The following is a 112842-nucleotide window of genomic DNA, read 5'->3' on the forward strand; positions in this document are numbered from 1 at the left end:
GGCGTCGAACCGGTCGCCGAGCCGGCGCTGCGCGGCGATGACGTTCGCTCGACCGGGACGGCACCGCTCGCGGCGGAGGGCGCGCTCGCCGGCGACGACGCGGTGGCGCCCGAGTCAGGACTGGTGGCAGCGCTGCTCTCGCTCGCGGTCGCCGCTGCCTCCCGGGCCGCCTTGCGCACCTCGTAGGTGCCGGCAGGGCCCAGCTGCAGCTCGCCGGTGGCGATCGCCTCGAGCCGGGCCTGCTCCTCCAGCTGGCGTCGGCGCAGCTCGCGACGGGTCAGCGGCACGTTGCTCCCGGCCTGCTCCGCGGCCAGCGCCGCGGCGCGCTCGGCCTCGCGCCGTCGCCGACGCTCCCCCAGTGCCGCCATCCGGTCAGCCTCGCTCATCGCGTCGTCACCCTCCCTCACGATGCTCTGTCCCTACTCCGCGCTCGGCGCGCCGGCAGCTGTCCCGCGCGAAGCCGCCCGTTCCGAACCACCATCGCCGGCCGGCCGGCCGTCCGCCCCGTCGTCATCCCTCGCGTCACCGTCCGTCGCGTCACCGACGGCGCCGATCGTCTCATTCTCGTCGTCCCGGTAGAGGTTGTGCTTGGCGATGTACTGCACAACGCCGTCGGGCACGAGGTACCAGACCGGCATGCCCGTCGACACCCGCTGCCGGCAGTCGGTGGAGGAGATGGCCATCGCCGGCACCTCGAGCAGCGAGACGCCGTTGCTCGGCAGCCCGGCGTCGTCGAGCTGGTGACCGGGACGGTTGACGCCGATGAAGTGTGCCAGCGACCACAGCTCGTCGACGTCCTTCCACTGCAGGATCTGCGGCAGCACGTCCGCGCCGGTGATGAAGAACAGCTCGGCGTCCGGGTAGGCAAGCTTGAGGTCGCGCAGCGTGTCGATGGTGTAGGTCAGTCCCGGACGGTCGATGTCCACCCGCGAGACGTTGAACCGCGGGTTGGACGCCGTCGCGACCACCGTCATGAGGTAGCGGTGCTCGGCGGACGTGACCCGCCGGACCTGCTTGAAGACCGGCTCCCCGGTGGGGACGAAGAGGACCTCGTCGAGCGCGAAGACATCCGCGACCTCACTGGCCGCGACGAGGTGACCATGATGGATCGGGTCGAAGGTGCCACCCATGACCCCGATCCGGCGCGCGGTTCGGACGGTCATGTCCTCAGCGGTTGCGGGTGTGGATGTTGCGGTACGCGAGCGTGAACAGCAGGAGGAACATGAGGATCCCGAGCGCGATGATGCCGTACATGAACGGCGGCATGGGCAGCTCGTTGACCACCTCGGTCTCAGCGGCAAGTGTCACGAGGGAGCTCGTCATGGCGGTGTGTTTCCTTCCGTGGAAGTCGGCTGGGACCAGTCTCCCACGCCGGGGGTGGTAGCTCGTGCGGCGCGCTACTGGCGGATCTGCCCGTCGCCGACGACGATCCAGCTCGTCGTCGTCAGCTCGCCCAGGCCCATGGGGCCGCGGGCGTGCAGCTTCTGGGTGGAGATGCCGATCTCGGCGCCGAGACCGAACTCACCGCCGTCGGTGAAGCGGCTCGAGGCGTTGACGATGAGCGCGGCGGAGTCGAGCTCGCGGGTGAAGCGGTTCGCGGCGCGCAGGTCGAGGGTGCAGATGACCTCGGTGTGACCGCTCGACCAGCGGTCGATGTGCTCGATCGCGGCGTCGATGCTGGGCACGATCCCGACGGCGAGGTCGAGGCTGAGGTACTCGGACGCCCAGTCCTCGTCGGTGGCCGGCACCACCTCGACGCCCTCCGGGGCCAGCTCGCCGACGCCGTCGCCGGCGTGGATCCGTACCCCCGCCTCACCGAGCGCGGCGAGCGCTCCGGGGAGGAACTCCGCGGCGATGTCCGCGTGGACCAGCAGCGTCTCGGCGGCGTTGCACACCCCGGTGCGCTGGGTCTTGGAGTTGAGCACGATCTCGGTCGCCTGCGCGACGTCGACGCTGCCGTCGACGTACACGTGGACGTTGCCCACGCCCGTCTCGATGACCGGCACCAGCGACTCGCGCACCACCGTCTGGATGAGCCCGGCGCCGCCACGCGGCACGAGGACATCGACGAGCCCGCGGGCGCGCATGAGCTCGACGGCGCCCTCCCGGCCGTAGGCGTCGATCGACTGCACGAGCTCGCTCGGCAGCCCCTCGTTGGCGAGGGCGCGGCCGAGGACGTCGACGATCACCGAGTTGGACGACTGCGCCGCGGAACCACCACGGAGCACGACGGCGTTGCCGGACTTCAGCGCGAGGCCGGCGGCGTCGACGGTGACGTTCGGACGTGCCTCGTAGATCATCCCGACGACGCCCATCGGCACCCGCACCTGGCGCAGCGTGAGGCCGTTGGGCAGGATCGAGCCGCGCACCACCTCCCCGACCGGGTCGGGTAGTGCGGCGAGGTCACGCAGCGCGTCGGCGATGGTGGCGATGCGCTCAGCGGTGAGGGCGAGGCGGTCGAGCAGCGGCTCGGACATGCCGTTCGCGCGCTCCCGCTCGACGTCGACGGTGTTGGCGGCGACGATCTCGTCCGCGGCGTCGACCAGCGCGTCGGCCATGGCGTTCAGCGCGGCGTCCTTGGTGGCACGCGTCGCGGTGGCGAGCACCTTGGAGGCCTTGCGGGCGGCCCGGGCGATCGTCGCCACGGCCTCGTGCACGTCCGAGGTGCTCGCGGCCGCCGGCTCAGCGGTCGCGGCAGCGGGCTCGGCGGCGAGGTCGGTCGCCGCGGCGACCTGCTCAGCGTCGGCGACGAGGTGCGAAGGTTCGAGGACGGGTGTATCGGCCATACCCTCCAGGGTAGGCCGCACGTCCGACAACCGGTAGCACCGTCTCGTGCCCCGACGCCCCGTGCCCCCCGACACCCCCGCCCCCTGCCCCCCCTTCCGTGACAGCAGACTTGTCAGCGACAGCCGACTTGTCACCGACAGCAGGATTGTCGACGTCGATTCGAAGCCAGGGCACCAGGGTCGGGCAGCTTCGTCAGCCCGAAGGCCCGACGGAACTCCCCGACGCCCGTGCCTCACCGCGACACCCGGGCGCACAGCGGCAGCGCGGCCATGCGGACAATCCTGCTCTCGGCGACAATCCCGCTGTCGGCGACAATCCCGCTGTCGGGGACAATCCCGCTCTCGGGGACAAGTCGGCTCTCGCGGACAAGTCGGCTCTCGCGGACAAGTCGGCTGTCGGGGACAATCCCGCTCTCGGGGACAAGGTTGCTGTCGCGAGAGGGGGTGGGGTCAGGGGCGCTCGGTGACGATCTCGTCGGGGGACTTGTCGGGGCGCCAGCCGCGCCAGCGCGGGTGGCGCAGCCGGCCGGGCTCGGTCCACTCGGCGAACTCGACCTCGGCGACGCGGTTCGGCGTGACCCAGCGGGCGTCGTTGGCGTCCGGCCTGGGCACCTCCAGCGGCGCGGTCTTGCGCTCGATCCGCTCGAGCTCGGTCACCCACTCGCTGGCCTCCCGGTCGGAGAACCCGGTGCCGACCCGGCCCACGTACCGCAGCTCGTCGCCGTCCGGCACGGCGAGCAGCAGTGAGCCCACCTTCCCCGACCTGCTCCCCTGCCCCGGGCGCCAGCCGACGACCACCACCTCCTGCGCCGCCACGTGCTTGATCTTCAGCCACGCCCGGCTGCGCCTCCCCGGCGTGTACGGCGAGTCGCGGCGCTTGGCCACCACCCCCTCGAGCCGCCACTTCCGGCTCGCCGCGACGGCGGCGTCGAGGTCGCCGTCGAACGCCGGCGGGACCGCGAACAGCCCGGCCTCCTCGACCAGCGACCCAAGCCGCTCGCGGCGCTCGTCGTAGGGACGCCGCAGCAGGCTCTCGCCGTCGACCTCCAGCGCGTCGAACAGCATGAGCCGGACCGGGTTCTGCTCGGCGGCGCGCGCGACGGCGCGCGTGCCGGTCAGCTGGATGCGCTGCTGGAGCAGCCCGAAGTCCGGCCGACCCTCCGGCGTCAGCGCGACGATCTCGCCGTCGAGCACCGCCGTCGTGGCCTCGACGTGCTCGGCGAGGTCGGCGAGCTCGGGGTAGGTGGCCGTCATGTCCCGGCCGCTGCGCCCCACCAGCCGCACCTGCCCGTCATCGACGACGACGACGGCGCGCACCCCGTCCCACTTCATCTCCACCGCCCAGTCGAGGCTGCTGTCGAAGTCCCTGGGCGCCGCCAGCGTGGCGAGCATCGGCTTGATCGGCTCGGGTGACGACGGCGGGGCGTCGCCGGACCTGTCCTTCTTCCCGTCGGCAGCGGCCATGAGGTGGATGAGCCAGTTGTTCTCCTCGCCCTCGGAGCGGCCGCCGGTGTGGATGAGCGCAAACTTGCTGGTGCGCCCGGGCCCGTCGGGGCCGGCGAGCCCGCCGTCGGGCTGGCCGGTGAGGGTGGCGATGACCTCCTTGCCCTCGAACCACTTCTCCAGCTCGAAGCTGCCGTGGTCCCAGATCGTCACCTCCCCGCCGCCGTACTCGCCCTTGGGGATGGTGCCGGCGAAGCTGCCGTACTCCATCGGGTGGTCCTCGGTCTGCACCGCGAGGTGGTTCTTCTTCGTCGTCGTCGGCACGCCCTTGGGCAGCGCCCAGCTGACGAGCACGCCGTCGTGCGCGAGGCGGAAGTCCCAGTGCAGCCGGCTGGCGTGGTGCTCCTGGATGACGAAGGTGAGTCCGCCGCCGTCGCCGTCCTCCTCGTCCTCGTCGCCCCGCGAGACGCGCTCCGGCACGGGTTCGGGGGTGCGTTGCGTGTCGCGCTTGGCGCGGTACACCTCGAGCCGGTCGCGCGCCGGGCCGGTCGCGAGGTCCGCCGCCTCGCCGAGACCGGCGAGCGGGTCGCCGCGGCGCTCGACCCGCTCGAGCACCTCGCGCAGGTCGAGCTGGCGCAGCGCCGGGTGCAGCAGCTCGCGCCAGGTGCACGGCGCGGCGACCATCGGGCGGTCACGGCCCCGCAGCGAGTAGGGCGCGACGGTGGTCTTCGCGGCGTTGTTCTGCGACCAGTCGACGAGCACCTTGCCGGTGCGCAGCGTCTTCTTCATCTGCGAGACGACGAGGTCCGGGTGCTCGGCCTCCAGCGTCCGCGCGAGCTCGTGCGCGACCTCGCTCACCTGGTCCGAGGTGCTGGCGCCGTCGAGCGCGGCGTACAGGTGGATGCCCTTGGAGCCGCTCGTCACCGGCATCGGGTCCAGCCCCATCCCCTCGAGCAGCTCGCGGGCATACGTCGCGACCTCGACGCACTCGGCCAGGCCGGTCCCCTCGCCGGGGTCGAGGTCGAGCACCAGCCGGTCGGGGTTGCGCGCCTTGCCGTCGCTGCCTACCCGCCACTGCGGCACGTGCACCTCGAGCGCGGCGAGCTGGGCGAACCACACGAGGGTCGCGACGTCGTCGGGCAGCGGGTAGGTGTTGCGGTGTGACTTGTGCTCGATCTCCACCCGGGCGACCCAGTCCGGGGTGCCCTGCCCGAGATTCTTCTGGAAGAACACCTCCCCCGGCTCGTCGGCGGTACCGACGCCGTTCGGCCAGCGCTTGCGGGTCGCCGGCCGGCCCGCGCAGTGCGGCAGCATCACCTCGGCGATCCGGGAGTAGTACTCGACGACGTCGGCCTTGGTGGTTCCGGTCTCGGGGTAGAGCACCTTGTCCAGGCTGGTCAGCCGGACCCGCCGGCCGCCGACCGTCACCAGCTGCGGACCGCCGTTGTCTGCCATGGCCCCATGGTGGCCGCCGGGCCGCGCCGGCGCATCCGTGGACCGCCGGCTCAGAGCACCTTGTCCAGGAACGCGCGGGTACGTGTCTCCTGCGGACTGTCGAAGATCTGTTCCGGGGTGCCCTGCTCGACGATCGCGCCGTCGTCCATGAACAGCACCCGGTCGCCGACCTCGCGGGCGAAGCCCATCTCGTGGGTGACGACGACCATCGTCATGCCCTCCTTCGCCAGGTCCTTCATCACGGCCAGCACCTCGCCGACGAGCTCGGGGTCCAGCGCGGAGGTGGGCTCGTCGAACAGCATGATCCGCGGTTCCATCGCCAGCGCCCGGGCGATGGCCACGCGCTGCTGCTGCCCGCCCGACAGCCGCCGGGGGTAGTCGTTCTCCTTGTCCTGCAGGCCGACCTTCGCCAGCAGCGCCCGCGCCCGCTCGCGCGCCGCCGTCGTGCCGAGCCGGCGCACCATGGTCGGGGCGAGCATGATGTTCTCCACCACCGACATGTGCGGGAACAGGTTGAACTGCTGGAACACCATCCCGATCTCCGAGCGCACCTCGTCGATCTTGATCTTGCGGTCGGTCAGTCGGTGGCCGTCGACGACGACGACGCCGCTGGTGATCTCCTCCAGCCGGTTGAGGCAGCGCAGCAGGGTGCTCTTGCCCGAGCCGGACGGCCCGATGACGCAGACCACCTCGCCGTCGGACACCGTGAGGTCGATCCCGGTGAGGACCTCGTTGTCACCGAAGGACTTGTGCAGGTCGGACACCTCGATGATCATGACCGGATCTCCAAACGCTTCTCCATGATTCGCAGGACGCCGGACAGGCTCAGCGTGATCGCGAGGTAGAACACGGCCACCGTCGTGTAGATCTCCACCGAGTTGAAGTGGTTCGAGGCGATCACCCGCCCCTGGAACAGCAGCTCGGGAACAAGAATCACCGAGAGCAGCGAGGTGTCCTTGATGCTGATGATGAACTGGTTACCCAGCGGCGGGATCATCCGCTTGAACGCCTGCGGCCAGATCACCTTGCGCATCGTGGTGCGCTGATTCATCCCCAGCGACCGCCCGGCCTCCATCTGGCCCTTCTCGATGGACTGCACCGCCCCACGCACGATCTCCGCGATGTAGGCAGCGGCATTGATCGCGATGACGATGATGCCCGCGACCACCGAGGGCAGCGTGTACTGGATGATCAGCGGCAGCGCGAAGAACAGCCACATCGCCTGCACCAGCAACGGGGTGCCTCGGACGACCTCGATATAGGCCGTCGCGAGGTAGTAGACCACCTTGAAGCGGCTCAGCCGCGCCAGCCCGATCAGGGCCCCGACGACGAACCCGATCGAGATGCCGACGACGGACACCAGCAGCGTGTAGTACAGCCCGGTGGCGAGGTTCGGCAGGAACTCGACGACCCCTGCCCAGTTAAAGTTCAAGATGGCGTCCACGGGTCACGCACCTTCCACCAGGACCATCGCGTCAGGCTCAGCCGCCCGAGGTCGCGGCCAGCTCATCCATCCAGTCCGGCTCGCTGCCGAACCACTCCGCGGCGATCTCGGCGTAGGTGCCGTTGTCGATGATCGTCGCCAGCCCCTCGTTCATCGCCTCGACCAGCTCCTCGTTGCCCTGCGACACCGCGATCCCGTAGTCCTGGGCCTCGATGAGGTCGCCGACGATCTTCAGCGTGTCGCCGCCGGTGGTGAGGATGTAGTACTCGACGTTCGGGGCGTCGTACAGCACCGCGTCCGAGCCACCGCCCTGCACCGAGAGGTAGGCCTGGTCGAGCTGCTCGTACATGTTCGGGGTGGCCCCCTCGATGTTCTCCTCGATGTAGGCCGCGCTGGTCGAGCCGAGGCGGGTGGCGATGGTCTTGCCCTCGAGGTCCTCGATGCTGGTGATCTCGTCGTTGTCGACGCCCACAGCGATCCGCAGCCCGGACTTGTAGTACGGGTTGGTGAAGTCGACGCTCTCGGCACGATCCTCGGTGATCGTCATGCCCGCGATCGCGATGTCGAAGGTGCCGGTCTGCAGACCCGGGATCATGCCGTCGAAGTTCGTCGTCTCGAGGTCGATCTCGAAGCCGACCTCGTCCGCGATGGCGTTGATGATGTCGATGTCGAACCCGACGTACTCGCCGTCCTCCTCGAACTCGAAGGGCACGAACGAGGTATCGGTGACCACGACGTACGAGTCCTGGATCCCTTCTCCTCCGCTGTCGCCGCAGCCGGCGAGTGCGAGGGTGAGCATGACCGCAGAGGCACCGGCGGCGGTGGTGGAGAGTCGCTTGTTCAGGCGCACGAAGGGCCCTTCCTTCGGGGAACAGATCGGTGGCGCGTGAACGCCGTTGGTTGAACGTATAGAAGGGGTCCAGACGTGTCAAAGGCCACACCGGCGTGGCGGCGTCGAGGTCACGAAACGGCAAATTTGCTCCTGGCCATGGCCGACAGCGGGTCAGAGCGGGTAGACCGTCAGCCGCAGCACGGCGACCGCGCCGGCGAGGAGCATGAGGCACAGCGGCACGAGGAACGGCTCGCTGCGCCGGACGTGCAGCCCGACGGCCGCGAGCATCAGCACGGCGAGCAGGCCCGCTGCGGCCGCGACGAGCTCGAGGTTGCGGTCGAGCACCGGCGGCAGCACCAGCCCGATGGCCCCGGCCAGCTCGGCGAGGCCGATGAGCTTGAGGGACCACGCCGGCAGGTCGCGCACGTAGATCATGCCGGCCTCAGCCATCGCCTGCCGCGACTTCGTCAGCTTGAACGCCCCGGACCCGAGGAACACCACCGCGAGCAGCACCGTTGCTGCCCACACTGCTAGCGCCATGCTGCTCCTCACGTCGTCGTCGACCGGCCCGAGCCATCCGCACCAACCTAGAGGGTTCCGGTCCGCCGCGGCAGCGGTTCGGCGACCCGGCCGAGCGGGGGCCGCCCCGTGGTGCCGCGCGGCGAGCCGTGGGACCATGCCGGGAACCGAGTCCGTTCGGAGGAACCGATGCGCGCAATCTGGAAGGGGTCCATCTCCTTCGGTCTGGTCAACGTGCCGGTCTCGCTCTACAGCGCCACCCAGAGCCACGACATCTCCCTCCACCAGGTGCACGACGCCGACGGCGGCCGCATCCGGTACCAGCGCCGCTGCGAGGTGTGCGGCGAGGTCGTCGAGTGGGCGCAGATCGCTAAGGCGTACGACGACGGTGAGCGCACCGTCGTGCTCACCGACGAGGAGCTCGCCGAGCTGCCCACCGAGCGCAGCCGGGAGATCGAGATCCAGCAGTTCGTCCCCAGCGAGCAGATCGACCCGATGGTCATGGGCAAGAGCTACTACCTCGGCCCCGCGTCCTCCTCGACCAAGTCCTACGCCCTGCTGCGGCGCACCCTGGAGGAGACCTCACGGACCGCGGTGGTCTCCTTCACGCTGCGCCAGCGCAGCCAGCTCGGCGCGCTGCGGGTGCGGGACAAGGTGCTGGTGCTGCAGGCGCTGCTGTGGCAGGACGAGCTCCGCGAGCCGGACTTCGACCTCGGCAGCAGCCGGGTGAGCGCCAAGGAGCTGGAGATGAGCTCGACGCTGGTCGACTCCTACTCCGGGGACTTCGACCCGTCCGAGTACACCGACGACTACCAGGAGCAGCTGCAGATCCTCGTCGAGGCCAAGCTCAAGGAGGGCGAGACGGTCGACACCGCGGCGACCTTCGGCGAGGAGAAGGCCGCCGACGAGGGCGAGGACGCCGAGGTCGTCGACCTCATGGAGGCGTTACGCCGCTCGGTCTCGGCCGCCAAGGGCAAGAAGTCCGGCTCTGGCTCCGGCTCCAAGAGCGGCACCGGCAGCAAGAGCGGCGCCTCGTCGACGACGTCCGAGACGAAGTCCACCGCCAAGAAGCCTGCCGCGACCAAGTCCACCACCAAGAAGCCCGCGTCGGCCAAGTCCGGCAGCACCGGCAAGAAGGCGACCAAGCAGCCGAAGTCGGCCTGACCTCTGGCGCCGGCCACCGGCCGCTGTGGAATAGGCACCGGTAGCGCGCGGTTGTGCCGGGCATGCGAGCAATGACCTTTTCCCAGTTCGGTGACAACAGCGTTCTCGAGATGTCGGACGTGCCGGTGCCCAAGGTCGGACCGGGCCAGATCCTGGTCAAGGTCACCCGCGCGGCGGTGAACCCCGTGGACTGGAAGGTGATGGCCGGCGGGCTCGACGCCATGATGGACACCCACTTCCCGGCCATCCCCGGCTGGGACATGGCCGGCGTCGTGGCGCAGGTCGGCCCAGACACCCCGGAGTTCTCGGTCGGTGACCGTGTGGCCGCCTACGCCCGCAAGATCGCGGTCTCGGGCGGCACCTTCGCGGAGTACGTGACGATCCCCGCCGAGTTCGCCGGTCACGTCCCCGACGGCGTCACCGACGACCAGGCGGCGGCGCTCCCCCTCGCCGGCCTGACCGCGCTGCGGAGCATCGAGGCGCTGGCACTCTCGGCGTCCGACACCGTGCTGCTGCATGCCGCCTCCGGCGGCGTCGGGCACGTCGCCTCGCAGCTGGCGGTGGCCACCGGCGCCCGGGTGATCGGCACCGCGTCACCGCGCAGCTTCGAGCGGCTCGAAGCGCTGGGCGTCACGCCGGTGGCGTACGGCGACGGGCTCGAGGCACGCCTGCGCGACCTCGCCCCCGAGGGCGTCGACGCGGTCGCAGACTTCGCCGGCGACGTCCTCGACACCACGCTCGCCGTGCTCAACGACGGCGGCCGGCACGTCTCGATCACCGACCCCCGCGTCACCGACCACGGCGGCAGGTGGCTGTGGGTCCGCCCCGACGGGCCGCGGCTGGCCGAGCTGCTGCAGCGGGTCGCCGACGGCGGGTTGCAGGTGCACATCGACCGCACCTTCCCCCTCGACGAGGTCGCTGAAGCGTTCCGGGTGAGCCAGGAGGGCGAGGCGCACGGCAAGCTCGTCATCGACGTCGAGCGCTGACCGCGACCTGCCGGGGAATGACCGGCCCCGCGCCACCGTTGCCCAGTCATGAGCGCTGAGATCTCCGTAGACGTCTGGTCCGACATCGCCTGCCCGTGGTGCTACATCGGCAAGCGCAAGTTCGAGGCCGGCCTGGCCGCCTTCGCCGGCGCCGACGACGTCACCGTCACCTACCACTCCTTCGAGCTGGCACCCGACACCCCGGTGGACTTCGAGGGCAGCGAGGTGGACTTCCTCGCCTCGCACAAGGGCATGGACCAGGCGCAGGTGGAGCAGATGCTGCGGCAGGTGAGCACCATCGCCTCGAGCGTCGGCCTCGACTACGACTTCGACTCGGTCAAGCACACCAAGACCCTCCTCGCGCACCAGGCGCTGCACTTCGCCAAGGACCACGGCAAGCAGCTCGAGCTCGTCGAGCGGCTGTTCGCCGCCTACTTCGAGGAGGGCCGCCACGTCGGGCGCGCCGCCGAGCTGGCCGACCTCGGCGCCGACGTCGGCCTCGACCGCGACCAGCTGCTCGCCGCACTGGAGGCCGGCAGCTACGCCGACGCGGTGACCGCCGACCTCACCCAGGCCCGCGCGTACGGCATCCAGGGCGTGCCGTTCTTCGTCATCGACGGCCGTTACGGCATCTCCGGCGCGCAGCAGCCCGAGGCATTCACCCAGGCGCTCGAGCAGGTCCGCACCGAGCTCGCGGCGGCGCGGTCATGACCGCGCCGCGCCCGGCGGGTGCCGACGCGGCCGGTTCCGCCCCGGCCGCCACCATCGGAGCATCGCCGGCGACCACGCCGCTCGGCGCCCTCCCCGGCGGCCTGCTGCCGGTCCCCGGCGGGCTGACCCAGCTGGGCGACGCCGACGCCGGTATCTGCATCGACGGCGTCTGTGCCGTCCCCGGCACCGAGTAGCTGCCGTTCAGCCGCCGCTCAGTACCGCCGGACGATGACGAGGTCGTCGCGGTGCACGACGGCGCGCGGGTGGGCGATCCCCTGCTCCTGCAGCTGGCCGGTGGTGAGGCCACGGATCTCGGCGACCTCCCCGGCGCTGTAGGAGACCAGGCCACGAGCCACCACCACGCCGTCGGTGCGGGCAAGCTCGACGGCGTCGCCGGGCTCGAAGTCGCCCTCGACCCGCAGGATGCCGGCGGCGAGCAGCGACCGCTTGCCATGGGTGATGGCGTGCATCGCGCCGTCGTCGAGCACCAGCCGGCCCTGGGTGCGCGCCGAGTGCGCCAGCCACAGCCTCCGGGTGCTCTTGCGGTTCCCGGTGGCCGCGAACCAGGTCCCGACCGGCTCGCCCGCCAGCGCCTCGGCCACGTGGTCCGCGGAGGTGAGGACCACGGGCACGCCCGCGTTGGTGGCGATCGATGCCGCCTCGAGCTTGGTGACCATCCCGCCGGTGCCGATCGCGGTGCCGCGCCCGGTCACCTCGATGCCCTCAAGGTCCTGGGGGCCGCGGACCTCCGAGATCCGTGCCGTGCCGGGGCGCGACGGCGGGCCGTCGTACAGGCCGTCGACGTCGGTGAGGAGCACGAGCGCGTCGGCGCGGACGAGGTGCGCGACGAGCGCGGCGAGCCGGTCGTTGTCGCCGAACCGGATCTCGTCGGTGGCGACGGCGTCGTTCTCGTTGACGACCGGCACCACCCCGAGGGTGAGCAGCCGGCCCAGCGAACGCTGCGCGTTGCGGTAGTGCTGGCGGCGGATGAGGTCCTCCGCGGTGAGCAGCACCTGGCCGACCAGCCGGCCGTGCTCCCGGAACGCCGCGGTGTACCGCGCCACGAGCAGCCCCTGCCCCACCGAGGCAGCGGCCTGGGCGGTGGCGAGGTCCTGCGGCCGGACCGGCAGCCCGAGCGGGGTGATGCCGGCGGCGATCGCGCCGGAGGAGACCAGCACGACCTCCTGCCCAGCGGTGCGGCGCGCCGCGAGCACCTCGACGAGCCGGTGGATGCGGTCGACGTCGAGCCGGCCGCCGGTCGTGGTCAACGACGACGAGCCGATCTTGACGACGACCCGACCAGCGTCGGCGACGCCGGAACGGTCCTGGATCGCGGGAGTCACAGGGTCATTGTGCCGTGGGATCGTCCTCGCCCGTCGGCGTCGCCCAGTGCCCGGACTCACGCTCGGTCCACAGCTCCTCGCGGGCCTCGGTCTTGGCGTCCATCCGCTCCTTGTGCTGCTGGCGGCGGTCGATGTTCGTCCGTCGCGGCGCGTAGCCGGCGTCCTCAACCCGCTGGTCGGAACCACGCGGCCCGAGCAGCTCGGCGCCGGTGTACATCGTCGGCTCCCAGTCGAAGATCACGCCGCCCTCGAGCGGGCCGATGACGACCTCGTCGCCCGGCTTGGCGCCGACCTTGAACAGCTCGCGCTCGACGCCGATGGTGGCGAGCCGGTCGGCGAGGTAGCCCACCGCCTCGTCGTTGGCGAAGTCGGTCTGGCGCACCCAGCGCTCGGGCTTGGTGCCACGCACCTGGTAGAAGACACCCTCGTGACGACGGCGCTCGGTGACCGTGAAGCCCGCCTCGTCCACCGGCGTGGGGCGCAGCACGACACGCGGCCCGTCGGCGACCGGCGCCGCGGCACGGCCCTCGTGGACCAGCGCGGCGAGCGCGAAGCTCAACGGCCGCAGGCCCTCGTGGCTCACCGCGGAGATCTCGTGGACCGTCAGGCCACGTGCCTCGAGCTCGGGACGCACGAGGTCGGCGAGGTCGCGGGCCTCGGGCACGTCGATCTTGTTGAGGACGACCATCCGCGGCCGGTCCATGAGCGGTACCCGGCCGACGTCGGCAAGGTCCTTGGCATACACGGCGAGCTCGTTCTCGATGGTGTCAAGATCGCTGATCGGGTCGCGGTCGGGCTCGAGCGTGGCGCAGTCGAGCACGTGGACGATGACCTCGCAGCGCTCGATGTGACGCAGAAAGTCCAGCCCGAGGCCACGGCCCTCGCTGGCGCCGGGGATGAGCCCGGGGACGTCGGCGACGGTGTACCGTTCGTCGCCGGCCTGGACCACGCCGAGGTTGGGCACCAGCGTCGTGAACGGGTAGTCGGCGATCTTCGGGCGGGCGGCGGACATCGCGGCGATGAGGCTGGACTTGCCGGCGCTGGGGAAGCCGACGAGCGCGACGTCGGCGACGCTCTTGAGCTCGAGCACCAGCTCGACGCTCTCGCCCTCCTCCCCCAGCAGCGCGAACCCCGGCGCCTTGCGCTTGGGCGAGGCAAGCGCGGCGTTGCCGAGCCCACCGTGGCCACCGGCGGCGATGAGCAGCCGGGCGCCGGCACCGGTGAGGTCGGCGATGATCTCGCCGGCCCGGTCCTTGACCACGGTGCCGTCGGGGACCGGCAGGACGAGGTCCGGGCCGTTCTTGCCCATCCGCATGTCCCCGGCGCCCTGCGTGCCGTGGACGGCGCGGCGGTGCGGGGAGTGGTGGTAGGACAGCAGGGTCGTGGTCTGCTGGTCCACCTCGAGGTAGACGCTGCCGCCGTGCCCACCGTTGGCGCCGTCCGGGCCGCCGAGCGGCTTGAACTTCTCCCGGCGCACGGAGGCGACCCCGTTACCCCCGTTACCGCCGGACGCGAACAGCACGACACGGTCAACGAAGGTCGTCATGGTCTTCTCCCTGCTATTGCCGGATACGGCAGCAGGGGCGGACGGCAGTGCCGTCCACCCCTGCTGGTTGTGCTCTGCTGCGTCGGTCAGGCCTCAGCGGCGACGATGTTGACCATCTTGCGGCCACGGCGCGTGCCGAACTCGACCGCACCAGCGGCGAGCGCGAACAGCGTGTCGTCCTTGCCACGCCCGACGTTGTCGCCGGGGTGGAAGTGGGTGCCGCGCTGACGAACGATGATCTCGCCGGACTTGACGACCTGACCACCGAAACGCTTGACGCCGAGGCGCTGCGCGTTGGAGTCGCGGCCGTTCCGGGTGGAGCTGGCGCCCTTCTTCGTTGCCATCTCGGACCTGCTTTCTGTGCTGCGAAGGTATGTGGAGCGGGCCCGAGGGCCGCGAGAACTAGTTGATGCCGGTGACCTTGAGGCGGGTCAGCTGCTGGCGGTGACCCATGCGCTTGCGGTAGCCGGTCTTGTTCTTGTACTTGATGATCGTGATCTTCTTGCCCTTCTCGGGGCGCACGATCTCAGCGGTGACGGTGACCTTCGCCAGGTCATCGGCGCCGGTGGTGACCTTGTCACCGTCGACGAGCATGAGCGGAGTGAGGTTGACGGACGCGCCGACCTCACCCTTGACCCTGTCCATGACGACGACGTCGCCGACGGACACCTTCTCCTGCCGGCCGCCGGCCTTGACGATCGCGTACACCACGTTGCTGCTCATCTCTGTCGATTCGAAACCTGTCGCTGCCGGACCCTGGAGGATCACGCTGCGCGCCAGACACACAAGGGGGCGCGCCCGGGAGCGCACCGACGCTCTAGGTTACGTGCTCGTGCCCCGCCGAGCAAATGTCCCGACCCCGGTGGGTGGTGTGTCTTGCCGCACATTCGTGCGGCTCGTCAGCGGGCCAGGTCGGCCACCGCGCCGGCGACCGGGGTGGGGCCGCTGACCAGGTTGGCCACCGTCCTGGCGGTACCCGGCTCGTCGAGGACCGCGACGACGACCGCGGCGACGTCCTCGCGCGGGATGCTCCCGGTCGCCACGTCGGCCGAGAGCGTCACCTGGCCGGTGGGTCCGTCGTCGGTGAGCCCGCCGGGGCGCAGCACGGTCCAGCCGAGGTCACGGGACATGAGGTCGTCGTCCGCTGCCTTCTTCGCATCGAGGTAGACGCCGAAGACGTCGTCCCGGCCCTGCCCGCCGGTGGCGGCACCGATCGCCGAGATCATCACGTACCGTGCGACACCGGCAGCCTCAGCGGCATCGGCGAGCAGCGCAGCCGCGCCACGGTCGACGGTGTCCTTGCGTGCCGCGCCGCTGCCCGGTCCGGCGCCGGCGGCGAACACCACGGCGTCGGCGTCGGTCAGGTGGGCGGCGAGATCCGCCACGGAAGCCGACTCGAGGTCGAGCACGACCGCGGTGGCGCCCAGCGCCTCGAGGTCGGCAACATGGGCGGGGTTGCGGACGAGCCCCACCGCCTCGTCCCCGCGCGCGGCGAGCTGGCGTTCGATGTGCTGGGCGATCTGTCCGTGCCCGCCGGCGATGACGACCTTCATGATGCTCCTCGCGTTGCTGGCGGCCGCCGGTCGGTTCTTCCCCGACGGCCGGGCGGGCCGGGTCCACCGGCGCAAGCCCCCACCCATCCTCCCAGCACCGCGGCCATCTGGCAGCGGTAGCCGCCCGCGGTCTGCGTGGCCGGCGATCCGGTTGCGGGCCGGTACGGGTGGACGCACAGTGGGACGGCTGCCGCGGCAGGGACGGGGCGTGCGTGGCGGCTGATGCCCCCGCTGCCCCCAGGGAGTTGCCATGAGCACCCGACGAGCGTCCGACATCATCGCCGACTGGCCCGAGGAGTCCCGGCAGGCGGCCCAACTGGTCCTCGACAAGTACGGCGAGCCGCAGGAGACCACGGCGTCCTACCTCCTGTGGGCCAGCCCCGGCCCCTGGGCCAGGATGGTCGCCGCCAAGAGTTTCGACCCCCACTCCTTCCCCGCGCCGCACAACGACTCGGTGCAGTCGGTCATCCGCTACCGGGTGCCGCCGGAGAAGGTCGGCGCCCTCGCGCAGTTCGACGGCAGCGTCGTCGTCGACCGGACCCAGGGCGAGGTGTCTGCCCGCTGCCACGACGAGGAGGCGAACAACCTGGCGCTCAACCTCATGCACGACATCGTCACCGGCGTGCGCAGCGTCGAGGACGCGCGCCGCTACTACGGCCAGGAGTTCCTCGACTACCGGCGCGGGAAGCCGACGCCGTACATGGACCAGCTGCGGGTGCCGGCGGACGACGACGCCGCCGACCCCGATGAGCGGATCCTGTCCGACGCAGACCTCGAGAAGGCCGTCGCGGAGGGCGAGCGCGAGCAGTAGCCGCCCGGCGGGCAGCGACGGCTCGACGCCCCCAGATGCCACCGCCCGCGACGGTGACTAGCCTCACACCATGGCCACCGACGACAGTCCAGAGGCAGGCAAGCTACGCGATGACGACATCACGGTGCCGGGCGCTCCGGGCAGCGCGCCGCCGACCGTCGAGGAACCCACCGAGCCGCGTGAGCCGCTGCCGGCGAAACCTGACCAGCGAGCGCCACGGCCCAGCTCCCCCACCGGCAAGGACGACCCCGGGGCCCCCGACGCCCGCGCGCAGGCGGGCGCCTACCTCACCACCGCCCAGGGCTTGCGGCTGCCCGACACCGACCACTCGCTCAAGGCCGGGCCCCGCGGCCCGGTGCTGCTGCAGGACCACCACCTGCGCGAGAAGATCATGCACTTCGACCACGAGCGCATCCCCGAGCGGGTGGTCCACGCCCGCGGCACCGGCGCGCACGGCACGTTCCGCTCCTACGGCAGCGCCGCCAAGGTGACCCGGGCCGCGTTCCTCGCCGACGCCGTCGAGACACCGGTCTTCGTGCGCTTCTCCACGGTTGCCGGCTTCCGCGGCTCGGCGGACGCGGTGCGCGACACCCACGGGTTCGCAGTGAAGTTCTACACCTCCGAGGGCAACTTCGACCTCGTGGGCAACAACATCCCGGTGTTCTTCATCCAGGACGCCATCAAGTTCCCCGACGTCGTCCACTCGGTCAAGCCCGAGCCGGCCAGGGAGATCCCGCAGGCGCAGAGCGCGCACGACACGTTCTGGGACTTCGTCTCGCTGCACACCGAGGCGCAGCACCACGTGATGTGGCAGATGTCCGGCCGCGGCATCCCCTACAGCTTCCGGACGATGGAGGGCTTCGGCATCCACACCTTCCGGCTGGCCGACGCCAACGGCGCCACCACCCTGGTGAAGTTCCACTGGAAGCCCAGGCTCGGCGCGCACTCGCTGGTCTGGGAGGAGGCCCAGCTGATCAACGGCGCCGACCCGGACTTCCACCGACGGGACCTGTACGACGCGATCGAGGCGGGCGCCTTCCCCGAGTACGAGCTGGGCATCCAGACCTTCCCGGACACCGAGGACGAGACCTTCGAGGGCATCGACCTGCTGGACCCGACCAAGATCGTCCCGGAGGAGCTGGCACCGGTGCAGCCGATCGGGCTCCTCACCCTCGACGCCGCCCCCACCAACTTCTTCGCGGAGGTCGAGCAGGTGGCCTTCCATCCCGGCCACCTCGTGCCCGGCATCGACGTCAGCAACGACCCGCTGCTGCAGGGCCGGCTGTTCTCCTACCTCGACACCCAGCTCATCCGGCTCGGCGGTCCCAACTTCTCCCAGATCCCGGTCAACCGCCCGCACGTGCCGGTCAACGACATGTTCCGCGACGGCTACCACCAGCACGCGGTCCATGCCGGCAACGCCCCCTACAAGCCGAACAGCATCGACGGCGGCTGCCCCTTCACGATCGGCGCAGAGGGCGGCGGCTACGTCGAGGTGCCGCAGGCGGTGCAGGGCGTCAAGGAACGTCGCTCCCCGGCGTCCTTCGCCGACCACTTCAGCCAGTCCCGGATGTTCTGGCGCAGCGTGACGCCGGTGGAGCGCGAGCAGGTCATCGGCGCCTACACCTTCGAGCTGGCCAAGTGCTACGAGCAGGCGGTCAAGGAGCGCCAGCTGATGGCGCTGGCCAACATCGACGCCGAGCTGTGCCGGCGCGTCGCCGAGGGGCTCGGGCTGCCGGTGCCCGAGCCGACCGTCCCGCTCGCCGACGTCACGCTCAGCCCGGCCCTGTCCCAGCTGGGCCGGACCTGGCCGACCGACGGCCGGCGGATCGGGATCATCGCCGACGACGACTCCGACCTCGACGGCGTCCGGCAGCTGCGCAGCGCCGTCGACGCTGCCGGGATGACGCCGCTGGTCATCGCGCCGCACGGCGGGATGCTCGGCCGGGCGTCCGGCGACCCGTTCCCGGTCCAGCGGTCGCTGCTCACCGCGCGGTCCGTCGAGTACGACGCCGTGCTCGTGGCCGGTTCCCCGGCCCCCTCACCGTCCGTCACGCCGGCGTCCGACGCCAAGGTGGTCGGTAGCGGCGCCGGTACCGCGACCGACGCCGCCGTCGACCCCCGCGTGACGATGCTGCTCGCCGAGGCCTTCCGTCATGCCAAGCCGATCGGCGCCTGGGGCGACGGTGTCGCCGCGCTGCGCCAGGCCGGCGTGGCCGGGGCCGGTGTGGTGACCGCCAGCTCCGCCACGGACGCGCTCGAGCAGGTCCAGCAGCTGCTGGCGGCGCACCGCGTGTGGGACCGGTTCCCAGTGTAAGTGGGTTCTACGCGGACTTCTCCGTGGTCATGAAGGACATCTGACCGTTCGCCTCGAGCACCGCGACCTTGATCTCACCGAAGGTCTCGATGCCGTCCTGGCGGGCTGCCGAGACGAAGTCGTCCATCGAGAGCCGCTCGCGGCGCATGACGTCGAGCTTGGGCTCACCGTTCGCGAAGACGACGACCGGGGTGCCGTGGAGGACGCGGTGGGTCTTCTTCCACCGGCTGTTCACCCACGAGAGCGTCACGGTGAGCGCGGTGAAGGTGCCCACCGCGAGGACCGCCCCGGTGATGGAGTAGTCCTGCTGCGTCACCGCCTGCTGGACGAGGTCACCCATGGTGACGAACAGGATGAGCTCGAAGGTGCTCATCTCCCCGAGGGTGGATCGCCCGGCGATCCGGGTGACCGCCCACAGGAAGAAGAAGATGACGACGGCGCGAAGCACGATCTCCATGGGCGTCTCCTAGGGGAAGATGAAGGTGCTGAACTCGATCGGGGCGACCCGCTCGCCGTCGACCATGAGTGCGACGACACCGGAGTCCCCGACCTGCGAGGCCGGCTGGATGTACTGGTCCAGGGACACCCGGAAGGTGTCGCCCTCGGGGGCGGTGAACGTCCAGTACAGGTAGATGCCGTCGCGCGTGGCGTCGGCGAGCTCCGGGTCGATGCCCTGGTGCTCGTAGATATCGAAGTAGTCGGCGGTGACCGCCAGCGTGATCTCGTCGTCGAAGCCGTTCTCGCTGGTGATCTCCAGCTGCCACGGCCGGTCGAGGCCGGTGCGGGCGGTCTGCGGGTAGGTCAGCGACAGGGTGTAGCCGTCCGCCTCGGCCGTGCGGGTGACGTCGCGGTCCCCCAGCAGCCCGAGCAGCCCGGCGAGGAGCACTGCGAGGAGGACGGCCATGCTGATCCGGCGCCCCACCACGCTGCGCGGCTCGGCGTCGGCGCCGCGGACGTTCTCCAGCATCGACGTCATGCTCGATGTCTACCAGAGCCCGTCGGGACCCGCCCCTCGACGTTCGGAGCGCCCGCGTGCCTCGGGATCCCGCGAGAAACGGCAGAAGCGGTTCCCCGCGCGCAAACCGAGAAGTGGTCCTACTCTCACGAGCATGGGCTGGCCCGCTGGCGCCGGACGACCTCTCCCCCGCCGGTGGGCCCTGATCGAAGGAGATCGCTATGAGGGCTCGCACCACACGCCTCGTCGCAGTCACGGCCACCGGGCTGCTCGCCGTCGCCGCCTGCGCGCAGGGCACCGGGGGTACCGGCGACGGGGAGGAGACCAGCGACGGCGGCGGCAGCTTCGACTCGTCGGCCGAGCTGTCCGGTGAGCTGGAGATCATGGGCTTCGGCCTCGGCGACGACGTCGCGACCTCACGCTACGAGGTGGCCGAGGAGGCGCTGGGCGACGGCGTGACGATCAACCTCGTCGAGGGCGCACTGGACATCCAGCAGTTCCTCACCGCGGTGGCCTCGGGGAACCCGCCGGACCTCATCATCACCGACCGGGACCAGATCGGGACCTTCGCCTCCCGCGGGGCCATCATCCCGCTCACCCAGTGCATCGAGGGCGAGGGCATCGCGATCGACGACTACCGCGACGCCGCGCTGGGCCAGGTGACCTTCGCCGACGAGGTGTACGGCATCCCGGAGTTCAACTCCATCCAGCTGACGATGGCCAACGCCGACCTGCTCGACGGCGCCGGCCTCTCCATCGAGGACGTCAACGGATCCGACTGGGCGGCCATCACCGCTGCCAACGAGGCGATGACGGTGACCGACGGCGGCAGCCTGCGGGTCATCGGCTACGACTCCAAGCTGCCGGAGTTCCTCCCGCTGTGGGCGCACGCCAACGGCACGGACCTCATCTCCGAGGACGGGCGCACCGCGCAGATCAACGACCCCGCCGTCGTCGAGGCGCTGGAGTGGGCGCTGCAGATCTACGACGCCCAGGGCGGCTTCGGCACCGTCAAGGCGCTGCGTGACTCCGCCGACTTCTTCGGCGCGGAGAACCAGTTCGTCACCGACACCCTGGGCGCGATGCCGATGGAGCAGTGGTACCTCAACGTCCTCAACGACGTCTCGCCGGACGTGTCGATGGCCTTCGACGCGCTGCGCGACACGAGCGGTGAGCCGATGGCCTTCGGCGGCGGCAACGCCTGGGCGATCACCGCGGGCTCGGGCAACCCGGAGGCCGCCTGCCGGTTCGCCCGGGCGATGACCGAGGTGAGCACGTGGCTGGTGGCGGCGGAGAACCGCATCGAGCTGCGCGAGAGCGAGGGCGGCACGTTCACCGGCATCCTCACCGGCAACGAGGTCGCCGACGAGCAGATCCGTGAGCTCGTCCCCACCACCGGTGACGGGATGTGGGACTCGGCGATCGAGGCGATGTACACCGCCAACGACGCCGCCTTCAGCTACCCGGCCAGCGCGGCCGACAACGAGTTCGACACCGCGTGGACCGACGCCGTCAACCGGGTGCTCAACGGCCAGGAGGAGCCGCAGGCGGCGCTCGACCGGGCCCAGGACGAGGCGCAGCAGGCGCTCGACGCGGCCTGGGCGGACTGGGACGAGGACTAGCCGTGGCGGCCGGCCTCACCACGCGCGACGCGGGTGTGCCGCTGCGTCCCGCGCTGCGTCGGCGCCAGCGCCGCAACCTGCGGTCCGCGCTGCTGTTCATCAGTCCGTGGATCATCGGCGCCACCGTGTTCACCGTGTGGCCGATCCTCTACAGCGGCTACCTGTCGCTGACGGACTACGACGTCATCAACGCCCCGGAGTTCATCGGCCTGGACAACTACCGCCAGCTGCTGGCGGACCCGAAGATCGCACTCTCGCTGGCGAACACGGTGTACTACACGGTCATCCTGGTGCCGCTGCAGATCATCTTCTCGCTGTCGCTGGCGATGCTGCTCAACGAGGCGGGCCGGTCCGCCGGCTTCTTCCGCACGGTGTTCTACCTGCCGAACATGACGCCGCCGGTGGCCGTCGGCATCATGCTGCTGCTGCTGTTCAACGGTCAGGACGGCCTGGTGAACGCGGTCCTCGGCTGGTTCGGCATCGACGGCCCCAACTGGACGACCGACCCCACGTGGATCAAGCCGGGCCTCATCGCGATGTCGCTGTGGTCGGTCGGCTCGACCGTCATCATCCTGCTCGCCGCGCTGCGCAACGTGCCCACCGAGCTGTACGACGCCGCCCGCGTCGACGGCGCGAACATGTGGCACCGGACCGTCAAGATCACCGTGCCGATGATCAGCGGCACGATCTTCTTCCTCGTCGTCGTCAACACCATCGCCGGTTTCCAGACCTTCACCGAGGCCTACACCGCGTACTGGGGCGCGGGCACGTACAGCAACGAGTCGGCGCTGTTCTACGCGATCTACCTGTTCCAGCAGGCCTTCGAGTACCTCAACATGGGCTACGCCTCGGCGATGGCATGGCTGCTGTTCGTCATCATCATGGTGATCACCGGCATCCAGTTCCTCGTCAGCAGACGGCTCGTCTACTACGAGGGGGACCCGAAATGACGACGGCGGCCGGGACCGGTCCGCGCCGGGAGGTCGCCAGCCGTGCGCTCACCGGCGACCTGCGGCCCGACGGACCCGTGGGACCTGAGGAACCCGACGGCGGCAACGGCGCGCCGTCGCCCGCGTCGCCGCCGCCATCGCTGCGCCCGGACCGGTCGAAGAAGCCGCTGTACGTCAAGCTGCTCATCGCCGCCGCGCTGCTGGTGTTCAGCCTGGTGTTCGTCTACCCGTTCGTGTGGCTGGTGAGCGCCTCGTTCAAGCCGCGCGGCGAGGTGTTCGACAACAAGCTCATCCCCGAGACCTTCACCTGGGACAACTACGTCACGGTCTGGCAGCAGGCCCCGTTGGCGGTGTGGATCCTCAACACCGTCATCGTCACGGTGCTGGCCGCGACGACGGTCGCCATCTCCAGCGCGATGGTCGCGTGGGGCTTCTCCTACTTCCAGTTCCGGGGCCGCAGCGCGCTGTTCGGCGTCGTGCTGGCCACCATGATGCTGCCCGGCGCGGTGACCATGGTGCCGGTCTTCCTCATCTGGAACGCGCTGGGGCAGGTGGGCACGCTGACACCGCTGTGGGCGGCGAACATGTTCGGCAGCGCGTTCTACATCTTCCTGCTGCGGCAGTTCTTCCTCGGGCTGCCACGCAGCCTGTTCGAGGCGGCCCGCATCGACGGCGCGAACAACTGGAAGATCTTCAGCCGGATCGCGGTCCCGCTGTGCAAACCGGCGATCATCGTCACGCTGATCTTCGAGTTCCAGGCGTCGTGGACCAACCTCATGGCGGCGCTCATCTACCTGCGGGACTCGAGCACCTTCACGGTGCCGCGCGGGCTCAAGGCGCTGCTCGACCAGTTCGGCTTCGGCGGGAACTGGAACTGGGAGGTGGTCATCACCGCGAGCGTCATCACGACGATCCCGATGATCGTGCTGTTTTTCCTCGCCCAGCGCCACTTCGTCGAGGGGATCGCGACCACCGGCGCCAAGAACTGATCAGCTGCTGCGGCGCGGCGCGCCGATGCGGACGCGCACCATCGGGGCGAAGTGCGCCGTCGGTTCGGCGGCGAGCGGCGGCAGCGAGTCGGCCAGCAGCAGGCCGGTGGGCTCAACGCTCGCCCGCGCGTGGTGCAGCGGCCACGGCTCGTGCTCGATCGGTGTCCGCCACAGCTGGCCCCAGGCGTAGCTGTAGGCGTTCCACCGGCCGGTGAGGAAGGTGGTGAGCGCGTCCGGACCGGTGAGCGGGTCCCCCACCCGAACCTCGGCCGCGAGCCGCCCACCGCCGCACCGCCGGCGCGAGGCGTACCTCGTGGTGCTGCCCCGGCGTCCCAACGCGGTGCGCGAGTACATGTAGGGCAGGCCCAGCAGACGCAGGCCGGCCACCACGGGGAGCCGGGAGCACTCCAGCGAGAAGAACCACACGCCGTCGCGGCCGTCGGGGCCGCGCACATAGGTCCGGACGTTGACCTCGACGAACCGTGGCACCAGCGCAACCGGCACCGTGGGCGTGCCGAGGTACCGCATGAGGAACGGCGTCACCCCGACCCAGGCCGCGCCGTCGAAGGTGTCGAGCTCCAGCCCTGCCGGGAGCCGGCGCTGCATCATCGCCGGCGCCACCGGCCAGTGGAGAAAGCTCAGCGACTGCCAGTGCTGGGCGTTGACCGCCACCCGCACCCGGTGCTCGGGGACCCGGCTCACCATCGTCCGCCGCCTCCCCGGGGCTCTCGTGCCCGCCCTGCCAACGTTACGGGCGTGCCTCGGTGCCCGCACCCGCGCCGGAGGCTCGAGATGCACGGCGACGGGCGCCGTGACAATCTCAGGCCAGATCCAGGGGTCACCTGGGCAGCGCACGAGCGGAGCACGAGATGGACAGGCGCACCCTCGCGGCACCGGCGGCCGGTGTTCCGTTGATGACGAGTGAGCTCGACGAGCAGTACCCGTTCTCGGCCCGCGGCGAGCTGAGCGGCCAGCTGCTCGCCGTGCTCACCGGCGACGACGCGGCGGCCACCGGTCTCACCGACCTCGCCCACCGCGTGCTGCTCGAGGTCACCGACATCGTCCGGGACGACGACGTGCAGCTCGCCCTCTTCACGCTCTACTGCCTCGCTTACGGCTCGCTCGGCCAGGTCGGTGCCCGGTGGGAGTGGTCCCCCGATCTCATCCGGCTGCGCACCACGCTGGAGGAGTCGTTCGAGACCGCGCTGCGTGAGCGGGTCGCGGTGCCGCCGCTGCCGCCGACCCGGTCCGCCGACGTCGCCGCGGCACTCTTCAGCCTCACCACGCCGTCGGGCGGGCCGAGCCTGGCGAGGTACGTGGCCAAGCGGGCCACGCTGGACCAGCTGCGTGAGCTCCTCGTGCACCGCACCATCTACACGCTGCGGGAGGCGGACCCGCACTCGTGGGCGATCCCGCGGCTCACCGGCCGGGCGAAGGCCGCACTCGTGGAGATCCAGGCCGACGAGTACGGCGGTGGCGACCACGACCGGATGCACGCGGTGATCTTCGCGCAGACGGTGCGCGGCCTGGGCCTGAGCGACCGGTACGGGGACTACGTCGACAACGTCCCGGCGCTGACCCTGGCCTCGCACAACGCGATGTCGATGTTCGGCCTCAACCGCCGGATGCGGGGCGCGATCGTCGGGCACCTCGCGGCGTTCGAGATGACGTCGTCGATCCCCAACCGCTTCTACGGCGACGGGTTCCGCCGCCACGGCTTCGGCCCCGATGTCACGTGGTACTTCGACGAGCACGTCGAGGCTGACGCGGTGCACGAGCAGATCGCCGGCCACGACCTTGCCGGCGCGCTGGCCGAGGACGAGCCCGAGCTGTTGCCCGACCTCATGTTCGGCGCCGCCGCCTGCCTCGCGATGGACGACTGGGTCGGCGACCACATCCTCGGTGCGTGGCACGCCGACCGTTCCTCGCTGCGGCGGCCCCTGCCGGCAGCACGGTGATGAGACAGCGGGCCGAGTACGTCCTGCCGCTGCGCTGGCTGGACGACCGGGGCCTGCCCGACCTCACCGGCTACCTGCGCCGGCTGGCCGGCTGGCTGGACGTCACCGTGGTCGACGGGTCGCCCGCGCCGGTGTTCGCCGAGCACGAGCGGGAGTGGGGTGATCTCGTGCGGCACCTGCGACCTCGGCCGCGCCGGGGCGCGAACGGCAAGGTCGCCGGGGTGATGACCGGGCTGCAGACCGCCCGCCACGAGCACGTCGTCATCGCCGACGACGACGTGCGGTACGACCGCGAGAACCTCACCGCCGTCCTCGCCCGCCTCGACGGCGCCGACCTTGTCCACCCGCAGAACGTGTTCAGCGACTGGCCGTGGCACGCCCGGTGGGACACCGCGAGGTCGCTCGTCAACCGGGCGACAGGGCCGGACTACTCGGGAACCACCGCCGTCCGCCGCTCGGTGGTGCTGGCCGCCGGCGGCTACGACGGTGACGTGCTGTTCGAGAACCTCGAGCTCATCCGGACGGTCACCGCTGCCGGTGGCCGTGTCGACCACGCGGCTGACGTGTTCGTGGCCCGCCGGCCGCCCGCCGTGCGGCACTTCGTGTCGCAGCGCGTCCGGCAGGCCTACGACGACTTCGCCGAGCCGGGCCGGCTGCTGCGAGAGCTGGCCATCGCGCCGCTGGTAGTTGCCCTCCTGGTGCGGCGGCGCCCGGACCTGCTGGTAGTGGCCGCAGGTGTGGCCGTCGCCGTCGCCGTCGTCGGCCGGCTGCGCCACGGCGGCCGGCAGGCCTACCCGCCCGACACCCCGCTGTGGGCGCCGCTGTGGCTCGCCGAGCGCGGCGTGTGCAGCTGGCTCGCGCTGGGATACCGGTTCCGCGGCGGCGTGCCGTATGCCGGCGGCCGGCTGGTGCACGCGGCCACCCCGCTGCGGATCTTGCAGCGCCGAGCGGCAGCGCGGCGACCGGTCGGGCCGGATACAGCGCGGGCGGCGACGAGCCCGGTGACCACACCCACGACGGCCAGGAGGCCCGCGTGACCGACAACAGCGACAAGCCGACCATCACTGCGTACCCCAACGGGCCGCTCATCGTCCGCGGCGACGTCACGATCCTCTCCGCCGACGGCGAGCCGGTCCCCCGCCGGCGGCGCACCGTCGCGCTGTGCCGGTGCGGCGCCTCGACGATCAAGCCGTTCTGCGACGGGACCCACCGGATCACCGGCTTCTGCACCGAGGAGCCCGAGGCGTGGGTCCGAGCACCGCCACCCGGGGACCCCTCCGCTCCGGATGCAAGCAGCGAGGCACCGTGGAACTCTGAGGTCATGAGCGAGCCAACGACGCCGTCCGAGAAGCCGTACGACCCCGCCAAGGACCCCGACGCGGATCCGGAGGAGCTCGAGTCGAAGCCGCCCCGGCCGTCGCAGGCCGAGGGCGAGGACGACGCCACCGCCCAGCCGCAGTCTCCGAGCTGAGGCCGCCGTGCGCGCGCTGACCTGGCAGGGTCGCAACAGCGTCTCGGTGGAGGACGTCCCGGATCCGCAGCTGCGCGATCCGCGTGACGCGATCATCCGAGTGACGTCGACGGCCATCTGCGGCTCCGACCTGCACCTCTACGCCGTCCTCGGCCCGTTCATCGATCCGGGCGACGTGCTCGGCCACGAGTCGATGGGCATCGTCGAGGAGGTCGGCCGGGAGGTCACCAACCTCAAGCCTGGCGACCGCGTCGTCGTGCCCTTCGGGATCGCCTGCGGCGCCTGCTGGATGTGCACCCGCGGGCTGCACTCCCAGTGCGAGACCACGCAGGTGCGCGAGTACGGCAAGGGCGCCTCCCTCTTCGGCTACACCAAGCTCTACGGCCAGGTGGCCGGCGGCCAGGCGCAGTACCTGCGGGTGCCGTTCGCCGACGTCGGCCCGGTCGTCGTGCCCCACGACGACGAGCCGGACGAGCGCTACCTCTACCTCTCCGACGTCGTGCCCACCGCGTGGCAGGCGGTGGACTACGCCGACATTCCCGAAGGCGGGTCCGTCGTCGTGCTGGGACTGGGCCCGATCGGGCAGATGTCCGCGAGGATCGCCCGGTACCGCGGCGCGTCGCAGGTGATCGGCGTCGATCTCGTCCCCGAGCGGCTGGCGATGGCGCAGCGCCACGGCGTCACCACGCTCGACCTGCGCGACGTCAGCGACCTCGGTGAGGCCGTCCGCGAGCTCACCGAGGGCCGCGGCCCGGACTCGGTGATCGACGCCGTCGGGATGGAGGCGCACGGCTCGCCGGTCGCCAAGGGCGTCCAGGCGTTCGCCGGCATGCTGCCCGACGCGGTCGCACGCCCGCTGTTCACCAACGCCGGCATCGACCGCCTCGCCGCGCTGCACAGCGCCATCGACCTCGTCCGTCGCGGCGGGACGATCTCGCTGTCCGGGGTCTACGGCGGGGCGCAGGACCCGATGCCGATGCTCGACCTGTTCGACAAGCAGGTGACCATGCGGATGGGCCAGGCCAACGTGCAACGGTGGCTGCCCGAGCTGCTCCCGATCGTCAGCGACCAGGCCGACCCGCTCGGCGTGCTCGACCTGCGCACCCACCGGCTGTCGCTGGAGGACGCGCCTCACGGCTACGACATCTTCCAGCGCAAGGACGACGGCGCGATCAAGGTGGTGCTCGACCCCACGCTCCCGTCGCAGCACCAGGACGAGGCCGCTCGATGAGGGTCGCCGTCGTCGGTGCGTCCGGCAACGCCGGCACCGCGCTGCTGCACGTGCTGCGCGACGAGGAGCAGGTGACCGACATCGTCGGCATCGCCCGGCGGCTGCCGGACGCCACCGCGGCGCCCTACGACGCCGCCCGCTGGGAGCAGATCGATCTCGCGGTACCGGCCGTCGGGGATCTCGGTGACGACCACGTCATCGACCGGCTGGCCGTGGTGATCGCCGGTGCCGACGTCGTCGTCCACCTCGCGTGGCTGATCCAGCCGAACCGGCAGCGCGACCTGCTGCGGCGGGCCAACGTCGACGGCACCCGCCGGGTGATCGAGGCGTGCCGGCGCGCAGGGGTCGGGCACCTCGTCGTCGCGTCCTCGGTCGGGTCCTACTCGGCCGTCGACGACGACGAGCCGCGCGACGAGTCGTGGTCCACCCACGGCGTGCCCACCTCCCACTACGCGGTGGACAAGGCGGCCCAGGAACGGCTGCTCGACGACGCCGAGGCGTCGGGGCTGGCGGTGGCACGGGTGCGGCCCGCGCTGATCTTCGACGCCGAGGCGGGCGCCGAGATCGTGCGGCTGTTCCTCGGTGCAGCCGTGCCGCCGGCGCTGCTGCGACCCGGCACGCTGCCGCTCCTGCCGCTGCCGAGCGGCCTGCGGTTCCAGGTCGTCCACGGCAGCGACCTCGCCGACGCCTACCGGCGGGTCATCGTGCAGCGTGCGACCGGGGCGTTCAACATCGCCACCGAGCCGCTCATGCGTGGTGACGACGTCGCCGCCGTCCTCGGTCGCGGCCGGTTCGTGCCCGTGCCCGCCGCGGCGCTGCGGCCGCTGCTGTCGCTCGCCTGGCAGGCCCACGCCGTCGCCGCCGACCCCGGCTGGCTCGACATGGCGATGAGCGTGCCGGTCATGGACACGACGCGGGCGCAGCGTGAGCTGGGCTGGCAGCCGCAGCACGAGGCGACGGACACGCTGCGGGAGCTGCTCGTCGCGATGGCCGACGGCGAGGGGGCGGCGAGCGCGCCGATGCGCCCCCGGGAGGACTGGCCCCAGGACCAGGCTCCCCCGGGCGCGACCACTCCCAGCGGCGTCGTCCAGCCGGCAGCCGACTCGTCGGCGCACCGGGTCCCCGTCCGGCTCGAGCGCGACATCCTGGGCCTCTACCTCTCCGACCACCTCACCGGCGCGACCGCCGGCACCTCCCGGGCCGAGCGGATGGCCGAGGCGTACGCCGACACCGAGCTCGGCCCGGACCTCGCCCAGCTGGCGACCGGGCTGAAGGAGGAGCGGGACTTCGTCCACGACCTCATCGAGAGCCTCGAGCTGCGGGTGCGCCCCTACCGGCAGGCCACCGCGTGGCTGGCCGAGCACGCCGGCCGGCTGAAGACCAACGACCGGCCGAGCGGGTCTCCGATGACGCCGCTGCTGGAGATCGAGCTCATGCGCAGCGCGGTCAACGGCAAGGCCGGCCTCTGGGAGACGCTCGTCGAGCTCGCCCCGGACCTCGGCCTGCCGCGCGAGCTGTTCGTCGCGCTGGCCGAGCAGGCCCGCGACCAGAATGCGACGCTCGAGCAGCTGCACTCCCTCGTCGCCCCCACCGCCTTCCGCGAGGGCCAAGGCATCTGAGGTCGGCTCCCACGCTCAGGTCGTCAGGCGGCGCTGGACGAGGTGCAGGACGAGGCCGAGGAGCAGGAGGCCGGCGGCGAGCAGCCAGACCTGCGCCGTCTGCTGGGTCAGCAGGACCAGGCAGCTGAGGATGGCGAGCACCGGCAGCAGCCGCGGCGCCCGGAAGTGCTCGTGCTCCACCCTGTCCTTGCGCAGCACCAGCACCGCGAGGTTGGTGCTGAGGAACACGAAGAGCAGCAGGAGCACCACCGTCTCGGCGAGCATCGCCAGCGTCCCGACCGCCGCGAGGATGATCGACAGTCCGGTGGTCGCGACGATCGCCACCCACGGCGTGCGGCGCCCGGGCAGCACCCGCGCGAGCACCGACGGCAGCAAGCCTTCGTCCGCCATCCCGTACACCAGCCGCGAGCTCATGATGGAGGTCAGCAGCGCCCCGTTGGCGACCGCGATGAGCGCGATGAGGCTGAACAGCCACGCCGGCATCGCGACGCCGGTGGCCTCGACGACGGTCAGCAGCGGGCCGCTGGACTCGGCGAGCTCGTCGGCCGGCACCATGGCGCTGGAGACCAGCGCGATGAGGAGGTAGACCAGCCCCGTCACCGCCAGTGCCCCGAACAGCGCCTTCGGGTACACCCGGGAGACGTCCTGGACCTCCTCGGCGACGTTGGCCGACGTCTCGAAGCCGACGAAGCTGTAGAAGGCCAGCAGTGACGCGGCGAGCACCGCGCCGACGACGCCGTCGCCCTGGGGCAGCTCGGTGAGCCGGGCGACGTCGCCCTTCCCGCTGCCCAGCGCGATGCCGGCGAGCACGATCACGACCACGAGCCCGCCGACCTCGATCACGGTCATGACGAGGTTGGAGCGCACCGACTCCTTGATGCCGCGGGCGTTGAGCAGCGCGACGAGGACGAGGAACACCGGCGCGGCCACCGCGACCGGGACCGAGAAGAACGTGCCGAGGTAGTCACCGGCGAAGGCGACCGCCAGCCCGGCGACGCTGACGACGCCGGCGGCCAGCATGGAGAAGCCGACGAGGAAGGAGACCAGCGGGCGGCGGAACGCGCGCTGCGCGAAGATCGCTGCGCCGCCCGCCTTGGGGTACTTGGTCACCAGCTCCGCGTACGACGCCGCGGTCAGCAGCGCCATCACCAGGGCGACGAGGATCGGCGCCCAGATGATCCCGCCGGCGTCGCCGGCCAGCTCGCCGGTGAGGACGTAGACCCCCGCCCCGAGCACATCACCGAGGATGAAGACGAACAGCAGGAACGGGGTGATCCCCCGCCGCAGCCGGGTGCCGGTCGATGACGTGTCAGCTGGGGCCTGCGTTGGCATGCGCCCCATGCTGGCGGCAGCGCGGCACGACCGCACGCCGAGCGTTACGACGCGTTCGCAGCCGCCTCGCCGAGCGCCTCGGTGTAGTCCGCCAGCCCCCAGGTGAGGGACAGCGCGGTGGGCGGGGACATCGCGGCGACGAGCTGGTCACCGGTGATGTTGGCGATCGCGCCGCGCTGGACCGCGGGGAGCGCCTGCGCGTACGACTGCGCGAGGAACGCCTCGACCTCCTCCTCGGTGCTCGCGTAGTTGACGACGAGGTCCGCCTCGAGCTGGTCGGTCTGCTCGTAGGACAGCGAGTACAAGAAGGTCTCGCCTCCGGAGTCGAGCTCCTCGACGGCCGGCGCGCTCACCAGACCGAGGTCGAGCAGGAAGTCGACCCGGGAGTCGGCGGGCTTGTAGACGTAGAACGTGCCACCGACGTCCCAGATGGCGGCCACGGTCAGCCCGTCGAGCTCCGGGTGGGCTGCGGCGGCGTCGTCGAGCGTGGCGTCGAGGTCGGCGACGAGCGCGTCGGCCTCCGCCGCCAGCCCCAGCGACTGCCCGACGATGGTGATCACCTCGCGCCACGGCGTGGTCCACGGTTCCTCCGGGAAGACGACGGTCGGCGCGATCTCGGTCAGCACCTCGTACTGCTCGGCGGTGATGCCGGAGTACGGCGCGAGGATGAGGTCGGGGTCGAGCTCGTCGATCTCCTCGTAGGCCGGTTCCTCGACGGTGGCCGGCAGGATGGCCGGCTCGGCGCCGAGGGTCTCGAGCTCCTCGTTGACCCAGGGCAGCAAGCCGTTCTCGTCGACCGCGTAGGTCTGCGCCTCGATGCCGACCGGCACGACGCCGAGCGCGAGCGCGGCCTCGGTCGAGCCCCAGCCGAGGGTGACGACGTCAGTGACGTCGGCCGGGATCTCGGTCTGCCCGAAGGCGTGCTCGACGACGGTGGCGCCGTCCCCGCCCGCCTCGGGTGCGCCGTCGTCGGCGGGGTCGGGGTCACCGCTGCAGGCGGTGAGGGTGAGGGTCGCGGCGGTGGCCGCTGCTGCTACGGCTGCGAGGTGTGTGCGTCGAGGCACGGGAGCTCCCGGGTGATTGGTGGTGGGGATGAGGACAGTCAGGGCCGCGGTGGCGCGGGTTGGTGGAACCGGCCGATGGGCACCACCATCGGGGCGCCGCAGACCGGGTCCGCGACGACCCGCGCGCGCAGCCCGAAGGCCTCGGCGACGAGGTCCTCGGTGAGGATGTCCGCCGGGCGGCCGATCGCCAGCACCTGGCCGTCGCGCATGACGACGAGGTGGTCGGCGTAGCGGGCCGCGAGGTTGAGGTCGTGCAGCACCATGACGACGGTGCTCGCCCGCTCCTGGTTGAGCGCGAGGAGCAGGTCGAGCACCTCGAGCTGGTGGGTGACGTCGAGGAAGGTCGTCGGCTCGTCGAGCAGCAGGATGTCGGGGTCCTGGGCCAGCGCCATCGCGATCCACACCTGCTGCCGCTGCCCGCCGGACAGCTCGTCGACCCGGCGCCCGGCGAGGTCGAGGCTGCCGGTGGCCTCCAGCGCGGCGGTGACGACGTCGTCGTCGCTCGAGCTCCACTGCCGGAACCAGCCCTGGTGAGGGTGACGCCCGCGGCCGACGAGGTCCGCGACGGTGATGCCCTCGGGGGCGGTGGGGCTCTGCGGCAGTATCCCGATGGTGCGCGCCACCTCGCGGGGCGGCAGGTCGTGGAGCCGGCGACCGTCGAGCGTGACGACGCCGGCAGCCGGGCGCAGCAGCCGGGCGAGGCCGCGCAGCAGCGTGGACTTCCCGCAGCCGTTGGCGCCGACGATGACGGTGATCGCGCCGCGCGGGACCGCGAGGTCGAGCTCGGTGACGACGCGGTGACCGTCGTAGGCGAGGCTGAGGCCCTCGGCCCGGAGGTCGTGGCCGGGCTTGGGCGCCGACGGCGCGCCGTGGCTCATCCGACCTCCCGCCGGCCGCTGGTGGCGAGCAGCCACAGCAGGTAGGGAGCGCCGACGGCGCCGGTGATGATTCCCACGGGGACCTCCAGGGAGGGGATGAGGTGCTGGGCGACGAGCTCGGCGGCAACAACGACGACGGCGCCGACCAGCGCGGCGGCGCCGAGGGCCAGCCCGCCGGTGGGCAGCAGCCGGCGCGCGATCGGCGCCGACACGAACGCGACGAAGGCGACCGGTCCGGCGTACGCGGTGGCCCCGGCGGCGAGCGCGACCGCCACCGCGAGGACGAGCAGCCGGGCCGGCTCCACCCGCACGCCCAGGCCGCCGGCGGCCTCGTCGCCGAGCTCGAGCGCCCGCAGCCGGCGGGCCGCGACCAGGACCACCGGCAGCAGCACGACGAGGATGACCGCCAGCGCCGCGACGTCCCGCCAGCGCGGCGTGCCGATGCTGCCGACCAGCCAGACGAGGGCGGTGCGGACGTCGTTGACCTCGCTGCGGGTGAGCAGGTAGTTGATGCCGGCGTTGACCGCGAACGCGATCGCCACGCCGACGAGCACGAACCGGTAGCCGGCGACCCCGCCGCGCCAGGCGAGCAGGTAGATGGCGCTGGCGACCACCGCGGCGCCAACGAACGCGGCGAGCCCGACGACCGCACCGGACAGCCCGAGGGCGACGATCGCGAACGCCGCCGCAAGGCTCGCTCCCCCGCTGACGCCGAGGATGTCCGGGCTGGCGAGCGGGTTGCGCAGCACCGACTGGAACAGCCCGCCGGCGATCCCGAAGGCGACGCCGACGAGCATCCCCATGATCAGCCGCGGCAGCCGCAGCCGGCCGATGGCGAAGGAGGCGTCGCCGCTGCCCGCGCCGAGCAGGCCCGCGAGGTGGTCGAGCGCCTCGCCAGCATGGCCGCCCCAGGAGAGGCTGGCCCACGCCAGCGCGAGGACGACGGCGGCGAGCGTGCCAGTGACGGCCAGCGTCCGCCGTCGTCGTGCTCGTCGGACGGTGCGCAGCACGTCGCCCGGGGCGGCGGTGGGCGTCACGGCGGGGGCCGGCGACGTCGTCGTCACAGTCCGGCCGTCCGGGTGCGGCGGACGATGGCGATCATCACCGGGGCGCCGACGAACGCGACGACGAGACCGGCCTCGAGCTCGCCGGGGCGGGCGATGAGCCGGCCGACGACGTCCGCGGCCAGCAGCAGGGCGGGGCCCACGACGGCGGCGTAGGCGAGGACCCAGCGGTAGTCCGGGCCGGTGAGCGGCCGGATGATGTGCGGCACGACGAGCCCGACGAACACGATCGGGCCGGCCAGCGCGGTCGCGCCGCCGGCGAGCAGCACCACGGCGAGGAACGCCAGCACCCGCGCGCGGGGCACGTGCAGGCCGAGGCCGCGGGCGATGTCGTCACCCAACGAGAGCAGGTTGAGCGAGCGGCCGGACAGCAGCGCGAGCACCGCGCCGGCGGCGAGGAACGGCAGCAGGGTGAGGACGACGTCGCCCCCGGAGCCGCTCCCCCGGCCGGCGAGCGAGCCGACCGCCCAGAACCGGTAGGTGTTGGTCGCCGTCGTGCTGCCGAGGAGCAGCAGCGTGAGGACGGAGGTGATGCCGGCGGTCAGCGCGGTGCCGGCGAGGGCGAGCTTGACCGGGGTGGCGCCGTCACGGCCGAGGGCACCGACGGTGTAGACGACGACGGTCGCGGCCGCCGCGCCGGCGAACGCGAACCAGATGTAGCCCGACGGGCTGGTGATCCCGAACAGCGTGATCGACAGCACGACGAACAGCGAGGCGCCGGCGTTGACGCCGAGCAGGCCGGGGTCGGCCAGCGGGTTGCGGGTGACGCCCTGCATCACGGTGCCCGCCAGCCCGAGCGCGGCACCGACGAGCAGGCCGACCGCGGTGCGCGGCAGCCGCTGGTCCAGCACCACGCTGTGGTCGTTGTTCCCCGCAGCCCGCTCGGCGAGCGCGTCGAGGACGGTGCCGAGCGGGACCTCCCGGGCACCGAGCGCGAGGCTGGCCGCGACGACGACGAGCAGCAGCCCGACGGCGCCGCCCAGCCCGAGCAGCCGGCGCCGGACCGGTGCCGCACGTAGCTGCGCCCCGGCCCCGAGCGCCTGCGTCATCCCCGCATCCCCCGCGCCCACACCAGCCTTCGCGCCCACAGCCGACTTGTCACCGACAGCCGACTTGTCACCGACAGCGGGATTGTCCTCGACAGCCGACTTGTCACCGACAGCCGACTTGTCCTCGACAGCCGACTTGTCCTCGACAGCGGGATTGTCACCGACAGCCGACTTGTCACCGACAGCGGGATTGTCGACGGCGGCGTGCCGGTGCTCACTGGGCCTCGGTGCGGCCCAGCCGCCAGTAGCCCATGAAGGCCACCCGACGTCGGCACACGCCGGTGTCGGACACCAGCAGCCGGCGCAGCGTCTTGATGACGCCCGCCTCACCGGCGAACCAGGCGTAGAAGTCCGAGCCGCAGCGCTCGCCCCGGCCGCAGGAGTCGATCGGCTGCACCTGGAGGACCGGGGAGTCCCACAGCAGCTGGTTGTCGACGTCGACGTCCTCGAGCGTCTGCCCGACGACGGCTCGGGCGTCGTCGACGACGGCCGCGTGCGCGGTCACCCAGTCACGGACGGCCGGCACGAGCTCGTGACCGTGCGGGTGCTCGCCGCGGGCGAGCCAGGTGACCTCGGCACCCTCGGGCAGCGTGACGTCGAGCATGTCGCCCGCCTCGGGGACCTCGATGAATGCACGGGCCCGACGTCCGGCCGGCAGCTGCTCGAGGATCGAGCAGATGGCCGGCGCAGCGGTCTCGTCGCCGGCGAGAAGCAGCTCACGGGCGCTGCCGGGCGCCCAGTCGGCGCCGGTGGTGTGGGTGGCCGAGCGGGTGTCGGGGCCGACCATGACGAGCCGGTCACCGGCCGTGGCGCGCCGGAGCCAGCGCGAGGCCGGTCCGGCGTCACCGTGGATGACCATGTCGACGTCGACCTCGGCCCGCTCGGGGCGCACGGCGCGGATCGTGTAGGTGCGGAACGGGCCGCGCAACGCCTCGGGCGTCTGGCGCCAGCGCTCGTACCAGGTGCCGTCGAGGATGGCCTGCGGATCGTCGGCGCCGACGTCGGTGAGGTGGCCGTCGTCGAGCGGGAAGAGCAGCTTGATGCGCTGGTCGTGGCCGTGGGCGCCGAACCAGGCGAGGTCGTCGCCGGTGAAGGTCACCCGGCGGAAGTGCGGGCCCAGCGTGCGGATGCCGGACACCTCGACGGCGAACGGCCGGTAGGCGGGGCGGTCGTCGCGCACCACGGAGGCGACCGCACCCGCAGCCCTTGGTGAGGTAAGCATTACCTAAGTAGATCATCCCGCCGCGGGTGCGCGCTACCCCGGATTTCGACGCCGACGTCGGTCGCTCCGCGCGTCCCCCCGGCGATGTCAGTGGTCACTGGCACGCTGCAGACATGAGGAGCTCTCGGGTACCGATCTCGGCGACGGCGCTGGTGGCGTCGTTCTTCGCCAGCGGTGCCGTCGTGAGCCACCCGACCATCCGGCCCCGGATCACGCGGGTCCGCCAGCACCTGGACACCTACCTCGACACCGAGGCCGAGCAGCTCCTCGGCTACGACGACCTCATCCTGCTCGATGTCCAACGACAGCTCGATCCCGTGCACGCGGTGCTGCAGGTCGGTGGGGTGCCGCTGCTCATCCATGCGTTGCCCGGCTTCTGCCAACCCGCCTGGCTGCTGCCCGACCCCGCCGACGCCCGCGCACAGCTGCTGACGGTGCTCGCGCTGCACGACTGGATCGTGGGCGAGGTGCCCGCCGCGGCGTCGCACGAGTCGTCCGACCGGGTGAGGCTGGCCGCCCGTGCCGCCTTCGCGCTCCTCGACGGCACCCCGCACGGTCACGGCACCGCGCGCGGCCACGAGCTCAGCTGAGACGGCCGCCGGCCCGGTCACGAGTCGTGACCGGGCCGGCGGTTTGCTGTCCATGGTGCCGTCTCAGGCAGTGACCGGGCCACCCGAGGTCACGCGGCGCGAGCGCCGACGACCGGTGCTCGTCGTTGCGGGCTCGGCCTCCCCCGCCACGGCGTCGGCCTTCGGGGCGTCGGCCTTGGCGGGCGCCTTGGTGGCCTCCGCGTCCGCCCGAGCGGCGTCACCTGTCGCCATGCCGGCAGTCGCCGGTGCGGCGTCCGCCGTCGCGTCGGCCGTCGCCGGTGCGGCCTCGCCAGCGGCAGCCGGCGCGGTGGTCTCGGACCGTACCGCTCGCCGGCCGCCGCGCGCGGGAGCCCGGGTCGGCAGCGCTGCCTCGAGCGCCTCGAGGCTGGCCGTCGTCGTCGCCGCTGCCGGGTCGGTGGCCTGCGTCGTCGATGCCGTCGGCAGCTCGATCGGGGCCTCGGCCTGCGTTGCAGCCTTGGTCCCACCACCGGAGGTCACGCGCCGACGGCCACGGGCCGGGGCAGGTGCGTCCTCACCGGCGGGCGCGCCGTCAGCGGCAGGCTTGGCGGGTGCCACATCAGCGGCCCGCGTGGCGGGCGCCGCGTCACCAGCGGACGTGGCGGGCGCCGCGCCGGTGGCGGACGTGGCGTCGGACACGGCCGCGGCGGTCGCACCGTCCGACCCGGCCGAGGCGGCGTCCGCCTCATCCTGCGGGATCTCGTCGTGGGCCTGGGCAGCGGCGGCCGCGATGGTCGCGAGCGTGGCCTTGACGGCATCACGGGCCTTGATGCTCTCCGGGTCGTCGGAGACCGGCGGCAGCTCGACGGGCTTCTCCTGCACGACCGGGCGGCCGCTGGAGCTCGCGGTGTCGCTGCCGGGCTTACGGGCCCCGCGACGGCGCGAACCGCCGTTGTCACCGTTGCCCGAGCTCTTCTCGATCGGCTGGTCGTGGACGATGAAACCGCGCCCGGCGCAGTGCTCGCAGGTCTCGCTGAACGCCTCGACGAGCCCCTGGCCCACCCGCTTGCGAGTCATCTGGATGAGCCCGAGCGAGGTCACCTCCGCCACCTGGTGGCGGGTGCGGTCGCGCCCGAGGCACTCGATGAGCCGGCGCATGACCAGGTCACGGTTCGACTCGAGCACCATGTCGATGAAGTCGATGACGATGATGCCGCCGATGTCGCGCAGCCGGAGCTGACGCACGACCTCCTCGGCCGCCTCGAGGTTGTTCTTCGTCACCGTCTCCTCGAGGGTCCCCCCCGAGCCGACGAACTTGCCGGTGTTGACGTCGACGACGGTCATCGCCTCGGTCCGGTCGATCACCAGCGAGCCGCCGGAAGGCAGGTAGACCTTGCGGTCCATCCCCTTGGCGAGCTGCTCGTCGATGCGGTAAGCGGCGAAGACGTCCTTGCTGTCCGTCCAGTGGTGCATCCGGTGGGCGAGGTCCGGGGACAACTCCCCCACGTACTCCGAGATCGTCTGCCAGGCGCCGTCACCGGCGACGGTCAGCGCACGGAAGTCCTCGTTGAAGACGTCGCGCACCACCCGCACGGCCAGCTCGGGCTCGCCCTGGAGCAGCACCGGCGCCGCCTTGGCGGACTTCGCCTTGGCCTGGATCGACTCCCACTTGCGGGTGAGGCGCTCGACGTCGGCGCGCAGCTGCTCCTCGGAGGCTCCCTCAGCGGCGGTGCGCACGATGACGCCCGAGCCGGCGGGCACGATCTCCTTGAGCAGCTTCTTCAGGCGAGCGCGCTCGTTCTCCGGCAGCTTGCGCGAGATCCCGGTCATCGCACCCGAGGGCACGAGCACGAGGTAGCGGCCGGCGAGGGTCACCTGCGAGGTGAGCCGGGCGCCCTTGTGGCCGATCGGGTCCTTGGTCACCTGGACCATGACGGGGTCGCCGGAGGACAGCGCCTGCTCGATCCGGCGGGGCTTGCCACCCATGCCGACGGCGTCCCAGTTGACCTCACCGGCGTAGAGCACGGCGTTGCGGCCGCGGCCGAGGTCGACGAAGGCGGCTTCCATGCTCGGCAGCACGTTCTGCACGCGGCCGAGGTAGACATTGCCGACCATCGAGCTCTGCGTCTCCTGGGCGACGTAGTGCTCGACGAGCACCTTGTCCTCCAGGACGGCGATCTGGATGCGTCCGTCGTGCTCGCGCACGATCATCTCGCGGTCGACGGCCTCACGGCGGGCAAGGAACTCCGACTCGCTGATCGTCGTGCGGCGACGACCGGCGTCGCGGCCGTCCCGGCGGCGCTGGCGCTTGGCCTCGAGCCGGGTCGACCCGTGCAGCGGGGTGATCTCGTCGCGTGCCGCACGACCCTCGCGGGAGTCGGCGGTGCCGGAGTCCTCGGTCGAGCGCGACCCGCTGCTGCGACGACGACGACGGCGACGGCGGCTCGAGCCGTCCGAGCTGTCGTCGTCGGAGTCGTCCTGGTCGTCGCGGGCGTCGTCCGCGGCGTTGCTGGATGTGGCGCGGCCGCTGCTCGCGGGTGCACTGTCGTTTGACGACTCGTCGGAGTCGTCTGCGGAGCTGTCGGAGTCGTCGGAGTCCTCGTCGTGCTGAGGACCGCGGTTGCGCCGACCACGGCCTCCGCGGCGGCGACGACGACGGCCGCTGCTCTCGCTGGAGTCGCTCGCGCCGTTGTCGGCCGTGGCCTCGTCGGTGTCGGTGTCGCTGCCGGCCTCGGCGTCGCTCGCGTCGGTGCCGGCGGTGTCGGCAGTGTGATCGGCAGAGTCCTGGCCGGAGCGGCCTCGGCCACCGCCGGAGCCCTGCCCGGAACGACGGCGCTGGCCACGACCGTTGCGTTGCTTCGGCGCGGTGTCGTCGGTGTCGTCCTCTTCCTCGGTGTCCTCGTTGGCCGGCTGGGGCGCGACGGGGGCGCCAGCAGCCGCCTGCACCCGACGGCGCGAGCGGGTGGGCTCGGGGGCCCGGAAGAGCAGCGCGGTGGCCGGCAGCCGCAGGTCCTCCTCGGTGCCGTCCTCCTCGGTCTCGTCCTCGTCCTCGTCGTCGATCTCGTCCGTCACCGGGTCCTGCTGCTGCGGTGCGGAGCTGAAGGCGGCCATGACGTCGATCTGCTGGTCGGCTGAGCGCTTGCTGCGTCGGCGTGACGTGGCGGCGGCCGGTGCATCGGCGTCGGAGGCAGTGTCCGTGGCGCCGGAAGCGGTGGCGTCAGCGGCGGTGGCGTCGCCAGCGGTGTCCGTGCTGGCCGGCGCGTCGGTGGTGCTCGCGGCCGGGGCCTGCGGTGCGGCGGCGGCCGCGGTCACGCGGCGCCGGCTGCCCCGGGTGCGCGGGGCGGACGTGGTCTCGCCGGCCGGTGCGGCGTCGGCGGACGCGTCTCCCTCAGCGGCCGGTGCGGCGGCGGCCGAGGACACGTCTGCGGACGGGGTGGCGTCACTGGACGGGGCGTCGTCAGCGGACGGGGTGGCGTCGACGACCGGCGCCGGTGCGGTGGCAGCCTTGGTCGCCCGGCGGCGCGGCGCACGTGCCTTGGCCGGGGCAGCCTCGGTGAGAGCCTCCTCCGCCGGAGCTGCGGCCGGGGCGTCGGCCGCCGGGTCTGCGGTCGCGGCAGCGTCCTGCTCGGTGGCGGTGTCGGCACCCTCGGCCGGCGCCGGGACGGTCGCGCGGCGCGGCGCGCGCTTGGCCGGGGTCTTCTTCGGCGCGGCGTCGACCGCAGCATCGGCGGGGACGGCGACGCTGTCAGCAGCAGCCGCGTCCTGGGTGCCGGCCGTGGTGGCGGCGTCGTCAGCCGGTGCGGCTGCGCTCTCGGTCGCGGCGGCGACCTTCTTGCGGGGGGCGCGCTTCTTGGCGGCCGGCTTCGTCTCGGTGGGCTTCGACTCGGCCTCGGTGACGGCGTCGGGCGTGGTCTGGCTGCTGGCGACGTCGCCCTCGGCGGTCGTGGCCTGGCCGGCGGCGGCCTCGGTGGTCGCCTTGGCAGTCTTGGCCGCGGTGGTCTTGGCGGCGGTGGTCTTGGCGGTGCCCGCCTTGGCGGCGGTGGTCTTGGCGGCCGTGGTCTTGGCAGTGCCAGCCTTGGTGGCGGTGCCGGTGGCCTTGGCGGCGGTTGCCTTGGTGGCGGTGGTCTTCGCCGCCGTCGCACGCTTGCGTGCCGGCGCCTTCGCGGGGGCCGGCTCGTCGGCGGCGGTGTCGGTGGTCGTGGTGTCGACGGCCGCGGTGTCGGTGGCCGGCTCAGCGGCCGCCGTAGTCGCGCTCGTGGCCCGACGACGCGTCGTCTTCGCCGGTGTCTTGGTTGCGGTGGCGTCGTCCGCGGCTGCGTCGGTGGCCGGCGCGCTCGCGGCGGGCTCGGCGGTGGTGACGCGGCGGGCCCTGGGGGCGCGCTTGGCGGCGGCCTTGGGTGCGTCGGCCTCGGCGGCCGGCTCGCTGCTCGCCGTCGTGTCCTGCGGCGCGACCGGCGCGGTGGACGCGGCAGTGACGCGTCGGCGACGTGCCGGTGCCTTCGCCTCGGTTGCCGATCCGTCAGAGTTGGTCGGTGTCGTAGTCATGTGGTTCCTCGCCGTGGTCCCCGGCCACACCACCGGTACCTCGGAATGTCAGTCGACGTCAGCCTCGGCCGACGACGGAAGTTGTGTAGTCCGCCCCTACCGCGCTGGTGCGCGCCGCACGGGCGGCAACGTCGTCAGGCGTCCTGCGCACGTCGGGTCTCCCCGCCGCAGCGTCGAAGGTCCGCCCCTCTGCAGCAGCGCGCTCACCCGGATGGTGAGGCGGCGCAAGTCGAGGTAGAAGCCTGATCGTCGTTGGGCCGAGGAACGGGGTGTGGACCTGTTCTCCGACCATTAGCGAGTATCGCACACATCATCCGGGCAGACCCGAGCGGCACACCCGGGCCGTCGATCCCGGCACCGGCCGCCGCCCTACTCGTGGGTAGCCCCCATGAGATGGAGCAGCTCGTGCACCGTCGGGTCGGTCAGCGTGTAGCAGACTGTTCGACCGACACGCTCGTCTCGCACCCAGCCCTGCAGCCGCAGCAGCCGCAACGCCTGCGAGGCGGCCGTGCTCGTGATCCCGCTCGCCTCGGCGAGCTGCCCCACCGAGGCGGCCCCGGGGCCGGCCTGGTGCATGGTCGCGAGCAGTCGCAGCCGAGTCGGATCGCCGAGCAGGTGGAACCGCGCGGCCCAGGCCGCGATGTCGAGGTCGTGCGCCATGTGCCCGTGCATCGTCCCACCCTGCCGTGACCGCGCGTCACCGGCCACCTTATGCTTACCTGTTCAGGTGATCAGACGGGCAGCCGGTCGGTCAGGGGAGCGTGTCGTCGCGGCACATCGAGGTGCGATGACCGCCACTGCCGCGCGGCGTCAGGCGGCGATGCTCGCCGTCGTCACGGTCGCCCTCGCCGGGTGCGCCGCCGGCGCGGAGGAGACCGACGTCGCGGCCGGCACGACCATCGTGCTGGCCGACCCGCAGCCGCTGGGGGAGTACAACCCGGTCGGCGGCTACGGGGAGCTCGGCGTCTCGCCGCTGTACGACGGTCTGCTGCGCCCGCAGGCGGTCTCCGACGAGCAGCTGCCCGCGCTGGTGCCGGGCCTCGCCGCCGCGCAGCCGTCGAGCAACGACGACAGCACGGTGTGGGACGTCCCGCTGCGTAGCGACGTCCACTTCTCCGACGGCACCAGCCTGACCGCCGACGACGTCGTGGCCACCTACGAGGCCGTGCTCGACCCGGCATCGGCGTCCGGCATCGCCGCGTCCTACGCGATGATCGACGCCGTCACCGCCGTCGATGACCACCACGTCCGCTTCGAGCTCGCGCACCCCTACGCCGCGTTCCCGGCGCTCCTCCTGCTCGGGATCGCGCCGGCCGAGCACCTCACCGGCGGCCCGGCGCTCGACTCCCCGCTCAACCGGCAGCCCGTCGGTACCGGCCCCTACGTGCTCACCGACCTCACCGCCGAGCAGGCCGTGCTCGAGGCCAACCCCGACTACTGGGCAGGGGCGCCGGAGGTCACCAGACTCGTCGTCGTCCACATGCCCGATGACAACGCCCGCGCGCAGCGGATGCGCGCCGGCGACATCGACGGCACGGTGCTGCCACCGGCGCTCGCCCGGTCCTTCGAGAACGACGACGGCGCGACGGTCCACGCCGTCCAGTCCGCCGACTGGCGCGGTGTCTCCCTGCCGGCGGACAACCCGCTGACCGCCGACGAGCGGGTGCGGCTGGCGATGAACCTCGGCGTCGACCGGCAGTCGATGATCACCGACGTCCTGGCGGGGCACGGCCGCCCTGCCCACTCCCCCGCGGCCGCGGTCTACGGCGACGGCTTCGACCCCGCCGCCACCTTCGACCACGACCCGGACCGGGCGCGCGCTCTGCTCGAGGACGCCGGCTGGCTGCCGGAGGCCGACGGTGTGCGCGTCCATGACGGCGCCCGCGCCGAGCTCACCGTCCTGTACCCCGCACCCGACACCGTCCGTCGGGACCTCGCCACCGCGTTCGCCGCCGACATGGCCGAGCTCGGCATCGACGTCACCCTCGCCGGCAGCTCGTGGGACGAGATGGACCGGCGGGTGGCCGACAGCGCCATCCTGCTCGGCGGCGGCGACCGGCCCTACGACCTCGACACCCAGATGTACGGTGCGCTGCACGGCCGCGCGGCGAGCACCGCGACCTACGACAACCCCGCCGGCTTCCAGATCCCTGGTGTCGACGACGCGCTCGACGACGCCCGCCGCACCCTCGACCCGGTTCACCGTGCGCAGCAGTACCGCGCGGTACAGCGGGCCTACGTCGAGCACCCGACCCACGTGTTCCTCGCCTTCCTCGACCACACCTACGTCTCGGTCGACGACGGCTGGGACACCGGTCCGCTCGTCATGGAGCCCCACGCGCACGGGGTGACCTGGGGGCCCTGGTGGAACCTCGCGGCATGGCACCGGTGACCGCACCGCCCGCCGGCCGCCGCGCCACCACCCGGCGCCGCACCCCGCTCGACGACGTGCCCGCCCGACGACGGCGCAGCAGGTGGCGCGACCGCCGTACGGATCTCCTGCGCCTCGTCGCGCGGCGCACGGCCATCGCGGTCCCGATGCTCGTCGCACTGTCCGCCGGGGTGTTCCTCCTCGCGGCCCGGTCGCCGTTCAACCCGCTGGCGGCCTACCTGGGCTCGCGCTACCAGCAGGCGTCCGACGCCGGCAAGGAGGCGATGGGCGAGCACCTGGGCCTCGGCACGCCCTGGTGGCAGGCATGGTGGGCGTGGGCCGGCGATGCGGTGCGGGGTGACCTCGGGTGGTCCCGGGTGTACTCGGCACCGGTCACGGAGGTCCTCGGTGACCGGTTGCCCTGGACCGTGCTGCTGTCGGCCACCGGGCTCGTGCTGGCCGTCGTCGTCGCCCTCACCCTCGGCACCCTCGCCGGGCTGCGGCCGGGGTCGCGGCTGGACCGGCTGTGCCGCGCCGTCGCCGTCGTCGTGCAGGCGGTGCCGCCCTTCGTTCTCGCGCTGGCTGCCGTCACGGTCTTCGCGGTGAGCTTGCGATGGGTGCCGGCTGCCGGCGCCACCGCCCCCGGGCAGCCCTACACCGTCGCCGGTGTCGCGACCCACCTCGTGCTGCCCGCCGCCACGCTCGCGCTCACCCAGCTGCCGTGGCTGCTGCTCGCGGTGCGCTCGTCGGTCGCCGGCACCGTCGCCTCCCCCGCCGTGCGCGGCGCACGCGCGCGAGGGGTCGGCCCGGTGCGCGTCGTCACCGGGCACGTGCTTCCCGTGTCGCTAGCCCCGCTCGTGACGATCGTCGGCGCCCGGCTGCCCGAGCTGGTCGTCGGAGCCGTGCTCGTCGAGGAGGTCTTCGGCTGGCCGGGCCTGGCCGCGGCGGTGGTGGACTCGGCCCGGGCGCTGGACTTCCCGCTGCTCGCGACGCTCACCGTGGCGACCACCGGCGCGGTGCTGCTCGGCTCGCTCCTCGCCGACGCCGCCTACCTCCTGCTCGACCCGCGGGTGAGCCCCGATGTCTGAGCGGCGCCTGGCCTGGCGCCGGTGGCTGCCCGTCGGCGTGCTGCTCGTGGTGGTGGCGTACGCGACCCTCGTCCCGTGGGCGGCGGGCGCGCCGACGGCCGACTTCCGCCAAGCGCTGCAACCACCGAGCTCCGGCCACTGGTGGGGCACCGACCACTCCGGGTACGACCTGTTCGTGCGCACCGCCGCCGGGCTGCGCGTGTCACTGCTCATCGCCGCTGTCTGCGCCGTCACCGCAACTGTGCTCGGCGGGATCGTCGGCGGGCTCGCCGCCGTCGTCGGCGGCCGCGTCGACTCCGTGGTCATGCGGCTGACCGACGGCGTCAACGCGTTGCCGCACCTGCTGCTGGGCATCGTCATCGTCGCCTTCTACCGCGGCTCGGTGCCGGCGATCATCGCCTCGATCGCGCTCACCCACTGGCCGCAGATCGCGCGGATCATCCGGGCCGAGATGCTCACGGTCCGGTCCGCGCCGTACGTCGACGCCGCCTACCTGTGGGGCGCCTCCCGCGCCGAGGTGCTGCGCCGCCACCTCCTCCCGGCGGCGCTGCCGCAGGCCGGTATCGCCGTCCTCATGCTCGTGCCTCACGCGATCTGGCACGAGTCGACGCTCAGCTTCCTCGGCCTCGGGCTCTCCCCCGACCGGCCGAGCATCGGCACGCTGCTGGAGGTTGCCCGGGGCGACGTGCTCACCGGCGCCTGGTGGACGCTCGTGGCGCCCGCCGGCGTCCTCGTCGCCACCACTCTCGCCGTCGCCGGCCTCGGCGCGAGCGTGCGTGGCGCCCGCGAGCAGCGCCAGGCGGTGATCGCGGCATGACGGCGGCACCGCAGCCGGCCGCCCGCCCGGCGGCGGAGGCCGAGGGGCTGAGCATCCGCATCCCCACCAGGTCGGCGGGACGGGCCACCTGGGTCCACGCCGCCACCGACGTCGACCTGAGCCTGGCCCCGGGGACGACGACGGCGCTCGTGGGAGAGTCCGGCGGCGGCAAGTCGATGCTCGCCAGCGCGATGTGCGGGCTGCTGCCGGCCGGGACCCGGGTGAGCGGGGCCCTCCGCGTCGCCGGGCAGGAGATGAGCCGGGCCCGCGAGCACCAGTGGCGCGTGCTTCGTGGACGCACCGTGGGGCTGGCGACCCAGTCCGGGGACATGAGCCTCACCCCGGTGCGGACCGTCGGCAGCCAGCTCGCCGAGACGATCGCCGCCCTCGGCGCGCGGGTCGGCGTGGCCGAGCTGCTGGCGAGGGTCGGCCTGGCGACGGCGACCGCCGAGCTGTACCCGCACGAGCTCTCCGGCGGGATGGCGCAGCGGGTCGCGCTGGCGGCCGCGCTCGCCGGCCGGCCGCAGGTGCTCATCGCCGACGAGCCCACCGCCGGCCTCGACCCGGCGCTCGCCGTCCACATCTTCGCCCTGCTGCGCGAGGCAGCCGACGAGGGGGCCGCCGTCCTGCTCATCAGTCACGACCTCCAGCTCGTGGAGTCGACCGGCGTCGCGGACCGGATCGCCGTCATGTACGCCGGGCGGATCGTGGAGACCGGCCCGGCCGCCGCCGTCCTCGTGCGGCCCGCGCACGACTACACCACGGCGCTGCTCGCCGCGCTGCCCTCCCGCGGGCTCCACCCGATCCCCGGCACGCCGCCCGAGCTCACCGACCTCGCACCCGGTCACTCCTTCACCGACCGCCTCCGCGACGCCGCCGAGGGGAGGGCATATGCCGATCGTCGGTGACCGGATCAGCTGCTCCTACGGCGCGACGGTGGTGCTCGACGGTGCGAGCATCCGCGTCGAGCCCGGCCAGGTCGTTGGCCTCACCGGGCCGTCCGGCAGCGGCAAGTCCACGCTCGCGCGGATCCTCACCGGCCTCCAGCTGCCCGACCACGGCGCCGTGCACGTCGACGGCACACCGGTGAGCACCAGCCGCGGTCGCATGACCGGCCACGTCGGCCTGCTGCACCAGTCACCGCGTGCGGCGACGAACCCGCGGATGCGGCTCGGCGAGATCATCGCGGAGCCGCTGCGTCGTCGCCGGCGCGCGTGGCAGCCGCCGGCCGCTCGCGATGGTGGCGGCGTGGTCATTGACGACGGCGCGGCCATTGCCGACGGCGCGGCCCGCGCGCTCGCGGCTCGCGCCGGTCTGACGCCCGACCTCCTCGAGCGCTACCCGGGGCAGGTCTCCGACGGACAGCTCCAGCGAGCCTGCGTCGCCCGCGCGCTCGCCGCCCACCCCCGCTACCTCGTGTGCGACGAGCCGACCGCCATGCTCGACGCCGCGGCCACCGCCGCCGTCGCCGGGCTGCTCCTCGAGCTCGCCGCGGCTGACATCGGGATCCTCGTCGTCAGCCACGACCACCTGCTTCTCGAGGCGCTGTGCACCACCGTGGTCGACCTGCGGGACCTCAGCGCAGCCGGTGCGGGGGCCGACCAGCGGCAAGGCAGCGGCCTTGGCTCACCCGAACGGTGGAGCCGGCGGCTGCGGCTCGGCCGCTGAGCGGTGGCGGAACCGTCGAACGAGCGTCGCTGCCTCAGCCGCGGACCGGTGTGGTGACCCTGCGCTGGCGCCGTCAGCCGGTCGCGGTCCGTCGTCCGGCGTCGGTCCCACGCGGTGACGTCCGGGGTCGGCGAACTCGCCCCGCCACCGGTGCCACGCACCGTCGACGGCAGCCTCCGCGTCGTGCGCGTGCCGGGCCAACGCCCGCGCCATCGCTCCCTCTCCGGCGAACCGGCTCTCGTGCCGGCCGTGCACCTCGGCGGGGCGGGCCCCCAGGAGCAGCACGGATGTCATGGCGCGGTTGTCGGCCATGATCCCGGGCCGTTCGCGGTGGCCGGCCTCGCGCAGGTCGAGGTCCTCGACGAGGAGCGGCCGCCCCGCGTGGTCGACCCGCATCGTCGAGCGCAGCGGCCCACCGCCGTCCTCGTAGGTGCGGCCGAGCACGAGGGTCTCGGACAGCAGCACGCGGGCGCCGGCCTCGACCGACACCCGGGTGTCACGCCGCAGGTTCGCCCCGGCCGTGACGACGAAGGGTGCCCCGCGCCACACCAGCCGCCCGCCCTGGGCGACCCGCAGCTGCGCCGACCAGTGCGCCTCGCCGCCCTGCGCGTCGTAGGCGACCGTCCCCGACGGCTCGACGAGCTCGAGCCACACCCCGGGCCCGACGTCGACCTCGATCCGCAGGTCGTCCCCGGCCAGCAGCGTGGCGTAGGAACCGACCAGCGCCAGCCGCGCCACCGGCCCGTCGACGCTCAGCGGCCGCGGGCGCAGGAACGTGCCGGCACGGAGCTCGGTGAAGCGGGTACGACCGCCCACGAGCTCCGCCCGCACCCGCGTCGCGGCCGACTCCGTCACAGATGGCTGTGCGCGTGGGTGTGCTCGGCCTCGCCGTGGCTGTGACTGTGGGCCTCGCCGTCGCCATGGCTGTGCGGCGCCATCGGCCCGGGGTCACGCGGGACGTGGCGGCCGTGACGGTAGTCCTCGAGGATCTCCCGCACCCACTGCGCCTGCTTGCCGATCGACTCGGGGTCGTGCTGGCTCAGCGCCAGCACCGGCAGGCCGTCGCGGGCCCGACGGGCGTCGGCGACCATCTGGTCGACGTCGACCCCGACGTACGGGGCGAGGTCGATCTTGTTGACGAGCAGCAGGTCGGCGCGCTCGATGCCCGGCCCGCCCTTGCGGGCGACGTCCCCGCCGCCGGCGACGTCGAGGCAGAAGATCTGGGCGTCGACGAGGGCGGGACTGAAGGTCGCGGTGAGGTTGTCCCCGCCGCTCTCGACGATGACGAGGTCCAGCGGCGCGAACTCTTCCTCGAGGTCCTCGATGGCCAGCAGGTTGGGGGTGATGTCGTCGCGGATCGCGGTGTGCGGGCAGGCACCGGTCTCCACGGCGTGGATCCGCTCGATCGGCAGCACGCCGGCCGAGCGCAGCAGCCGCGCGTCCTCGTCGGTGTAGATGTCGTTGGTGACGACGGCGATGCGCAGCTCGTCGGCCAGCTCGCGGCAGATCGTGGCGATGAGCGTGCTCTTGCCGGTGCCGACCGGCCCGGCGACACCCAGTCGCATCGCGCGCTTGGGGGCAACGGCCGCGCTGCTGGCGGTGCTGCTGGCGGTGCTGCTGCCGGTGGGCTGGTCGTGATCGGTGTCAGGCAACGAAGATCCTCCTTGTCTCGGCGCCGTGGTCGAGTGACCACTGCTCGGCTTGCGGTGCGGTGAGTGCGGGCATGTCGGCGGGCGAGCCGACGGCGAGCACGCGCTCGACGAGTGCGTCGAGGAGCGGCTCGAGTGCGAGCAACCAGGCGACGGCGTCCACCGGGTCGACAGGCGCGAGCTTGAGGGTCGCCGAGGCGACGGTCTGGGCGTCGTCGTAGAAGCTGGCACGTGCGACGGCGGCCTCGTCGGTCCCCATGATCGCCGCGACGACGCCCATCGCGACCGGTCGCAGCGGGGCGCGGCCGATCGCGCGGAGCTGGGCGACGGCGGGGTGCTCGGGCCACAGCCGGCGGGCCATCCGGACCAGGCCACGGCCGAGCATCCCCGAGACCTCCCGCAGCGGCTCGCTCGGGGTCCGCACCGCCAGCGCGTCGTGGACCGCCACGAGCCGCGCCGGGTCGTGGCGCACGGCCCGGTGCGCCAGGACGGCGGCGGAGGCCTCGACGACGGCCACCGTGCGGGCCCGCGCGGTGATGTAGTCGGGCACCAGCTCCGGCGCCATGCCCGCCGCCAGCCCCGGCTCGAGCCCGCCGGAGTAGGCGTGCCCGCCGGTGGGGAGCCGGGCGTCTGCCAGCAGCAGCGCCCCCAGGTTGCCGGGCACCGGGGCCTAGAACATCGTGTAGCGCTGCGCGAGCGGCACCACGTCGACCGGTTCGGGACGGACGAGCTCGCCGTCGATCGTGATCGCGAAGGTCTCCGGGTCGACCTCGAGCTTCGGCAGCGTCGTGTTGTTCGGCATGTCCGCCTTGCCGACGTCGCGGGTGGGGCGGACGGCGGCGAGCCGGCGGGTGAGCCCGAGGCGCTCGGCCAGGCCGTCCTCGAGGGCGGCGGGAGACACGAACGACGTCGCCAGGTGTGCGGCGGAGGTCCCCTCGGCGGGGAGGGTGGTGCGGGTGAAGACCGGCTGCGGGTTCGGTACGGCGCCGTTGGGGTCGCCCAGCGGCGCCGCGACGATCGCGCCGGACTTGATGACTGCCCACGGCCGGATACCGAAGAACGCCGGGTCCCACAGCACAAGGTCGGCCATCTTGCCGCTCTCCACCGAACCGACCTCGTGGTCGATGCCGTGGGCGGCGGCGGGGCAGATCGTGTACTTGGCGACGTAGCGCCGGGCCCGCTCGTTGTCGGCGGGGAGGTCCGAGCTCAGCGGGCCGCGGCGGTGCTTCATCACGTGCGCCACCTGCCAGGTGCGGCAGATCACCTCGCCGATGCGGCCCATCGCCTGGGCGTCGGAGGAGGTGATCGAGAGCGCGCCCATGTCCTGCAGGATGTCCTCGGCGGCCATCGTCGACGCGCGGATCCGTGACTCGGCGAAGGCGAGATCCTCCGGTACGCGGGGGTTGAGATGGTGGACGACGAGCAGCATGTCGAGGTGCTCGTCGACGGTGTTGACGGTGTACGGCAGGGTCGGGTTGGTCGAGGCCGGCAGCACGTTGGGCTCGCTGGCGACGACGATGATGTCCGGCGCGTGGCCGCCGCCGGCGCCCTCGGAGTGGAAGGAGTGGATGCCGCGGCCGGCGATCGCGTCGATGGTGTGCTGGACGTAGCCGGTCTCGTTGAGGCTGTCGGCGTGCAGCGCCACCTGGAGGCCGAACTCGTCGGCGGCGCGCAGCGCGGCGTCTATCGCGGCGGGCGTAGCGCCCCAGTCCTCGTGCACCTTGTAACCGCCGGCCCCGGCCAGCGCCTCCTCGCGCATGGCCTCGTGCGAGACGGTGCTGCCCTTGCCGAACAGGATGACGTTGAGCGGGATGTGGTCCAACGCGCGGTGCATCATCGCCAGCGACCACGCGCCCGGCGTGACCGTCGTCGCCTTGGACCCCTCGGTGGGACCGGTGCCGCCGCCGATGACCGTCGTCGTCCCGGTGGTGAGCGCCTCACGCATCTCGATCTCGCTGAGGAAGTGCACGTGGGTGTCCACGGCGCCCGCGGTGAGGATCTTGCCCTCGCCGGCGATGACGTCGGTGCTCGGGCCGATCTGCATGTCCGGGCGGATGCCGTCCATGACGTCGGAGTTGCCTGCCTTGCCGACGGCGACGATCCGGCCGTCGCGGATGCCGACGTCGGCCCGGATGATCCCCCAGTGGTCGAGCACGACGACGTTGGTGATGACGACGTCGAGCGCGCCCTGCGAGCGCAGGGTCATGCCTTGGCCCATCGACTCGCGGATGGTCTTGCCGCCACCGAACGTGACCTCGTCACCGCCGGCGGTGCGGTCCTCCTCGACCTCGATCCACAGGTCGGTGTCGCCGAGCCGGATCTGGTCGCCGGCGGTGGGGCCGTACAGCTGGGCGTACTCGCGCCGATCGATGCGACTCATGCCTGCTCCTCCTCGGCCGGCCCCTCGACCCTGGCCTCTTGGTCGCTGATGCGAATGTGCGCGCCCTTGGCGCGGTGCGGCTGCTTCACCTCGGTGTTCGGCGTCCCGAAGGGCACCACCTTCTTGGGCTCACGCTCGACGGCGTGCTCCGTCGTCGGCCGGTCACGGAGCTGGAGCCCCGGCACGTGCTTGGTGCCGCCGAGCGCGACGAGGTCGACCGTGCGGCTGACGCCGGGCTCGAGGCGCACCGACGTCCCGGCGGGCGCGTCGAGCCGGTAGCCCTGGGCGGCCTCGCGGTCGAAGTGCAGCGCCGGGTTGGCGTCGGGGAAGTGCAGGTGCGAACCGACCTGGATGGGCCGGTCCCCCGCGTTGACGACGACGATCGAGCGCCGGTCGCGGCCCTGGTTGAGCTCCAGCGGCTCGGGCCGGGTGCGGATCTCCCCGGGGATCATTGGATCGCGTCCGTGACCGTCACGAGCTTGCGGCCGTCGGGGAACGTCGCCTCGACCTGGATGTCGCCGATCATCTCCGGCACTCCCTCCATGACCTCCTCGCGGGTGAGCACGGTGCGGCCCTCCGCCATGAGGTCGATGACGCGCGCGCCCTCCCGGGCCCGCTCGATGACCCAGCACGACAGCAGCGCCGTCGCCTCGGGATAGTTGAGCAGGACGCCGCGCTCGCGCCTGTCGCGGGCGATCATCCCTGCCACGCTCAGCAGGAGCTTCTCGGTGTCTGACGGAACAAGTTGCATGAGCCACCTCGTTGTCGGTCACGGCGGTTCGACACTAGCCACGCTCCGGGGGTTGCGCCACGGGTGGCGCTGCGCCCCCGGCACCATCAGCAGCCGTCGCTCCCCCGGCGCTGCCCCCAGCGCCGCCCGGGACCTACGTCCCAGTCCCGCATATCCACGGATTCTTATGGTGGCGGAGGTCCCGGCTCAGGCCGGGACGGACCCGCTGGCGTCCTGGAGGGACATCGATGGAAGCGTTGGACCTGGCTCGGTGGCAGTTCGGCATCACCACCGTCTACCACTTCATCCTCGTCCCGCTGACGATCGGGCTGTCGGCGCTGGTGGCGGTCATGCACACCGCGTGGACCCGCACCGGCAACGAGCACTGGCACCGGCTGACGAAGTTCTTCGGCAAGGTGCTGCTCATCAACTTCGCGCTCGGCGTCGCCACCGGGATCGTGCAGGAGTTCCAGTTCGGGATGAACTGGTCGGAGTACTCCCGGTTCGTCGGTGACATCTTCGGCGCCCCGCTGGCCATCGAGGCGCTCGCCGCGTTCTTCCTCGAGTCGACCTTCCTCGGGCTGTGGGTCTTCGGCGAGGGGAGGCTGCCCCGCTGGCTGCACACCGCCTGCATCTGGGCGGTCGCCGTCGGCACCACGATCTCCGCCTACTGGATCCTCGCCGCCAACTCCTGGATGCAGCACCCCGTCGGCGCGGTGTTCAACCCGGAGACGGGCCGCGCCGAGCTCGACGGCGTCGCCGGCTTCCTTGAGGTGATGACCAACAACACGCTGCTCGCGGCGTTCTCGCACACCATCACCGCGGCGTTCCTCGTCGCCGGCACCTTCGTCGCCGGGATCTGCGGCTGGTGGCTGGTGCGCTCGGTGCGCGCCGGCCGGCAGGACGAGGCACGCCACGTGTGGCGCCGCGGCGCGTACGTCGGCCTGGTGACGATCCTCATCTCCGGCGTCGGGATCATCGCCAGCGGCGACGTCCAGGGCAAGCTCATGTACCAGCAGCAGCCGGGCAAGATGGCCGCCGCCGAGGCGGTCTGCGAGGGCGGCGAGGGCGTCGGGTTCTCGCTGCTGTCGATCGGCAACCCGCTGAGCAACGACTGCCGCGACGTCGTCCACCTGCTGGAGGTCCCGTTCCTCACGTCCTTCCTCGGCACCGGCGCGGTCACCGGTCCGGAGAGCTACCTGCCCGGCGTCACCGAGGTGCAGGAACGCCAGATGGAGCTCTACGGGGACCTGCCCGGCGTCGACGAGGACACCGAGTTCTACCCGAACCTGTTCATCGCGTTCTGGAGCTTCCGGCTGATGATCGGCCTGGCCGGGTTCTCCGCCGCGCTCGCGCTGGCCGGGCTGTGGCTGCTGCGCAAGGGACGGGTCACCGACAGCGTGTGGTTCTCGCGGCTGTGCCTGGTCGCGCTGCCGATGCCGTTCCTCGCCTCGAGCTTCGGCTGGATCTTCACCGAGATGGGCCGCCAGCCGTGGGTGGTGCACCCCAACCCGGCCAACCCGGTCGACAAGGTCATGCTGCTCACCACCGACGGCGTCTCCACGGTGGTCCCGGCGGGCCAGGTGCTCACCTCGCTCATCGCGTTCACGCTGCTGTACGCGGCACTCGGCGTCGTGTGGTTCGCGCTCATCCGTCGTTACGTCCTCGAGGGCGTGGAACCGATCGACCCGGTCGACGACGACGAGGACGACGACGCACCCGCCCCCACCCTGTCGTTCGCCTACTGACCGGACCGAGGAGAAGACCATGGATCTGCCACTGCTGTGGTTCGGGCTCATCGCCGTGCTGTGGGCCGGCTACTTCGTCCTCGAGGGGTTCGACTTCGGGGTCGGGATGCTGCTGCGCACCTTCGCCCGGGACGAGCGCGAGCGCCGGGTGCTGCTGCGCACCATCGGCCCGGTGTGGGACGGCAACGAGGTGTGGCTGCTCACCGCCGGCGGTGCCACCTTCGCGGCGTTCCCGGAGTGGTACGCGACGATGTTCTCCGGCTTCTACCTGCCGCTGCTCATCATCCTGCTCGCGCTCATCGTGCGGGTCTGCGCCCTGGAGTGGCGCGCCAAGATCAATGACGTGCGGTGGCGCAACCGGTGGGACGTCGCGCTGACCTTCGGCTCCTGGGTGCCCGCGCTGCTGTGGGGAGTGGCGTTCGCCAACCTCGTGCAGGGCATGGAGATCGAGGTCATCGACGGCAACCACCAGCTCACCGGCGGCTTCTTCTCGCTGCTGACGCCGTTCACGCTGCTCGGCGGCGCGATGACGCTGCTCCTCTTCCTCACCCACGGCACGGTGTTCGTCGCGCTGAAGACCGCCGGCGAGGTCCACGACCGGGCGGCCACGCTGGCCAAGCGGCTGGCGGTGCCCTCGGCCGCCGTCGTCGTGGTCTGGCTGCTGTGGGCGCAGCTGTTGTTCTCCGACAACCTCGTCTCGTTGGTCCCCCTGGCGCTCGCCGCCGCCGGGGTGCTCGGCGCGATCGCCGCGACCCTCCGCGAGCGCGATGGGTGGGCGTTCGTGCTCCACGCCGTCGCGATCCTCGCCGTCGTCGGTTTCATGTTCACCGCGATGTTCCCCCACGTGATGCCGTCCTCGCTCGACCCGTCGGCGTCGCTGAGCATCGCCGGCGCGGCCGCCTCGCCCGCGACGCTCACCGTGATGAGCATCGTCGCGCTGTTCTTCGTGCCGGTCGTGCTCGGCTACCAGGGCTGGACGTACTGGGTGTTCCGCAAGCGGGTGTGGGCGAGCGACATCGTCGGCGACGAGGGGCTGCACCCGAGCGACGTCCGCACCTTCGAGGACGCCGCGGCGCCCACGGCGCCCGGGCCCGAGGCGCGCTAGGTGCGACCGCTCGATCCCCGGCTGCTGCGCCACGCCACCGCGACCCGCCGCTACATCGCGCTCACCGCGACGACCGGGCTGGTGCTGGCCGCGCTGGTCGTGGCGCAGGCGCTGCTCATCGCCCACGCCGTCGCACCGGTGATCGACGGCGACGCCGGCTGGGCCGAGGCCGCGCCGCTCGCCGGCGGGCTGGTGCTGGTGGTCGTGACGCGGGTGCTGGTGACGGTGCTGCGGGAGTCGCTGGCGCACCGGGCGGCCCGCGACGTCGTCGCCGAGCTGCGCTCCGCGGTGCTCGACCGCGCGGTGGCGCTGGGTCCGCGCGCGATCCCGGAGAGCCGGGAGCTGAGCACGCTGGTCACCCGCGGCCTGGACGACCTCGAGCCGTACTTCGTGCGCTACCTCCCCCAGCTGCTGCTCGCCGCGACGCTCACGCCGGCCACGCTGGTGGTGATCCTCGGCCTGGACCTGTGGTCGGCGGTGATCGTCGCCGGCACCATCCCGCTCATCCCGGTGTTCATGTGGCTCATCGGGGTGCTCACCCAGCGCCACGCCGACGAGCGGCTCACCGCGATGCAGCGGCTCGGCGCCCAGCTGCTCGACCTGCTCGCCGGGCTCAGCACCCTCAAGGCGCTGGGCCGCGAGCACGGTCCCGCGCGGCGGGTGCGCGAGCTGGGGCAGGCCTACACCCGCACGACGATGGGCACGCTGCGGGTGGCGTTCCTCTCCGGCGCGGTACTGGAGTTCCTCGCCTCGATCGCGGTCGCGCTCGTCGCGGTGACCATCGGTACCCGGCTCGTCTACGGCGGGCTGGACCTCACCACCGCGATGGCCGTCCTCATGCTCGCCCCGGAGGCCTACCGCCCGATCCGCGAGGTCGGGGCGCAGTTCCACGCCTCCGCCGACGGGCTCGCCGCCGCGGAGAAGGCGTTCGCGGTGCTCGAGCGCCCGCTGCCCGCCGCCGGGACGCTGACCGCGCCGGCGGTCGGCTCACTGGTGCTCGAGGACGTCGCGGTGCGGGCGCCCGGACGCGACCTGCTGGCGCCCGCCGGGGTGTCGGCCCGGGTGCGACGAGGGCGGATCACCGCGCTCGTCGGGCCGTCGGGCGGTGGGAAGACGACGACGGCGCTCGTCGCGCTCGGCCTGCTGCGGCCGGACGCCGGGCGGGTGCTGCTCGTGCCCGACGGCGGGGGTGCGAGGGCGGGGGCGGGTGCGGGCGCGGGGGCGGGGCTCGATCTCGTCGACGTCGACCCGGGATCCTGGCACCGCCAGGTGACCTGGGTGCCGCAACGACCGGTCCTCACCCCCGGCACGATCGCCGAGGCGGTGCTCGGCGCCGGCCGGCCGGTCGACGACCGAGCCCGGGAGGCCGCCCGCGCGAGCGGGCTGGCCGAGGTGCTCGCGACGCTGCCCGACGGCTGGCAGACGGCGGTCGGTCACGGCGGCGCCGGTCTGTCCCTCGGGCAGCGGCAGCGGATCGCGCTCGCCCGCGCGCTGCTCACCGACACCCCGTTCGTCGTCCTCGACGAGCCCACCGCCCACCTCGACGCCGCCAGCGAGCAGCATGTGCTCGACGTCGTCGCCGAGCTGCGCGACGCCGGCCGCGCGGTGCTCGTCATCGCCCACCGACCGCGGCTCGTCGCGCTCGCCGACGACGTTGTCGAGGTCCGCAGCGCCCGGATCGCCTCCGGAGACAGCGACGACGTGACACCGGTGGGTGCGCGTGCGGGTGCGGGTGCGGGTGCGGCAGGACCCCGCGCGGAGGACTCGCGATGAACCAGCTGCTCGACGCCCAGGATCGTGCGGCACTGCGACGCGCGATCACCCTCCTCGACCTCGACCGGGGCCGGCTGGCCCTCGCGGTGCTGGCGGGGGCGGCCGGCCTGGGCAGCGCCGTCGGGCTCTCCGCGGTCGCCGCCTGGCTGATCGCCCGCGCGTCTCAGATGCCGTCGGTGCTGGAGCTGACCGTCGCCTCCGTAGCGGTGCGGATGTTCGGCATCTCCCGTGGTGTCATGCGGTACGTCGAGCGCCTCGCGTCGCACGACGTCGCGCTGCGCGGCATGGCCTCGCTGCGCGAGCGGGTCTACACCACGCTGGCCGACGCCCCGACCGACACCGTCGCCGGGCTGCGGCGAGGCGATCTGCTCGCCCGGACCGGCGGCGACGTCGACGCGGTCGGCGACGTCGTCGTGCGCGCCCTGCTGCCCGCTGCGGTGGCCGCCGTCGTCGGGGTCGGCACCGTCGTCCTCGTGGGCTGGCTGCACCTGGGGATCGGTGCGGTGCTCGCCAGCTGCCTGCTGCTCGCCGGGGTGGTGGGACCGATGCTCGCGATGCGGGCCGCGCGGCTCGACGAGCTCGCGCAGGTGACCGCGCGCGGCGACCTCGCGGCGATGTCGATGACGATGCTCGACGGTGGCGCGGAGCTGACCGTCGCCGGCCGGTTGCCGCAGGCGCGGGCCGCGCTGCGTGACACCGAGGACCGGATCGCCCGCGCGAAGGACGCCGCCGCTCGGCCTGCTGCCCTGGCCGCCGGGATCGACCAGCTTGCGACGGGGATCGCGGTGCTCGCCGCGATCGTGCTCGGCATCGGCGCCACGATGGCCGGCACCATGGTCCCGGTGGAGCTCGCGGTGGTCGTGCTGACCCCGCTGGCCGCGTTCGAGGGCACAGCCCTGCTCGGCCCCGCAGCGATCCAGCTCGTCCGCTCCGCCGGCGCCGCCCGCCGCGTCCTCGCCCTCCTCACCCCCACCATCACCGACAGCAGGATTGTCACCGACAGCAGGATTGTTCCCGACAGCAGACTTGTCGCCGACAGCAGACTTGTCACCGACAGCAGACTTGTCACCGACAGCAGGATTACCCCCGACAGCAGACTTGTCACCGACAGCGGGATTACCCCCGACAGCAGGATTACCAGCGACAGCAGGATTGTCAGCAACGCTTCTCAGCCAACGTCATCGCAGCCAGCAGATGGAGGCGCGGGGACAAGTCAGCTCTCGGCGACAAGTCAGCTCTCGGCGACAACCCCGCTCTCGGCGACAAGTCAGCTCTCGGGGACTCGGCTGGGCGTGGGGTGGTCGCGGGGCGGGGTGGTCGCCGAGGGGATCGACATCGACCTCTCCCCCGGACGGAGCATCGCCGTCGTCGGGCCGAGCGGGATCGGCAAGACGACCCTGCTCCTCACCCTCGCCGGGCTCATCGCGCCACGTGGTGGGAGCGTCCGCCTCAACGGCCGGCCGGTCGCCGAGCTCGAGCGGACTGAGGTGAGCCGCGCCGTCGTCCTCACCGCCGAGGATGCGCACGTCTTCGCGACGACGGTGCTGGAGAACCTGCGGGTCGCGCGCGGCGACGTCGGCCCGGACGAGGCCGCTGAGCTGCTCGAGCGCGCCGGGCTCGGTCGCTGGCTCGCCGCGCTGCCCGACGGCCTGGACACCATGCTCGCGCCGGACGCCACGTCGCTGTCCGGCGGCGAGCGGCGGCGCCTGCTGCTCGCCCGCGCGCTGGCGAGCCGCGCACCGCTGCTGCTCCTCGACGAGCCGGGCGAGCACCTCGACCCCGCCACCGCGGACCGCCTCGTGACCGATCTCCTCACCACCGCGGACACCGAGCGGGGCGTCCTGCTCGTCACCCACCGGCTCAGCCCGCTCGCCGCGGCCGACGAGGTCCTCCTCCTCGGCCGCCCGGGCGACGCTCGTCCCGACGACGCTCGTCCCGACGACGCTCGCGCCCGGGAAGCCGCTCCCGCGACAGTCCTCGCCCGCGGCCCGCACGCCCGCCTCCTCGCCACGGTGCCGGCCTACCGGTGGGCGGTCGAGCAGGAGTCGGGCTGAGCGCCGGCCAACCGTCACGGGGCACACTTGTCACCGTCCAGGCACGGCGAGCAGAGGGATACCGATGAGCACGACGAGCGAACGGCGGGCCGAGCTGCTCGGCGCCGCCCTCGGCCTGACGTCCACCCTCGACCTCGACACCGTCCTCGAGGGCCTCGTCGACAGCGGCGCCTCGCTCACCGGTGCCGCCTACGCGGCCATCGCGGTGCTCGACAACCGCGGCGCGATCTCCACCTTCGTGCAGCACGGCATCGCCCCGCAGACCGAGGCACTGCTCGAGCGGCCGCACGGCGGCACCGGACTGCTCAGCGCGATCCCGACCGATGGCTACGTCATCGTCGACTCCATCGAGGACGACCCGGCCTTCGGCGGCTGGCCCGAGCACCACCCGCGGATGACGAACTTCCTCGGCGTCCCCGTCCGGGTCCGCGAGCAGGTCTTCGGTCAGCTCTACCTCGCCGACAAGTCCGGCGGCTTCACCGCCGACGACGCCCACGTCATCGAGCAGCTGGCCACCGCCGCCGCGGTGGCGGTCATCAACGCTCGCCGGTACTCCGACGCCCGCAACCGCGAGCGCTGGGTGGCGGTCAGCCAGGCGATCACCACCAAGCTGCTCAGCGGCGCCGACGAGGAGGAGGCGCTGGCGATGATCGCCGCCGAGGTCCGCGAGGTCGCCGACGCCGACGCCGCGCTCATCGTGCTGCCGTCGGTCGGGGACACCTGGGCCTGCGAGATCGCCGACGGCGCCGGCAGCGAGGACATCATCGGCGCCGTGTTCCCGCCGGAGGGCCGGGCGCTGACCGTGCTCGCCAACGGCGTCGGGATGATCGTCGACTCGATGTCGCGCGCCCGCTCGCTGCGCGTGCCGCAGCTGGGCAGGTACGGCCCGGCCCTGTACGCGCCGATGATCTCCCAGGGCACCGGCCTGGGTGTGCTCATCCTGCTGCGGTTCCAGGGCGCGACGGAGTTCACCGAGGCCGAGCTCGGCATGGGCGAGGCGGTCGCTGCCCAGGCCACCCTCGCCCTCGAGCTGGCTGCCGCCCGGCACGCCCAGGACGTCACGTCGCTGCTCGAGGAACGCCAGCGGATCTCCCGCGACCTCCACGACCTCGCCATCCAGCAGCTCTTCGCCACCGGGATGCAGCTGGAGACCGCCCGGGTGGCGGCCACCGCCGAGCCGCGGACCTCGTGGCTGGCGCCGACCCTCGAGGAGGCGCTGACGAGTGTCGACGAGAGCGTGCGGCAGATCCGGTCGATCGTGCACTCGCTGCGCGAGCCGGACACCGCCGTCGGGCTCGTCGAGCGGCTGCGCCGGGAGGCCTCGCTCGCCCGCACCGGCCTCGGCTTCGCGCCGTCGCTGCTCATCGCGATCGACGGGGTCGACGTCGGTGGCGGGGACAGCGTCGAGGTCGAGTCATCCTCCGCGCCAAGCCCGCACGAGACGGTCGACGCCAGGGTCGACGACGACATCGCCGACGACGTCGTCGCCGTGGTCCGTGAGGGGCTGGCCAACGCCGCCCGGCACGCCCGGGCGTCCTCGGTGCAGGTACGGGTCGACGTCCGCGGCGCCGGACCGCTCGGGCAGGTGGCCGTGGCCGTGGCGGACGACGGCGCGGGCGTCGACCGTCGTTCGGCGCGGCGCTCCGGCCTGGACAACCTCGCGGTCCGTGCCCGCCGCCACGGCGGCACCTTCTCGCTCGGCACCACCGCGACGGGCAGCGGCACGCTGCTGTCCTGGCAGGTCCCGCTGGGCTGACGGGCGAACCTGCTCGAGGACAATCCTGCTCTCGGCGACAAGCCTGCTGTCGCTGACAATCCTGCTCTCGGCGACAAGCCTGCTGTCGCTGACAATCCCGCTCTCGGCGACAAGTCTGCTCTCGCGGACAATCCCGCTCTCGGCGACAAGTCTGCTAGGCGCGCCAGCCTTTGGCGCGCTGGCCGGCGACCCAGGCGGCCACCTGGGTGCGGCGCTGCAGGCCCATCTTGCTCAGCAGCGAGGTGATGTGGTTCTTGACCGTCTTCTCCGCGACGCCGAGGCGCTCACCGATCTCCCGGTTCGGCAGCCCGTCACCGATGAGCTCGAGCACCCGACGCTCGGCGGGCGTGAGGTCGGCGGTGGGGTCGTCGTGGTCGGCGCGGCGACGGGTGACGGTCCGCTCGTCCAGCAGCGTACGGCCGGCCGCGACCGCCATGATGACGTCGGCGATCTCGGCGCCCCGCACCGTCTTGAGCAGGTACGCCCGGGCGCCGGCCTCGAGCGCCGCCGCCAGCGCCTCGTCGTCGTCGAACGACGTGAGGACCACCGAGCGGGCCTGCGGCAGCGACTCCCGGAGCTGGACGATGATGTCGATCCCGGTGCCGTCGGGCAGCTGCAGGTCGACGAGCAAGATGTCGGGCGCCACGAGCGGTGCCCGGCGCAGCGTCTCGGCCACCGAGCCGGCCTCGGCGACGACGGTGAGGCCGTCGGCGCGGTCGACAATCTCCGCGATGCCGCGGCGGACGATCTCGTGGTCGTCGATGATCATGACGCGGATGTCGGGGGCCGACGTGGGAGTGGTGGACACAGCGCAGAGCCTATCCGGCCGGCCGACGGCCAGACCGTAGCCTCGACGGATGAGTGCCACCACACCTTCGCCGGCCGGCGCGGTCGTCGGCCGCCTGCGCGAGACCTTCGACTCGGGCGCGACCAAGCCGCTGTCGTGGCGGCTGGCCCAGCTCGACGCGCTCGACCGGATGCTCGTCGCGCACACCGGCGACCTCGAGGCGGCGCTGGCCGCGGACCTCGGCAAGCCGCCGGTGGAGAGCGTGCTCAGCGAGATCGGCGTGCTGCGCAGCGAGATCGCCCACGTCCGCAAGAACCTGCGCGGGTGGCTGGAGCCCCGCCGGGTGGCGGTGCCCTGGCAGTACCAGCCGGCCCGGGCGTCGCTGGTGCTCGAGCCGCTGGGCGTCATGCTCATCATCGCGCCGTGGAACTACCCGGTGCTCCTGCTGCTGGGGCCGCTCGTCGGTGCGCTGGCCGCGGGCAACACGGCCGTGCTCAAGCCCTCCGAGCAGGCGCCGCAGACGGCGGCCACGATCGCCCGGCTGGTCCCCCGCTACGTCGCGGGCGTGGAGGTCGTCACCGGCGCGGTCCCCGAGACGACGGCGCTGCTCGAGCAGCGTTTCGACCACATCGTCTTCACCGGCGGCGCGCGCGTCGCGCGGGTCGTCATGGCCGCCGCAGCCGAGCACCTGACGCCGGTCACCCTGGAGCTCGGCGGCAAGTCCCCGGTGTGGGTGGACGGCACCACCGACCTGCCCGCGGCGGCGCGGCAGATCGCGTGGGCCAGCTTCCTCAACGCGGGGCAGACCTGCGTGGCGCCGGACTACGTCATGGCACCGCCGGACGTCGCGCGCCGGCTGGCGCCGCTGCTCGCCGAGGCGGTCACCGAGATGTACGGCCCGGACCCGTCGGCCAGCCCGGACCTCGGACGGATCGTCTCGGTGGCGCACGCCGAGCGGCTCACCGGCCTGGTGACGGCGTCCGTGGCGGCCGGCGCACGGGTGGTGGCCGGCGGCCAGGCCGAGCCGGCGCAACGGTACGTCGCGCCGACCGTGCTCGCCGACGTCGGGCTCGACTCACCGGTCATGGCCGAGGAGATCTTTGGGCCCGTGCTGCCGATCGTCCCGGTGGCCGACGTCGACGCCGCGATCAGGGTGATCCGGGCCGGGGAGAAGCCGCTGGCGCTGTACGCCTTCACCGACGACGGCGTCGCGCGTGCCCGGCTGCTGCGCGACACCTCGTCCGGCTCCGTCGTGTTCGACGCGGCGCTGATCCAGGCCTCGATGCCGACCCTGCCGTTCGGCGGGGTCGGCGGCTCCGGGATGGGCGCCTACCACGGTGAGGAGTCGGTGCGGCGGTTCAGCCATGCCAAGCCGGTGGTGCGCAAGCCGCTGCGCCCCGCGACGCTCGCGGCGATCCGGCCGCCGTTCACCCGGCTGCGCCGGTCGCTGATCCGCCGGCTGTTCTGAGGTCAGCGCCGGTCAGCCGCGCGGGCCGCGTTCGCGTGCCACGCCGACCCGTGCCGGTCAGCCGCGCGGCGCGCGCTGGCAGCGGGGGCAGAACGTCGAGGACCGGTTGGTGAACGACTCACGCACCATCGGCGTCCCGCAACGGTGGCACGGCTCGCCGGCGCGGCCGTAGGCGTCCAGGGACCGCTCGAAGTACCCGCTCGCACCGTCGACGTCCACGTACAGCCCGTCGAACGACGTCCCACCGGCGGCCAGTGCGTCGCGCATGACGTCCTCCGCCGCGGTCAGCACCTCGGTCGCGGCCTGCCGGCTGAGCCGGTCGGTCGCCCGCCGGGGGTGGAGCCGGGCACGCCACAGCGCCTCGTCGGCGTAGATGTTGCCGATGCCGGAGACCAGCGTCTGGTCCAGCAGCGCCCGCTTGATCTCGGTGCGCTTGGTCCGCAGCCGGCGCACCAACGCGTCCAGGTCGAGCGCCGGGTCGAGCGGGTCGCGGGCGATGTGCGCGGCGGGCTCGGGCAGCAGCGGCAGCGGGGAGCCGACGCCGCCGGGGCCGCCGTCGGGCGTGACGACGAGGTCGGCGACGAGGAGGTGACCGAAGGTGCGCTGATCGACGAACCACAGCGCGGTGCCGTCGTCGAGCGCGAGGTCGGCGCGCAGGTGGCGGGTGCTGGGATGCTCCGGGTCGACGCCGAGGTCCGCCACCACCGCGGGTCCCGCCCCTTCGTGGCGGACGAGCAGCTGGCCGCTCATGCCGAGGTGGACGAGCAGCGCCTCGGTCGGCCCGTCGGCCGCGGCGTCGGCGTCGTGCTCGAGCAGCAGCCACAGGTACTTGCCGCGGCGGACCGCGGCGCTCACGGTGGTGCCGACGACCCGTCCGGGCAGGTCGAGCGCGCCGCCGACGTGGCGACGCACCGCCCGCGGGTGGTGGACCTGTGCCCCGGTGATCCGTCGGCCGACGACGTGGCGTTCGATGCCCTCGCGGACCGTCTCGACCTCAGGGCACTCAGGCATGGGGGTACTTGGCCGCGAGCGCCGTGTAGGCGTCCTCGGCGGCCTGCTGCTCGGCGACCTTCTTCGACGGGCCGACGCCGGCGCCGTACTCGTCGCCGTCGACGACCACCTTCGCGTCGAAGGAGCGGGAGTGGTCCGGGCCGGTGCCGGTGACGACGTAGACCGGGGCCGTCAGCTGGTTGGCGGCGACGAGCTCCTGCAGGCTGGTCTTCCAGTCGAGGCCCGCGCCGAGACCGGATGCCCGGGCCATCAGCTGCCCGACCAGCCGCTCGATCATCTCGCGGGCCGCCTCCAGGCCGTGGCACAGGTAGGCGGCGCCGATGAGCGCCTCGACGGTGTCGGAGAGGATCGAGTCCTTGTCCCGGCCGCCGGTGACCAGCTCGCCGCGGCCGAGGAGCACGTACTCCCCCAGGCCGATGTCGCGCGCGACCTGCGCCAGCGCGCGCTGGCTCACGGTGGCCGCACGCATCCGGGCGAGGTCCCCCTCGGGGACGTCCGGGTTGTCCCGGTAGAGACGCTCGGTGACGACGACGCCGAGCACCGAGTCGCCGAGGAACTCCAGCCGCTCGTTGGTGGGGATGCCGCCGGCCTCGTGCGCGAAGGACCGGTGGGTCAGCGCGAGAACGAGCAGCTCCGGGTCGATGCTGAGCCCGAGGCTGGCGAGGAGGGTGTCGACGTCGTTGCGGGCAGCCGCGGCCGGCTGCTTCTTGCTCATCGGTCCTGCCCGTCGGTGGCCGCCTCGTCCTCCTCGGAGCCGGAGGGGCCGTCCTCAGCGAGGTCGGTCGAGGCGCCCTCGGCGAGGCCGGCGAGCGCCGCCCAGCGGGGGTCGATGTCGACGTGCTCGTGGTCGGCCGGCAGGTCGTCGAAGCGCTCGCCGCAGCCGGGGCACAGTCCGGCGCAGTCGGGGCGGCACAGCGGCTGGAACGGCATCGCGGTGACGATCGAGTCTCGCAGCAGCGGCTCGAGGTCGAGCAGCTCGCCCTCGAGCTCGCGCATGTCCTCGGCCTCCTCGTCCCCCTCGGCGAGGGCGGCCTCGCGGGCGCCGGGGTAGAAGTAGAGGTCGGCGACGTCGACGACGAGCTCGCTGTCGATGTCACGCAGGCAGCGCACGCACTCCGCGTGGGTGTCCGCGCGGACGACCCCGGTGACGAGGATGCCCTCGCGGACCGACTCCAGCCGCGCGGTGAGGACGAGCTCGGAGCCGGCGATCACCCGCATGACACCGGTGGCGAGGTCGTCGGGCGCCAGGATGGTCCGCTCCACCTCGCTCATCGTGCCCGGCGAGCGGCCCAGGTCGTGGGTGCTGAGCACGTAGGGCGAACGGGGGTCCATGGCTGTGCTCCGGAGTCTCGGGGGCTGGTGGGATCGCGCGGCGGGGTGCGGCTCGCGCAGCGATCAACGCTACCTCAGGTCGCCGGCGACGGCCGGGCCGCAACCACGGTCGCCGCGGGCCGGCGCCGGTCGCCCGTCAGGCGTGGGGGCCGTCGGCGGCACCTGGCGCGGTGCCGAGGCTCGTGAGTCGCTCCCGGCCGGCCCGCACCTGGGTGGTGATGGCGCCGAGGTCGATCTCGAACTGGGCGAGCTGGCGGTCGCAGTAGTCGTTGGCGTCACGGGCGAGCTGGGAGGCGCGCTCCTCGGCGGCGGTGATGATCTGCTCGGCCCGCTGCTCCGCGAGCGAGACGACGTGCTGCTCGCTCACCAGCTTCTCGGCGCGCTCCTCGGCCTCCCCGATGACGGTCGCGGCCTGCGTACGTGCGCGGTCGAGCACGGCGTCGGCGTCGGAGAGGACGTCGTCGGCGGCCCGGATCTCGTCGGGCACCACCGACTTGGCGGCCTCGATGAGGTCGAGCGCCTCGGCCCGGTTGACCAGCGCCGATGCAGACATCGGCATCGCCCGGGCGTCGGTGACGAGCTGGGAGAGCTCGTCGAGGATGGCGACCAGCGAGGCGCCGTCGTCCTCGATCATCGCGCGGGTGGGAGCGTCGGCACTCAACGGGAACCTCCTTGGTGAACGGCGTCGCGCAGGGCCTGCGCCACGCCGGCGGGGACAAGGTCGGTGACGTCGCCGCCGTGGCGGGCGATGTCCTTGACCAGGGACGATGCGATGTGGGCGAACGCGCCGTCGCCCACGAGGAACACGGTCTCGACGCCCGAGAGGTGGCGGTTCATCAGCGCCATCGGCTGCTCGCCGTCGAAGTCCGCGCCGCCGCGCAGTCCCTTGACGATCGCGACGGCGCCGGCCTTACGGGCGTAGTCGGCGACCAGGCCCTCGACGACGGCGACCCGCACGTCGAGGTCGGCGAGCGCCTCGCGGGCGAGCGCGGCGCGCTGCTCGGCGCCGAACCAGGCGGACTTGCTGGCGTTGTGCGCGACGGCGACGACCACCTCGTCGAACATGCTGCGGGCGCGCCGGACGACGTCGACGTGCCCGAGGGTGATCGGGTCGAACGATCCGGGGCACACCGCCAGGCTCACCGCCGCCCCCGGGGCTGGTCGTGGCTCATGCCGCCACGGTAGTCGCGGATCGGCTCAGGGCGTGGAGGCGAACCACAGTGTCGTGTCTCCGTAGCGCCGCTCCTTGGCGGGCTCGAGGCCGGCCGGCCAGGTCGGCTCCGGGCTGCGGCGGTCGCGCTCGACGACGACGACGGCGCCGTCGGCCAGCCAGCCGGTGTCCAGGGCGGCGAGGACCTCGGCGAGGGCGCTCTCGGCGACGTCGTAGGGCGGGTCGACGAGGACGAGGTGGTGCGGGGTGGCCGGCTGGGTGGTGAGGAAGCCGTGCGCGGTGGCTGCGGCGGTGGTCACCTGCGCGAAGCCGAGCGTGGCGGCGTTGCGGCGGCACGCCTCGGCGGCCTGCCGGCCGGAGTCGACGAGCGTGACGGCGGCGGCGCCCCGGCTGGCGGCCTCCAGGCCGAGCGCGCCGGAGCCGGCGTACAGGTCGAGGACACGGGCGTCATCGACGACGTCGAGGTGCTCCAGCCGGGAGAACAGCGCCTCGCGGACACGTTCGCTCGTCGGTCGGGTGGCGCCCTTGGGCACCACCAGCGTCCGGCCACCGGCCGTGCCGGCCACGATCCTCGTCACGGCAGCGAGCCTACGGGGCGCGGGCCTCAGTCCGTCGGCGGCTTGCCCGGGCGGGCGGCGATCGCCACCACCGCCGCGGTCAGCGCCAGTTGGAAGATGTGGGTGAGCGTGCCGACCTGGCCGACGACGATTGCCACGATGAGCGGGATGCTGCCGAGCAGCACGATGTCGGGGCCCTGGCTGGCCACCGACGCCAGGCCCGGGTGGTAGGCGCCCATCGGGGTGACGACGAGCGGCTTGGACCAGTCCGGCGGCGGGCGGTAGGCGGAGCGGACCACCCCGGCGGCCCACACCGGCGCGACGAGCACGCCGAGCAGCAGCCAGCCGGCGAGGTCGGCGAACCGCCACCCGGCGACGACGAACACGACCAGCGCCCAGCCGACCATCACCGCGCCGGGGACGGCGAGGCGCCAGCCGCGCACCGCGCGCTGCGACAGCGGCAGCAGCGCGTCGACGCTGGGGACGAACTCGCCGAGGCGGGCGCCGCCGGCGGTCGGCAGGGCGGCCACCCAGCCACCGATGACGACGAGCCCGGCGGTCACCGCGCCGGGCAGCTCGGGGAGCAGGAGCGCGGCGACGGCGAGCGCGCCGCCCGTCGCTATCTGGACGAGCCCGCGCGGCGATCGACGCAGCAGCACGACGTCGGCGGTGGCGAGCGCGACGCCGCCGCGCAGCTCCCGCCGTCGGGCGAGACCACTCGCGAGCGCACGGCCGAGCAGCGGGAACGACGTCGACCGCCGGGTCTGGCGTCCACCAGCGTCACCACCGATCGCACGGCCCAGCGCCCGGGTGTCCATCGACATCGCCGCGCCGCGCAGCTCGCCGGAGACGGCGCCGCGCTCGCGCAGCTCGGCGTCGTGGATCTGCCCGACCCGGGCGCGGGCGGCGACGAGGCCGAGCACCGCGAGCACGACGGCGGTCCCCGCGACGGTCCACCAGCCACCGCCGGCGGGGGCGGCGGGGGTGGTGAGCACGAGGACGATGGCGGCGATCGGCACGAGTGCGAGCAGCGCGTCACCGGCCGAGGGCACCAGCCGCCGCCGGCCGGCCGCCTCGACGGGCACCAGCGCGAGGGTGAGCGCGGCACCGGCCGCGGCGCCGCCGAGCGCTGCCCCGACGCCACCGAGCACGGTGAGCCCCGGGTCGAGCGCGAGTGCCACCAGGCCGAGGACGACGGCCCCGGCTCCGGCCGCGACGGCGGCGGGCGTGGTCGCCGCCGGCAGCAGCAGCGAGCGCCGGTCCCCCGGCAGCGGCAGCCACCAGCCGGCCTGCGCGCCGGAGACCGACACCGGCCCCAGCCGGGCGAGGATGCCCAGCCCCAGGCCCAGTGCCGCGAGCCCGCCGAGGACCGCCACCCAGCCGACGTCCAACGCGCCCTCGGTCGGGGCCGTGGTGCGGGCGGCGCCCTGGTTGCGGGCCAGCGCGGCAACCATCGCGATGTTGATGGCCAGGGTGAGGACCACGGTGTACACGTCGGACAGCAGGTCGCCGAACGAGCTCTGGCCGTGCAGCCTCGTGAGGTAGAGGGTCAGGCGCCGCACCGCGCGGCCGGTCGGCACCGCACGCGGCGGGGCCTGCTCGTCGGGCACCGCGGGCGACGGGCTCGTGCTCACAGCGAATCGATCGCCGCGGCGCCGGCCTCCGGGTCGACGACGGTGACGCCGTCGTCGTGCAGGAGCAGCACGCTGGTGGCGGCGCCGCGGACGACGACGGCGTCGTGGCTGGCGAACAGCACGGCCCCGCCGATCTCGCGCTCCTCGACGAGCAGGTCGGTGAGGCGGTTGCGCATGCCGGAGTCGAGCCGCTGCTCCGGCTCGTCGAGGACGAGCAGCGAGCGCGGCCGGACGAACGCGGCCGCGAGCAGCACCCGCCGGCGCTGCCCGGACGAGAGCGCCGAGGGCAGCGCATCGGCACGGTCGGTGAGGCCGAACTCGTCGACGAGGTCGGTGACGACGCCGCGGGCGTCGGGCAGCGCGTGCCCGAGCGCAGTGAGGAGCAGATGCTCGGTGACGGTCAGCCCGGGAAAGAACGCGTCCTCCCCGAGGACCGTCGCGATCGCCGCGCGGGAACCGGCGTCGCGCGGGTCGGGCTCGGCGCCGAGGAGGCTCACCTTCCCGCCGAGCGGCGACTGGAGGCCCAGCAGCGTGCGCAGCAGGGTGGACTTGCCGGTGCCGTTGGCGCCGACGACGGCCAGTGCCTGCCCCGGTCGCAGCGTGAGGTCGACCGGTGGGCACACCGGGAAGCCGCCGTAGCCCACGCTGAGCGAGCTGGCACGGACGAGCGGCGGTTCGGTGGGCACGGCACGACCTTACCGACGCGTCGCAGCGGATCGGTCATCGGCCCGTCCGTCTACTGTGTGGGGTCACGCCGCGGGATCACGCCGGCGAAAGATGCCGGTCGCGGCGCGGCCGCCGGCGAGGGACGGGAGAACCGATGACCGGGACTGATCTGCGGGTCGCCACCGAGGACGCCTACGTGCTCGCCGAGGGGCCGTTCTGGGACGCACCCCGCGACCGGCTGATGTGGGTGGACATCGAGCGGGGGCTCGTCGTCGTCGGGACGCTCGGGGCCGACGGCCGCATCGCCGTCGTCGAGCAGGTGAGCTTCCCCGGGCGCGTGGGGGCGGTGGCGCCGTCGGCGGCGGGCGACTGGATCGTCGCCGTCGACACCCGGCTGGTGGTCCGGCGCCGCAGCGGTGAGGTCACCGACGGCCCGGTCCTGCTGCCCGCCGGCGCGGGGCGGCGGCTCAACGACGGCCTGCCGGACCCTGCCGGGCGCTACCTCGTCGGCAGTCTGCGGATGGACGGGCCGTCCACCGAGGAGGTGCTCGTGGTGGTCGACGACGACGTCCGGGTGCTCGACGACGACCTCATGCTCTCCAACGGCCTCGCGTGGTCCGCCGACGACGCGACTCTCTACAGCATCGACACCGAGGCGCAGATCATCTACCGGCGGCCGTGGGACGCCGCGGCGGGGACGGGCGGCGAGCGCACCGAGCACCTCCGCGTCACTGACGGCCGCCCCGACGGCATGACGATCGACGCCGAGGACCACCTGTGGGTGGCGATCTGGGGCGGGGGCCAGGTGCGCCGGTACGCCCCCGACGGCAGCCTGGTGGCGACCGTCGAGGTGCCCGTCCCGTTCGTCTCCAGCGTCGCCTTCGCCGGTCCGCGGCTCAGCACACTCGTCATCACCACCTCCCACCGGGACCTGGACGCCGCAGGGCGGCGTCGTCACCCCGACGCTGGGCGGCTCTTCACGCTCGAGCCGGGGGTCTCCGGGGCGCCGCAGCCGCTGTGGTCCGGGCGCCTGCCCGGGCCGGGCGGAGGAGGCCGATGAGGGCGTTCGTCATCTCCGGGCCCGGCAACGCCGGCGTCGAGGAGGTCGCGGAGCCGGTGGCGGCGCCCGGCGAGGTCGTCGTCGACGTCGCCCGTGCCGGGATCTGCGGGACCGACATGGAGATCTACACCGGCGAGATGCAGTACCTGCACGAGGGGGCGGCGACGTACCCGATGCGCATCGGGCACGAGTGGGCAGGCACCGTCACCGCGCTGGGCGACGGCGTGGACGCCTCCTGGCTCGGTCGGCGCGTCACCGCCGACACCATGCTCGGCTGCCAGGAGTGCCGCCGGTGCCGCGACGGGCGGCAGCACGTGTGCGACCTGCGCGGCGAGCTCGGCATCCGCGGCGGGCGCGCCGGTGCCCTCGCCGAGCGCGTCGCCGTCCCGGCGTTCGCCCTCCACGCCCTGCCCGACGCCGTCGACGACACCGCCGGCGCCCTCGTGGAACCAGGCGGCAACGCGCTGCGGGCGGTCCGCGGCGCGCGGCTGCGCCCCGGTGACCGGGCGCTGGTGCTGGGAGCCGGGACCATCGGGCTGCTGGCCGCGATGTTCGCCCGCGAGGCTGGCGCAGAGGTGCACCTGGTGGACCGCAGCGAGCGCTCGCTCGGCTTCGCCCGCCAGCTCGGCTTCCTCGACGCGTCGCTGCAGGCCGAGCTGCCCGGGCTCCCGTGGGACGCGGTGATCGACGCGTCCACCGCCGCGGCGCTGCCGGCGACCGCCGTCGATCTCGTGGAGCCCGGCGGGCGGGTGGTGTACATCGGCCTCGCCTCGGCACCGAGCCTCCTCGACACCCGGGTGCTCGCCCTCAAGGACGTCACCGCAGTGGGCGTGCTCAGCGCGTCGGGCGGTCTCGAGGGAGCGATCAGCGCCTACGCCGCCGGCACCGTCGATCCACGGCCGCTGGTCGCGGCGGCGGTGGACCTCGAAGATCTCGCGCCGGTCCTCGCCGGCGAGCGCCCGCCCGGCGCGGGCGTGGGCCCCAAGGTGCACGCGGTGATCAGCTGAGCCTGCATGGTGGGCGCTCCCGCCGCGCCGCTAGCTGCGGTCGAGGAACTCCGCGCGTTCCTCGTCGACCTGCTCGGCGAGCGCCTGGGCCAGCGCCGGATGACCGTCGAGAGAGGGGTCCGCGTCGACGATCTGGCGGGCGTCCTTCCGGGCCTGCTCGATGACGTCGCCGTCCTTGAGCACCCGCAGCAGCCGCAGCGAGCTGCCGCGACCGGACTGCGCCGCGCCGAGGACGTCTCCCTCGCGCCGCTGCTCGAGGTCCACCCGGGCGAGCTCGAAGCCGTCGGTGGTCGCGGCAAATGCCTGGAGCCGGGTCATCGCCGATGAGTCCGAAGCAGCGTCGCTCCACGCCAGGCAGGTGCCGGCGCGCGCTCCACGGCCGATCCGGCCGCGGAGCTGGTGGAGCTGGGAGATGCCGAAGCGGTCGGCGTCGAGGATGACCATCATGGTGGCCTCCGGGACGTCGACCCCGACCTCGACGACCGTGGTCGTCACCAGCACCGGCACCTTGCCGGAAGCGAAGTCCGCCATCGCGGCCTCCTTCTCCTCCGGGCTCATCCGGCCGTGCAGCTCACCGACCGGCACGCCGGCCAGCGCGGGCGCCCCGCGCAGCACCTGGGCCATCTCGTCCACCGCGGCGAGCGGCCGCACGGCGCCCCCTAGCGCTGATCCCCCCGCGGTGGCGATCCCCGGTCCCCCTGGCCCCCCTCTCGCGCCGAGAGCGGGATTGTCCGCGGACAATCCCGCTGTCGGCGACAAGTCTGCTGTCGGGGACAAGTCTGCTGTCGGGGACAAGTCTGCGGGCGGGGACAAGTCGGCTGTCGGGGGCGAGTCTACGGGCGGGGGTGGGGGGATGTCGGTGCCGGGCTCGAGGTCGTCCTCGGCGGCGGTGATGCGGGGGCACACGACGTACACCCGGCCGCCCGAGTCGACCTGCTCTCGGGCGAGCTGCCAGGTGCGCTGACGCATCTTGCCCTGCGTCTTGGGCACCACGTACGTCTTCACGCCGGCGCGCCCGGCGGGGATCTCCCGCAGCGTCGAGGTCTCGAGGTCGCCGAACACCGTCATCGCCACGGTGCGCGGGATGGGGGTGGCGGTCATGACGAGCAGGTGCGGGGTGGCCTTCGCCTTGGCGCGCAGCGCGTCGCGTTGCTCGACGCCGAACCGGTGCTGCTCGTCCACGACGACCAGGCCCAGCTCGGCGAACTGCACCCCCTCCGACAGCAGCGCATGGGTGCCGATGACGATCCCCGCCTCCCCCGACGCCGCCGCCAGCAGCGAGGCCTTGCGCGGCGCCGCGGGCATCGAGCCGGTGAGCAGCGTGACGCGGGTGCCGTGGGCCGCCCCGCCGAGCATCCCGGCCTCCGCGAGCGGGCCGAGCATCGCGGTGATCGACCGAGCGTGCTGCGCGGCGAGCACCTCGGTGGGGGCGAGCAGCGCCGCCTGTCCCCCGGCGTCGACCACCTGCAGCATCGCGAGCAGCGCGACGATGGTCTTGCCGGAGCCGACCTCGCCCTGGAGCAGCCGTTGCATCGGGAACGGCCGGGCCAGCTCCGCGGCCAGCGTCGCGCCGACCTCCCGCTGCCCGGCGGTGAGCTCGAACGGCAGCGCCGCCTCGAACGTGGTGCGGATGCCGCCGTCGCGAGCCGGCCGGGCGATCGCCGCGACGTTCCGCAGCTCGGCGCGACGGACCGCGAGCGCGGTCTGCAGGACGAACGCCTCCTCGTAGCGCAGCCGGTGCTGCCCGCGCCGCCAGTCGGCGTCCTCGTGCGGTTCGTGGACGAGCTGGAGCGCCTCGCGCAGGGTGGGCAGGCCGTCGCGCTCGCGCAGCTCGGCCGGGATCGGGTCGGGCACGTCGGCCTCGGTGAGCGGCTGCAGCACGGTCTGCACCGCGCCTCTGATCCGCCAGGTCGGCAGCGCCGCGCTGGCGGCGTAGATCGGCACCGGCCACGACTTGCGCTTGATGGCCTCGGCGTCGAGGTCGTCCTCGTTGTCGAGAAACTCGTAGTCGGGGTTCTTCAGCATCTTGGTGCCGCCGAAGACGTCGACCTGGCCGGTGAACATCGTCGGCCGGTCACCGTGCAGCGCCCGCTCCCGGCTGGCGAGGAAGCCCTTGCCGCCGAAGAACCGGGCGAGCAGCTCGCGCCGTCCGTCGGTGATGGTGACGTCGAGCATCGCGGTGCGGGGGTTGCGGGTGCCGCGCAGCGAGGTACGCACCACCCGGGCGATGACGGCGACGTGGTCCCCCGGCGGCAGGTCACTGAAGTCGGTGAGCCGGCTCGGGTCGCCGTAGCGACGGGGGTAGTGGCGCAGCAGGTCCCCCTCGGTCTCCAGACCGAGGTTGGACAGCGCCTTGGCGGTCTTGGTCCCGACGAGCCGCGACAGCGGCGCGGTGAGCGTGCCGGCCGCCCTCACTGCGCCCCCAGCAGGAGGTCGGGGCGGTGCTGCCCGCCGTCGAGGACGATGACCTCCGCCGATGGCGCACGCTGAGCGAGCGCGGCGGTGACCTCGGCGAGGACGTCCTCCCGGCCGGCAGTATCGGTAGCGAGCCGGGCGCCGGTGACGACCATGAGCAGCTCGTCCTCGGGACGGGCGAGACGCGCGACGGCGTCGCCGGCGTCAGCGGCGTCGCAGGCCCCGCCACGGCTGCGGGCGAGGGCCTCGACGGCGGTGCGCCGGTGGTCCGCGGCGTCGCCCTCGGCGGCCATCGTCCCGGCGACGAGCTCGCTGACCACGCCGAGCACGACGGCCTCGTCACGGCTGTCGAGGACGTGCACCTGCTGCCGCGCACCGAACGACGGCGCGGCGGGTTCAGCTGGGCCGGCGGTGCTGGCGAAGACGCTCGTCGCCAGCGCGGCGGCGTCGTCGTCGCAGGGCAGCAGGAGCACCTCGGGTGCGCCGGTGTCGACGACGGCGCGGCGCAGGCCGGCGTCGTCGGGGTGCACGCACACCCCGGCGCCGGTCTGCGCGAGCGACGCGGCCAGCGCGGGGACACGGGTGCAGGCCACCACCGGCAGCGCCGGCGCGGTCAGGGACCGCACGCACACCTGGGTCATCACCGACGGGTCCGCGAGCACCGCGGCGGGATCATCGGTGTGGACGTGCACCTGCCACAGCCCGTCGCCGTCGTCGTCCACCCCGCCGACGACGGCGACGGAGTCACCGGCACGGTCCAGCCGGGCGCGCAGCTCGGTCGCGGCCGGCTCCCCGGCGCGCACGACGTACATCACCTCGAAGGCGCCACCGGGGTCGGACATGTCGTGACCGGCGCCGACGACGCTCGCGCCGAGGCTGCAGCCGTGCCCGGCGAGCGCCGGCCGCGGCTCGGACCACAGCTCGGCGAGGGTCTCGCGGGCGCGACGGGTGGTGGTCTCGTCGAGCCGGCCACCGCCGTCGACCACTGACTCGAGCGCGCCGAGGAGGATGACGAAGCCCGCCCCGCCGGCGTCCACGACCTCCCGCTCGGTGAGCACCGGCAGCTGGCCGCGGGTGTCCTCGAGCGCCGTCACCGCCGCGCGCACGGCGGCCTGGACGACGGCGAGCAACGGCTGGTCCGCGACGTCGCGGGACGCCCGGGCCGCGGCGTCCGCGACGGTGAGGATGGTGCCCTCGACCGGCCGGTCGACCGCTTCGCGGGCGCCGTCGGCGGCGGACGTCAGCGCGCGAGCGAACGCGGCGCCGTCGACCTCGTCCAGCCCGGCGACGCCGTGGGCCAGGCCGCGCATCGCCTGGCTGAGGATGACGCCGGAGTTGCCCCGAGCGTTGACCAGCGCGCCGCGGGCAGCGCCGGCGGTGAGCCGGGTGAGCGAGGCATCGGCCGGCAGCTGCGCGGCGGCGTCGGCGGCACCGGCGAGGGTGAGCACGAGGTTGGTGCCGGTGTCGCCGTCGGGCACCGGGAAGACGTTGAGGACGTCGACCTGCTCGCGGACGGCGAGCACGGAGCGCAGGGCGTGCTCGAACCAGCGCCGGACGGATCGCGCGTCGAGCACCTGCAGCGCGTCGGCCACGTCCTGGTCCTTCCTGGCGATGGGCTGGATGACACTCCAGGTTAGTCCGTCGCGGTGACACCACCGCGGTGCACCGGGCATGATGTGGACGACCCGGGCACGGTCTGGCCGACCGGGAGTGACGGACGTCGCGCCAAGCCGTTTGGGGCTGCCGGGTGACGTCGGCTATCCTGCTGAGGTTGCCCTCACGGGTTCGGTTCTCCGGTTCACGCCGAGGGCCTACAGACCATCCACGATCGGCTCGATCGTGTTGCCAGCAAGAGATTCAGGAGAACGACCGTGGCTGCCACCTGCGACGTCTGCGGCAAGCACCCCAGCTTCGGCAAGAGCGTCTCGCACTCACACGTGCGGACGAGCCGTCGTTGGAACCCGAACATCCAGCGGGTGCGCACCGTGGATAACGGCACCCCGAAGCGCCTGAACGTGTGCACCTCGTGCCTCAAGGCCGGCAAGGTGCAGCGCGCCCACTGAGGTCATCCACGCGTGGCCGGTAGGGCACGCGGACCTCGCACTGCTTGAGGGACCGTTCGACGAAAGTCGGACGGTCCTTTTGGTGTTCCCACGACGCGCCTGGCTGTCACCACGAGGACTACCGTGGCACGATGCCGGAGCTCACCACCGACCGCCTCCGGCTGCGCGCGTGGGACCTGGACGACGTCGACTTCGCCCTCGACATGTACTCGCGGTGGGAGGTCCAGCAGTTCATCGGGACCGCTCCCCGCATCATGGCCGACCGCGCCGAGGCGGTGGCCCGGGTGGCGCGCTACCGGGCGCTCGAGGACCCCGTGCTCGGGATCTGGCTCGTCGCCGACCGCCGCACCGGCGAGCGCCACGGCACGCTCCTGCTCAAGGAGATCCCCGCCTCCGGCCCGACGACGCCGCTCGAGCCGTCCGGCGAGATCGAGATCGGTTGGCACCTGCACCCCGACTCCTGGGGCCGCAGCATCGCGACCGAGGCCGCCGGCTGCGCGCTCACACACGCCTTCGACGGCGGGTTGGAGCGCGTCGTCGCCGTCACGCACGCCGACAACGTGGCCTCCCAACGGGTCGCGACCCGGATCGGCATGCTGCACCACGGCAGCACCGACCGGTTCTACAACGCCACGTGCGAGCTGTTCGTCGCGGAGGTCGACCAGGGCGCATTTCCGGTTGCCGGCGGCTGACGCCTTCATTAACGTGACCGGATGCCCGCGTACGGGCGAGGGACAGTGGTCAGCTCCCGGTCGTACGTCGGGTGCCCGGCACGGACCGGGTACGCCGGGCCCCGGTGGGAGCGGGGTACCGATGGTCGGACGCGCACGACGCGCCACGACGACGGAATCGACGACGCGTGGCGCCGGGCTGCGGACCCGCCGTGCCATGGACCGTCCGGGCCCACGCGGAGAGGACAGCTCCCGATGGACGCGCACATCTCACCGCCCGGACCCGCTGCTGGTACCCACCCCGGCCGATGGCGCCGCCGGTCGGTCACACTGCTGGCCCTCGCGGTCCTGGTCGCCGCCCCGCTGGGCACCACGGCCGCCGCAGACGGGCACCACGACCCTGCATCATCCGTCGACCACACCCTCGTGCGGACCGAGGACGGTGCGGTGCGCGGCACGGCCGACGACGAGGTCCGCAGGTTCCAAGGAATTCCGTTCGCGGCCCCGCCGGTCGGTGACCTGCGTTGGCAGGACCCGCAGCCACCGTCGCCGTGGGACGGGGTGCGCGACGCCACCGCGCCCGGCCCCGCCTGCGCGCAGGGCGACGGCGAGGTACCTGGGGGAAGCAGCGCTGAGAACTGCCTGTACCTCAACGTCACCACCCCGGCGCGGGAGTCGCATGAGCCGTTGCCGGTGATCGTGTGGTTCCACGGCGGCGGCTTCTACATGGGGGCCGGGCACAACTACGACCCGCAGCGCCTCGTGACGGGCGGCGACGTGATCGTCGTGACGACCAACTACCGCCTCGGCGTCTTCGGCAACTACGGTCACCCCGGCCTGGACGGCTCAGGCACCTTCGGCCTGAGCGACCAGCAGGCGGCGCTGTCCTGGGTGCAGGACAACGCCGCGGCGTTCGGCGGTGACCCGGACAACGTGACCATCGCCGGCCAGTCCGCGGGCGCGGTGAGCGGCTGCGCCCACCTGACCTCGCCGTCGGCCGGGGGGCTGTTCGACGCGGCCATCATGCAGAGCGGGTCCTGCGGCGTCGAGTGGCTGGCCAACTCCGTCTACCGGGGTGAGCCGGCCGACTCGATCCTCCTGCCGTCCGCGACCGTCGAGGCGCGCGGGCAGGAGGCGGCAGCTTCCCTCGGCTGCTCGACCGACGATCCGGCGGCAGCGCTCGCCTGCCTGCGGGACCTGCCGGTGGAGGCGCTCATGCCGTGGCACGGGGCATTCATCCAACCGGCCTACGGCAACGAGCTGCTGCCCACGGAGCCGGCGGCCGCGCTGCGCGAGGGCCGCTTCCACCGGGTGCCGGTGCTGTCCGGGCACACCCGCGACGAGTCCACCCTGCCGGTGTCGATGTACGAGGACGGGGCCGGCCCGATGAGCGAGGAGACCTACGACGCCGTCATGACGGAGACCTTCGGGCAGGACGAGGAGAAGGTGTCGGCGGAGTATCCCCGCGCCGAGTACGACTCGGGTGCCGCGGTGTGGGCCGCGATCGTCACCGACAGCAAGTGGGCGACCTCCCAGCTCGACGTGGCGCGGACACTCTCGCGACGGGTGCCGGTGTACCAGTACGAGTTCGCCGACCCGGCGCCGCCGCTCGGCATACCGGGACCACCACCCATGCGGATGGGCGCCTACCACACCTCCGACCTGTGGTCGTTCTTCGACCTCGCTGGGCACTCGCCACAGTTCACGCCCGAGCAGCAACGGCTGTCCGAGCAGATGATCGAGTACTGGGCGACCTTCGCCGCGACCGGCAGGCCCGATGCTGCCGACGGCCCGCGGTGGCCCGCGTTCGGCACCCACCGCCACCACTTGATCGACGGAGACAGCGGCCTGCCGGCGCGGCCGGCCCCGTACGTGCAACGGCTCGCGCCCGGTGCGGGCGGCATCGGTCCGGTGGACGTCGCGAAGGTCCACCATCTCCGCTTCTGGGAGCAGTTCGACCGCTGAGCACGCGTCAGACCCGCCGGAAGTGGTCCCAACCGCCGGCGGTACCAGTTGCCTCGTCGGGCAGATCGGCGTCGTTCGTCGACACCCGAGGACCAGCCTCGTCCGGCTCCCGCACCTCGCCGATCCGGCGAAAGCCGGGCGGTAAGGGGGCGTCGGCCGGGAAGCTCGCGAGCATCCCGTGGTCCTCTCCCCCGGTCAGCGCCCAGACGACCGGATCCGCGCCGAGGCTCCGGGCGAGCGGCGTGAGCATCGTGAGGTCCTCCGCAGCGCTCTGCGCCAGGGGGTCGAGGACGAGCACGACGCCCGACGCCCGCGCCATCCGGTCGGCGTCGCGCAGGAGCCCGTCACTCACGTCCATCATCGCGGTGGCGCCCCCGTCGGCCGCCACCGGCCCCGCGCTCAGCGGCGGGTCCGGCCGCAGGAACGCACCGACGACGACGGAGGTGATGTCGTCACGTAAGTCACCGCCGCCCGCCGGCCGATCGTCACTGCCCCCGCCCGCCCGGGCTGCCGGCACCGGACTGCCGTCCTCGCGATCGCGCGCCGCCAGCACCGCGTACCCGGCGGCTCCGTGACCGAGCACGCCGGCGTGAGCCAGCACGTCCCCGGGCCGCGCGCCGGAGCGCAGCACGGGATCCCGGCCCTCGAGGTCGCCGTGGACGGTCACCGCGACGACGACCTGCTCCCCGGCGCTCAGGTCACCGCCGTCGACGCCGACGCCGATCGGCCCGCAGGCGTCGGCCAGGCCTCGCGCGAGGTCGAGCACCCACTCGACCGTCGTCGTCGCGGGCAGCACGAGGGCGACGACCATGCTGCTCGGGACCGCGCCCATCGCGGCGATGTCGGCGAGGTTCTGCGCCGCGGCACGGGCGCCGAGGTCGCGCGCGGTGCCCCAGCCGCGACGGAAGTGGTGGTTCTCGACGAGCACGTCGGTGGAGACGACGAACCGGCCGTCGGGTGCCGCGACGACCGCGGCGTCGTCGCCGTTCGGTACGAGGGTGCGCCGGCCGCGCGGCAGCAGCGGCGTGAAGCGGGCGAGGAGCTCGCCCTCGCTGAGGTCGGCCACGGTGAGGGGTGGACGGTCCGGGCCTTGACGGGTGGTCACCCGGCCACGCTACCGGGCGGCACGACCTGCACCGCGGGCGGGTTACGGTGAGTGCCGTGATGAGGACGACGACAGGGCCGGCGAAACGGCGCGCGGGCACGGCCATCGTCCTCGGTGCGACGGCAATGCTGCTGGCGGGCTGCGCGGACCCGGTCTCGCTGCCGCCGGCGACGTATGCCGCCGACCCCGCCTGCGCGGAGGTCCTTCAGGTGCTGCCCGGGACGATCGGGGACGCCGAGCGCCGGTCCATCGGCAACCAGGCGACCGCGGCGTGGGGCGACCCGCCGATCAGCCTGCGCTGCGGCGTCGAGCCGCCCCCGCCGACGACCGAGCGCTGCATCACGGTCGAGGCCGACGGCACGTCGATCGACTGGCTCGCCCTCGAGGGCGACGACCCGATGATCCCCGAGCACGCCCAGCGCGACGACGGCGCGTGGACGTTCATCACCTACGGCCGGGTGCCGGCCATCGAGGTGGTGGTTCCCACCGAGCAGGGCGGCGACCAGCCGACCGCCGTCCTGGTCTCCCTCGGTCCCGCCGTCGAGCTGTCCCCGGCGGAGCGGCACTGCGTGGGCGTCAGCGACGTCTACTGAGTCGCCCGCGCCGGTCCTCGACCGGTGGGCCGGTCCTGGGCCAGTGGGAGTCAGCGCAGCCCGACGGGCCGTTCCAGTGCGAGCTGGATGAGCTCGTCGACCAGCTCGACGTAGCTGACCCCGCTGCGGTCCCACATCATCGGGTACATCGAGTACGGGGTGAAGCCCGGCATGGTGTTGATCTCGTTGATGGTCACCGCGCCGGAGTCCGTGACGAAGAAGTCCACCCGCGCGAGGCCCTCGCAGCTGAGCGCCTCGAAGGCTCGGGCCGCGAGGTCGCGCACCCGCTGGGTGACGCCGTCAGGCAGGTCGGCGGGGCAGCGGAGGTCGACCTCGCCGGCCCCGAGGTACTTGGACTCGAAGTCGTAGAAGTCGTGGTCGGCGACGACGATCTCTCCCGGCAGCGCGGTACGGGGCGAGGCGTCGCCGCGGCCCTGAAGCACCCCGCACTCGATCTCGCGACCCTCGAGGGCCGCCTCGACGATGACCTTGGGGTCGTGCCGCTGCGCTTCAGCGACAGCCGCGTCGAGACCGTCGGCGCTGGTGATCCGGCTGATCCCCAGGGATGAGCCTGCTCGCGCGGGCTTGACGAAGACCGGGAAGCCGAGGCTCTCCACGGCGTCCAGCGCCGCGCCCCGGTCGGTGCGCCACTGACGCGGGGAGATGACGGTGAACGGGCCGATCGGCAGACCGTGGCCGGCGAGGACCACCTTCATGTAGTGCTTGTCCATGCCGACCGCGGAGGCGAGCACGCCCGAACCGACGTAGGGCAGCTGGGCCATCTCGAGCATGCCCTGCAGCGTGCCGTCCTCCCCGTAGGGGCCGTGCAGCACCGGGAAGACGACGTCGACCTCGCCGAGCACCACCGGCAGCTGCCCAGGCTCGGTGGCCGTGAGGTCGCGCGAGCTGTCGGACATCGGCAGGACCACGTCGGAGGCGGCGGCACCGACCTCGGGCAGCTGGTCCCCGCGCAGTGCGAGCGCATCGGGGTCGTCCGGGACAAGCACCCACTGGCCGGAACGCGTGATGCCGACCGGCAGGACGTCGTACTTCTCACGGTCGAGGGCTCGCAGGACACCGGCCGCGGTGGCGCAGCTGATCGCGTGCTCCCCGCTACGCCCGCCAAAGACGAGGGCGACACGGGTGCGGGACTCGGAGCCGGCAGTACGGGGCGCGGGGCCGGCGGCGTGGGGCGTGGGGCCGGCGGCGCCAGCCGCGGGCGAGGTTGATTCGCTCATCGCCGGTGACGATACCCGGAGCACCCGACGCGCTGCCCCAGCGACGACGGCGAGCCGGTCCAGCCTCGGGCGTCACGCGAGCCGCGTGGGCCGCAGGCACCGGACCGGCCTACGCTGGACCGGTGACCGAGACCTCGCCGACCAGCCCCCACGACGGCACCAGCGCTCCCGCGGTTCCCACCGCGGGAGCCTCGCCGGCGGACCGCGACGCCTCGTCTCCGCCAGACGCACGGCGGCTCGCCGCGGCGACGTACGCCGTCGTCGCCGGTCGGCCGCCGCGGGACGAGGGCGAGCCGGTCAACCCGCCGGTGGTGATGTCGTCGACGTACATCGGCCGCGGCGAGGTCGCGCCCGGCGGGCGGGTCTACACCCGGCTCGGCACGGAGAGCTGGGAGCCCTTCGAGGAGGCGCTGGCCGGCCTCGAGCGGGCGAGCGAGCCCGGACTGGTCTTCGCCTCCGGGATGGCCGCGATCTCCGCGGCGCTCGACCTCACCCGGCCGGGGACGCGCCTCGTCGTGCCCCGGCACAGCTACCACGCCTCGCTCGTCGCAGCCCGCCGTCTCGCGCAGCGCAGCGACGTCGACGTCGTCGAGGTGGACATCGCCGACACCGCGGCCGTCATCGAGGCGATCAACGCCGGTCCGACGTCGCTGGTCTGGGTGGAGACGCCCACCAACCCGATGCTCGAGATCGCCGACCTGCCCGCGCTCATCGCTGCCGGGCACGCGGCCGGCGCCCTGGTCGGGGTCGACAACACCTTCGCCACACCGTTGGCGCAGCAGCCGCTCGAGCTCGGGGCCGACGTCGTCGTCCACTCGGTGACCAAGTACCTCGCCGGCCACTCCGACGTCGTGCTCGGCGCCGCCGTCACCAACGACCCCGAGATCTATCGTCAGATCCGGCTGGCGCGCGACATCGGTGGCGGCATCGCGGGGCCGTGGGAGACGTGGCTCGCGCTGCGCGGGCTGCGCACGCTGGCGCTGCGCGTGGAGCGGTCACAGGCGAACGCGGTGACCCTGGCGCACCGGCTGGCCGAGCACCCGGACGTCCTCGCGGTCAACCACCCCTCGATGGCCACCCACCCGCAGCACCGGCGGGCGACCGCCCAGATGACCGGCTACGGCTCGATCCTCACCCTGCGGCCCCGCGGCGGGGTCGCCGCGGCCGACGCCCTCGCGTCCGCCGTGCGGCTGTGGGTGCCGGCGACGAGCCTCGGTGGTGTGGAGTCGAGCCTCGAGCGGCGCCGCCGGTTCAGCTCCGAGGCCGCCACGGTGCCCGACGACCTCCTGCGGCTGTCCGTGGGGATCGAGGACGTCGAGGACCTGTGGACCGACCTGTCCGACGCGCTGCGGTCCGCAGCAGCCACGACCACGACCAAGGACGGCGACACCCCGGGCACCGACGGCCCGGCCCGCGACGAGAGGCAGCCATGACCACCCACCGCACCCTCGTCCTTCGGCGGGCCGCCGTGCTCGTTGCCGCCGCGCTCACCCTCACCGCCTGCACCGACGCCGAGCCCGACGACGGCCCGACAATCAACCCGCCACCGATCGACCTCGACGCCACCGACGAGCCGACCGACGACGCCACCGGCACCCCCACGGACACCACCGACCCAGCGCCGACCCCCTCGGCCACGACCGAGCCCGAGCTGCCGACGACCGAGGCGACCGCCGGCAGCTCGCTGCCCGAGTGGCTGCCAAGCACCACCGTCGCCGAGAGCGGTCCACCGAGCGGCGGGATGCTGCTGCCGGTCGGGCTGCGCGTGGGTGACCACGACGGCTTCGACCGGGTCGTCGTCGACCTCGAGGGCGACGCCGTCCCCGGCTGGCGGATCGAGTACGTCGACGAGGCGATCACCGACGGCAAGGGCGACCGTCTCGACGTCGACGGCGACGCCGTCCTCCAGGTGTACGTCACCGGCACCCGCTACCCCGACGAGGGCGAGGACCACCTCGACGGCGCGATGGTGCTCGACGGCGAGGACGTCGTCGAGGAGGTCCACTACGTCGGGACCTTCGAGGGGCTGACCCAGCTGTTCATCGGCGTCGACGACGGCCGAGCAGAGTTCCGTGCCTTCGCGCTGGCCGAGCCGGCCCGGCTGGTCATCGACATCCGCGAGGACTGACTGCGCGGCCCCGCCGCGCCCATGACGCCACCGCCACCTCACTTCTGACGCCACCACCCCTTGCGGTGACATCATGATGATGTCATGATGGCGTCATGGACCTCAGCGCATACCTCTCCGGGATCCGGGACTCGCTCACCGCGGCGACCCGCACCGCGCCCGACGCCGTCCAGCAGGCCGCCGACGACCTCGCCCAGGTCCTCGAGCCGTCACTGCGCCTCACGCTCATGGAGCTGGCCTCCGACATCGCCTCCGAGGTGACGGTCGAGCTGGACGGTGACGTCGTCGAGGTCCGGCTGCGCGGTGGCCAGCCGGAGATCGTTGTCCAGCACCGGCCGCGCGCGGAGGACCCGACCGTCCCGGTCCCGCCCGTGCCGCCGGCCCCACCGCCACCCCCCGCGCCCGACGACGGTGAGGGCGCCACCGCCCGGGTCTCGCTCCGGCTGCCGGAGAACGTCAAGGAGCGGGTCGAGGACGCCGCTGCCCGTGAGGGCGTCTCCGTCAACACCTGGCTGGTCCGCGCCGCGCAGGCCCAGCTCACCGGCGCCCGCCCCGCCTCCGAACCCCAGTCCACCACCGGCCGGCGCCTGACCGGCTGGGCCCGCTAGGAAGGCCAGCACCATGGATCCACGACTGTTCGGCATCGATGCCGCCGCCTACATCCGGGCGACCAGCGCCGCGCGACGGCACCCGGCCCGCAGCTACCGCCGGCCCCGGCGCCGCAGCACCCCCGAGGAGCAGTGATGGACCAGTGGTTCGACCCGGACCCGGCCGTCGCACGCGACCTCGTTCGCGAGGCCGACGGCCGCCAGCGGCACGCCGCCGCGGTCCGCGTGCGCACCACCCCGTTCCATCCCGCCCGCCGCCGCACCGACGAGCAGTCGCTGTGAGGGCCCGAGCCACCGCAAGGATCTCGCCATGAACCACGAGTTCACCGTTGCCGGTCCGATCCAGGTCCGGGCCACTGTCCGCTCCTCCGACCTCGTCGTCACCGCGGCTGAGCCCGGCACCGCGACCGTCCGTCTGGAGTCGAGCCGTGACGCCGCCGAGCGCGGCGCCTTCGCCGCCGGCACGGTCGTCGAGCTGACCGGGAGCGTGCTCCACATCGAGACGCGCCTGCCCCGGTTCTTCTCCCGCGGCGCTACCTGCATCTACGTGGCGGTGCCCCCCGGGTCCAGCCTCCAGGTCGGGACCGGCTCCGGCGACATCACCTGCACCGCTCCGCTGACTCGCGCCTCGGTGAGGACCGGCTCGGGGAACGTCTCCCTCGCGGAGGCGGCCGAGGTCGAGGTCACCGCCGGCTCAGGCGACGTCCAGGTCGCCTGGCTGGGCACCGGCCGGATCACCACCGGATCAGGCGACGTCGCGGTCGGCACCGTCCGGGAGTCGCTGTCCACCCGCACCGGGTCGGGTGACGTGACGGTCGACGTCGCCTCGCACCTCACGGCCACGAGCGGCTCCGGCTCGGTGAGCGTCGACCGGGCCAACGGCGCCGTCGCCGCGCGCACCGCCTCCGGCGACGTCAACGTGTGGCGCGCCGAGGCCGGCGAGCTCGAGCTGCGGGCCACCTCCGGGAACGTCTCCGTGGCGGTGGTGCGCGGCGCGGCGGTCCTGCTCGACTGCACCACCATCTCCGGGCGGATGCGCTCCTCGCTGGAGTCGGCCACGGAGCCACTGCCTGACGAGCAGCGGCTCGAGCTACGGCTCGGCACGGTCAGCGGCGACATCCAGATCAGCCGCGCCTGAGCGGATCCCGCGGCGGCGGGTGCCCCTCAGGCGCCGCGGGTGCCCCTCAGGCGCCGCGGGTGCCCCTCAGGCGCCCTCGGCCTTGCGGGGCCGCGACAGCAGCGCCTCGGTCATCGCGCTGACCGGCAGCCCGTCGTGCAGGACGGCCGCGACCGCCTGGGTGATGGGCATGTCGACGCCGTGCGCGGCGGCCACCTCGAGCACCGCGCTGCAGGACTTGACGCCCTCCGCGGTGCCGCCCGTCGCTGCGGTCGCCTCGGCCAGGCTCATGCCTCGCCCGACGTGACGGCCCAGCGTGTTGTTGCGCGACAACGTAGACGCGCAGGTGGCCACGAGGTCGCCCATGCCGGCGAGCCCGGCGAAGGTCTCCGGCTGCGCGCCGAGCGCCACCCCGAGGCGGGTGGTCTCGGCGAGCCCGCGGGTGATGATCGTCGCCGTGGTGTTGTCACCGAAGCCGGCGCCCTGCGCCATCCCCACCGCGAGCGCGATGACGTTCTTCACCGCGCCGCCGAGCTCCACGCCGACGACGTCACCGTTCGTGTAGGGGCGGAAGTAGCCGTTGGCGCACACCTGGGCCACCAGGTCGGCGGTGCGGGGATCACTGGCGGCGACCACCGTGGCGGTCGGCTGGTGCACCGCGATCTCCCGTGCCAGGTTGGGCCCCGAGACCACGGCGACACGGCCCGCCGCGATGCCCAGCGCCTCGGCGAGCACCTCGCTCATCCGCTCCCCGCTGCCGAGCTCGATGCCCTTCATCAGCGAGACGACGACGGCGTCCGGCTCGAGCAGCCCGGCGACGTCGCCGAGCACCCCGCGCACGATCTGCGACGGCAGCGCGACCGCGACGACCTTCGCGCCCGGCACCACCTGCGCGAGGTCGGTCGACGCGGTGATGCTCGCCGGCAGGTCGATGCCGGGCAGGTAACGCTCGTTGCGGTGGGTGGCGGTGATCGCCTCGCAGGTGGGCGCCGAGCGGCCCCACATCCGCACCTGGGCGCCGGCATTGGCGAGGACGGCGGCGAAGGTGGTGCCCCAGCTGCCGGTGCCGAGCACCGCGACGGGCACTGGTTGGTCAGTCATGGTCCTCACTCTTGCGTACCCGCCGCCGGGCTGCCTTGGCGGCCAGCTGGGCCGCCCGCGGGTCGCCGTCGGTACGGACGTCGTACATACGGGCGGGCGGCTGCTCGCCCCGGATGTCGGCGACCATACCGGTGAGCGTGCGCATGATCCGCTCGGTGGCTTCGCGCAGCGCCGCCGGGTCGGTGGGCCGGTCGTAGAGGTCGGTCAGGTGGACCGGCGGGCCGGCGTGCACGTGCAAGGTCTTGCGGGGCAGCAGGTGCGGGACCTTGGCGTACCGGCCGAGGATGTCCTGGGCCCCCCACTGCGCGACCGGGATGATCGGCACCTGGGTCGCCAGTGCCAGCCGGGCGGCGCCGGTGCGGGCGGTCATCGGCCACATCTGCGGGTCCCGGGTGAAGGTGCCCTCGGGGAACATGCCGAGGACGTTGCCGGAGTCGAGGACCTTGCGAGCCGGGCCGAGCGCCGCGGAGGCGCCGGCACTGTTGCGGTGGACCGGGATCTGCCCCGAGCTGCGCAGCGCCGCGCCGAACACCGGGACCTCGAACAGCGAGTGCTTGGCGAGGAACAGCGGCGGCGCGCCGTGGTCGTAGAGGAAGTGCGCGAAGACGACGGCGTCGAGGTTCGTCACGTGGTTGCCCACCGCGATGAACCCACCGGTCTTCGGGAGGTGCTCGGCGCCCTGCCAGTCCCGCCGGGCAACCAGTCGCATGATCGGCAGAATGACGTTGGCCGCGACGCGGTAGACAGGTGTCATGGTCCGGCTGGTCATCTGCTGAATCCTACGTGCTCATCCCGGCCGCCCCGTCACCGACAGCAGACTTGTCACCGACAGCAGACTTGTCCACGCCGATCCCCGCGAGCCGCCTGATGGCGTCGGCGATCTGCGCCGCGGCAGGAGTTGTCTCAGGGGTGATGAACCACTGCAGGATCATGCCGTTGATGATCGCGAGGACGAGCGCCCCGAGATGCTCGTCGACGTCGTCCACCTCGTCACGCAGGCCTTCGAGGCGTTCACGGTCGGGTTCACCACCGCCGCCGGCGTCGGCGCGGGCATCCTCGTCCTCGCCGCCGTGATCACCGGCGTCCTGCTGCGCAAGACCCCTGCCGACCAGCCGGCAGCCGAGCACGTCTCAGCGTGACCGGCCGGCCGGCCGCGGCGATCAGATCCAGCCGTGCCGGCGGGCGACGCGCACGGCGTCGTGCCGGTTGGCGGCACCGAGCTTGAGCGCGGCGGCCGAGAGATAGTTGCGCACCGTGCCCGGGCTCAGGTGGGCGCGGACGGCGATCTCTTCGACCGGGGTGCCGTCGGCGGCGAGCTCGAGGACGTCGGACTCCCGCGGCGTCAGCGGGGAGTCCCCGGCGCTGATCGCCTCCGCGGCGAGCTCGGGGTCCACGTAGCGCCCGCCACCGTGGACCTGGCGGACGACGTCGGCCAGCACCCGCCCGGAGACGGTCTTGGGGAGGAAGCCGGCCACCCCGGCCTCGAGGGCCCGCTTGAGGTACCCGGGCCGGCCGTGGCTGGTGACGATGATCGCCCGGCAGCCGGGCACGTCCACCGCGAGCTGCTGGGCCACCTTGATGCCGTCGAGCCCCGGCATCTGGAGGTCGAGCACGGCGACGTCGGGCCGGTGCTTGAGGCCGGCGGCCACCGCCTCGGTGCCGGACGCCGCCTGCGCGATGACCTCGATGTCGTCCTCGAGCCCGAGCAGGCCGGCGAGGGCGTCGCGGATGAGATTCTCGTCGTCGGCGAGCAGGATGCGGATCATGGCCGGTCCATCGTGCCATCCGCCGGCAGGTCGGCGTGCCCGACGTCTGCCGCGTCGGCCACCTCTCCCCCGACGGCCGTCTCGTCCACCGTGCCAGCCGCCGCGGCTATGCCAGCCCCCGCGGCCGCGCCCCCGGCGCGGGCCGTGACCGGCACCGACGCCTCGAGCGTGAAGGTGCCGTGGCGCTGCGTCGTCGTGATCGTGCCACCGAGGGGCGCGAGCCGCTCGGCGAGCCCGACGAGGCCGGAGCCGCCGGTCGGGTGCTGCTGGGTCGGCGCGCCGTCGTTGGTCAGCCGCAGCCGCGCGACCGTCGCGCCGGCGGCGTCGCTGCCCACCGCCAGGTCGATGGTGCAGCGCGTCGCATCCGCGTGACGCACGACGTTCGTCACGCCCTCCCTGATCACCCACGCGAGCGCGGCCTGCACCGGCGCCGGCAGCGCCCCCTCGTCACCGATGACCCGGGTCGCGACGCCTGCCGAGCGCAGCATCGAGCGCGCACCGGCGAGCTCGGTGGCGAGGTCGGCCTGCCGGTACCCGGCGACGACGGCGCGCACCTCACGCAACGAGCCACTGGCCAGCTCACGGACCTCGAGCATCTGCTCCGCCGCGTCCTCGGCCTTGCCACGCCGCGACAGCTCCGCGGCGAGCTCGCTCTTGAGCGTCACCGCGGAGAGCGTGCGTCCGACGACGTCGTGCAGGTCGCGGGAGAACCGCAGGCGCTCCTCGGCGACGGCGAGCCGCGCCTGCAGGCCGCGGGAACGCTCCTGCTCCCACAGGATGCCGAGCATCCAGATGGAGATCCGGAAGCTCAGCCCCATGGCGCCGACCACCATGCCGACGATGACGAAGTTCGTCACCAGCATGGGGCGGTCGAGCGTGCCGACGGAGAGTGCGGTGCCGACAGCAGCGATCCCCAACCCGCAGAGCATGACGGGGCCGCTGGTGAGGGTCGGGGTGAAGGCGAACATCGCGGTGCTGAGCACCAACGCGACGGCGGCACCACGCCCCTGCCAGCCGGGTTCGAACGGTACCGGGATGGTGACGACGGCAGCCGCCGCCACCACCGCGGTCACGATCAGCATCAGAAGGACCAGGCCTCGCCGCTGCGGCTTGCGCTCGCGGAAGCTGGTGATGCCGTCACCGATGACGACGATGGCGACGGCGACCTGCACCAGGGTGAGCAGCGGGTAGATCACCGGCCAGCCGGACTCGGGCCGCTCGTCGAAGGAGACCACCATGAGGGCCACCGCGACAAGCGGGATGAAGGCCAGCAGGATGTAGAGGGTCCAGCGGGTGTAGGTCTCGAAGCGCTCGGGTCCCGAGCGTCGGTTCCACACAGCGAGCAGGCCGGTCATCGGTCGATCCTCTCAGAGTGCGGCAACGCGGGGCTGACGGCTCGACGCGGAGGGGACGCGGCGGCGAGCCGGCCGGCTCGCGGCCGACCGGCTCGCCGACGGCGAGAACCCGGGGCCGGTCCCCTCCAGACCGGCCCCGGGTAGTTTTTCAGCGGCGCGGCTCCCACCGCATCCAGCGGCGGGCCGCGAGGATGCCGAGCACGACCCACAGCGCCAGCGCCGCGAGCGGCTGCTGGACGTCAGCAAAGGCGCCGCTCGCGATGGTGCCGTCCAGCGCCGGGTTACCCAGACCGTGCTGGATGAGCGCGACGACGGGGTACATCGGGGTCCACTGCGCAACCTGCTCGACGATCTCGGGCAGGATGTGCAGCGGCACCACGATCCCGGACAGCGCGGTGGCGACCACGAGGATCGGCATCGTGGTCAGCTGCGCGGTCTCCACGGTGCGGGTGAGCCCGGAGGACGCGACCGCCAGCAGCGTGAAGACGACGACACCACCGACGAGGGCGACGGCGAGCCACAGCACGTTCTGCACCTGCGGCAGGTCGAGCCAGATCGCCATCGCCACGACCGCGAGCACGAGCTGTGCCACCGTGATGAGCACCGCGGGCGCGGCGTACGCGGCGATGATCTCACCGCGCGACACGTCGCCGGTGAGCAGTCGCTTGAGGACGAGCTCCTCACGGCGCGCGACGAACGTCGTCGTGAGGTTGTAGTAGACGACGATCGACAGTGCCAGTGCGATCAGCATGCCGAGCATCGTGCCCGCGAGGTCGGCGGCCGCGTCACCGGCGATCGCGTCGCCGGCGGTCCAGCCGAGGAAGACGACGATGAGCGGCCCGAGGGCGATGGCGTTGAACAGCGTGGTCCGGTTGCGCACGAGGAGCAGCACCTCGGCGCGGATGAGGGCGGTGAGCCGTCGGACGGCCGTGGCCCGGGCCGGGGCGGCCTCGGTCGATACGGCCGGACGGGAGGTCGTGGTGGTCATGGTGAGTCCTTTCGGGGAGCCGGGGTGGGCCGGCACGGAGTGAGGGAGGTGGGGCTCGACGGCTGTCACGCGGACGCGAGCTCGGCGGCGGGAGCGGGTGCGGCCGCAGCCGCGGCGCCGTCGTCGTTGGCGATGGCGAGGAACGCGCGCTCGAGGGAGGCGTGGCTGGCCTCGAGGCTGGTGAGCTCGACGCCGGAGGTGCGGGCAAGGTCGAGGAGCGCGGTCAGCGAGACCTGCAGGTCGCGCGACTCGAGCTGGAGCAGCCCGGTGCGGCCGCGCGACACGTCCGCCACGGCAGGCAGCCCGCCGACGACCGCCGGGTCGTTGAGGGTGCCGTCGGTGGTGCGGAACTGGATCCGGGCCGGCTCGTCGGCGACGATCTGCGCCACGGTGCCCTCCCGCACGATCCGGCCGGCGTGCATGATGGCCAGCCGGTCGGCCAGCTCCTCGGCCTCGTCGAGGTAGTGGGTGGTGAGCACGATGGTGGTGCCGGACTCGAGCAGCTGGCGGACCAGCTCCCAGGCGTCGCGGCGCGACTGCGGGTCCAGGCCGGTGGTCGGCTCGTCGAGGAAGAGGATTTCGGGGCGGCCCATGATCGCCAGCGCGAGGTCGAGCCGGCGACGCTCGCCGCCGGACAGCGACTTCACCTGGACGTCGGCCCGGTGGCCCAGGCCGACGGCCTCGAGGGCGTTGCCCACGTGCATCGGGCGGCCGAGGGTGCCGTGCCACATCCGGGCGGTCTCCACGGTGGTGAGGTCCGACGGGAAGCCGGCCTCCTGGAGCATGATCCCGGTGCGGGGCCGGACGTGGTGGCGGTCGCGGAACGGGTCCTTGCCGAACACCCGGGCCTGGCCCGAGCTGGCGGGGGCGAGGCCCTCGATGACCTCGAGGAGCGAGGTCTTGCCGGCGCCGTTGGTGCCGAGCAGGGCGAACAGCTCGCCGCGGCGGACGGACAGGTCCACCCCGCTGACGGCGGAGAAGGAGCCCTTGCCGGAGCCGTAGCGCCGGTGCAGGTCAGTGACGGAGATGACGGTGCGGGACAGGTCGGTGGTGGTCATGTAGCCACCATCCACCCGGATCCAGGCCACCGGCAGTGCACGGTGTCACCGCCTCAGGTGTGCGTTCCACGGTCTAGGCATGACACGTGTCATGGGCGCCCCACCCCGCCCCGCCGAGATACCCGGTCTCGGCGCAGGAGACGGCCACAGACGTCCTTCTGCGCCGAGATACCCGATCTCGGCGCAGAAGGACGAGGTCAGGACACCGGCTCGACGTCGGCGCCCAGGGCCCGCAGCTTGCCCATGAAGTCCTCGTACCCGCGGTAGATGATGTCGATGCCGCTCACCCGCGAGGTGCCCTCGGCGGCGAGCGCCGCGATGAGGTGGGAGAAGCCGCCACGGAGGTCGGGGACCTCGATGTCGGCGGCGCGCAGCGGCGTCGGCCCGGAGACGACGGCGGAGTGGTTGAAGTTGCGGTGCCCGAAGCGGCACGGCGAGCCGCCCAGGCACTCGCGATAGACCTGGATGGTGGCGCCCATCCCCCGCAGCGCCTCGGTGAAGCCGAACCGGTTCTCGTACACCGTCTCGTGCACGATCGACAGCCCGGAGGCCTGGGTCAGCGCGACGACCAACGGCTGCTGCCAGTCGGTCATGAAGCCCGGGTGGACGTCGGTCTCGATGACGATCGGCTTGAGGTCACCGCCGGGGTGCCAGAAACGGATGCCCTCGTCGCTGACCTCGAAGGCCCCGCCGACCTTGCGGAAGGTGTTGAGGAACGCCGTCATGCCCTGCTGCTCGGCACCGCGGACCATGATGTCGCCACCGGTGGCCAGCGCCGCGCACGCCCAGGAGCCGGCCTCGATGCGGTCGCTCAGCGCGGTGTAGGTCGCGCCGCCCAGCTTGTCGACGCCCTCGATGCGGATGACGCGCTCGGTGTCGACCGAGATGATCGCGCCCATCCGCTGCAGGAGGGCGATGAGCGCCATGATCTCCGGCTCGGTGGCAGCGTTGCTCAGCTCGGTCTTGCCCTTGGCTCGCACCGCGGTGAGCAGCAGCTGCTCGGTGGCGCCGACGCTCGGGTAGGGCAGCCGCACCTTGGCACCGGTGAGGCCCTTGGGTGCGGTGATGTGGATGCCCTGCGGGCGCTTGTCGACGACGGCACCGAAGTTGCGCAGGATCTCGAGGTGGAAGTCGATCGGGCGGTCCCCGATCCGGCAGCCGCCGAGGTCGGGGATGATCGCCTCGCCGAGGCGGTGCAGCAGCGGCCCGCACAACAGGATCGGGATACGGCTGGAGCCGGCGTGGGCGTCGATGTCGGCGACGTGCGCGGTCTCGACGTTGCTGGGATCCAGCTTGAGGACACCGGCGACGGCGTCGTAGTCCACGTCGACGCCGTGCAGCTGGAGCAGGCCGGAGACGACCTCGACGTCCTTGATCTGGGGGACGTTGCGGATCTCCGACGGGCCCTCACCGAGCAGTGCGGCGACCATCGCTTTGGAGACGAAGTTCTTCGCCCCGCGGACGGTGATCTCGCCCTTCAGCGGAGAACCACCACGGACCTGCAGGATTGCGCTCATACCCACCTCATCGACAACCGAGACCGGTGCGCCTCGGACAGTTCAGGATAGGCCGTGGTGTCCCCACCGCACGGCAAGGGCGTGTGCGAGATGTGAGGGCGGCGAGGAGATTCGTGCCCCGGCCCCGGACAACGGCGCAGTTCACGGGTGGTCGCCGCGCCGGCGCGCACGCCGACGTGGGGTTGGCCACAGCGCCCCGTGCTGGAGGCTGCCGGATCGTCCAGGCGGCAGGCAGAGACAACATCGCCCGGCGCGGCGGTGAGGCCGGGCCGGGCGATGTGTGGTGCAGGCGTGTCAGCTGAGCGGGGCGTCCTGGTGGGCCGGCAGGCCGGTCGGCTCGTCGACCGGGCGGGCTGCGACGATCTCCACCGGGGGCAGGTGCTTGGCCGGCAGTGTCGTCGGGCGCCAAGCCTCGCGGGTCTGCTCGAACTCGGTGATCTCGTCGGCGTGCTGGAGGGTGAGGCCGATGTCGTCCAGCCCCTCGAGCAGCCGCCAGCGGGTGTAGTCGTCGATCTGGAACGGCGCGGTGACCTCGCCGCAGGTGACGGTGCGCGAGACGAGGTCGACGGTCACCTCGGTGCCCGGCGCGGTCTCCAGGACCTTCCAGATCTGCTCGACGTCCTGCTGGTCGACCATCGCGGCCACCAGGCCCTGCTTGCCGGAGTTGCCGCGGAAGATGTCGGCGAACCGGGAGGCGATGACGGCGCGGAAGCCGTAGTCCTTCAGAGCCCACACGGCGTGCTCACGCGAGGAGCCGGTGCCGAAGTCCGGGCCGGCGACGAGCACCGAGCCGCTGCGGTAGGCGTCCTGGTTGAGGATGAAGTCCGGGTCGCTGCGCCAGGCGGCGAACAGCGCGTCCTCGAACCCGGTGCGGGTGACCCGCTTGAGGTAGACGGCCGGGATGATCTGGTCGGTGTCGACGTTGCTGCGTCGCAGCGGGACGCCGACGCCGGTGTGCTGGGTGATCTTCTCCATGGTGTTCTCTCCCGATCAGGCGTCGACGAGCGAGGGCTCGAGGTCGGCCGGCGAGGACAGCGTCCCCCGGATGGCGGTGGCGGCAGCGACGAGCGGCGAGACGAGGTGGGTGCGTCCACCCTTGCCCTGCCGGCCCTCGAAGTTGCGGTTGGAGGTCGACGCGGCGCGCTCCCCCGGCTTGAGCTGGTCGGGGTTCATCCCCAGGCACATCGAGCAGCCAGCGTTGCGCCACTCGGCGCCGAAGTCGAGGAAGACCTGGTCCAGGCCCTCGGCTTCCGCCTGCAGCCGCACCCGGGCCGAGCCCGGGACGACGAGGACGCGGACGTCGTCGTGCTTCTTGCGGTCCTTGATGACGTCGACGACGGCGCGCAGGTCCTCGATGCGGCCGTTGGTGCAGGAGCCGATGAAGACGGTGTCCACCGCGATGTCGCGCAGCGGGGTGCCGGCCTCGAGGCCCATGTACTCCAGCGCACGCTCGGCGGCGACCCGCTCACCGGCCTCGGCGATGTCGACCGGGTTCGGCACGGCGGCCGACAGCGGCAGGCCCTGGCCCGGGTTGGTGCCCCAGGTGACGAAGGGCTCGAGGGTGGAGGCGTCGAGGGTGACCTCGGCGTCGAAGACGGCGTCGTCGTCGGTGCGCAGTGTGCGCCAGTTCTCGACGGCGGCGTCCCAGTCGGCGCCTTCGGGCGCGTGCGGGCGGCCCTTGAGGTACTCGAAGGTGGTCTCGTCGGGGGCGATCATGCCGGCGCGGGCGCCCGCCTCGATCGACATGTTGCAGATCGTCATGCGGGCTTCCATCGACAGCGCGCGGATGGCCTCGCCGCGGTACTCCAGGACGTAGCCCTGGCCGCCGCCGGTGCCGATCTTGGCGATGACGGCGAGGATGATGTCCTTGGCGGTGGTGCCCTCGCGAAGCTTGCCCTCGATGTTGATCGCCATCGTCTTGAACGGGGCGAGCGGGAGCGTCTGGGTGGCGAGCACGTGCTCGACCTCGCTGGTGCCGATGCCGAAGGCGAGCGCGCCGAACGCGCCGTGGGTGCTCGTGTGGGAGTCGCCGCAGACGACCGTCAGCCCGGGCATGGTCAGGCCCAGCTGCGGCCCGACGACGTGCACGATGCCCTGGTCGGCGTCCCCGAGGGAGTGGATCCGGACGCCGAACTCCTTGGTGTTGTTGCGCAGCGTCTGGATCTGGGTGCGGCTCGTGGGGTCCGCGATCGGCAGGTCGATGTTCAGCGTCGGGGTGTTGTGGTCCTCCGTCGCGATCGTCAGGTCCGGGCGCCGTACCGGCCGGCCGGCCAGCCGAAGGCCCTCGAAGGCCTGCGGGCTGGTGACCTCGTGGACGAGGTGCAGGTCGATGTACAGCAGGTCGGGGGCCCCGTCGGTCCCCTCACGCACCACGTGCGAGTGCCAGACCTTCTCTGCCAGCGTGCCACTCATGATGTTCGCCTCCCGGGCGCCTGGGTGTCGCGCCCTTCCCTTAGTTCGTTCGCAGCAGTCACGACTCGCGTCGTACCGCAGACTTGCATCTCACTGGTTGAGATGTCAATATCGGTCCATGGACAACTCTAGCGGAGTCGGCGTCCTAGACAAGGCAGCCACCGTCCTCGGCGCTCTCGAGGCTGGCCCGGCGACCCTTGCCCAGCTGGTCGCCACCACCCACCTCGCCAGGCCCACCGCCCATCGTCTCGCCGTCGCCCTCGAATTTCACCGTTTCGTCGCCCGCGACACCCAGGGCCGGTTCATCCTCGGCCCCCGGCTGAGCGAGCTGGCCTCCGCCGCCGGCGAGGACCGGCTGCTGGCCGCCGCCGGCCCGGTGCTCACCGCGGTCCGCGACCACACCGGGGAGTCGGTGCAGCTCTACCGCCGCCAGGCCGAGCAGCGCATCTGCGTCGCCGCGGCCGAGCGGCCGATGGGACTGCGCGACTCGATCCCGGTCGGTGCGACGCTGACGATGCTCGCCGGCTCGGCCGCCCAGATCCTGCTCGCGTGGGAGGAGCCGGACCGGCTCCACCGCGGCCTGCAGGGCGCCAGCTTCACCGCCACCGTGCTCTCCGGGGTGCGCCGGCGCGGCTGGGCGCAGTCGGTCGGTGAGCGCGAGCCTGGCGTCGCGTCGGTCTCCGCACCCGTGCGCGGGCCGTCCGGCAAGGTGCTCGCCGCCGTCTCGGTGTCCGGCCCGATGGAGCGGATGGGCCGTCAGCCCGGCCGGCTGCACGCCGGCGCCGTGGTCTCGGCCGCCAACCGCCTCACCGAGGTCCTGCGCCGCACCGAAGACACCGCCCACGGCTAGCCCCGCCCTCCCCCACTCCTTCTCCCTCTCCCTCTCGCCGAGAGCGGGATTGTCACCGACAGCCGACTTGTCGCCCACAGCAGACTTATCGCCGACAGCCGACTTGTCACCGACAGCAGGGTTGTCGACGAGCGGCAGATGCGTGCGCGATGGCGGAGGTGACGTCGCTGCCGCATGGGCTGTCGCCTGAGCGTGGACAATCCAGCTGTCACGGATGGGGCGGTGTCCCCTGAGCGTGGACAATCCAGCTGTCACGGATGGGGTGGGGCATGGGCTGCCGGGTGGGCGGTCTTACGTCCGGCGGCGGATGCGGCCTGCCGGGGCCACCACGGCGATGACCAGTGCGCTGGCGGCGAAGGCCCACGGGTAGTCGGCGCCGGCCACGACCGCACCGAGCAGCACCGCCCCTGCGCCGGTGCCGCCGTCGTACGCGAAGTTCCACACCGCGCTCGCCGTGCCGTGCCGTCCCGGGCCGGCGCGGCCGAGGATCAGCACCAGCGAGTCGTTCTGCACGATCCCCAGGCCCAGGCCGAAGAGCCCGGCACCGACGGCCACCCAGGCCCCACCTCCCGCCGTCGTCCCGAGCGCGATACCGACCATTCCGGCCGCACCGACGAGCGCTCCGGGCAGCAGCTGCCGGCCGGCGGTGAGCCGGTCGCCAGCCATCCCGGCCGCCATCCGGCCGACGAGCATGCAGAGGGACGCGACGAAGAGCGCCGCCGGGGCGGTGGCGGCGTCGGGGACCGCCAGCGGGAGGAAGGTGACGATGCCGCCGAAGCCCATCGTCAACGTGAAGAACACCAGCGCCGGGGCGACGAGCGGCCGTAGCGTGACGGCCGCGCCCCCTCCACCACCGCCCGGATCCGGGCGGGCACCACCGCTGCCCTTCTCGCCACCGGCGGTCAGTGCCGCGCCGAGCGGCACGGCCACCAGTGCCAGCACCGTCGCGGCGACGAACACCGGTGTGAACGACCACCGCTGAGCCACCCACACGCCGAGCGGCAGCGCCACCAGCTGCGGCAGGCCAGCAGCCAGCCCGTAGGCCGCCGCTCCGCGAGCCAGACGCTGCGCCGGCACGATCTCGGCAACCAGCGCGCTGCCGGCCACCACCAGCAGCGCGAACCCCACGCCGCGGACCGCAGAGACCACGAGCACCGGCACCAGCTCGGCCGAGAGCAGGTAGAACGGCGTCGCGAGCGTCATGACGAGCGCACCACCGGTGAGCATCCGCCGCAGCGACAGGCGCCGGAGCAGCGGCCCCATGGCGAGCTGGGTGGCCGCGGTCGCCGCCATCATCGCCGTCGTCGTCGCGCCGACGCCGGTCGCGGTGCTCCCCGCCGAGGCCGCCCACAGCGGGACGACCGACAGCAGCGCTGCGTAGTTGCTCAGGCAGGTGACGGTCGCCAGCAGCAGCAGCGCGAAATCGCGGCGCGGTGAACGCGCACTCATCGGTGGACCGCGCCCGCCCTGGCGCCCCGTCCGATGGCAGCAAGCATCCGCGCACCTCCTCCGGCACCTCGTCGGGATCCGGGCCAGTCTCCCAGGCTCGGGGCCGGCGCCTGGCCGGCTGGACGCGACCGCGCCGCGACGCACCGATCGCTATTGTCTACACCGACAGACAGCTGGCACGGTGCCGAGACTTCGGGGGTCGGGTGGCGACGCAGGACGAGTGGGCACCAGCGCCGTCGTCCGCTGCTGCCCCGAGGGCCACCGGCGCGATGACGCTCGAGGGCTACTCCGAGCTCACCGAGGTCGCCCGCGGCGGCGACAGCATCGTCTACCGCGCCCGCCAGTCCCGCCTCGACCGTGACGTCGCGATCAAGGTCGTCGACATCACCGACCCGACGGCCAAGGCCCGGTTCGCGCGCGAGCTGGAGATCACCGTCCGCCTCGGCCGGCAGCACCCGCACATCGTCAGCGTGCTCGACACCACGACCACCGCCGACGGCCGCCCCTGCCTGGTGATGGAGTTCCACGACCTCGGCTCGCTCCACGACCGGCTGCGTGCCCACGGTCCGCTGCCGGTGTCCGAGGTGGTCGCCGCCGGCACCGCAGTGGCCGATGCGCTCGCCTTCGCCCACGCGCACGGCGTCCTGCACCGTGACGTCAAGCCGCAGAACGTGCTGCTGCTGCCGACCTCATACGTGCTCAGCGACTTCGGCATCGCCCGGATGGCCGACGCCGGCCACACCGCGTCGCTCGAGCGCTTCAGTTACCGGCACGCGTCGCCTCAGGTCCTCGACGGCGCTGAGCCGACCGAGGCCGACGACGTCTGGTCGCTCGGCTCCAGCCTCTTCACGCTGCTCGACGGCCGGGCGCCGTTCGCCAGTGACGACCCCGACGACGACTCCGCGCTCGCCTACCTGCGCCGGGTGCGGATGAACCAGCGCCGGCCGCTCCGCGAGGACCTGCCCGCTCAGCTGCGGGGCGTCGTCGACGCCTGCCTCACCCCGCGGCGCGAGGACCGCACGTGGAGCGCCACCGACGTGCTCGCTGCGCTGCGCACGGTGCCGACCGAGCAGCGGTCGTGGGCGCCGGCCTCCGGTGGTGTGCCCCCGGCGAGCGGTGGCGCCCCGGACGTCGCCGAGCCCCTACCGACGGCGGCATCGCCACGGGCGGTGGCAAGCCCGGCGGCAGCCGCAGCAGCGGTGTCTGCGGGATCTACCGCACCCGGCACGGCGGCGGCGAGCACGCCGGACGACCCGGCCGACGACGTCACCGGCCCACCGCCCCCGGAGATGTTCGACGCCTGGCAGGAGCAGCCGGCAGACCCGGCGCAGGAGGCCGGCCCCGCGCGCGGGACCGGCTCCGTCGCGGCCGGCCCTGTTGCGCCGTCCGCGCTGGCGAGCATCGTCGAGACCCGCCCCGTGGACGCCGAGCACACCTCCGCCCGGCCCGAGCCCCAGCCGACCGGGCCGGAGGAGGCCGGCTCGGCCGACGAGCCGGAGGTCCGCGGCAACCCGTGGACGAAGATCGCAGCCTTCATCGGCGGGGCCCTCGTCGTGGGGACGGGCTTCGGGGTGCTCTCCGCCCTCCTGGGCAACGACGACGAGCCGGACCCGACGCCGACGGCCATCGACGCCGCCGAGGTGCCGACTATGACCGATCCGGTCCCGACGATGACCGGCCCCATCCAGGCGAGCACCGGCGACCCGGACCTGGCGCCGCGTAACCCGGCGGTCCTCGACAACGGCACGTCGGTGCTGCTCACCTGGGCACCACCGGTGGCGGACGTCGACCACATCCTCGTCCTCGACCCCGGGGAGGACGAGGTCATCAGGTACGTGGCGGGCACAGCGGAGGAGTACACGGTCGAAGGGGTCGACCCGAACGCGAGCGAGGTCTGCTTCGCCGTGGCCGGCTATGCGATGGACGAGGGGCGGCTCACCTCCGGTGCCAGCCCCGCGGTCTGCATCACCCGCCCCTGACCTGGGGCGGCGGTCACGCAGCCGGGACGGCCGGTGCCGCCAGCGCTTGCAGCACCGCCACGACCACGTCCTGCGGTGCGCGCAGGATCTCCGTCGAGGTGAACCGCAGCACGCGGTAGCCCAGGGCCACGAGGGCACGGTCGCGCTGGCGGTCCCGCTGGTACTCCCGGCGCCCCGAGTGGTAGGCGTACCCGTCGCACTCGACGACCACGCGGCCCTCGATGACGAGGTCCACCTCGCCGACCCCTTCGATGACCACGGCTGCAGCCACCCGGAGCCCGGCCTCGATCAGCTCGAGCCGGGCGATCGTCTCGTTCACCGAGCGGCTGCCGGCGTCGCACCGTTCCAGCGTCCGGCGTGCCCGCGGGCTGCCTGGGCCGGCAAGGGACCGCACGATCTCCTCCACCTCGATGAGCCGCTGGTTCAGCGCCGAGTCGATCATCACCACCGCCTCGCGCGGTGGCAGGCAGCGCAGCGCCCGGGCGAGCACCTCGGCGACCGGCGCGAGCGGGACGCTAGTCTCCTCCGGCTCGGTCCACAGGCCCTCGCGGTGCACCACCGCCCGTAGACCTCCGCGGCGGGAACCCGTCCCACGGTCGATCGGGACGGCCAGGTGGACCTGGTCGGGCTCGGTGAGCAGCGCAAGACCGTGGAAGCGGGCTGCGGTGGCGCAGGTGATCGTGGCACCGAACCGCCGTGCGGCCACAACTGCGGCGTCCGCGCCGACCGCCGCGATCCAGCCACCACCAAGGTCTCGCAGCGCACCGGCCGCGTACGCATCGGCAAGGGCACGCGCAACACCGGCCGAACGGCCGAGCGCAGACCGTCGCGCCACTCCGCCGAGGCTGGCGAGTCGCTCCAGTGCGTCCATGGGCTGACGCTGCCCGAGAAACGAATTCCACCGCCGGAACGTCAGGCGGCGCTGTGGACGGACCCGACGCCTCGCGGGTCTGCGGATCCCGACATGAAGTCCGCGAGGGTCCAAAGGCAACGCCGCAGATGCGGCTACAAGCGCAGGTTCTCCCGGCATCTGCGGTGCCGATGCCGGGAGGGCCTGTGACTTCAAGTCTGAATCTGCACACCCTCCCCCAGCGGCTGCGAGCGGTGCCACGGTCCTCGGTCCGCCCCGTCAAACGGTCCGGCCGGGCGCCGGCTCGCGTTCGAGCCACTGCCCGGGGACCAGAGCATCAGACTCCTCATAGCCCAGGTGCTCGTGCAGCCCGGCCGCGGAGCCGTCCAGCGCGCATCACGGCAGCGTAGTCAGCGCCGGCGCTCGGTCCGCAGCACCCGCAGCGAGACCCACCACCACGCACGGCGCCACCACGGCAGCCGGGCACGCAGCGATCGTGCGACGAGCTGCGCTTCCTGCCAGTGCTCGGCCGACTCCCGGCCGCCCCTGGCCTCGCGGTCGACCGCGGCCCGCGGCCCGAAGGCCTCCGCCTCGGCCCGGCCGGCGAGCGCGAGTGCCGGCTCACGCACCTCCGGCTCGAGCTCGGCGACGAGACTCGGCGGGGTCTCGCCCGGCCGTGGCGTGCGGCCATGCAGGACGAATGCATCGAGCACGTGCGCCCACGCCCCTCGTGCACCGGCCGCACGCCACCGCCGGCGCCGCACCAGCCGCACCGCGAGTGCGCCCAGCACGAGGACCACGAGGAGCGTCGCCAGGATCCCACCGACTGCCACGATTGCGGTGCCGAAGCTCAGCTCCTCGGTCCACGAGGAGTCCGCCGGGCGCGGCGCGTCGGTCTGCTCGCGCGGCTCGGAGGTGGACTGGGCGGTGGACTCCTCCGTCTCCTGCTCGACCTCCGTCTCGGCGGCGGCCGGCGGCGTGGTCGTCGACTCGTCCGGGGTCGGCTGGAACGCAACCCAGCCGGCGTTGGCGAAGTACACCTCCGGCCAGATCGTCGCGTGCCGACCTCGGACGACGACACCGGTCCCCTCACCACCATCCGCGGGTGCGGCGCCGGCAGCCGGGTCCGCCAGTGCCGCGGTCGCGCCGTCCTCGACCGCCGCCTCGATGTCGAAGCCGACGACGAGCCGGGTCGGCAGCCCGACGCTGCGCCCGAGCACCGCGAAGGCCCCGGCGAACTGCTCCGCGGTGCCCACCTGACCGGCCTCGCCCTCGGGCAGGAAGAGGAACTCCATCAGCCGGCCGTAGGACGAGCCGGACTGCGCGGCGAGGTCGTTGACGCGCCCGCCGCGCACCGCGTCCTCGATCGCGAGCGCCTGCTCGAGCCGGCTCGTCGCGCCGTCGGTGATCTCGGCGGCCTCATCGCGCAGCTCTTGCGGGGCCCGTGGCAGCTCGAGGAAACGCGCCGCTTCCGTCGCGGGCGGTACACCGGCGCGCTCCACTTCGGCCTCGGTGGGCGCGTCATGGCTGCCGGTGAGCGTCACGGCCAGGCCCGCGGCAACCCCGTCGGGCAGCACGAGGGAGCCGGCGTCGACGTCGGCCACGGGTGCGGCGCCGCTGCTCGCGGTTGTGACACCCGACGACGGCAGCCATGCCCCGCTGAGCTGGTCGACGCGGATGACGAGGTCGGTGCTGGCGCGGCGCTGCCCGGCGGGCAGCAGCGGCTCGTCGACGACACCGATCGCGCGCAGCCGGGCATCGAGCGTCCACGCCGCACCGTCGAAGTCGGCCAACGTCGCCAGCGCCATCCGCTCCGGCAGCGGCTGGCTGCGCGGCGCGACGACGAACAGCGGGCGATCACCGTCGAGGTTCCACGCGGAGACCTCCGGGACGGGGTTCGACGCGGTGGCCGGCAGCTGCGGTGGCGGCACGTGAACGCGGGGCTCGAACGAGCCGGTGGTCGGCAGCGACGCCGCGACCAGCGCGAAGGAGGCCGCGACGACCGCACCGGCGGTCGGCAGCAGGAGCGCTCGGCGGTGGGTCGTCTCGGCCGGCGCCGAGCGGCCGGGCAGGGCGATCCAACCGGCCACGATGACGACGACGACAGCGAGCGCCACCACCCCGGAGCGGTCCCCCTCACCCGCGGTCAGCAGGGCACCGACGACATAGATCACCGCGGCCCCGATCAGCGGCGCAGCACGAGCGGTGAGCGCCGGGACCACGACAAGCGCGACGGCCAGCGCGGCCAGCCACACCAGGAGCACGGCCGGGGCGAGCAGGTCGGGAGCCGGCGGGGCTGGGCGCGGTGCGGTCAGTAGCCGCGGGACGGCGTCGATGAGCGGGGCGAGCGGGTCGAGTGCGGGCGCGCCGGCCCGCCACGAGGGCAGCGGGTGGGCGTCGACCACCGGACGCAGGATGACCATGAGGCCGGCGACGCCCAGCGCGACCCCGGCGACGGCGACCGCCCACCGACCAACGCCGAGCCGGGCACCGAGCGAGACGAGGCCGAACGGCACGAGGGCCGCGGCGGCGAGGACAAGAACGACCCACGACGAGTCGTAGGCGCCTGCGAGCGGGACGGCTGCCAGCGCGAGGACGAACGCGCTCCACAGCACGATGGCCACCCGGTGGCGCATCGCGGGTGCGACGGCCGCAGCGACCGCCCCGGGGCCGCCCCTTGCGGGCGCGCCTGCCGCCGTGGCCGGACGGGTTACGGGCGTGCCCGCAGACGCAGCCCGTCGACCGGCAGCCGGGCCTGGCGCGGCGTTCCGCGTGCTCATGCCGCGACCACCGTGCGCCAGCCGTGGACGAGGTCCTCCGCGCGGGGGCCGCGCAGCACCGTGACGCCCTGGCGGGCGGCGACCATCGCGTCCGGGGCCGTGTCGACGACGAGCACGATCCCGGCGGGGGCGGCGACGGCGTCGAGCAGCAAGTCGGCGAGGTCGGCGTGGCGGCCGGTGATGATGGCGAGGACGTCGGGCGCTCCCACGAGCGCGCGGTGCGCCGGCGGGACGGGCCCGGTGACGGTGGTGACCTCGGCGAGCGCGCCGAGGATGGCGGGGTCGAGACCGGCGCTGACGGCGCTGACCGGGCTCTGCTCGTCAACCGCTCCGGAGAGCGACCGCACCCGACCGGGGCTGGCGACGGACGCGGCGGTGGCCAGGAGGCTGGCGGCGACGTCGACCGCCTCCTCGAAGTCGTCACCGTCGTAGCTGTCGGCGCGGTCGTCGAGCAGCACGGTCAGGTGCGGGGCGGAGGGGTCGGCGTCCTCGCGGACCATGAGGGTGCCGCGCCGGGCGCTGGTGCTCCAGTGGACCCGGCGCAGGTCGTCGCCGGGCGTGTACTCGCGCATGCCGACGAGATCGGTGCCGCCGTGGGCGATGCGCTCGTCCGAGCCGACGTGGCCGCGGCGCGCGCCGGCGGGCAGGCCGACCGCGTCGAGCACCCGCGGCTCGACGAGCACCGAGGTGTAGGTGCCGTAGCTCCGCCGCGCCCGCAGCAGGTCGGCGAGCGAGGAGCGGAACAGGATGAGCGGCCCGAACTCGATGACGCCGCGGCGGTGGGTGGGGATCGGTACGTCGGCACTCACCCGCTCCCCCGGCGCGAGCCTCGGCAGCGGGAACTCGGTGGCCTCACCGTCGACGAGGTCGAGGCCGCGGGCGTGCACCGCCAGCCAGCCGGAGGCGTTGGCGACCTCGACGGTGGCCACGCAGTCGTCGAGCCGGGCGACGCGCGGTGGCCTGGCGGTGCGTCGGACCGTCACCGGTGCGGGGACGGCCAGCCCGACGCCGGCGCAGGCGAGGAGGACCGCCAGCGCCAGCCCGAGGCCGACGACGCCCGGGTAGCTCGCCCACCAGCCGAATCCCAGGAGGACCGCGGCGGTGGCGCCGGTGGCCCATCCCCGCGCTGTCGGCCGGGTGGCCCGGGACGTCCGTGCGTCGCGCGAGCCGGACGAGGGGGTGCTGGCCGATCCGGCGGGTCCGGCGGCGCCTGCTGGCCCAGCCGATCCAGTCGGCCCAGCGGCCCGAGGCGTGCTGGTCGACCCGGTGTCCCCAGCTGACCCGCCGGGCCTCGCCGACCCGGCCGGCCGGGGCTCCGCGGTGGCGGTCATGCCGGCACCGGGCGGGGTGCCTCCACGCGGTCGACGAGCTCGCTGACGACGTCCGCGGTGAACGTCCCGGCGAGGATCGCGTCACGGGTGAGTACCAGCCGGTGGGCGAGGACCGGCACGGCCAGCCGCTGCACGTCACTGGGGACCACGAAGTGCCGGCCCTGGGTAGCGGCGAACACCTGCGCGCACTGCACCATGCCGCGCAGCGCCCGGGTGCTCGCGCCGAGCCGGAGCCGCTCGTCACTGCGGCTGGCGGCGCCGAGCTCACGGATGTACCGCAGGATCGGGTCGGCGACGTGGACGCGGCGCAGCATCCGGCTGGCGGCGCTGATCTGCTCCGGGGAGGCGACCTCCGGCACGTCCTCGATGACCCCGGCGCCGCCACCGGGCCGCAGCACCTCGATCTCGTGCTCGGCGTCGGGATAGCCGAGGCTGATCCGCACGAGGAAGCGGTCGAGCTGCGCCTCGGGCAGCCGGTAGGTGCCGTCGAGGTCGATCGGGTTCTGCGTCGCGATGACGACGAACGGGTCGGGGACGACGTGCCCCACGCCGTCGACCGTCACGGTGCGCTCGGCCATGACCTCGAGCAGCGCGGACTGTGTCTTGGCGGCGGCCCGGTTGATCTCGTCGGCGAGCAGCACGTTGGTGAAGACCGGGCCCGGCCGGAAACGGATCTCGCTGCTGCCGGGCTCGAGCACCGAGGTGCCGGTGACGTCGGCGGGCAGCAGGTCAGGGGTGAACTGGATCCGGCTCGAGCTGCCGCCCAGCGCTGCGGCCATCGCCCTGGCGAGCGTCGTCTTGCCGGTACCCGGGACGTCCTCGAGGAGCACGTGGCCGCCGGCGAACAGCGAGACCAGCGCCAGCTCGATCATCGGCCGCTTGCCGTGGAGGACCCGGGCGACGGCGTCGACGGCGGCGTCGTGCACCAGCCGGAACGAGGCGATGTCGGTCTCGGTCGGCTGCTCGATCGGGGTGGCGCTCATCGGTTCTGGTTCCTGTTCTCGGGGGCTGCGGACAATCCTGCTGTCGCGGACAATCCTGCTGTCGGCGACAAGTCGGCTGTCGGCGACAATCCTGCTGTCGGGGACAAGTCTGCTGTCGCGGGGAGGGGGCGGGCGGGTGTGGGGGTGGGGGTTCGGCCGCGCAGGCCGCGGAGGGTGCCGGCGAGGCCGAACATCAGCAGACCTGCGACGAGCACCGGCGGGTTGGGCACCTCCGGCGGGGTCCACGGCGCCGGGACGATTTCGACCGGCGGGTCGCCGGGCAGCGAGACCGGGTCGGTGCAGATGCCGGTGGTCATGTCGCAGTGCGCCCACGTGTTCCGGGCGGGGGCGCGGTCGGTCGCGGTGCCCGAGGTGACCCCTGCCTCGACGGCGGTCACCGACACCGAGACCTCACTCATCGGCCGTGCCATCCCGAGGAACATCTGGCCGCCCGCCGCGCAGTTGATCACCCACGAGGCGCTGATCCCGCCCGAGACGTTGATCCGGCAGGTGCCCTGGTACGCCGCCCAGCTCGGGTGGGAGGAGAGCATCGCGTACATCGGGATGTCGTTGTCGTAGAGCCCGGGCGGCTGGGAGTAGATGCTGCTCACCCGAGCGTCCCCGTTCGCCGGCGGCGGCGGGGGCGGGGCCGGCACGTTGACCGAGGTCGACGTCGCGGCGCCCTGGCCGACGCCGTTCGTCGCCCGGACGGAGACGGTTAGCGCGCCACCGCCGGTGCACAGCGCCTGTCCGCCGCAGGAGATGCTCAGCGACGTCGAGGTGCCGTCGAGCGTCGTACCGCCGGAGGCCCCACCGCCGGAGTACTCGACCCGGTACGACGTCACCGCGGAGCCGTTCGCGGCGGCGGCGTTGAAGCTGACCGCAACATTGACGGTGCTCGCGCTGCGGTCGGTGACCGAGGCGCTGAGCCCGCCGACGGCCGACGGCACGTTCGCCACGGTCACCTGGCCGCTCGGGGCGGAGACCGACGTCGTCGTCCCCAGCTGGGTCTCCACCTCGAAGCGGTAGCTGCCGCCAGGGGCGAGGCCCGAGACGACGATCTCGCGCGCCGAGGCCGACGCCGTCGTCCCGCTGCCGCCGACCGGTCGCACGACGTAGCTGTCCGCGCCGGACGCGGCCCCGGTCCAGCTCACCCGCACCGTCCCGTCGCCCAGCGCGGTGGCGCTGACGTTGCCGGCGGGGCTCGCCGGGTCCGCCTCCGGCGGCGGGCAGGCCGCGGTTGTCACGGCCGCGGAGCCGGCCCCAGTGACGCCGCCGGCGTGGTGGGCGGTGACGGTGACGGTGAGGTCGCGCTCGCAGGTGAGCCCGCTGAGGGTGGCAGAGGTCGCGCCGCCGCCGGCGTTCACCGCGCCCGAGCCGTCCGAGGCGGCCACCGCGTAGCTCGACGGCCGGTCCGCCGGCGCGGTCCACGCGACCGCGACGTCGCCGTTGCCCTGCAGCTGGGCGGTGACGCCCGACGGCGCCGGGTCGGTGGGGCAGGCCGCGGTACGGACGATGGCGGATGCTGATCCGCTGTGCCCACCGCCGTGGTCGGCGGTCACCGTGACCGTGAAGGTACGGTCGCACGCGAGGCCGGCCAGCGTGGCCGACGTCGCGACGCCGCCTGCGGTGACCGAGGCAGAGTCATCCGACGTGGCGACCACGTAGCCCGCGGGGAGCTCCTGCGGCGCGGTCCACGACACCCGGACGTCGCCATCAGCCAGCGGCAACGCCATGACGTTCGTCGGCGCCGGGTCGACCGGGTCGGGGGTGGGCTGCGCGCAGTCCGCGGTGGTGACCGTGGTCGTCGCGCTGCCGGACGTACCGGCGGCGTGGTGGGAGTCGACCCGGACGGTGAGGTCACGGCCGCAGGCCAGCCCGGTGAGCGTGGCGGCCGAGCTGGTGCCGGGGACGGTGACCGCGTCCGAGCCGTCGGAGGCGGTGACGATGTGCTCCCGCGCGAGCTGTGCCGGCTGGCCCCAGGCGACGACGACGTCGCCGTTGGCCAGCAGACGGGCCGTCACGTCGCGCGCGTTGCGGTCGGCCGGGTCGTCGTCGGTCGGGTCGTCGGTCGGGTCGTCCGTCGGGTCACCAGGACCATCAGTCGAGTCATCGCCAGGACCGTCGGTCGGGTCGCCAGGGCCGTCGGTCGAGTCATCGCCCGGGCGGTCCGCCGGGTCCCCAGGGCCGTCGGTCGCTTCGTCGTCCGGGCGGTCGGTCGCTTCGTCGTCCGCGCCGCCGGTCGGCTCGTCGTCCGGGCTCCCGGGCGCCGGGGCGGTCGGCCCGTCAGTGGCCCCGGGGCGCTCGGGCGTCCGGGTCGGCTCGCTGCGCGGCGCGTCGTCCTGCGGGTCACGCGGCGCCGACTCGCTCCCCGGCGGGGCCGGTGGCGTCGGCGCGGTGGGGTCCGGCGGCTGCGGGCCGGCCGGCGGGGTCACCGGCGGCGGGTTCGGCGACGGCGCGCCCGCCCCGGCCGGGCCGCCTGGCGCCGCGGGCCGGCTCGGCGTGGCTCGGTTGGCGTCCTGCACCGGCACGTCGGCCGCGGAGATGTCGACGGTCGAGGTGGAGCCGTCCTCCTGCACGATGACGATGCGGCCGTCGTCCGGCGTGCGAACGATGAGCCGGCCGTCGTCGACGATGAGCTCGGCGTCCCCGCCCCCGGGCACGATGATGTCGTCCGCCGCGCGGGCACCGTCGCGGTCGAGCACGACCACCCGGCCGTCGCCCAAGCACGGCACGTACACCTTGCCGGCGAACACCTGCGGCGTCGTGGGCCGCGAGCAGCCGATCTCGCTGACGGCGACGCTGCGCAGCTCACGGTCCGACAGCAGCAGCACGAGCCCCTGGTCGGGCACCGAGACCGGGGCGAGGTCGGCCGGAGAACGTTCGGCCGGCGCCACCTCACCCTCGAGGTGGGGCACGCTCACCGCGAGGTCCGGGCCGGCGCCGATCTGGAGCACGACGCCGCCGTCGGGCGCGACCACCGTGGTGCCGGCCTCGTGCGGCAGCAGCCGGGTCTGCGGGCCGGCGCCGGTGACCGGCCGGTCGGTGCCCACGCTCCACGAACCGGCGGCCTCGTTGAAGGTGACCGACCGCAGCTCACCGTCGGCGGTCATCAGCCACACCTCGCCGGTGTCGTCGATGACGGCGTCGACGAGGTCGTCGGTGCGGTAGGGGCGGCCGAGGTCGGCCAGCGTCAGCGGGGAGACGGCGCGCACGGTGCCCGGCTCGAGGTCGACGAGGACGACGAGCCCGCCGCCGAGCAGCACCTTGGTGCCCTCGCCGTCGGTGCCGCGGGTGCCGGCGGCGATGAGGGTGGTGAGGTCGATCGAGGTGACGGCGCCGGTGGTGAGATCGGTGACGACGAGGTGCCCGTCGCGCTGGGCGACCTCGAGCTCGCTGCCCGGCTCCCCCACGACCAGTCGTCGCTCGGGCTGGCCGGTGGCGGGGTTGATCTGGACGATCCGGCCGTCCTCGTCGGGCAGCCAGGTCTGGCCGTCCGACATCTCCATCACGGTGCTGGCCACGCCGTTGCCGACGAGCGCGCCGACGACGAGGACCGCACCCGCGGCTGCCACGCCGGCCTCGACGAAGCCGCGCTCACGGTTGCCCCGCCGGGTCAGGCGCCGCCATGCGCCCGCGATTGTCGTTCTCATGACGTCTCCTCGGTCATTCCCGGAGATAGTACGTGGACGACGTGGGTCGTCCCGCCGCTGACCAGCAGCCCGCGGCCGGGGCCGGTGAGCGGCTCGTGGCTGTTCATCGGGACCTGCGCGGAGACGAGGCTGCCGTCGGCCATCTCCGGGGCGAGCAGCACCGCGCGCCGCGAGCGCCGGAGCACCGAGGTCAGTCCCGGGATGTGCTGGCGCGAGCGCGCCTCGTCGGGGTCGGTGGCGCCGACGACGGCGGTGCGGGTGGCCGGCCCCTCGCTGACGACGGTGGACAGCGCCTCGAGCGCCCGGCGCTCCTCGCCGTTCGCCTCCCAGGCGCGCTCCCACTCGTGGACGTCGTCGACGAGCAGCAGCCGCCAGCCGCCGTCCTCGGCAGCGGTGACGCCGGTCGCCCAGTCCGCGGCCGCCGTCGGCGTGGTGAGGACGACGTCGGCCAGCTCGCCGGGCTCGGTCGGCCCGCCCGACGCCGCGACCGGCTGGTCCGCGCGGGGGCCGACGAGCACGATCTCCACCGGCGGCTCGGCGCCGCGCCGGACGAGCTGCGCCAGGCCGGCGAGGAAGCCGGTGCGCCCGGAGCGGGCACGGCCGGTGACCAGCAGCGGGCCGCCGAGCAGCGCCAGCCCGACGGCGGAGACGACGTTCTCCTCGACGCCGAGCACAACGTCGTCGGCGGTGGGTGCCGGGAGCAGGTGCTGGGGCAGGAGCGACGGCATGACCGGCACAGGGGCGCTGGGCTCGTTCTCGTACCGGTCGGCGACGACGCCCGCGAGCGCGTCGAGCCGCTCGGCCTGCAGCGGGGTGCCGGCGCCGCCGACGCTGGCGATCTGCACCGCGTCCTTGCCGGCGAGGCCGCGACCGGGCGCGGAGTCGGCGTCGAGGACGTCGGCGGGGACGCCGAGCATGGCGTAGTCGTCGATCACGGTCATCCGCAGTACGAGCCGTTGGCCGAAAGCGGCCTGCAGCGCGCTCGGCAGTCCGGTGCGCTGCGGCGCGGTGGCGGTGACGTGCACGCCGCAGCGGCGGCCCTCCTGCAGGATCGTCACGAGCTGCTCGCCGTGCTGGCGGCGCAGCGACCCGCCGCCCTCGAGCGCCTCCATCACCGCTGGCAGGTTGTCGACGAGCAGGTGGATGCGCCGCATCGGCTCGCCCACCTGGGCGAGGGCGCCGATGTCGGCGACGCCGTGGGCGGCGAGCACGGCGCCGCGGTGCTCGACGGTGCGGTGGAGCATCCGGATGAGGCGCAGCACCCGCTCGAGCTGCTGGACCGGGACGACGCCACCGACCGACGGCAGCCGCTCAGCAACCGAGAGGCCGCCGCCACCGGCGTCGATCGCGTAGACGCACGGCGGGGCCGGCTCGTCCGCGGCGGTGACCGTGGCGGCGAGGGTGCGCAGCAGCTCGGTCTTGCCGGAGCCGGAGGCACCGAACACGAGCAGGTGCCCGGCGCGGCCGTAGTCGACCACCCACGGCAGCTGCTGCTGCTCAGCCGGTCGGTCGACCATGCCGAGCAGCGCCTGGCCGGGGCCTTGGGCTGCCGACGTGAGGCCGTCGGCGTGCTCGTCGTCGCCGAGCACGAACCGGCCCGGCGCCGTCGCGGCGACCGGCATGACCTCGGGCATCGCCGGCAGCCACGGCCGCTTGGGCGCCGGCCGCCCGGAGCGCCGGAACGCCGTCGTCGTGCCGGTGACGATCCGCTCCAGGTCGGTCTGCGAGTGCTCGCCCCCACGCCCCTCCTCGCCCACAGCCGACTTGTCCCCCACAGCCGACTTATCGCCGACAGCAGACTTGTCCCCCACAGCAGACTTGTCCCCGACAGCAGACTTGTCGCCGACAGCAGACTTGTCGCCGACAGCAGACTTGTCGCCGACAGCAGACTTGTCGCCGACAGCAGAGTTGTCTGCTCCCGTCGACAATCCCGCTCTCGCGGCAAGAGGGGCTCCCGTCGACAATCCCGCTCTCGCGGCAAGAGGGGCTCCCGTCGACAATCCCGCTCTCGCGGCAAGAGGGGCTCCCGTGGACAATCCCGCTCTCGCGGCAAGGGGGGTGGGGGCGGTGGGGGCGGGGGCGGCGAGGGGGCGCACGGTGAAGGGCTCGACCCGCACCCGGTCACGCTGCTCGGCGACCTGCTCGCGGGCCCCGACCCAGGCGACCTGCACCAGCTCGCGGGTGCCGTGCCCGGTGCGCCGCAGCCAGGCCCGGCCGGGGGTGCGGCGGGAGATCGAGGCCGCGTCGGGGGCGTCGATGACGTCGACGGAGTCGTCGGTCGACGCGACCCGCAGCGCGATACGCAGGTCGGTGTTGGCCTTGATCTGCGGAGTCACCACCCCCGCCGGCCGCTGGGTAGCGAGCAGCATGTGCATGCCGAGGGAGCGGCCGCGCTGGGCGATGGAGACCATGCCGTCGACGAACTCGGGCACCTCGGCGAGCAGCGCGGCGAACTCGTCGACGCAGATGAGCATCGACGGCGGCGCGACCTCGGGGTGGCTGGCCTCGAGCGCCATGAGGTCCTTGGCGCCGTACTCGTTGAGCAGGTGCTCGCGCGACGTCAGCTCGGCGTGGAGCGAGATCAGTGCCCGCTGCACCAGCGCCGGCGTGAGGTCGGTGATGTAGCCGACGGTGTGCGGCAGCTCGGCGCACTCGCGGAACGCGGCGCCGCCCTTGTAGTCGACGAGCAGGAAGTTGATGCGCGACGGCGGGTTGTTCAGCGCCAGGGAGCTGATGAGCGACTGCAGCAGCTCGCTCTTGCCGGCGCCGGTGGTGCCGGCGACCAGCCCGTGCGGGCCGTCCTCGCGCAGGTCGATGGTGACGACGCCGTCGGCCCCGGCGCCGAGCTGGGCGCGCAGCCCGCGGCTGGTGTGCCAGCGGGCGAGGATCGCGTCGGCGTCGTCGGGCACCGGCAGGTCCGCGGTGAGGCCGGGCAGCCGGACCTGCTGCGGGACGAGCGCCTCGGCGCCGATGGTCGCCGCCTCGTCGACGTAGCCGGACAGTGCGCGGGCGGTGCGCCAGGCGCCGGCGAGGTCGAGCTGGTCGATGCTCGTCAGCGGCGAGACCCCGCCGCGGTCGCGGACCTTGATCGCCGAGTCGGCGAGGTCCACCGCGAGACCGGTGGCGGCCGGCACCTCCTCGAGGTGCTCGCCGAGCCACAGCAGCCGCAGCCGCCGCTCGGGGTCCGCGGCGACGGCGGCGAGCTGCTCGACCAGCCGACGCGGCAGCCCGGCGTGCTCGTCGACGATGCACAGCGTGTGGCTGGCCCCACCGTCGGCGGAGAGGACATCGGCGACCAGCGACTGCGACTCCCCCGCCCCGACGGCGACGCACGGGCCGCCGCCGCTGCGCTGCGCGGCGTGGGGCAGCCAGCGCAGCCACGACTCGATGCCCGACCGGCGCGGGCCCAGCGCCGCGGCGATCGTCAGGTCCGTCGGCGAGTGGGAGACGCCGAGCCGGACGAGGACGGCGCGGGCCCACGCGTCGACGGTCTCCGGGGCGCCGGTGGCGGCGACGAGCGCGTGCTCGGCGAACGGCACGGGGACCGGCTGGTCGGCGAGGGTCGCGCGCTGGCCGACGGCGGTCGCGGCCTCGGCGCGCAGCGTGCGGTCCCCGCCGGTGGGCAGCT

102 protein-coding genes and 1 pseudogene (2 of these 103 only partly in view) are annotated in these 112842 nt (G+C 73.2%); 41 read left to right on the forward strand and 62 right to left on the reverse strand.

From position 1 onward, the window contains the following. The 9 genes and pseudogenes from V2J52_RS11870 to V2J52_RS11910 form a co-directional block, all read right to left on the reverse strand. Positions 1-386, reverse strand: partial view of a hypothetical protein gene (locus V2J52_RS11870; RefSeq protein ID WP_331227925.1) — the beginning only. Its footprint begins 946 nt before the window's first position; only the first 386 of its 1332 coding nucleotides appear in the window; it begins with the start codon at positions 384-386; the stop codon falls past the left edge of the window. Positions 387-566: 180 nt separating this feature from the next. Further along, positions 567-1163: pseudogene (gene nadD, locus V2J52_RS11875) on the reverse strand (nicotinate-nucleotide adenylyltransferase); the annotation flags it as partial. Between the two features lie 4 nt (positions 1164-1167). Next, on the reverse strand, positions 1168-1323 hold the full coding sequence (locus V2J52_RS11880; RefSeq protein WP_331227927.1) for a hypothetical protein: 156 nt from the start codon (positions 1321-1323) through the stop codon (positions 1168-1170). A 74-nt stretch (positions 1324-1397) separates the two neighbouring features. After that, on the reverse strand, positions 1398-2786 hold the full coding sequence (locus V2J52_RS11885) for a glutamate-5-semialdehyde dehydrogenase (protein ID WP_331227928.1): 1389 nt from the start codon (positions 2784-2786) through the stop codon (positions 1398-1400). 450 nt (positions 2787-3236) lie between these two features. Further along, a complete protein-coding gene (locus V2J52_RS11890) occupies positions 3237-5684 on the reverse strand; it encodes an ATP-dependent DNA ligase (protein WP_331227929.1) in 2448 nt (815 codons plus the stop codon). Between the two features lie 50 nt (positions 5685-5734). Then, complete coding sequence (locus V2J52_RS11895; RefSeq protein ID WP_491062127.1) at positions 5735-6457, reverse strand: amino acid ABC transporter ATP-binding protein; 723 nt, start codon at positions 6455-6457, stop codon at positions 5735-5737. Continuing rightward, positions 6457-7128, reverse strand: a complete 672-nt coding sequence (locus V2J52_RS11900; RefSeq protein ID WP_331227931.1) for an amino acid ABC transporter permease — start codon at positions 7126-7128, stop codon at positions 6457-6459. Before V2J52_RS11900 ends, V2J52_RS11895 begins: the two co-directional genes overlap by 1 nt. 37 nt (positions 7129-7165) lie before the next feature. Next, the gene (locus tag V2J52_RS11905) at positions 7166-7927 is read right to left on the reverse strand and encodes a transporter substrate-binding domain-containing protein (protein ID WP_491062128.1); all 762 of its coding nucleotides are present in this window, start codon (positions 7925-7927) and stop codon (positions 7166-7168) included. Between the two features lie 204 nt (positions 7928-8131). Then, positions 8132-8500 (reverse strand): DoxX family protein, encoded by a 369-nt coding sequence (locus V2J52_RS11910; RefSeq protein ID WP_331227933.1) that lies wholly within the window; start codon positions 8498-8500, stop codon positions 8132-8134. Positions 8501-8668: 168 nt separating this feature from the next. Here V2J52_RS11910 and ku point away from each other — a divergent pair, with 168 nt between their 5' ends. The 4 genes from ku (at position 8669) to V2J52_RS11930 (ending at position 11534) form a co-directional block, all read left to right on the forward strand. Next, on the forward strand, positions 8669-9643 hold the full coding sequence (gene ku / locus V2J52_RS11915) for a non-homologous end joining protein Ku (protein WP_331227934.1): 975 nt from the start codon (positions 8669-8671) through the stop codon (positions 9641-9643). A gap of 62 nt (positions 9644-9705) precedes the next feature. Further along, entirely contained in the window at positions 9706-10629 is a 924-nt protein-coding gene (locus V2J52_RS11920; RefSeq protein WP_491062184.1) for an NADP-dependent oxidoreductase, read from the forward strand. Positions 10630-10677: 48 nt separating this feature from the next. Further along, the gene (locus tag V2J52_RS11925) at positions 10678-11340 is read left to right on the forward strand and encodes a DsbA family oxidoreductase (RefSeq protein ID WP_331227936.1); all 663 of its coding nucleotides are present in this window, start codon (positions 10678-10680) and stop codon (positions 11338-11340) included. After that, a complete protein-coding gene (locus V2J52_RS11930; protein WP_331227937.1) occupies positions 11337-11534 on the forward strand; it encodes a hypothetical protein in 198 nt (65 codons plus the stop codon). Before V2J52_RS11925 ends, V2J52_RS11930 begins: the two co-directional genes overlap by 4 nt. An 18-nt stretch (positions 11535-11552) precedes the next feature. On the opposite strand, the gene proB is transcribed toward V2J52_RS11930, so the two are convergent. The 5 genes from proB to V2J52_RS11955 all read right to left on the reverse strand — a co-directional run bounded on the left by proB (position 11553) and on the right by V2J52_RS11955 (position 15782). Further along, positions 11553-12683 carry a glutamate 5-kinase gene (gene proB / locus V2J52_RS11935; protein ID WP_331227938.1) on the reverse strand — a complete coding sequence of 377 codons (1131 nt, stop codon included), beginning with the start codon at positions 12681-12683 and terminating at the stop codon, positions 11553-11555. A gap of 4 nt (positions 12684-12687) precedes the next feature. After that, positions 12688-14229: a GTPase ObgE gene (gene obgE / locus V2J52_RS11940; protein WP_331227939.1), complete on the reverse strand. Its 1542-nt coding sequence runs from the start codon at positions 14227-14229 to the stop codon at positions 12688-12690. 86 nt (positions 14230-14315) lie between these two features. Continuing rightward, positions 14316-14573, reverse strand: a complete 258-nt coding sequence (rpmA, locus tag V2J52_RS11945) for a 50S ribosomal protein L27 (RefSeq protein WP_331227940.1) — start codon at positions 14571-14573, stop codon at positions 14316-14318. 58 nt (positions 14574-14631) lie between these two features. Continuing rightward, positions 14632-14952, reverse strand: coding sequence for a 50S ribosomal protein L21 (gene rplU / locus V2J52_RS11950; protein ID WP_331227941.1), 321 nt, complete (start codon positions 14950-14952; stop codon positions 14632-14634). Between the two features lie 176 nt (positions 14953-15128). Beyond that, positions 15129-15782: an NAD(P)H-binding protein gene (locus tag V2J52_RS11955; RefSeq protein WP_331227943.1), complete on the reverse strand. Its 654-nt coding sequence runs from the start codon at positions 15780-15782 to the stop codon at positions 15129-15131. Positions 15783-16032: 250 nt separating this feature from the next. Between V2J52_RS11955 and V2J52_RS11960 the strand changes: the two genes are divergently transcribed. Further along, positions 16033-16593, forward strand: a complete 561-nt coding sequence (locus tag V2J52_RS11960) for a hypothetical protein (protein ID WP_331227944.1) — start codon at positions 16033-16035, stop codon at positions 16591-16593. A 70-nt stretch (positions 16594-16663) separates the two neighbouring features. Continuing rightward, the gene (locus tag V2J52_RS11965; RefSeq protein WP_331227945.1) at positions 16664-18910 is read left to right on the forward strand and encodes a catalase; all 2247 of its coding nucleotides are present in this window, start codon (positions 16664-16666) and stop codon (positions 18908-18910) included. Positions 18911-18917: 7 nt separating this feature from the next. Here V2J52_RS11965 and V2J52_RS11970 read toward each other — a convergent pair whose 3' ends face one another. Both V2J52_RS11970 and V2J52_RS11975 read right to left on the reverse strand, forming a co-directional pair. Next, a complete protein-coding gene (locus V2J52_RS11970) occupies positions 18918-19367 on the reverse strand; it encodes a DUF421 domain-containing protein (protein ID WP_331227946.1) in 450 nt (149 codons plus the stop codon). A 9-nt stretch (positions 19368-19376) separates the two neighbouring features. Beyond that, a complete protein-coding gene (locus tag V2J52_RS11975; RefSeq protein ID WP_331227947.1) occupies positions 19377-19886 on the reverse strand; it encodes a hypothetical protein in 510 nt (169 codons plus the stop codon). 200 nt (positions 19887-20086) lie between these two features. On the opposite strand from V2J52_RS11975, the gene V2J52_RS11980 reads away from it, so the two are divergent. The 3 genes from V2J52_RS11980 to V2J52_RS11990 are packed head-to-tail and all read left to right on the forward strand — an operon-like array spanning position 20087 to position 23426. Further along, complete coding sequence (locus V2J52_RS11980) at positions 20087-21487, forward strand: ABC transporter substrate-binding protein (protein ID WP_331227948.1); 1401 nt, start codon at positions 20087-20089, stop codon at positions 21485-21487. 2 nt (positions 21488-21489) lie between these two features. Continuing rightward, positions 21490-22437: a carbohydrate ABC transporter permease gene (locus V2J52_RS11985; protein WP_331227949.1), complete on the forward strand. Its 948-nt coding sequence runs from the start codon at positions 21490-21492 to the stop codon at positions 22435-22437. Continuing rightward, positions 22434-23426 carry a carbohydrate ABC transporter permease gene (locus V2J52_RS11990; RefSeq protein WP_331227950.1) on the forward strand — a complete coding sequence of 331 codons (993 nt, stop codon included), beginning with the start codon at positions 22434-22436 and terminating at the stop codon, positions 23424-23426. Before V2J52_RS11985 ends, V2J52_RS11990 begins: the two co-directional genes overlap by 4 nt. On the opposite strand, the gene V2J52_RS11995 is transcribed toward V2J52_RS11990, so the two are convergent. Further along, complete coding sequence (locus V2J52_RS11995) at positions 23427-24128, reverse strand: YqjF family protein (RefSeq protein ID WP_331227951.1); 702 nt, start codon at positions 24126-24128, stop codon at positions 23427-23429. A 212-nt stretch (positions 24129-24340) separates the two neighbouring features. Between V2J52_RS11995 and V2J52_RS12000 the strand changes: the two genes are divergently transcribed. The 5 genes from V2J52_RS12000 to V2J52_RS12020 are packed head-to-tail and all read left to right on the forward strand — an operon-like array spanning position 24341 to position 29705. Beyond that, entirely contained in the window at positions 24341-25384 is a 1044-nt protein-coding gene (locus V2J52_RS12000; RefSeq protein ID WP_434056423.1) for an iron-containing redox enzyme family protein, read from the forward strand. After that, positions 25333-26421 (forward strand): glycosyltransferase family 2 protein, encoded by a 1089-nt coding sequence (locus tag V2J52_RS12005; protein WP_331227953.1) that lies wholly within the window; start codon positions 25333-25335, stop codon positions 26419-26421. Before V2J52_RS12000 ends, V2J52_RS12005 begins: the two co-directional genes overlap by 52 nt. Next, entirely contained in the window at positions 26418-26855 is a 438-nt protein-coding gene (locus V2J52_RS12010; protein WP_331227954.1) for a CDGSH iron-sulfur domain-containing protein, read from the forward strand. The genes V2J52_RS12005 and V2J52_RS12010 overlap by 4 nt, the downstream gene beginning before the upstream one ends. A 7-nt stretch (positions 26856-26862) precedes the next feature. Then, entirely contained in the window at positions 26863-28086 is a 1224-nt protein-coding gene (locus V2J52_RS12015; RefSeq protein ID WP_331227955.1) for a zinc-dependent alcohol dehydrogenase, read from the forward strand. Then, positions 28083-29705, forward strand: a complete 1623-nt coding sequence (locus V2J52_RS12020; RefSeq protein WP_331227956.1) for an NAD-dependent epimerase/dehydratase family protein — start codon at positions 28083-28085, stop codon at positions 29703-29705. The genes V2J52_RS12015 and V2J52_RS12020 overlap by 4 nt, the downstream gene beginning before the upstream one ends. Before the next feature lie 15 nt (positions 29706-29720). Here the strand turns inward: V2J52_RS12020 and V2J52_RS12025 are convergent, their stop codons facing one another. Genes V2J52_RS12025 through V2J52_RS12055 form a run of 7 tightly spaced genes read right to left on the reverse strand, consistent with a single transcriptional unit; the run spans position 29721 to position 36314 of the window. Further along, positions 29721-31037 carry an APC family permease gene (locus V2J52_RS12025; RefSeq protein WP_331227957.1) on the reverse strand — a complete coding sequence of 439 codons (1317 nt, stop codon included), beginning with the start codon at positions 31035-31037 and terminating at the stop codon, positions 29721-29723. 44 nt (positions 31038-31081) lie between these two features. Next, positions 31082-32101 carry an ABC transporter substrate-binding protein gene (locus V2J52_RS12030; RefSeq protein WP_331227958.1) on the reverse strand — a complete coding sequence of 340 codons (1020 nt, stop codon included), beginning with the start codon at positions 32099-32101 and terminating at the stop codon, positions 31082-31084. Positions 32102-32139: 38 nt separating this feature from the next. Beyond that, positions 32140-32979, reverse strand: a complete 840-nt coding sequence (locus tag V2J52_RS12035; RefSeq protein ID WP_331227959.1) for an ABC transporter ATP-binding protein — start codon at positions 32977-32979, stop codon at positions 32140-32142. Beyond that, positions 32976-34043, reverse strand: coding sequence for a FecCD family ABC transporter permease (locus tag V2J52_RS12040; protein WP_331227960.1), 1068 nt, complete (start codon positions 34041-34043; stop codon positions 32976-32978). Before V2J52_RS12040 ends, V2J52_RS12035 begins: the two co-directional genes overlap by 4 nt. Beyond that, positions 34040-35092 carry a FecCD family ABC transporter permease gene (locus V2J52_RS12045; protein ID WP_331227961.1) on the reverse strand — a complete coding sequence of 351 codons (1053 nt, stop codon included), beginning with the start codon at positions 35090-35092 and terminating at the stop codon, positions 34040-34042. The genes V2J52_RS12040 and V2J52_RS12045 overlap by 4 nt, the downstream gene beginning before the upstream one ends. After that, entirely contained in the window at positions 35089-35310 is a 222-nt protein-coding gene (locus V2J52_RS12050; protein WP_331227962.1) for a hypothetical protein, read from the reverse strand. Before V2J52_RS12050 ends, V2J52_RS12045 begins: the two co-directional genes overlap by 4 nt. Beyond that, positions 35307-36314, reverse strand: a complete 1008-nt coding sequence (locus tag V2J52_RS12055) for a siderophore-interacting protein (RefSeq protein WP_331227963.1) — start codon at positions 36312-36314, stop codon at positions 35307-35309. Before V2J52_RS12055 ends, V2J52_RS12050 begins: the two co-directional genes overlap by 4 nt. A gap of 113 nt (positions 36315-36427) precedes the next feature. Here V2J52_RS12055 and V2J52_RS12060 point away from each other — a divergent pair, with 113 nt between their 5' ends. Further along, positions 36428-36904, forward strand: coding sequence for a hypothetical protein (locus tag V2J52_RS12060; protein ID WP_331227964.1), 477 nt, complete (start codon positions 36428-36430; stop codon positions 36902-36904). 63 nt (positions 36905-36967) lie between these two features. Here V2J52_RS12060 and V2J52_RS12065 read toward each other — a convergent pair whose 3' ends face one another. After that, entirely contained in the window at positions 36968-41407 is a 4440-nt protein-coding gene (locus V2J52_RS12065; protein ID WP_331227965.1) for an Rne/Rng family ribonuclease, read from the reverse strand. A gap of 369 nt (positions 41408-41776) precedes the next feature. Beyond that, positions 41777-42079, reverse strand: a complete 303-nt coding sequence (locus V2J52_RS12070) for an ArsR/SmtB family transcription factor (RefSeq protein ID WP_331227966.1) — start codon at positions 42077-42079, stop codon at positions 41777-41779. Positions 42080-42194: 115 nt separating this feature from the next. Between V2J52_RS12070 and V2J52_RS12075 the strand changes: the two genes are divergently transcribed. Genes V2J52_RS12075 through V2J52_RS12095 form a run of 5 tightly spaced genes read left to right on the forward strand, consistent with a single transcriptional unit; the run spans position 42195 to position 47351 of the window. Beyond that, positions 42195-43799 (forward strand): ABC transporter substrate-binding protein, encoded by a 1605-nt coding sequence (locus V2J52_RS12075; RefSeq protein WP_331227967.1) that lies wholly within the window; start codon positions 42195-42197, stop codon positions 43797-43799. Further along, positions 43787-44866, forward strand: a complete 1080-nt coding sequence (locus V2J52_RS12080; protein WP_331227968.1) for an ABC transporter permease — start codon at positions 43787-43789, stop codon at positions 44864-44866. Before V2J52_RS12075 ends, V2J52_RS12080 begins: the two co-directional genes overlap by 13 nt. Further along, entirely contained in the window at positions 44859-45683 is an 825-nt protein-coding gene (locus V2J52_RS12085; protein WP_331227969.1) for an ABC transporter permease, read from the forward strand. The genes V2J52_RS12080 and V2J52_RS12085 overlap by 8 nt, the downstream gene beginning before the upstream one ends. Next, positions 45680-46591, forward strand: coding sequence for an ABC transporter ATP-binding protein (locus tag V2J52_RS12090; RefSeq protein ID WP_331227970.1), 912 nt, complete (start codon positions 45680-45682; stop codon positions 46589-46591). The genes V2J52_RS12085 and V2J52_RS12090 overlap by 4 nt, the downstream gene beginning before the upstream one ends. After that, positions 46575-47351, forward strand: a complete 777-nt coding sequence (locus V2J52_RS12095; RefSeq protein WP_331227971.1) for an ATP-binding cassette domain-containing protein — start codon at positions 46575-46577, stop codon at positions 47349-47351. The genes V2J52_RS12090 and V2J52_RS12095 overlap by 17 nt, the downstream gene beginning before the upstream one ends. Here the strand turns inward: V2J52_RS12095 and V2J52_RS12100 are convergent. The 6 genes from V2J52_RS12100 to V2J52_RS12125 form a co-directional block, all read right to left on the reverse strand. Then, positions 47310-48206, reverse strand: a complete 897-nt coding sequence (locus tag V2J52_RS12100) for an urease accessory protein UreD (RefSeq protein WP_331227972.1) — start codon at positions 48204-48206, stop codon at positions 47310-47312. The genes V2J52_RS12095 and V2J52_RS12100 overlap by 42 nt on opposite strands. Next, positions 48203-48916, reverse strand: coding sequence for an urease accessory protein UreG (gene ureG, locus V2J52_RS12105; RefSeq protein ID WP_331228097.1), 714 nt, complete (start codon positions 48914-48916; stop codon positions 48203-48205). The genes V2J52_RS12100 and ureG overlap by 4 nt, the downstream gene beginning before the upstream one ends. A gap of 79 nt (positions 48917-48995) precedes the next feature. Next, positions 48996-49664: an urease accessory protein UreF gene (locus tag V2J52_RS12110; RefSeq protein WP_331227973.1), complete on the reverse strand. Its 669-nt coding sequence runs from the start codon at positions 49662-49664 to the stop codon at positions 48996-48998. Positions 49665-49670: 6 nt separating this feature from the next. Continuing rightward, complete coding sequence (locus V2J52_RS12115; RefSeq protein WP_331227974.1) at positions 49671-51380, reverse strand: urease subunit alpha; 1710 nt, start codon at positions 51378-51380, stop codon at positions 49671-49673. Next, positions 51377-51832 carry an urease subunit beta gene (locus tag V2J52_RS12120; protein WP_331227975.1) on the reverse strand — a complete coding sequence of 152 codons (456 nt, stop codon included), beginning with the start codon at positions 51830-51832 and terminating at the stop codon, positions 51377-51379. Before V2J52_RS12120 ends, V2J52_RS12115 begins: the two co-directional genes overlap by 4 nt. Next, a complete protein-coding gene (locus V2J52_RS12125) occupies positions 51829-52131 on the reverse strand; it encodes an urease subunit gamma (RefSeq protein WP_331227976.1) in 303 nt (100 codons plus the stop codon). The genes V2J52_RS12120 and V2J52_RS12125 overlap by 4 nt, the downstream gene beginning before the upstream one ends. A gap of 227 nt (positions 52132-52358) precedes the next feature. Between V2J52_RS12125 and V2J52_RS12130 the strand changes: the two genes are divergently transcribed. The 5 genes from V2J52_RS12130 to V2J52_RS12150 all read left to right on the forward strand — a co-directional run bounded on the left by V2J52_RS12130 (position 52359) and on the right by V2J52_RS12150 (position 60546). Beyond that, positions 52359-53858 carry a cytochrome ubiquinol oxidase subunit I gene (locus V2J52_RS12130; RefSeq protein ID WP_331227977.1) on the forward strand — a complete coding sequence of 500 codons (1500 nt, stop codon included), beginning with the start codon at positions 52359-52361 and terminating at the stop codon, positions 53856-53858. A 19-nt stretch (positions 53859-53877) separates the two neighbouring features. Further along, positions 53878-54963 carry a cytochrome d ubiquinol oxidase subunit II gene (gene cydB, locus V2J52_RS12135; protein ID WP_331227978.1) on the forward strand — a complete coding sequence of 362 codons (1086 nt, stop codon included), beginning with the start codon at positions 53878-53880 and terminating at the stop codon, positions 54961-54963. Further along, positions 54964-56736: a thiol reductant ABC exporter subunit CydD gene (cydD, locus tag V2J52_RS12140; RefSeq protein WP_331227979.1), complete on the forward strand. Its 1773-nt coding sequence runs from the start codon at positions 54964-54966 to the stop codon at positions 56734-56736. Continuing rightward, on the forward strand, positions 56733-58790 hold the full coding sequence (locus V2J52_RS12145) for an amino acid ABC transporter ATP-binding/permease protein (protein WP_331227980.1): 2058 nt from the start codon (positions 56733-56735) through the stop codon (positions 58788-58790). Before cydD ends, V2J52_RS12145 begins: the two co-directional genes overlap by 4 nt. A gap of 64 nt (positions 58791-58854) precedes the next feature. After that, the gene (locus tag V2J52_RS12150) at positions 58855-60546 is read left to right on the forward strand and encodes a sensor histidine kinase (RefSeq protein WP_331227981.1); all 1692 of its coding nucleotides are present in this window, start codon (positions 58855-58857) and stop codon (positions 60544-60546) included. A 154-nt stretch (positions 60547-60700) separates the two neighbouring features. On the opposite strand, the gene V2J52_RS12155 is transcribed toward V2J52_RS12150, so the two are convergent. Next, positions 60701-61315: a response regulator transcription factor gene (locus tag V2J52_RS12155; RefSeq protein WP_331228098.1), complete on the reverse strand. Its 615-nt coding sequence runs from the start codon at positions 61313-61315 to the stop codon at positions 60701-60703. An 88-nt stretch (positions 61316-61403) separates the two neighbouring features. Between V2J52_RS12155 and V2J52_RS12160 the strand changes: the two genes are divergently transcribed. Continuing rightward, positions 61404-62801: an aldehyde dehydrogenase family protein gene (locus V2J52_RS12160; RefSeq protein WP_331227982.1), complete on the forward strand. Its 1398-nt coding sequence runs from the start codon at positions 61404-61406 to the stop codon at positions 62799-62801. Positions 62802-62858: 57 nt separating this feature from the next. On the opposite strand, the gene mutM is transcribed toward V2J52_RS12160, so the two are convergent. The 8 genes from mutM to V2J52_RS12200 form a co-directional block, all read right to left on the reverse strand. Beyond that, positions 62859-63812, reverse strand: coding sequence for a bifunctional DNA-formamidopyrimidine glycosylase/DNA-(apurinic or apyrimidinic site) lyase (gene mutM / locus V2J52_RS12165; protein WP_331227983.1), 954 nt, complete (start codon positions 63810-63812; stop codon positions 62859-62861). Then, a complete protein-coding gene (gene rnc, locus V2J52_RS12170; RefSeq protein ID WP_331227984.1) occupies positions 63805-64527 on the reverse strand; it encodes a ribonuclease III in 723 nt (240 codons plus the stop codon). The genes mutM and rnc overlap by 8 nt, the downstream gene beginning before the upstream one ends. After that, entirely contained in the window at positions 64524-65144 is a 621-nt protein-coding gene (locus tag V2J52_RS12175) for a YceD family protein (RefSeq protein WP_331227985.1), read from the reverse strand. Before V2J52_RS12175 ends, rnc begins: the two co-directional genes overlap by 4 nt. 136 nt (positions 65145-65280) lie before the next feature. Continuing rightward, positions 65281-65805, reverse strand: coding sequence for a hypothetical protein (locus tag V2J52_RS12180; RefSeq protein WP_331227986.1), 525 nt, complete (start codon positions 65803-65805; stop codon positions 65281-65283). Continuing rightward, positions 65802-66287 carry a pantetheine-phosphate adenylyltransferase gene (gene coaD, locus V2J52_RS12185; protein ID WP_331227987.1) on the reverse strand — a complete coding sequence of 162 codons (486 nt, stop codon included), beginning with the start codon at positions 66285-66287 and terminating at the stop codon, positions 65802-65804. The genes V2J52_RS12180 and coaD overlap by 4 nt, the downstream gene beginning before the upstream one ends. A 54-nt stretch (positions 66288-66341) precedes the next feature. Continuing rightward, positions 66342-66893, reverse strand: coding sequence for a 16S rRNA (guanine(966)-N(2))-methyltransferase RsmD (gene rsmD, locus V2J52_RS12190; protein ID WP_331227988.1), 552 nt, complete (start codon positions 66891-66893; stop codon positions 66342-66344). A 26-nt stretch (positions 66894-66919) separates the two neighbouring features. Further along, positions 66920-68506, reverse strand: a complete 1587-nt coding sequence (locus V2J52_RS12195; protein WP_331227989.1) for a DUF6297 family protein — start codon at positions 68504-68506, stop codon at positions 66920-66922. Next, positions 68503-69192 (reverse strand): ABC transporter ATP-binding protein, encoded by a 690-nt coding sequence (locus V2J52_RS12200; RefSeq protein WP_331227990.1) that lies wholly within the window; start codon positions 69190-69192, stop codon positions 68503-68505. Before V2J52_RS12200 ends, V2J52_RS12195 begins: the two co-directional genes overlap by 4 nt. 134 nt (positions 69193-69326) lie before the next feature. Here V2J52_RS12200 and V2J52_RS12205 point away from each other — a divergent pair, with 134 nt between their 5' ends. Together V2J52_RS12205 and V2J52_RS12210 are read left to right on the forward strand one after the other, a co-directional pair. Then, complete coding sequence (locus tag V2J52_RS12205) at positions 69327-70232, forward strand: SMP-30/gluconolactonase/LRE family protein (protein ID WP_331227991.1); 906 nt, start codon at positions 69327-69329, stop codon at positions 70230-70232. Further along, positions 70229-71239 carry a zinc-dependent alcohol dehydrogenase gene (locus V2J52_RS12210; protein ID WP_331227992.1) on the forward strand — a complete coding sequence of 337 codons (1011 nt, stop codon included), beginning with the start codon at positions 70229-70231 and terminating at the stop codon, positions 71237-71239. Before V2J52_RS12205 ends, V2J52_RS12210 begins: the two co-directional genes overlap by 4 nt. A gap of 30 nt (positions 71240-71269) precedes the next feature. Here the strand turns inward: V2J52_RS12210 and V2J52_RS12215 are convergent, their stop codons facing one another. Continuing rightward, positions 71270-73654 (reverse strand): ATP-dependent DNA helicase RecG, encoded by a 2385-nt coding sequence (locus V2J52_RS12215; protein ID WP_331227993.1) that lies wholly within the window; start codon positions 73652-73654, stop codon positions 71270-71272. Further along, positions 73651-75246, reverse strand: coding sequence for a DAK2 domain-containing protein (locus tag V2J52_RS12220; RefSeq protein ID WP_331227994.1), 1596 nt, complete (start codon positions 75244-75246; stop codon positions 73651-73653). The genes V2J52_RS12215 and V2J52_RS12220 overlap by 4 nt, the downstream gene beginning before the upstream one ends. A gap of 279 nt (positions 75247-75525) precedes the next feature. On the opposite strand from V2J52_RS12220, the gene rpmB reads away from it, so the two are divergent. The 3 genes from rpmB (at position 75526) to V2J52_RS12235 (ending at position 78353) form a co-directional block, all read left to right on the forward strand. After that, on the forward strand, positions 75526-75717 hold the full coding sequence (gene rpmB, locus V2J52_RS12225) for a 50S ribosomal protein L28 (protein ID WP_331227995.1): 192 nt from the start codon (positions 75526-75528) through the stop codon (positions 75715-75717). A gap of 131 nt (positions 75718-75848) precedes the next feature. Next, positions 75849-76409, forward strand: coding sequence for a GNAT family N-acetyltransferase (locus V2J52_RS12230; protein WP_331227996.1), 561 nt, complete (start codon positions 75849-75851; stop codon positions 76407-76409). A gap of 234 nt (positions 76410-76643) precedes the next feature. Then, complete coding sequence (locus V2J52_RS12235; RefSeq protein ID WP_331227997.1) at positions 76644-78353, forward strand: carboxylesterase/lipase family protein; 1710 nt, start codon at positions 76644-76646, stop codon at positions 78351-78353. Positions 78354-78360: 7 nt separating this feature from the next. Here V2J52_RS12235 and V2J52_RS12240 read toward each other — a convergent pair whose 3' ends face one another. Next, positions 78361-79458, reverse strand: coding sequence for a thiamine-phosphate kinase (locus tag V2J52_RS12240; protein WP_331227998.1), 1098 nt, complete (start codon positions 79456-79458; stop codon positions 78361-78363). Between the two features lie 59 nt (positions 79459-79517). Between V2J52_RS12240 and V2J52_RS12245 the strand changes: the two genes are divergently transcribed. Then, complete coding sequence (locus V2J52_RS12245; RefSeq protein WP_331227999.1) at positions 79518-80051, forward strand: DUF3515 domain-containing protein; 534 nt, start codon at positions 79518-79520, stop codon at positions 80049-80051. A gap of 50 nt (positions 80052-80101) precedes the next feature. Here the strand turns inward: V2J52_RS12245 and V2J52_RS12250 are convergent, their stop codons facing one another. Further along, positions 80102-81289, reverse strand: coding sequence for a D-alanine--D-alanine ligase family protein (locus V2J52_RS12250; RefSeq protein ID WP_331228000.1), 1188 nt, complete (start codon positions 81287-81289; stop codon positions 80102-80104). Between the two features lie 122 nt (positions 81290-81411). On the opposite strand from V2J52_RS12250, the gene V2J52_RS12255 reads away from it, so the two are divergent. The 6 genes from V2J52_RS12255 to V2J52_RS12280 all read left to right on the forward strand — a co-directional run bounded on the left by V2J52_RS12255 (position 81412) and on the right by V2J52_RS12280 (position 85163). Next, positions 81412-82722, forward strand: coding sequence for a trans-sulfuration enzyme family protein (locus V2J52_RS12255; protein ID WP_331228001.1), 1311 nt, complete (start codon positions 81412-81414; stop codon positions 82720-82722). Further along, the gene (locus tag V2J52_RS12260) at positions 82719-83417 is read left to right on the forward strand and encodes an AMIN-like domain-containing (lipo)protein (RefSeq protein WP_331228002.1); all 699 of its coding nucleotides are present in this window, start codon (positions 82719-82721) and stop codon (positions 83415-83417) included. The genes V2J52_RS12255 and V2J52_RS12260 overlap by 4 nt, the downstream gene beginning before the upstream one ends. 95 nt (positions 83418-83512) lie before the next feature. Continuing rightward, positions 83513-84025, forward strand: a complete 513-nt coding sequence (locus V2J52_RS12265) for a histidine kinase (protein WP_331228003.1) — start codon at positions 83513-83515, stop codon at positions 84023-84025. 13 nt (positions 84026-84038) lie between these two features. Further along, positions 84039-84161 (forward strand): hypothetical protein, encoded by a 123-nt coding sequence (locus V2J52_RS12270; RefSeq protein ID WP_331228004.1) that lies wholly within the window; start codon positions 84039-84041, stop codon positions 84159-84161. Beyond that, positions 84161-84307: a hypothetical protein gene (locus tag V2J52_RS12275; RefSeq protein WP_331228005.1), complete on the forward strand. Its 147-nt coding sequence runs from the start codon at positions 84161-84163 to the stop codon at positions 84305-84307. The genes V2J52_RS12270 and V2J52_RS12275 overlap by 1 nt, the downstream gene beginning before the upstream one ends. 28 nt (positions 84308-84335) lie before the next feature. Continuing rightward, positions 84336-85163: a DUF4097 family beta strand repeat-containing protein gene (locus V2J52_RS12280; RefSeq protein WP_331228006.1), complete on the forward strand. Its 828-nt coding sequence runs from the start codon at positions 84336-84338 to the stop codon at positions 85161-85163. A 66-nt stretch (positions 85164-85229) separates the two neighbouring features. On the opposite strand, the gene V2J52_RS12285 is transcribed toward V2J52_RS12280, so the two are convergent. From V2J52_RS12285 to V2J52_RS12295, 3 genes are read right to left on the reverse strand one after another with little or no spacing between them, the layout of a single operon-like run. After that, positions 85230-86243, reverse strand: a complete 1014-nt coding sequence (locus V2J52_RS12285) for an NAD(P)H-dependent glycerol-3-phosphate dehydrogenase (protein WP_331228007.1) — start codon at positions 86241-86243, stop codon at positions 85230-85232. Continuing rightward, a complete protein-coding gene (locus V2J52_RS12290; protein ID WP_331228008.1) occupies positions 86236-87012 on the reverse strand; it encodes a lysophospholipid acyltransferase family protein in 777 nt (258 codons plus the stop codon). Before V2J52_RS12290 ends, V2J52_RS12285 begins: the two co-directional genes overlap by 8 nt. A 10-nt stretch (positions 87013-87022) precedes the next feature. Next, a complete protein-coding gene (locus tag V2J52_RS12295) occupies positions 87023-87229 on the reverse strand; it encodes a hypothetical protein (protein ID WP_331228009.1) in 207 nt (68 codons plus the stop codon). On the opposite strand from V2J52_RS12295, the gene V2J52_RS12300 reads away from it, so the two are divergent. Further along, positions 87209-87382, forward strand: a complete 174-nt coding sequence (locus V2J52_RS12300; RefSeq protein ID WP_331228010.1) for a hypothetical protein — start codon at positions 87209-87211, stop codon at positions 87380-87382. The two genes, V2J52_RS12295 and V2J52_RS12300, sit on opposite strands and share 21 nt — an antisense overlap. A 21-nt stretch (positions 87383-87403) precedes the next feature. Here V2J52_RS12300 and V2J52_RS12305 read toward each other — a convergent pair whose 3' ends face one another. From V2J52_RS12305 to leuC, 7 genes are all read right to left on the reverse strand, one after another. Next, positions 87404-88009: a response regulator transcription factor gene (locus V2J52_RS12305; protein WP_331228011.1), complete on the reverse strand. Its 606-nt coding sequence runs from the start codon at positions 88007-88009 to the stop codon at positions 87404-87406. Then, a complete protein-coding gene (locus V2J52_RS12310) occupies positions 88006-89364 on the reverse strand; it encodes a sensor histidine kinase (RefSeq protein WP_331228012.1) in 1359 nt (452 codons plus the stop codon). Before V2J52_RS12310 ends, V2J52_RS12305 begins: the two co-directional genes overlap by 4 nt. A gap of 148 nt (positions 89365-89512) precedes the next feature. Continuing rightward, entirely contained in the window at positions 89513-90352 is an 840-nt protein-coding gene (locus tag V2J52_RS12315) for an ABC transporter permease (RefSeq protein WP_331228013.1), read from the reverse strand. A 65-nt stretch (positions 90353-90417) separates the two neighbouring features. Beyond that, a complete protein-coding gene (locus tag V2J52_RS12320) occupies positions 90418-91410 on the reverse strand; it encodes an ABC transporter ATP-binding protein (protein ID WP_331228014.1) in 993 nt (330 codons plus the stop codon). A 197-nt stretch (positions 91411-91607) separates the two neighbouring features. Further along, entirely contained in the window at positions 91608-92927 is a 1320-nt protein-coding gene (gene murA, locus V2J52_RS12325) for a UDP-N-acetylglucosamine 1-carboxyvinyltransferase (RefSeq protein ID WP_331228015.1), read from the reverse strand. 294 nt (positions 92928-93221) lie between these two features. Further along, positions 93222-93902, reverse strand: coding sequence for a 3-isopropylmalate dehydratase small subunit (gene leuD, locus V2J52_RS12330; protein ID WP_331228016.1), 681 nt, complete (start codon positions 93900-93902; stop codon positions 93222-93224). 15 nt (positions 93903-93917) lie between these two features. After that, positions 93918-95339, reverse strand: coding sequence for a 3-isopropylmalate dehydratase large subunit (gene leuC / locus V2J52_RS12335; protein WP_331228017.1), 1422 nt, complete (start codon positions 95337-95339; stop codon positions 93918-93920). A gap of 118 nt (positions 95340-95457) precedes the next feature. Here leuC and V2J52_RS12340 point away from each other — a divergent pair, with 118 nt between their 5' ends. Further along, positions 95458-96189: an IclR family transcriptional regulator gene (locus V2J52_RS12340; protein ID WP_331228018.1), complete on the forward strand. Its 732-nt coding sequence runs from the start codon at positions 95458-95460 to the stop codon at positions 96187-96189. A gap of 291 nt (positions 96190-96480) precedes the next feature. Here V2J52_RS12340 and V2J52_RS12345 read toward each other — a convergent pair whose 3' ends face one another. Beyond that, positions 96481-97638, reverse strand: a complete 1158-nt coding sequence (locus tag V2J52_RS12345) for an MFS transporter (protein WP_331228019.1) — start codon at positions 97636-97638, stop codon at positions 96481-96483. 203 nt (positions 97639-97841) lie between these two features. Between V2J52_RS12345 and V2J52_RS12350 the strand changes: the two genes are divergently transcribed. Beyond that, positions 97842-99617 carry a protein kinase domain-containing protein gene (locus V2J52_RS12350; RefSeq protein ID WP_331228020.1) on the forward strand — a complete coding sequence of 592 codons (1776 nt, stop codon included), beginning with the start codon at positions 97842-97844 and terminating at the stop codon, positions 99615-99617. 13 nt (positions 99618-99630) lie between these two features. On the opposite strand, the gene V2J52_RS12355 is transcribed toward V2J52_RS12350, so the two are convergent. From V2J52_RS12355 to V2J52_RS12380, 6 genes are all read right to left on the reverse strand, one after another. Beyond that, on the reverse strand, positions 99631-100488 hold the full coding sequence (locus V2J52_RS12355; protein WP_331228021.1) for an endonuclease domain-containing protein: 858 nt from the start codon (positions 100486-100488) through the stop codon (positions 99631-99633). A gap of 389 nt (positions 100489-100877) precedes the next feature. Continuing rightward, positions 100878-103091: a transglutaminase TgpA family protein gene (locus V2J52_RS12360; protein ID WP_331228022.1), complete on the reverse strand. Its 2214-nt coding sequence runs from the start codon at positions 103089-103091 to the stop codon at positions 100878-100880. Positions 103092-103243: 152 nt separating this feature from the next. After that, positions 103244-104578: a DUF58 domain-containing protein gene (locus tag V2J52_RS12365; RefSeq protein ID WP_331228023.1), complete on the reverse strand. Its 1335-nt coding sequence runs from the start codon at positions 104576-104578 to the stop codon at positions 103244-103246. Beyond that, positions 104575-105561 (reverse strand): AAA family ATPase, encoded by a 987-nt coding sequence (locus tag V2J52_RS12370; protein ID WP_331228024.1) that lies wholly within the window; start codon positions 105559-105561, stop codon positions 104575-104577. Before V2J52_RS12370 ends, V2J52_RS12365 begins: the two co-directional genes overlap by 4 nt. Continuing rightward, on the reverse strand, positions 105558-109214 hold the full coding sequence (locus tag V2J52_RS12375; RefSeq protein WP_331228025.1) for a fibronectin type III domain-containing protein: 3657 nt from the start codon (positions 109212-109214) through the stop codon (positions 105558-105560). Before V2J52_RS12375 ends, V2J52_RS12370 begins: the two co-directional genes overlap by 4 nt. Next, positions 109211-112842 carry the 3' portion of a type VII secretion EssC family protein gene (locus V2J52_RS12380; protein WP_331228026.1) on the reverse strand. The gene runs 1060 nt beyond the window's last position, so the window shows 3632 of its 4692 coding nt (coding positions 1061-4692); the start codon falls outside the window, past its right edge — the gene reads right to left on this strand; the stop codon is at positions 109211-109213. Before V2J52_RS12380 ends, V2J52_RS12375 begins: the two co-directional genes overlap by 4 nt.

The sequence above is a fragment of the Georgenia sunbinii genome (assembly GCF_036421875.1).
Taxonomy (GTDB): domain Bacteria; phylum Actinomycetota; class Actinomycetes; order Actinomycetales; family Actinomycetaceae; genus Georgenia_B; species Georgenia_B sunbinii.

What these genes read in the sequence shown, in the direction of transcription:
- V2J52_RS11880 (WP_331227927.1), bottom strand. Translation starts at nt 1,323, where the DNA reads ATGACGAGCTCCCTCGTGACACTTGCCGCTGAGACCGAGGTGGTCAAC.
- V2J52_RS11885 (WP_331227928.1), bottom strand. Translation starts at nt 2,786, where the DNA reads ATGGCCGATACACCCGTCCTCGAACCTTCGCACCTCGTCGCCGACGCT.
- V2J52_RS11890 (WP_331227929.1), bottom strand. Translation starts at nt 5,684, where the DNA reads ATGGCAGACAACGGCGGTCCGCAGCTGGTGACGGTCGGCGGCCGGCGG.
- V2J52_RS11905 (WP_491062128.1), bottom strand. Translation starts at nt 7,927, where the DNA reads ATGCTCACCCTCGCACTCGCCGGCTGCGGCGACAGCGGAGGAGAAGGG.
- V2J52_RS11910 (WP_331227933.1), bottom strand. Translation starts at nt 8,500, where the DNA reads ATGGCGCTAGCAGTGTGGGCAGCAACGGTGCTGCTCGCGGTGGTGTTC.
- ku (WP_331227934.1), top strand. Translation starts at nt 8,669, where the DNA reads ATGCGCGCAATCTGGAAGGGGTCCATCTCCTTCGGTCTGGTCAACGTG.
- V2J52_RS11920 (WP_491062184.1), top strand. Translation starts at nt 9,706, where the DNA reads ATGCGAGCAATGACCTTTTCCCAGTTCGGTGACAACAGCGTTCTCGAG.
- V2J52_RS11925 (WP_331227936.1), top strand. Translation starts at nt 10,678, where the DNA reads ATGAGCGCTGAGATCTCCGTAGACGTCTGGTCCGACATCGCCTGCCCG.
- V2J52_RS11930 (WP_331227937.1), top strand. Translation starts at nt 11,337, where the DNA reads ATGACCGCGCCGCGCCCGGCGGGTGCCGACGCGGCCGGTTCCGCCCCG.
- obgE (WP_331227939.1), bottom strand. Translation starts at nt 14,229, where the DNA reads ATGACGACCTTCGTTGACCGTGTCGTGCTGTTCGCGTCCGGCGGTAAC.
- rpmA (WP_331227940.1), bottom strand. Translation starts at nt 14,573, where the DNA reads ATGGCAACGAAGAAGGGCGCCAGCTCCACCCGGAACGGCCGCGACTCC.
- rplU (WP_331227941.1), bottom strand. Translation starts at nt 14,952, where the DNA reads ATGAGCAGCAACGTGGTGTACGCGATCGTCAAGGCCGGCGGCCGGCAG.
- V2J52_RS11955 (WP_331227943.1), bottom strand. Translation starts at nt 15,782, where the DNA reads ATGAAGGTCGTCATCGCCGGCGGGCACGGACAGATCGCCCAGCACATC.
- V2J52_RS11960 (WP_331227944.1), top strand. Translation starts at nt 16,033, where the DNA reads ATGAGCACCCGACGAGCGTCCGACATCATCGCCGACTGGCCCGAGGAG.
- V2J52_RS11965 (WP_331227945.1), top strand. Translation starts at nt 16,664, where the DNA reads ATGGCCACCGACGACAGTCCAGAGGCAGGCAAGCTACGCGATGACGAC.
- V2J52_RS11970 (WP_331227946.1), bottom strand. Translation starts at nt 19,367, where the DNA reads ATGGAGATCGTGCTTCGCGCCGTCGTCATCTTCTTCTTCCTGTGGGCG.
- V2J52_RS11975 (WP_331227947.1), bottom strand. Translation starts at nt 19,886, where the DNA reads ATGACGTCGATGCTGGAGAACGTCCGCGGCGCCGACGCCGAGCCGCGC.
- V2J52_RS11980 (WP_331227948.1), top strand. Translation starts at nt 20,087, where the DNA reads ATGAGGGCTCGCACCACACGCCTCGTCGCAGTCACGGCCACCGGGCTG.
- V2J52_RS11990 (WP_331227950.1), top strand. Translation starts at nt 22,434, where the DNA reads ATGACGACGGCGGCCGGGACCGGTCCGCGCCGGGAGGTCGCCAGCCGT.
- V2J52_RS12000 (WP_434056423.1), top strand. Translation starts at nt 24,341, where the DNA reads ATGACGAGTGAGCTCGACGAGCAGTACCCGTTCTCGGCCCGCGGCGAG.
- V2J52_RS12020 (WP_331227956.1), top strand. Translation starts at nt 28,083, where the DNA reads ATGAGGGTCGCCGTCGTCGGTGCGTCCGGCAACGCCGGCACCGCGCTG.
- V2J52_RS12025 (WP_331227957.1), bottom strand. Translation starts at nt 31,037, where the DNA reads ATGCCAACGCAGGCCCCAGCTGACACGTCATCGACCGGCACCCGGCTG.
- V2J52_RS12035 (WP_331227959.1), bottom strand. Translation starts at nt 32,979, where the DNA reads ATGAGCCACGGCGCGCCGTCGGCGCCCAAGCCCGGCCACGACCTCCGG.
- V2J52_RS12045 (WP_331227961.1), bottom strand. Translation starts at nt 35,092, where the DNA reads ATGACGCAGGCGCTCGGGGCCGGGGCGCAGCTACGTGCGGCACCGGTC.
- V2J52_RS12055 (WP_331227963.1), bottom strand. Translation starts at nt 36,314, where the DNA reads ATGCTTACCTCACCAAGGGCTGCGGGTGCGGTCGCCTCCGTGGTGCGC.
- V2J52_RS12060 (WP_331227964.1), top strand. Translation starts at nt 36,428, where the DNA reads ATGAGGAGCTCTCGGGTACCGATCTCGGCGACGGCGCTGGTGGCGTCG.
- V2J52_RS12065 (WP_331227965.1), bottom strand. Translation starts at nt 41,407, where the DNA reads ATGACTACGACACCGACCAACTCTGACGGATCGGCAACCGAGGCGAAG.
- V2J52_RS12070 (WP_331227966.1), bottom strand. Translation starts at nt 42,079, where the DNA reads ATGCACGGGCACATGGCGCACGACCTCGACATCGCGGCCTGGGCCGCG.
- V2J52_RS12075 (WP_331227967.1), top strand. Translation starts at nt 42,195, where the DNA reads ATGACCGCCACTGCCGCGCGGCGTCAGGCGGCGATGCTCGCCGTCGTC.
- V2J52_RS12080 (WP_331227968.1), top strand. Translation starts at nt 43,787, where the DNA reads ATGGCACCGGTGACCGCACCGCCCGCCGGCCGCCGCGCCACCACCCGG.
- V2J52_RS12085 (WP_331227969.1), top strand. Translation starts at nt 44,859, where the DNA reads ATGTCTGAGCGGCGCCTGGCCTGGCGCCGGTGGCTGCCCGTCGGCGTG.
- V2J52_RS12090 (WP_331227970.1), top strand. Translation starts at nt 45,680, where the DNA reads ATGACGGCGGCACCGCAGCCGGCCGCCCGCCCGGCGGCGGAGGCCGAG.
- V2J52_RS12095 (WP_331227971.1), top strand. Translation starts at nt 46,575, where the DNA reads ATGCCGATCGTCGGTGACCGGATCAGCTGCTCCTACGGCGCGACGGTG.
- ureG (WP_331228097.1), bottom strand. Translation starts at nt 48,916, where the DNA reads ATGCGACTGGGTGTCGCCGGGCCGGTCGGCACCGGCAAGAGCACGCTC.
- V2J52_RS12115 (WP_331227974.1), bottom strand. Translation starts at nt 51,380, where the DNA reads ATGAGTCGCATCGATCGGCGCGAGTACGCCCAGCTGTACGGCCCCACC.
- V2J52_RS12120 (WP_331227975.1), bottom strand. Translation starts at nt 51,832, where the DNA reads ATGATCCCCGGGGAGATCCGCACCCGGCCCGAGCCGCTGGAGCTCAAC.
- V2J52_RS12125 (WP_331227976.1), bottom strand. Translation starts at nt 52,131, where the DNA reads ATGCAACTTGTTCCGTCAGACACCGAGAAGCTCCTGCTGAGCGTGGCA.
- V2J52_RS12130 (WP_331227977.1), top strand. Translation starts at nt 52,359, where the DNA reads ATGGAAGCGTTGGACCTGGCTCGGTGGCAGTTCGGCATCACCACCGTC.
- cydB (WP_331227978.1), top strand. Translation starts at nt 53,878, where the DNA reads ATGGATCTGCCACTGCTGTGGTTCGGGCTCATCGCCGTGCTGTGGGCC.
- V2J52_RS12145 (WP_331227980.1), top strand. Translation starts at nt 56,733, where the DNA reads ATGAACCAGCTGCTCGACGCCCAGGATCGTGCGGCACTGCGACGCGCG.
- V2J52_RS12150 (WP_331227981.1), top strand. Translation starts at nt 58,855, where the DNA reads ATGAGCACGACGAGCGAACGGCGGGCCGAGCTGCTCGGCGCCGCCCTC.
- V2J52_RS12155 (WP_331228098.1), bottom strand. Translation starts at nt 61,315, where the DNA reads ATGATCATCGACGACCACGAGATCGTCCGCCGCGGCATCGCGGAGATT.
- V2J52_RS12160 (WP_331227982.1), top strand. Translation starts at nt 61,404, where the DNA reads ATGAGTGCCACCACACCTTCGCCGGCCGGCGCGGTCGTCGGCCGCCTG.
- mutM (WP_331227983.1), bottom strand. Translation starts at nt 63,812, where the DNA reads ATGCCTGAGTGCCCTGAGGTCGAGACGGTCCGCGAGGGCATCGAACGC.
- rnc (WP_331227984.1), bottom strand. Translation starts at nt 64,527, where the DNA reads ATGAGCAAGAAGCAGCCGGCCGCGGCTGCCCGCAACGACGTCGACACC.
- V2J52_RS12175 (WP_331227985.1), bottom strand. Translation starts at nt 65,144, where the DNA reads ATGGACCCCCGTTCGCCCTACGTGCTCAGCACCCACGACCTGGGCCGC.
- V2J52_RS12205 (WP_331227991.1), top strand. Translation starts at nt 69,327, where the DNA reads ATGACCGGGACTGATCTGCGGGTCGCCACCGAGGACGCCTACGTGCTC.
- V2J52_RS12210 (WP_331227992.1), top strand. Translation starts at nt 70,229, where the DNA reads ATGAGGGCGTTCGTCATCTCCGGGCCCGGCAACGCCGGCGTCGAGGAG.
- V2J52_RS12230 (WP_331227996.1), top strand. Translation starts at nt 75,849, where the DNA reads ATGCCGGAGCTCACCACCGACCGCCTCCGGCTGCGCGCGTGGGACCTG.
- V2J52_RS12235 (WP_331227997.1), top strand. Translation starts at nt 76,644, where the DNA reads ATGGACGCGCACATCTCACCGCCCGGACCCGCTGCTGGTACCCACCCC.
- V2J52_RS12245 (WP_331227999.1), top strand. Translation starts at nt 79,518, where the DNA reads ATGAGGACGACGACAGGGCCGGCGAAACGGCGCGCGGGCACGGCCATC.
- V2J52_RS12250 (WP_331228000.1), bottom strand. Translation starts at nt 81,289, where the DNA reads ATGAGCGAATCAACCTCGCCCGCGGCTGGCGCCGCCGGCCCCACGCCC.
- V2J52_RS12260 (WP_331228002.1), top strand. Translation starts at nt 82,719, where the DNA reads ATGACCACCCACCGCACCCTCGTCCTTCGGCGGGCCGCCGTGCTCGTT.
- V2J52_RS12265 (WP_331228003.1), top strand. Translation starts at nt 83,513, where the DNA reads ATGGACCTCAGCGCATACCTCTCCGGGATCCGGGACTCGCTCACCGCG.
- V2J52_RS12270 (WP_331228004.1), top strand. Translation starts at nt 84,039, where the DNA reads ATGGATCCACGACTGTTCGGCATCGATGCCGCCGCCTACATCCGGGCG.
- V2J52_RS12275 (WP_331228005.1), top strand. Translation starts at nt 84,161, where the DNA reads ATGGACCAGTGGTTCGACCCGGACCCGGCCGTCGCACGCGACCTCGTT.
- V2J52_RS12280 (WP_331228006.1), top strand. Translation starts at nt 84,336, where the DNA reads ATGAACCACGAGTTCACCGTTGCCGGTCCGATCCAGGTCCGGGCCACT.
- V2J52_RS12285 (WP_331228007.1), bottom strand. Translation starts at nt 86,243, where the DNA reads ATGACTGACCAACCAGTGCCCGTCGCGGTGCTCGGCACCGGCAGCTGG.
- V2J52_RS12290 (WP_331228008.1), bottom strand. Translation starts at nt 87,012, where the DNA reads ATGACCAGCCGGACCATGACACCTGTCTACCGCGTCGCGGCCAACGTC.
- V2J52_RS12300 (WP_331228010.1), top strand. Translation starts at nt 87,209, where the DNA reads ATGCTCGTCGACGTCGTCCACCTCGTCACGCAGGCCTTCGAGGCGTTC.
- V2J52_RS12305 (WP_331228011.1), bottom strand. Translation starts at nt 88,009, where the DNA reads ATGATCCGCATCCTGCTCGCCGACGACGAGAATCTCATCCGCGACGCC.
- V2J52_RS12310 (WP_331228012.1), bottom strand. Translation starts at nt 89,364, where the DNA reads ATGACCGGCCTGCTCGCTGTGTGGAACCGACGCTCGGGACCCGAGCGC.
- V2J52_RS12315 (WP_331228013.1), bottom strand. Translation starts at nt 90,352, where the DNA reads ATGACCACCACGACCTCCCGTCCGGCCGTATCGACCGAGGCCGCCCCG.
- V2J52_RS12320 (WP_331228014.1), bottom strand. Translation starts at nt 91,410, where the DNA reads ATGACCACCACCGACCTGTCCCGCACCGTCATCTCCGTCACTGACCTG.
- murA (WP_331228015.1), bottom strand. Translation starts at nt 92,927, where the DNA reads ATGAGCGCAATCCTGCAGGTCCGTGGTGGTTCTCCGCTGAAGGGCGAG.
- leuD (WP_331228016.1), bottom strand. Translation starts at nt 93,902, where the DNA reads ATGGAGAAGATCACCCAGCACACCGGCGTCGGCGTCCCGCTGCGACGC.
- leuC (WP_331228017.1), bottom strand. Translation starts at nt 95,339, where the DNA reads ATGAGTGGCACGCTGGCAGAGAAGGTCTGGCACTCGCACGTGGTGCGT.
- V2J52_RS12340 (WP_331228018.1), top strand. Translation starts at nt 95,458, where the DNA reads ATGGACAACTCTAGCGGAGTCGGCGTCCTAGACAAGGCAGCCACCGTC.
- V2J52_RS12345 (WP_331228019.1), bottom strand. Translation starts at nt 97,638, where the DNA reads ATGAGTGCGCGTTCACCGCGCCGCGATTTCGCGCTGCTGCTGCTGGCG.
- V2J52_RS12355 (WP_331228021.1), bottom strand. Translation starts at nt 100,488, where the DNA reads ATGGACGCACTGGAGCGACTCGCCAGCCTCGGCGGAGTGGCGCGACGG.
- V2J52_RS12365 (WP_331228023.1), bottom strand. Translation starts at nt 104,578, where the DNA reads ATGACCGCCACCGCGGAGCCCCGGCCGGCCGGGTCGGCGAGGCCCGGC.
- V2J52_RS12370 (WP_331228024.1), bottom strand. Translation starts at nt 105,561, where the DNA reads ATGAGCGCCACCCCGATCGAGCAGCCGACCGAGACCGACATCGCCTCG.
- V2J52_RS12375 (WP_331228025.1), bottom strand. Translation starts at nt 109,214, where the DNA reads ATGAGAACGACAATCGCGGGCGCATGGCGGCGCCTGACCCGGCGGGGC.